At 55.1% G+C, this 115343-nt stretch carries 102 protein-coding genes, 14 pseudogenes and 2 riboswitches (1 of these 118 running past the window's edge); of the genes and pseudogenes, 79 read left to right on the top strand and 37 right to left on the bottom strand.

Annotated features, from left to right (window positions below; translation table 11 throughout):
- On the bottom strand, positions 1-698 hold the 5' portion of the coding sequence (locus QTO30_RS21955) for an IS1182 family transposase (protein WP_340426217.1). It extends 685 nt beyond the left edge of the window; only the first 698 of its 1383 coding nucleotides appear in the window; its start codon is at positions 696-698; its stop codon lies off the left edge, out of view.
- Between the two features lie 746 nt (positions 699-1444).
- Between QTO30_RS21955 and QTO30_RS21950 the strand changes: the two genes are divergently transcribed.
- The 6 genes from QTO30_RS21950 to QTO30_RS21925 all read left to right on the top strand — a co-directional run bounded on the left by QTO30_RS21950 (position 1445) and on the right by QTO30_RS21925 (position 6168).
- The gene (locus tag QTO30_RS21950) at positions 1445-2236 is read left to right on the top strand and encodes a GAF domain-containing protein (protein ID WP_340426319.1); all 792 of its coding nucleotides are present in this window, start codon (positions 1445-1447) and stop codon (positions 2234-2236) included.
- 43 nt (positions 2237-2279) lie between these two features.
- A complete protein-coding gene (locus QTO30_RS21945; protein ID WP_340426311.1) occupies positions 2280-2390 on the top strand; it encodes a helix-turn-helix domain-containing protein in 111 nt (36 codons plus the stop codon).
- A gap of 129 nt (positions 2391-2519) precedes the next feature.
- The gene (gene adh, locus QTO30_RS21940; protein ID WP_340426310.1) at positions 2520-4040 is read left to right on the top strand and encodes an aldehyde dehydrogenase; all 1521 of its coding nucleotides are present in this window, start codon (positions 2520-2522) and stop codon (positions 4038-4040) included.
- A gap of 64 nt (positions 4041-4104) precedes the next feature.
- On the top strand, positions 4105-4521 hold the full coding sequence (locus QTO30_RS21935; RefSeq protein ID WP_340426309.1) for a DUF779 domain-containing protein: 417 nt from the start codon (positions 4105-4107) through the stop codon (positions 4519-4521).
- A gap of 505 nt (positions 4522-5026) precedes the next feature.
- Positions 5027-5314: a transposase gene (locus tag QTO30_RS21930; protein WP_340426288.1), complete on the top strand. Its 288-nt coding sequence runs from the start codon at positions 5027-5029 to the stop codon at positions 5312-5314.
- Between the two features lie 23 nt (positions 5315-5337).
- On the top strand, positions 5338-6168 hold the full coding sequence (locus tag QTO30_RS21925; RefSeq protein ID WP_340426287.1) for an IS3 family transposase: 831 nt from the start codon (positions 5338-5340) through the stop codon (positions 6166-6168).
- Here the strand turns inward: QTO30_RS21925 and QTO30_RS21920 are convergent.
- From QTO30_RS21920 to QTO30_RS22215, 5 genes are read right to left on the bottom strand one after another with little or no spacing between them, the layout of a single operon-like run.
- Positions 6165-6596: a GNAT family N-acetyltransferase gene (locus QTO30_RS21920; protein WP_340426308.1), complete on the bottom strand. Its 432-nt coding sequence runs from the start codon at positions 6594-6596 to the stop codon at positions 6165-6167. The two genes, QTO30_RS21925 and QTO30_RS21920, sit on opposite strands and share 4 nt — an antisense overlap.
- A 20-nt stretch (positions 6597-6616) precedes the next feature.
- Positions 6617-7669, bottom strand: coding sequence for a FecCD family ABC transporter permease (locus QTO30_RS21915; RefSeq protein ID WP_340426307.1), 1053 nt, complete (start codon positions 7667-7669; stop codon positions 6617-6619).
- 3 nt (positions 7670-7672) lie between these two features.
- Positions 7673-8608, bottom strand: a complete 936-nt coding sequence (locus QTO30_RS21910; RefSeq protein ID WP_340426306.1) for an ABC transporter substrate-binding protein — start codon at positions 8606-8608, stop codon at positions 7673-7675.
- Between the two features lie 15 nt (positions 8609-8623).
- A complete protein-coding gene (locus tag QTO30_RS21905) occupies positions 8624-9436 on the bottom strand; it encodes an ABC transporter ATP-binding protein (RefSeq protein WP_445327209.1) in 813 nt (270 codons plus the stop codon).
- A 46-nt stretch (positions 9437-9482) separates the two neighbouring features.
- Positions 9483-9842, bottom strand: a complete 360-nt coding sequence (locus QTO30_RS22215) for a DUF1636 family protein (RefSeq protein ID WP_445327208.1) — start codon at positions 9840-9842, stop codon at positions 9483-9485.
- A 129-nt stretch (positions 9843-9971) separates the two neighbouring features.
- On the opposite strand from QTO30_RS22215, the gene QTO30_RS21900 reads away from it, so the two are divergent.
- From QTO30_RS21900 to QTO30_RS21875, 6 genes are read left to right on the top strand one after another with little or no spacing between them, the layout of a single operon-like run.
- Positions 9972-10373 (top strand): Fur family transcriptional regulator, encoded by a 402-nt coding sequence (locus QTO30_RS21900; RefSeq protein ID WP_340426304.1) that lies wholly within the window; start codon positions 9972-9974, stop codon positions 10371-10373.
- An 11-nt stretch (positions 10374-10384) separates the two neighbouring features.
- Positions 10385-10732: a CobW family GTP-binding protein gene (locus tag QTO30_RS21895; protein WP_340426303.1), complete on the top strand. Its 348-nt coding sequence runs from the start codon at positions 10385-10387 to the stop codon at positions 10730-10732.
- On the top strand, positions 10717-11352 hold the full coding sequence (locus QTO30_RS21890; protein ID WP_340426302.1) for a CobW family GTP-binding protein: 636 nt from the start codon (positions 10717-10719) through the stop codon (positions 11350-11352). Before QTO30_RS21895 ends, QTO30_RS21890 begins: the two co-directional genes overlap by 16 nt.
- Positions 11337-12404 carry a WD40 repeat domain-containing protein gene (locus QTO30_RS21885; RefSeq protein ID WP_340426301.1) on the top strand — a complete coding sequence of 356 codons (1068 nt, stop codon included), beginning with the start codon at positions 11337-11339 and terminating at the stop codon, positions 12402-12404. The genes QTO30_RS21890 and QTO30_RS21885 overlap by 16 nt, the downstream gene beginning before the upstream one ends.
- Positions 12401-12673: a hypothetical protein gene (locus QTO30_RS21880; RefSeq protein ID WP_340426300.1), complete on the top strand. Its 273-nt coding sequence runs from the start codon at positions 12401-12403 to the stop codon at positions 12671-12673. Before QTO30_RS21885 ends, QTO30_RS21880 begins: the two co-directional genes overlap by 4 nt.
- A 49-nt stretch (positions 12674-12722) precedes the next feature.
- Positions 12723-12914 carry a DUF1289 domain-containing protein gene (locus tag QTO30_RS21875; RefSeq protein ID WP_340426299.1) on the top strand — a complete coding sequence of 64 codons (192 nt, stop codon included), beginning with the start codon at positions 12723-12725 and terminating at the stop codon, positions 12912-12914.
- 595 nt (positions 12915-13509) lie between these two features.
- On the opposite strand, the pseudogene QTO30_RS21870 reads toward QTO30_RS21875, so the two are convergent.
- Positions 13510-14064 (bottom strand): annotated as a pseudogene (locus tag QTO30_RS21870) (nucleotidyl transferase AbiEii/AbiGii toxin family protein); the annotation flags it as partial.
- Positions 14065-14079: 15 nt separating this feature from the next.
- Positions 14080-14325, bottom strand: a complete 246-nt coding sequence (locus tag QTO30_RS21865) for a hypothetical protein (protein ID WP_340426298.1) — start codon at positions 14323-14325, stop codon at positions 14080-14082.
- Between the two features lie 576 nt (positions 14326-14901).
- On the opposite strand from QTO30_RS21865, the pseudogene QTO30_RS21860 reads away from it, so the two are divergent.
- Positions 14902-15873 (top strand): annotated as a pseudogene (locus tag QTO30_RS21860) (replication initiator protein A).
- Positions 15874-16129: 256 nt separating this feature from the next.
- On the opposite strand, the gene QTO30_RS21855 reads toward QTO30_RS21860, so the two are convergent.
- Both QTO30_RS21855 and QTO30_RS21850 read right to left on the bottom strand, forming a co-directional pair.
- Positions 16130-17164 (bottom strand): hypothetical protein, encoded by a 1035-nt coding sequence (locus QTO30_RS21855; RefSeq protein ID WP_340426297.1) that lies wholly within the window; start codon positions 17162-17164, stop codon positions 16130-16132.
- Between the two features lie 559 nt (positions 17165-17723).
- Positions 17724-18551: a hypothetical protein gene (locus QTO30_RS21850; RefSeq protein WP_340426296.1), complete on the bottom strand. Its 828-nt coding sequence runs from the start codon at positions 18549-18551 to the stop codon at positions 17724-17726.
- 180 nt (positions 18552-18731) lie between these two features.
- Positions 18732-18818, top strand: a riboswitch (glycine riboswitch).
- A 122-nt stretch (positions 18819-18940) separates the two neighbouring features.
- Between QTO30_RS21850 and QTO30_RS22210 the strand changes: the two genes are divergently transcribed.
- The 5 genes and pseudogenes from QTO30_RS22210 to bhcD all read left to right on the top strand — a co-directional run bounded on the left by QTO30_RS22210 (position 18941) and on the right by bhcD (position 23363).
- Complete coding sequence (locus QTO30_RS22210) at positions 18941-19507, top strand: FAD-dependent oxidoreductase (protein ID WP_445327206.1); 567 nt, start codon at positions 18941-18943, stop codon at positions 19505-19507.
- Positions 19432-20175: an FAD-dependent oxidoreductase gene (locus QTO30_RS22205; protein ID WP_445327207.1), complete on the top strand. Its 744-nt coding sequence runs from the start codon at positions 19432-19434 to the stop codon at positions 20173-20175. Before QTO30_RS22210 ends, QTO30_RS22205 begins: the two co-directional genes overlap by 76 nt.
- 10 nt (positions 20176-20185) lie before the next feature.
- Entirely contained in the window at positions 20186-21142 is a 957-nt protein-coding gene (bhcB, locus tag QTO30_RS21840; RefSeq protein ID WP_340426295.1) for a beta-hydroxyaspartate dehydratase BhcB, read from the top strand.
- A gap of 2 nt (positions 21143-21144) precedes the next feature.
- Positions 21145-22312 (top strand): annotated as a pseudogene (gene bhcC, locus QTO30_RS21835) (3-hydroxy-D-aspartate aldolase BhcC).
- Positions 22313-22394: 82 nt separating this feature from the next.
- Positions 22395-23363: pseudogene (bhcD, locus tag QTO30_RS21830) on the top strand (iminosuccinate reductase BhcD).
- Positions 23364-23383: 20 nt separating this feature from the next.
- Here bhcD and QTO30_RS21825 read toward each other — a convergent pair.
- Entirely contained in the window at positions 23384-24229 is an 846-nt protein-coding gene (locus QTO30_RS21825; protein ID WP_340426294.1) for a MurR/RpiR family transcriptional regulator, read from the bottom strand.
- Between the two features lie 127 nt (positions 24230-24356).
- Here QTO30_RS21825 and QTO30_RS21820 point away from each other — a divergent pair, with 127 nt between their 5' ends.
- From QTO30_RS21820 to QTO30_RS21780, 9 genes and pseudogenes are all read left to right on the top strand, one after another.
- Positions 24357-25124, top strand: coding sequence for an N-formylglutamate amidohydrolase (locus QTO30_RS21820; protein WP_340426293.1), 768 nt, complete (start codon positions 24357-24359; stop codon positions 25122-25124).
- Entirely contained in the window at positions 25121-25702 is a 582-nt protein-coding gene (locus tag QTO30_RS21815; RefSeq protein WP_340426292.1) for a TRAP transporter small permease subunit, read from the top strand. Before QTO30_RS21820 ends, QTO30_RS21815 begins: the two co-directional genes overlap by 4 nt.
- Complete coding sequence (locus tag QTO30_RS21810; protein ID WP_340426291.1) at positions 25699-27018, top strand: TRAP transporter large permease; 1320 nt, start codon at positions 25699-25701, stop codon at positions 27016-27018. The genes QTO30_RS21815 and QTO30_RS21810 overlap by 4 nt, the downstream gene beginning before the upstream one ends.
- Before the next feature lie 63 nt (positions 27019-27081).
- Entirely contained in the window at positions 27082-28116 is a 1035-nt protein-coding gene (locus tag QTO30_RS21805) for a TRAP transporter substrate-binding protein (RefSeq protein WP_340426290.1), read from the top strand.
- A 72-nt stretch (positions 28117-28188) separates the two neighbouring features.
- A complete protein-coding gene (locus QTO30_RS21800) occupies positions 28189-29538 on the top strand; it encodes a glutamine synthetase family protein (protein ID WP_340426289.1) in 1350 nt (449 codons plus the stop codon).
- Positions 29535-30915, top strand: a pseudogene (locus QTO30_RS21795) (aldehyde dehydrogenase family protein). The gene QTO30_RS21800 and the pseudogene QTO30_RS21795 overlap by 4 nt, the downstream one beginning before the upstream one ends.
- Positions 30912-32056, top strand: a pseudogene (locus tag QTO30_RS21790) (iron-containing alcohol dehydrogenase). The pseudogenes QTO30_RS21795 and QTO30_RS21790 overlap by 4 nt, the downstream one beginning before the upstream one ends.
- A 146-nt stretch (positions 32057-32202) precedes the next feature.
- A complete protein-coding gene (locus QTO30_RS21785) occupies positions 32203-32490 on the top strand; it encodes a transposase (RefSeq protein ID WP_340426288.1) in 288 nt (95 codons plus the stop codon).
- 23 nt (positions 32491-32513) lie between these two features.
- On the top strand, positions 32514-33344 hold the full coding sequence (locus QTO30_RS21780; protein ID WP_340426287.1) for an IS3 family transposase: 831 nt from the start codon (positions 32514-32516) through the stop codon (positions 33342-33344).
- Here the strand turns inward: QTO30_RS21780 and QTO30_RS21775 are convergent.
- Positions 33319-33915, bottom strand: coding sequence for a hypothetical protein (locus QTO30_RS21775; RefSeq protein ID WP_340426286.1), 597 nt, complete (start codon positions 33913-33915; stop codon positions 33319-33321). The genes QTO30_RS21780 and QTO30_RS21775 overlap by 26 nt on opposite strands.
- 250 nt (positions 33916-34165) lie before the next feature.
- Here QTO30_RS21775 and QTO30_RS21770 point away from each other — a divergent pair, with 250 nt between their 5' ends.
- The 3 genes from QTO30_RS21770 (at position 34166) to QTO30_RS21760 (ending at position 36321) form a co-directional block, all read left to right on the top strand.
- Entirely contained in the window at positions 34166-34324 is a 159-nt protein-coding gene (locus QTO30_RS21770) for a hypothetical protein (RefSeq protein WP_340426285.1), read from the top strand.
- A 148-nt stretch (positions 34325-34472) separates the two neighbouring features.
- Positions 34473-35501, top strand: coding sequence for an IS30 family transposase (locus QTO30_RS21765; protein WP_340426318.1), 1029 nt, complete (start codon positions 34473-34475; stop codon positions 35499-35501).
- A gap of 328 nt (positions 35502-35829) precedes the next feature.
- Positions 35830-36321 carry a hypothetical protein gene (locus QTO30_RS21760; protein WP_340426284.1) on the top strand — a complete coding sequence of 164 codons (492 nt, stop codon included), beginning with the start codon at positions 35830-35832 and terminating at the stop codon, positions 36319-36321.
- A 249-nt stretch (positions 36322-36570) separates the two neighbouring features.
- Here QTO30_RS21760 and QTO30_RS21755 read toward each other — a convergent pair whose 3' ends face one another.
- A complete protein-coding gene (locus QTO30_RS21755; protein WP_340426282.1) occupies positions 36571-37392 on the bottom strand; it encodes a hypothetical protein in 822 nt (273 codons plus the stop codon).
- Between the two features lie 219 nt (positions 37393-37611).
- Between QTO30_RS21755 and QTO30_RS21750 the strand changes: the two genes are divergently transcribed.
- Both QTO30_RS21750 and QTO30_RS21745 read left to right on the top strand, forming a co-directional pair.
- Complete coding sequence (locus QTO30_RS21750; protein ID WP_340426281.1) at positions 37612-38994, top strand: IS1182 family transposase; 1383 nt, start codon at positions 37612-37614, stop codon at positions 38992-38994.
- A gap of 160 nt (positions 38995-39154) precedes the next feature.
- A pseudogene (locus QTO30_RS21745) lies at positions 39155-40305 on the top strand (IS3 family transposase).
- 133 nt (positions 40306-40438) lie between these two features.
- Here the strand turns inward: QTO30_RS21745 and QTO30_RS21740 are convergent.
- Positions 40439-41365, bottom strand: a complete 927-nt coding sequence (locus QTO30_RS21740; protein WP_340426280.1) for a LysR family transcriptional regulator — start codon at positions 41363-41365, stop codon at positions 40439-40441.
- 353 nt (positions 41366-41718) lie between these two features.
- On the opposite strand from QTO30_RS21740, the gene QTO30_RS21735 reads away from it, so the two are divergent.
- The 4 genes from QTO30_RS21735 (at position 41719) to QTO30_RS21720 (ending at position 45147) form a co-directional block, all read left to right on the top strand.
- Positions 41719-42666: an alpha/beta fold hydrolase gene (locus QTO30_RS21735; protein WP_340426279.1), complete on the top strand. Its 948-nt coding sequence runs from the start codon at positions 41719-41721 to the stop codon at positions 42664-42666.
- An 11-nt stretch (positions 42667-42677) separates the two neighbouring features.
- Positions 42678-42959 carry a DoxX family protein gene (locus QTO30_RS21730; RefSeq protein ID WP_340426278.1) on the top strand — a complete coding sequence of 94 codons (282 nt, stop codon included), beginning with the start codon at positions 42678-42680 and terminating at the stop codon, positions 42957-42959.
- A 143-nt stretch (positions 42960-43102) separates the two neighbouring features.
- Positions 43103-44347 (top strand): hypothetical protein, encoded by a 1245-nt coding sequence (locus QTO30_RS21725; RefSeq protein WP_340426277.1) that lies wholly within the window; start codon positions 43103-43105, stop codon positions 44345-44347.
- 83 nt (positions 44348-44430) lie between these two features.
- A complete protein-coding gene (locus tag QTO30_RS21720) occupies positions 44431-45147 on the top strand; it encodes a hypothetical protein (RefSeq protein WP_340426276.1) in 717 nt (238 codons plus the stop codon).
- Here QTO30_RS21720 and QTO30_RS21715 read toward each other — a convergent pair.
- On the bottom strand, positions 45144-46010 hold the full coding sequence (locus QTO30_RS21715) for a LysR family transcriptional regulator (RefSeq protein WP_340426275.1): 867 nt from the start codon (positions 46008-46010) through the stop codon (positions 45144-45146). The genes QTO30_RS21720 and QTO30_RS21715 overlap by 4 nt on opposite strands.
- Positions 46011-46155: 145 nt before the next feature.
- On the opposite strand from QTO30_RS21715, the gene QTO30_RS21710 reads away from it, so the two are divergent.
- From QTO30_RS21710 to QTO30_RS21695, 4 genes are all read left to right on the top strand, one after another.
- A complete protein-coding gene (locus QTO30_RS21710; RefSeq protein ID WP_340426274.1) occupies positions 46156-46641 on the top strand; it encodes an NADPH-dependent FMN reductase in 486 nt (161 codons plus the stop codon).
- A gap of 79 nt (positions 46642-46720) precedes the next feature.
- Positions 46721-47575, top strand: a complete 855-nt coding sequence (locus QTO30_RS21705; RefSeq protein ID WP_340426273.1) for an SDR family NAD(P)-dependent oxidoreductase — start codon at positions 46721-46723, stop codon at positions 47573-47575.
- On the top strand, positions 47562-48047 hold the full coding sequence (locus tag QTO30_RS21700; protein WP_340426271.1) for a DUF6640 family protein: 486 nt from the start codon (positions 47562-47564) through the stop codon (positions 48045-48047). Before QTO30_RS21705 ends, QTO30_RS21700 begins: the two co-directional genes overlap by 14 nt.
- Entirely contained in the window at positions 48044-48796 is a 753-nt protein-coding gene (locus tag QTO30_RS21695; RefSeq protein WP_340426270.1) for an HXXEE domain-containing protein, read from the top strand. The genes QTO30_RS21700 and QTO30_RS21695 overlap by 4 nt, the downstream gene beginning before the upstream one ends.
- 370 nt (positions 48797-49166) lie before the next feature.
- Here the strand turns inward: QTO30_RS21695 and QTO30_RS21690 are convergent.
- Positions 49167-50172: pseudogene (locus QTO30_RS21690) on the bottom strand (IS110 family transposase).
- 1021 nt (positions 50173-51193) lie between these two features.
- Positions 51194-52156, bottom strand: a pseudogene (locus QTO30_RS21685) (helix-turn-helix domain-containing protein); the annotation flags it as partial.
- A 244-nt stretch (positions 52157-52400) separates the two neighbouring features.
- On the opposite strand from QTO30_RS21685, the gene QTO30_RS21680 reads away from it, so the two are divergent.
- The 5 genes and pseudogenes from QTO30_RS21680 (at position 52401) to QTO30_RS21660 (ending at position 56779) form a co-directional block, all read left to right on the top strand.
- Positions 52401-53207: a hypothetical protein gene (locus QTO30_RS21680; RefSeq protein ID WP_340426269.1), complete on the top strand. Its 807-nt coding sequence runs from the start codon at positions 52401-52403 to the stop codon at positions 53205-53207.
- Between the two features lie 340 nt (positions 53208-53547).
- Positions 53548-54000 (top strand): hypothetical protein, encoded by a 453-nt coding sequence (locus QTO30_RS21675; protein WP_340426268.1) that lies wholly within the window; start codon positions 53548-53550, stop codon positions 53998-54000.
- Between the two features lie 8 nt (positions 54001-54008).
- Positions 54009-54662, top strand: a complete 654-nt coding sequence (locus tag QTO30_RS21670) for an NAD-dependent epimerase/dehydratase family protein (protein WP_340426317.1) — start codon at positions 54009-54011, stop codon at positions 54660-54662.
- A gap of 260 nt (positions 54663-54922) precedes the next feature.
- A complete protein-coding gene (locus QTO30_RS21665) occupies positions 54923-55555 on the top strand; it encodes a Crp/Fnr family transcriptional regulator (protein WP_340426266.1) in 633 nt (210 codons plus the stop codon).
- Between the two features lie 226 nt (positions 55556-55781).
- Positions 55782-56779 (top strand): annotated as a pseudogene (locus QTO30_RS21660) (IS110 family transposase).
- A gap of 324 nt (positions 56780-57103) precedes the next feature.
- On the opposite strand, the gene QTO30_RS21655 reads toward QTO30_RS21660, so the two are convergent.
- On the bottom strand, positions 57104-57637 hold the full coding sequence (locus QTO30_RS21655) for a TetR/AcrR family transcriptional regulator (protein ID WP_340426265.1): 534 nt from the start codon (positions 57635-57637) through the stop codon (positions 57104-57106).
- Between the two features lie 161 nt (positions 57638-57798).
- Here QTO30_RS21655 and QTO30_RS21650 point away from each other — a divergent pair, with 161 nt between their 5' ends.
- Entirely contained in the window at positions 57799-58332 is a 534-nt protein-coding gene (locus tag QTO30_RS21650; protein WP_340426263.1) for a hypothetical protein, read from the top strand.
- Positions 58333-58605: 273 nt separating this feature from the next.
- Here QTO30_RS21650 and QTO30_RS21645 read toward each other — a convergent pair whose 3' ends face one another.
- On the bottom strand, positions 58606-59160 hold the full coding sequence (locus tag QTO30_RS21645) for an antibiotic biosynthesis monooxygenase (protein ID WP_340426262.1): 555 nt from the start codon (positions 59158-59160) through the stop codon (positions 58606-58608).
- A gap of 64 nt (positions 59161-59224) precedes the next feature.
- Positions 59225-60103, bottom strand: a complete 879-nt coding sequence (locus QTO30_RS21640; protein ID WP_340426261.1) for an MBL fold metallo-hydrolase — start codon at positions 60101-60103, stop codon at positions 59225-59227.
- A 114-nt stretch (positions 60104-60217) separates the two neighbouring features.
- Between QTO30_RS21640 and QTO30_RS21635 the strand changes: the two genes are divergently transcribed.
- From QTO30_RS21635 to QTO30_RS21595, 9 genes are all read left to right on the top strand, one after another.
- Positions 60218-61129, top strand: coding sequence for a LysR family transcriptional regulator (locus QTO30_RS21635; protein WP_340426260.1), 912 nt, complete (start codon positions 60218-60220; stop codon positions 61127-61129).
- 162 nt (positions 61130-61291) lie between these two features.
- A complete protein-coding gene (locus tag QTO30_RS21630; protein ID WP_340426259.1) occupies positions 61292-61888 on the top strand; it encodes a helix-turn-helix domain-containing protein in 597 nt (198 codons plus the stop codon).
- A complete protein-coding gene (locus tag QTO30_RS21625) occupies positions 61885-62418 on the top strand; it encodes a GNAT family N-acetyltransferase (protein WP_340426258.1) in 534 nt (177 codons plus the stop codon). Before QTO30_RS21630 ends, QTO30_RS21625 begins: the two co-directional genes overlap by 4 nt.
- A gap of 3 nt (positions 62419-62421) precedes the next feature.
- Positions 62422-62880, top strand: a complete 459-nt coding sequence (locus QTO30_RS21620) for a DMT family transporter (RefSeq protein WP_340426257.1) — start codon at positions 62422-62424, stop codon at positions 62878-62880.
- 154 nt (positions 62881-63034) lie between these two features.
- The gene (locus tag QTO30_RS21615) at positions 63035-64420 is read left to right on the top strand and encodes an IS1182 family transposase (RefSeq protein ID WP_340426255.1); all 1386 of its coding nucleotides are present in this window, start codon (positions 63035-63037) and stop codon (positions 64418-64420) included.
- 154 nt (positions 64421-64574) lie between these two features.
- The gene (locus tag QTO30_RS21610) at positions 64575-65225 is read left to right on the top strand and encodes a tyrosine-type recombinase/integrase (RefSeq protein ID WP_340426316.1); all 651 of its coding nucleotides are present in this window, start codon (positions 64575-64577) and stop codon (positions 65223-65225) included.
- Positions 65226-65377: 152 nt separating this feature from the next.
- A riboswitch (cobalamin riboswitch) is annotated at positions 65378-65592 on the top strand.
- Between the two features lie 265 nt (positions 65593-65857).
- The gene (locus QTO30_RS21605) at positions 65858-66610 is read left to right on the top strand and encodes a metal ABC transporter ATP-binding protein (protein WP_340426254.1); all 753 of its coding nucleotides are present in this window, start codon (positions 65858-65860) and stop codon (positions 66608-66610) included.
- The gene (locus QTO30_RS21600; RefSeq protein WP_340426253.1) at positions 66603-67517 is read left to right on the top strand and encodes a metal ABC transporter permease; all 915 of its coding nucleotides are present in this window, start codon (positions 66603-66605) and stop codon (positions 67515-67517) included. The genes QTO30_RS21605 and QTO30_RS21600 overlap by 8 nt, the downstream gene beginning before the upstream one ends.
- Positions 67514-68389 carry a metal ABC transporter solute-binding protein, Zn/Mn family gene (locus tag QTO30_RS21595; protein WP_340426251.1) on the top strand — a complete coding sequence of 292 codons (876 nt, stop codon included), beginning with the start codon at positions 67514-67516 and terminating at the stop codon, positions 68387-68389. The genes QTO30_RS21600 and QTO30_RS21595 overlap by 4 nt, the downstream gene beginning before the upstream one ends.
- Before the next feature lie 801 nt (positions 68390-69190).
- Here the strand turns inward: QTO30_RS21595 and QTO30_RS21590 are convergent.
- Positions 69191-69793, bottom strand: a complete 603-nt coding sequence (locus tag QTO30_RS21590) for a potassium channel family protein (RefSeq protein ID WP_340426250.1) — start codon at positions 69791-69793, stop codon at positions 69191-69193.
- Positions 69794-70023: 230 nt separating this feature from the next.
- Positions 70024-71022 (bottom strand): restriction endonuclease, encoded by a 999-nt coding sequence (locus QTO30_RS21585; protein WP_340426249.1) that lies wholly within the window; start codon positions 71020-71022, stop codon positions 70024-70026.
- Between the two features lie 603 nt (positions 71023-71625).
- On the opposite strand from QTO30_RS21585, the gene QTO30_RS21580 reads away from it, so the two are divergent.
- Both QTO30_RS21580 and QTO30_RS21575 read left to right on the top strand, forming a co-directional pair.
- Positions 71626-71994: a phosphoglycerate kinase gene (locus tag QTO30_RS21580; protein ID WP_340426248.1), complete on the top strand. Its 369-nt coding sequence runs from the start codon at positions 71626-71628 to the stop codon at positions 71992-71994.
- 127 nt (positions 71995-72121) lie between these two features.
- The gene (locus QTO30_RS21575) at positions 72122-73987 is read left to right on the top strand and encodes a ParB/RepB/Spo0J family partition protein (protein ID WP_340426246.1); all 1866 of its coding nucleotides are present in this window, start codon (positions 72122-72124) and stop codon (positions 73985-73987) included.
- Positions 73988-74166: 179 nt separating this feature from the next.
- On the opposite strand, the gene QTO30_RS21570 is transcribed toward QTO30_RS21575, so the two are convergent.
- On the bottom strand, positions 74167-74499 hold the full coding sequence (locus tag QTO30_RS21570; RefSeq protein WP_340426245.1) for a winged helix-turn-helix transcriptional regulator: 333 nt from the start codon (positions 74497-74499) through the stop codon (positions 74167-74169).
- 84 nt (positions 74500-74583) lie between these two features.
- On the opposite strand from QTO30_RS21570, the gene QTO30_RS21565 reads away from it, so the two are divergent.
- The 7 genes and pseudogenes from QTO30_RS21565 to QTO30_RS21535 all read left to right on the top strand — a co-directional run bounded on the left by QTO30_RS21565 (position 74584) and on the right by QTO30_RS21535 (position 82879).
- Entirely contained in the window at positions 74584-75243 is a 660-nt protein-coding gene (locus QTO30_RS21565; protein WP_340426244.1) for a hypothetical protein, read from the top strand.
- 565 nt (positions 75244-75808) lie between these two features.
- The gene (locus QTO30_RS21560; protein ID WP_340426243.1) at positions 75809-76147 is read left to right on the top strand and encodes a DUF736 domain-containing protein; all 339 of its coding nucleotides are present in this window, start codon (positions 75809-75811) and stop codon (positions 76145-76147) included.
- A 505-nt stretch (positions 76148-76652) separates the two neighbouring features.
- Entirely contained in the window at positions 76653-77870 is a 1218-nt protein-coding gene (gene repA, locus QTO30_RS21555) for a plasmid partitioning protein RepA (RefSeq protein WP_340426242.1), read from the top strand.
- A gap of 72 nt (positions 77871-77942) precedes the next feature.
- Positions 77943-78938 carry a plasmid partitioning protein RepB gene (gene repB, locus QTO30_RS21550; RefSeq protein WP_340426241.1) on the top strand — a complete coding sequence of 332 codons (996 nt, stop codon included), beginning with the start codon at positions 77943-77945 and terminating at the stop codon, positions 78936-78938.
- Positions 78939-79102: 164 nt separating this feature from the next.
- A complete protein-coding gene (repC, locus tag QTO30_RS21545; RefSeq protein WP_340426240.1) occupies positions 79103-80383 on the top strand; it encodes a plasmid replication protein RepC in 1281 nt (426 codons plus the stop codon).
- A gap of 52 nt (positions 80384-80435) precedes the next feature.
- Positions 80436-81659, top strand: coding sequence for an ATP-binding protein (locus QTO30_RS21540; protein ID WP_340426239.1), 1224 nt, complete (start codon positions 80436-80438; stop codon positions 81657-81659).
- Between the two features lie 98 nt (positions 81660-81757).
- A pseudogene (locus tag QTO30_RS21535) lies at positions 81758-82879 on the top strand (ArdC family protein).
- Between the two features lie 276 nt (positions 82880-83155).
- Here the strand turns inward: QTO30_RS21535 and QTO30_RS21530 are convergent.
- The 4 genes from QTO30_RS21530 to QTO30_RS21515 are packed head-to-tail and all read right to left on the bottom strand — an operon-like array spanning position 83156 to position 85812.
- Positions 83156-83557 (bottom strand): hypothetical protein, encoded by a 402-nt coding sequence (locus tag QTO30_RS21530; RefSeq protein WP_340426238.1) that lies wholly within the window; start codon positions 83555-83557, stop codon positions 83156-83158.
- A gap of 24 nt (positions 83558-83581) precedes the next feature.
- The gene (locus QTO30_RS21525; RefSeq protein WP_340426237.1) at positions 83582-84028 is read right to left on the bottom strand and encodes a DUF1772 domain-containing protein; all 447 of its coding nucleotides are present in this window, start codon (positions 84026-84028) and stop codon (positions 83582-83584) included.
- Between the two features lie 10 nt (positions 84029-84038).
- The gene (locus QTO30_RS21520) at positions 84039-85358 is read right to left on the bottom strand and encodes a ferredoxin reductase family protein (protein WP_340426236.1); all 1320 of its coding nucleotides are present in this window, start codon (positions 85356-85358) and stop codon (positions 84039-84041) included.
- Positions 85327-85812, bottom strand: coding sequence for a signal transduction protein (locus QTO30_RS21515; RefSeq protein ID WP_340426235.1), 486 nt, complete (start codon positions 85810-85812; stop codon positions 85327-85329). The genes QTO30_RS21520 and QTO30_RS21515 overlap by 32 nt, the downstream gene beginning before the upstream one ends.
- 81 nt (positions 85813-85893) lie before the next feature.
- On the opposite strand from QTO30_RS21515, the gene QTO30_RS21510 reads away from it, so the two are divergent.
- Both QTO30_RS21510 and QTO30_RS21505 read left to right on the top strand, forming a co-directional pair.
- Positions 85894-86331 carry a MarR family winged helix-turn-helix transcriptional regulator gene (locus tag QTO30_RS21510; RefSeq protein WP_340426234.1) on the top strand — a complete coding sequence of 146 codons (438 nt, stop codon included), beginning with the start codon at positions 85894-85896 and terminating at the stop codon, positions 86329-86331.
- Positions 86332-86824: 493 nt separating this feature from the next.
- Entirely contained in the window at positions 86825-88051 is a 1227-nt protein-coding gene (locus QTO30_RS21505) for a GTP-binding protein (RefSeq protein WP_340426233.1), read from the top strand.
- A gap of 3 nt (positions 88052-88054) precedes the next feature.
- Here the strand turns inward: QTO30_RS21505 and QTO30_RS21500 are convergent, their stop codons facing one another.
- The 3 genes from QTO30_RS21500 to QTO30_RS21490 are packed head-to-tail and all read right to left on the bottom strand — an operon-like array spanning position 88055 to position 90437.
- Positions 88055-88273: a hypothetical protein gene (locus tag QTO30_RS21500; protein WP_340426231.1), complete on the bottom strand. Its 219-nt coding sequence runs from the start codon at positions 88271-88273 to the stop codon at positions 88055-88057.
- Between the two features lie 6 nt (positions 88274-88279).
- Entirely contained in the window at positions 88280-89275 is a 996-nt protein-coding gene (locus tag QTO30_RS21495) for an arsenic resistance protein (RefSeq protein WP_340426230.1), read from the bottom strand.
- Positions 89276-89297: 22 nt separating this feature from the next.
- Positions 89298-90437, bottom strand: coding sequence for an NAD(P)/FAD-dependent oxidoreductase (locus QTO30_RS21490; protein WP_340426229.1), 1140 nt, complete (start codon positions 90435-90437; stop codon positions 89298-89300).
- 146 nt (positions 90438-90583) lie between these two features.
- Between QTO30_RS21490 and QTO30_RS21485 the strand changes: the two are divergent.
- The 3 genes and pseudogenes from QTO30_RS21485 (at position 90584) to QTO30_RS21475 (ending at position 93630) form a co-directional block, all read left to right on the top strand.
- A pseudogene (locus QTO30_RS21485) lies at positions 90584-91795 on the top strand (GTP-binding protein).
- Positions 91792-92445: a DUF1826 domain-containing protein gene (locus tag QTO30_RS21480; protein ID WP_340426228.1), complete on the top strand. Its 654-nt coding sequence runs from the start codon at positions 91792-91794 to the stop codon at positions 92443-92445. The pseudogene QTO30_RS21485 and the gene QTO30_RS21480 overlap by 4 nt, the downstream one beginning before the upstream one ends.
- A gap of 21 nt (positions 92446-92466) precedes the next feature.
- Positions 92467-93630, top strand: coding sequence for an S-(hydroxymethyl)glutathione dehydrogenase/class III alcohol dehydrogenase (locus QTO30_RS21475; RefSeq protein WP_340426227.1), 1164 nt, complete (start codon positions 92467-92469; stop codon positions 93628-93630).
- Between the two features lie 705 nt (positions 93631-94335).
- Here QTO30_RS21475 and QTO30_RS21470 read toward each other — a convergent pair.
- Positions 94336-94968: a tyrosine-type recombinase/integrase gene (locus QTO30_RS21470; protein WP_340426226.1), complete on the bottom strand. Its 633-nt coding sequence runs from the start codon at positions 94966-94968 to the stop codon at positions 94336-94338.
- Between the two features lie 413 nt (positions 94969-95381).
- Here QTO30_RS21470 and QTO30_RS21465 point away from each other — a divergent pair, with 413 nt between their 5' ends.
- Positions 95382-96155 carry an SDR family NAD(P)-dependent oxidoreductase gene (locus QTO30_RS21465; protein WP_340426225.1) on the top strand — a complete coding sequence of 258 codons (774 nt, stop codon included), beginning with the start codon at positions 95382-95384 and terminating at the stop codon, positions 96153-96155.
- Here QTO30_RS21465 and QTO30_RS21460 read toward each other — a convergent pair.
- Together QTO30_RS21460 and QTO30_RS21455 are read right to left on the bottom strand one after the other, a co-directional pair.
- Positions 96128-97405, bottom strand: a complete 1278-nt coding sequence (locus QTO30_RS21460; protein WP_340426224.1) for an SDR family oxidoreductase — start codon at positions 97403-97405, stop codon at positions 96128-96130. The genes QTO30_RS21465 and QTO30_RS21460 overlap by 28 nt on opposite strands.
- Positions 97342-98913, bottom strand: a complete 1572-nt coding sequence (locus tag QTO30_RS21455) for an AMP-binding protein (RefSeq protein ID WP_340426223.1) — start codon at positions 98911-98913, stop codon at positions 97342-97344. The genes QTO30_RS21460 and QTO30_RS21455 overlap by 64 nt, the downstream gene beginning before the upstream one ends.
- 552 nt (positions 98914-99465) lie before the next feature.
- Between QTO30_RS21455 and QTO30_RS21450 the strand changes: the two genes are divergently transcribed.
- The 6 genes and pseudogenes from QTO30_RS21450 to QTO30_RS21425 all read left to right on the top strand — a co-directional run bounded on the left by QTO30_RS21450 (position 99466) and on the right by QTO30_RS21425 (position 106820).
- Positions 99466-99666: a hypothetical protein gene (locus QTO30_RS21450; RefSeq protein ID WP_340426222.1), complete on the top strand. Its 201-nt coding sequence runs from the start codon at positions 99466-99468 to the stop codon at positions 99664-99666.
- 172 nt (positions 99667-99838) lie between these two features.
- Complete coding sequence (locus tag QTO30_RS21445; RefSeq protein ID WP_445327205.1) at positions 99839-100096, top strand: DUF2958 domain-containing protein; 258 nt, start codon at positions 99839-99841, stop codon at positions 100094-100096.
- A gap of 371 nt (positions 100097-100467) precedes the next feature.
- Positions 100468-101049, top strand: coding sequence for a helix-turn-helix domain-containing protein (locus tag QTO30_RS21440; RefSeq protein ID WP_340426220.1), 582 nt, complete (start codon positions 100468-100470; stop codon positions 101047-101049).
- Positions 101036-103267 (top strand): relaxase/mobilization nuclease domain-containing protein, encoded by a 2232-nt coding sequence (locus QTO30_RS21435; protein WP_340426219.1) that lies wholly within the window; start codon positions 101036-101038, stop codon positions 103265-103267. The genes QTO30_RS21440 and QTO30_RS21435 overlap by 14 nt, the downstream gene beginning before the upstream one ends.
- A 65-nt stretch (positions 103268-103332) precedes the next feature.
- A pseudogene (locus tag QTO30_RS21430) lies at positions 103333-105260 on the top strand (type IV secretory system conjugative DNA transfer family protein).
- Positions 105261-105438: 178 nt separating this feature from the next.
- Positions 105439-106820, top strand: a pseudogene (locus tag QTO30_RS21425) (transposase).
- A 227-nt stretch (positions 106821-107047) separates the two neighbouring features.
- Here the strand turns inward: QTO30_RS21425 and QTO30_RS21420 are convergent.
- Positions 107048-107731 (bottom strand): glutathione S-transferase family protein, encoded by a 684-nt coding sequence (locus QTO30_RS21420; protein ID WP_340426218.1) that lies wholly within the window; start codon positions 107729-107731, stop codon positions 107048-107050.
- A 385-nt stretch (positions 107732-108116) separates the two neighbouring features.
- On the opposite strand from QTO30_RS21420, the gene QTO30_RS21415 reads away from it, so the two are divergent.
- Entirely contained in the window at positions 108117-109499 is a 1383-nt protein-coding gene (locus tag QTO30_RS21415; protein WP_340426217.1) for an IS1182 family transposase, read from the top strand.
- Positions 109500-109683: 184 nt separating this feature from the next.
- On the opposite strand, the gene QTO30_RS21410 is transcribed toward QTO30_RS21415, so the two are convergent.
- Entirely contained in the window at positions 109684-110154 is a 471-nt protein-coding gene (locus QTO30_RS21410; protein WP_340426215.1) for an Lrp/AsnC family transcriptional regulator, read from the bottom strand.
- Between the two features lie 109 nt (positions 110155-110263).
- Here QTO30_RS21410 and QTO30_RS21405 point away from each other — a divergent pair, with 109 nt between their 5' ends.
- Positions 110264-111451 (top strand): diaminopropionate ammonia-lyase, encoded by a 1188-nt coding sequence (locus QTO30_RS21405; protein WP_340426214.1) that lies wholly within the window; start codon positions 110264-110266, stop codon positions 111449-111451.
- A gap of 250 nt (positions 111452-111701) precedes the next feature.
- Positions 111702-112334 (top strand): tyrosine-type recombinase/integrase, encoded by a 633-nt coding sequence (locus tag QTO30_RS21400; protein ID WP_340426213.1) that lies wholly within the window; start codon positions 111702-111704, stop codon positions 112332-112334.
- Between the two features lie 430 nt (positions 112335-112764).
- On the opposite strand, the gene QTO30_RS21395 is transcribed toward QTO30_RS21400, so the two are convergent.
- Together QTO30_RS21395 and QTO30_RS21390 are read right to left on the bottom strand one after the other, a co-directional pair.
- The gene (locus tag QTO30_RS21395) at positions 112765-113199 is read right to left on the bottom strand and encodes a universal stress protein (RefSeq protein WP_340426212.1); all 435 of its coding nucleotides are present in this window, start codon (positions 113197-113199) and stop codon (positions 112765-112767) included.
- Positions 113196-115343: TRAP transporter permease (locus QTO30_RS21390; RefSeq protein WP_340426211.1), on the bottom strand; the 2148-nt coding region annotated here is incomplete at its 5' end. The genes QTO30_RS21390 and QTO30_RS21395, both read right to left, overlap by 4 nt.

Below are 115343 nucleotides of genomic sequence, written 5' to 3'. Positions count from 1 at the left end.
TGATCTGTATCGATCAGATAATTGGTAGAAAAAGCAAAGAAAGCGGGGCCTTTGCGTGCGGCAGTCCATTGGCTGGCGGGATCGGCATGAGCCGTAAACTTGGGCTTGGTCGTAGTGGCTGCACCAAAGGCTTCGTCGTTCAGCGTGTCGAGGTATTCCCGCACTGCGCGCGGTGCATCTTTGGCGTCACCTATGCGGGCTGCCCAATCACCTGGGTTGCTGGAGTTTTGTTTTTGGACATCTGCACTGATCAAACTGGCATCGACGGCAAATCCTTGGCCACCTACCAACCCTTCTTCCATGCAGCGAGCGACAGTCATTTCAAATACGTGACGTAGAAGGTCACTCTCGCGAAAGCGTCCGTGGCGGTTCTTGGAAAAGGTCGAATGATCCGGGATGCGGTCACTCAGGTCGAGGCGGCAGAACCAGCGATAGGCAAGGTTCAGATGAACCTCTTCGCACAACTGGCGCTCAGAGCGGATGCCAGAGCAATAGCCCACTAGCAACATCCGGATCATCAATTCAGGATCAATGGATGGGCGCCCGGTGTGGCTGTAGAAATCTGAAAGGTGTGACCGGATGCTGCTCAAGTCAACGAAGCGACCAATCGACCGCAACAGGTGGTTTTGGGGAACGTGATCTTCCAGCGAAAACTCATAAAACAGTGCTGCCTGCGCCTCCTGCTTCGGTCCCATCATCGCCAGATCTCCCAATCAATAAAGGAATTGAATCAGCGATTACCCCTTCGATCAAGCAAGAGTTTTTCAACACAATCGGTTCCCATCAAAACGAGGCACTTGAATGACCGGTCTGACGACGTCGGCAGCAACGCAGCGACTAGCTCGCCGCACTTGCAAATTAATGCTGCGTCAACGAAGGGCCAAAATCAAAAGTCAGGTTTGTCCGCACCTTACCTGTTACGCTGCGATCTTGCGAACGGCCGTGATTGCCCTGTCCGGTCCTTCGACCGTGCCGCGGCGGATTCAACAAGAGAGCCCAAAGTCACCGATGTTGCGCCACGTTCAAACGGCCGCGAAAGGCAGAAAACCGACATTCCCCATTGATTGTCGGCAGGTCAAAAATGCACCTATTGGCACTCCCGGAAACCGCCAGCTTGACGCGAGGGATTGTCTGGGTGTGGAATGAAGAAAAATTCTATGGCCATATGCAGTGGGTCAGTACGACTGGGTAACCTGCCTTCTTTCCTCAATTGTTTGTCTACAGACCCCACTCGCGTGATCCGCAACGTGATCCTTATCTCTTTCTGCTGGGGAGAATGCGCAATTTCAACTAACCCCCTAACCAAAGTCGAGGCGTAACCATTACAGACAATTCACAACCCAACTGTCTCATTTCCGAGACATAACAGTTTTCCTGTTGGTAATCGCTGTTGAAATTGCGCCAATGAGCCGTCTCCTAAACCAGAGGAGAATCGGTGACGCGCATGAAACACTCGGAGAAAGTCATAGCATCTCTTGAGTCAAAACAGTCAGCTGCGCGCAGCCGGATCGCTGCGTCGTGGCGTCGGTCGTTTGAACATCATGGCCTCGACCCCAATACCAGACGAGAACAAAATGTTGCCACCGAACACGAGTTACTATTGCTGCGCGAAAAAGCCGACGATCTTCTTCACATTGCCGCCTGCCGCATAGACCAACTGTTTGGACTGGTCGGTTCATCGGGATGCACCGTGGTTTTGACCGATGCGGCAGGGTTCATTCTGGATCAACGCAGCAACGACGCGGATGCAGATGACTTCGTCAATTGGGGGCTGATGCAGGGCGCCAACTGGAGCGAGGGCAGCCAAGGCACCAACGGGATCGGAACCTGCATCGCCGAAGACCGCCAAGTGATCATCCACCGCGACCAGCATTTCTTTGCGAAAAACACTGCCATGAGCTGCATCGGATCGCCGATTTATGGCGCCCAAGGGGAATTGATCGGCGCGCTCGACATCTCTTCTGCGCGCATCGATCAGACCGAGAACCTGAACAAATTGATCGCCGCGAGCGTGGTGCAGACCGCGAAACAGATCGAAACTGAGACTTTCAGGGCTGCGTTTCCCAATGAGCGTGTGGTGATTGCCGCAGACACGACTGTAGATCAAAGCGCCTTGGTTGCGGTGGATTCCAACGATTGCATTGTCGGAGCAACTCGTGCTGCGCGAAAACTGTATGGCTGGGTAGAGCGATGGGGATATCAAGCCCGTCGCGGCAACGGACCTTTTTGTCGATAACGCGCAGCATCGTGGCTTTAGCCGGGCCGAGAAGGCCGCCGTGATGAAAGCGATCATCCGCGCCGACGGGAACATGTCCGTCGCCGCCAAAGCGTTGGGGGTCGGGCGAGCCACGCTTTATCGTCGGATGAACCGATTGGGCATCAAGCGCTAACACCATAGCTGACTTACCTTTGGACTGTCTCGCAGTTGAGACAATTGCCAAAGACATTGGACTGCCCCCACTGGAGCGGTTTTTGCACTTCGTAGAAGTTGCATGGCATCGTGAAAGAGGAGGATTACGATGAACGAGATGACACAAGCCCAAGCTGGGTTCACATCACCTTTCAAATCAAAATATGACAACTTTATTGGAGGAAAGTTTGTCGCGCCGCAAAGGGGAGTGTATTTTGACAACGTCACACCGATCACTGGTGCGGTTATCAACCAAATCGCGCGTTCGGATGCATCTGACGTCGAAGTGGCGCTTGATGCGGCACATGCTGCGAAAGACGGATGGGCGAAGACCTCTCCGACAGAGCGGTCAAACGCGCTTTTGAAGATTGCCGAAATCATGGAAGCCAACCTTGAATGGCTGGCAACCTGTGAAACATGGGACAACGGCAAGGCCATTCGCGAAACAATGGCAGCAGATTTGCCTTTGGCGATCGACCACTTCCGGTATTTCGCGGCCTGTATTCGTGGCCAGGAAGGCACTATGAGCGAGCTGGACGACGACACCGTCGCCTATCACTTCCATGAGCCTTTGGGCGTCGTCGGGCAGATCATCCCGTGGAACTTCCCACTTTTGATGGCAGCTTGGAAACTGGCCCCGGCTCTAGCGGCAGGCAATACGGTTGTCATCAAGCCCGCCGAACAGACACCGGCAACCATCATGGTTTGGGCAGAGCTGATTGCAGATATCCTGCCAGCCGGCGTTTTGAACATCGTCAACGGCTTTGGTCTTGAAGCGGGCAAGCCTTTGGCACAATCAAACCGGATCGCAAAGATCGCCTTTACGGGTGAGACAACGACCGGCCGTTTGATAATGCAATACGCGACCGAAAACCTAATCCCAAGCACGTTGGAGCTGGGTGGCAAATCGCCAAACGTGTTCCACAAAGACATCATGCGCGAAGACGATGCTTTCCTAGATAAAGCCATCGAAGGTTTCGTGATGTTTGCTTTGAACCAGGGCGAGGTTTGCACCTGCCCATCGCGTGCACTGATCCATGAAGACATCTATGACGCCTTCATCGAACGCTGCATCGCGCGGACCGAGGCTATCGTCACTGGCGATCCGCGGGCCCAAGGTGTGATGATGGGCGCGCAGGCCTCATCTGAGCAAAAAGAAAAGATCATGTCCTACTTCGACATCGGCCGCCAAGAAGGTGCCGAGGTCCTCATAGGAGGGACTGCGGCGGATTACGGCGGCGAATTGTCCGGTGGGTACTACATCAAGCCAACGATCCTGAAGGGCCACAACAAGATGCGTGTGTTCCAGGAAGAAATCTTTGGCCCGGTGGTGTCTGTGACAACATTCAAGGACGAAGACGAAGCGCTCAGCATCGCCAATGACACGCTTTACGGCCTTGGTGCCGGTGTCTGGAGCCGCGATGTCAACCGTTGCTACCGCTTCGGTCGAGGCATTCAGGCCGGTCGCGTTTGGACAAACTGCTACCACGCCTACCCTGCGCATGCGGCATTTGGTGGCTATAAGCAGTCCGGTATCGGTCGTGAGAACCACAAAATGATGCTGGACCATTATCAGCAAACCAAAAACATGCTGGTGAGCTATAGCCCGAACAGACTAGGCTTTTTCTAAGGCATCTATTTTGATCCCGGCAGTACCACGCTGCCGGGTTACACGTTGGGAGGAGACGGCCCGCATGGGTACGGAAACAAACACTATTCGCTGCGTCACAGATGATGCGTTGCCGAATGAATTGAACTTTGGTCAAAGGGTCACTGCAACAGACGCAGCTCGCGCATTTCTTGCCGAAATCAAGGCCGATCACGGAGAAGTACTTTTCCATCAATCGGGGGGATGTTGCGATGGGTCTTCGCCAATGTGCTACCCGAAAGGTGACTTTAGGATCGGCGCGAGTGACGTAAAGCTTGGAGAGATCAACGACACGCCCGTGTACATCTCAGGTCCGCAGTTTGAGGCTTGGAAGCATACGCAACTTATCCTCGACGTGGTGGAAGGTCGGGGCGGGATGTTTAGCCTGGACAACGGACGCGAACAAAGGTTTTTCATAAGGTCCAGAGTCTTTTCAGAAGAAGAAATTGCGGCTTTGACCTAAGCGATGCCGCGCCGGTATGAAAAGGTAAATTCTATTCTGCCGCTGCCGTCGTCTCTATCAAAAGATCATTGCATCGCTATAAGACGGCGTCGAGCAACGGGCGGAAAGCGCCAAGACCTGCCATTCGTAAAGAAATGACAAAAGGCGACTTTGTCTAAGGTTTGTGGCTGCTGTCGGCGTAAGCTGCAGCGGCGACAAATCTGACAAGGAGGAAAGCGCGGGAGGGTTTTGGTGCTATGGGGATAGTGGCTCGAAGCTTGGTCGGCCGATGGCCTGACACTGGCAGTTGACGCCTCCTAACAGTATCAATCGACTGAACAGTATCAATCGACTGATCAGTCTGTGCCGATAGCGTGGGTCGGTAATTTTTCTGTCGCCATTGGCCTTCTGTAGCGCGTGTTTCGAAGTATTGACCACAACGATTGGACCGGTGCCTGCGGATGGTGGAACTGTCTTGGCCCCCTAAGACTGTGCCACTATTTGTAGACCAAGGGAGTTACGAAGAATGGCACGGAAACGGTATTCGGATGAGGATGCGCTGAAAATACTGCGCGAGATCGATGTTCATTTGCACGATGGTCTGGATGTTGTGAGCGCGTGTCGCAAAGCAGGTATCTCGGACAAAACCTATTACTATTGGCGCAAGAAGTTTGGTGGTCTTGGTCGCCCGCAGCTGTCTGAGATGAAGGCACTGAAGAAAGAAAATGAGCGACTGAAGAAGATTGTCGCGGATCTTCAATTGGACAAATTGATCCTGAAGGAGAGCCTCGATTATTTAAAGCCGAAGGTCTGACGATTGATGGGTTGCGTCAGGCCGTGATCCACACCCGTCAAAAGCTGAATACATCGGAGCGCCGAACCTGTTCAGTTTTAAATGTGTCGCGTTCCAGCTTGCATTACAAAGCCAAGGCCCAAGATGATAACGCGTTGCGCTTGGCGGTGGTCCGTTTAGCCAAACAATATGGGCGATACGGGTATCGTAAAATCACCGAGCTGCTGCGGATCGAAGGCTGGCATGTTAATCACAAGAAAATCGAACGTTTATGGCGCGAAGAAGGGCTCAAGCTGCCAGAGCGGCACAAAAAGCGGCGGCGCCTTTACCACAAAGACACCTCAGTCATTCGCCTTCGCCCGACGCATGCCAACCACGTTTGGGCGATAGACTTCGTTCACGACAAGCTGAGTAACGGGCGTGGCTACAAGATGCTGACTGTCTTAGATGAGTTTACCCGCCAAGCACTGTGCGTTGAAGTCCAGGAAAAGATGAATTCTGATGATGTTTTGGCGGTCATGCATCGCTTGGTAATGAAGCATGGGAAACCTGAATTTATTCGTTCCGACAATGGCGGCGAGTTCGTAGCCGAACATCTTCAGGCGTGGCTTAGAAAGGTTGGCATCAAACCGATCCAAATCTATCCAGGCAGCCCTTGGGAAAACGGGTACAACGAGCGCTTCAACGGCATCCTTCGCCATGAAGTCCTAAACTCAGAATGGTTCCACAGTGTCAAACAAGCACAAGTCGCGATCAATACTTGGCTCAAAGAATACAATCACATCAGACCCCATCACGCGCTCGGAATGCGACCTCCAGTACCAGAAACCTTATTAGAGAAATCCCAAATTAGTGGCTCTGAAATTGGGGGCTAGACAGTTGCCGGATCGACAATGCCAACGATACGCTCAAAGCTACCGCTCAGTTGTGTTGCGCAAATCAATCGATGTGCGGCTTCAGTTGCATATCCTCGACCCCAAACACTCTTTAACAATCGAAAACCGATTTCGGCGTCGCCCGTTTGAACTCTCGCAAGATCCTGGGTTAAGCTGACGTAGCCGATCACTTGGTTGTCATTCCTTTGTTCAATTGCAAGACAGCCGGGCAAAGCACTTTTGGGCTGTCGCGTTGTGGCACGTTGCAACCACGTCATCTGATCGTGCTCGTTCAGCGCGCCGTTTTCACTGAACTGCATGACGTCTGGGTCAGCCAGCAACAGGTGAATTTGACTAATATCACTGATGTCCCAATGTCGAAGGCGCAGACGTTCAGTCTCAAGTGATTGCGTGTTTGGTGTCTGCATCAGCCTAATTTTGCAACACGCTACGCCTGACGTCGGCTTAGAAGCCAAACAAAGAAGATTCCACCGACGAGGCCGGTAACGATGCCGATTGGCATGTCTTCCGGGGCCATAATGGTACGGGCTGTGATATCCGCCCAGAGGAGGAAGATCGCACCGAGAAATGCTGAAGCGGGGAGTACCCGTCGGTAATCACCGCCGACCAACATTCGGGCCACATGGGGGACCATCAAGCCGACAAATCCGATAATGCCCGAGAAGGCGACCATGACGCCGGTGATCAGAGCGCCCGCAATGAAGACGGATAGCCGGAAGCGGGCGACGGGGATGCCGAGGGTTGAGGCGGTCTCATCCCCGACGGTCATGGCGTTAAGTTCGGTGGAGCGTGACAACAGCCAGGCGCCGCTGGCGACAAGGACGACTAGTGGATAAATCAGCTGGCTCCACTGTGCCAGGCCCAGCCCGCCCAGCATCCAGAAGACAACCACATGGGTCGCTTTGGGGTCGCCGAGGAAGATCAGAACGTTGGCGCAGGCCATGATGATGAAGGATACCGCGACACCGGCCAGCACAAGGCGATCCGCGCTCATTGCGTCGGCAAAACGTGAGACGCCCAGAACGATGGCTGTTGCTCCCAGCGCCCCGACGAAGGCCAGGAGCGGAACGGTGAGGAGGCCAATGAACAGACCGGTGTGCAGGAGTGCCAGGATGGACCCGAAAGCCCCACCCGAGGAAATACCCAACAGATGCGGATCTGCGAGCGGGTTGCGCGTGACGGCCTGCAGGCTTGCGCCCACCATTGCCAGACCCGCCCCGACCATCATCGCAAGGATCGCCCGTGGAAAGCGGATCTCCCAGACGATGGCCTCGTGCCCCTGGCTCCAGGTTTGCTCGATCAGTCCCGGGCTGATCTTTTTCAGAAGGATGCCCCAGACCGTTCCGAGTGGGACAGGGACCGCCCCGACCGATACGGCAAAGGACAGCGAGACCAACAGTAGGGCAACCGCACCCAACAGAACCGATGACACACCGACGCGAGGGCGAACCTGAGGGTGAGCGCTGGTGGCCTCGCTCATGGGTTATTCAGCCCAGAAGGCTTCGGCGAGCGTCTTGATCGCCTGAATGTTGCGCGGGCCCGGTGTGGCCTCGACATATTCCAGCGTCACGAAACGGTCGTTCTTGACGGCGTCGAGCTTGGCGAAAGCTGGGTTTGACATCATGAAGTCGCGCTTCTGTTCGGCGGTGACTTCGCCGTAGTTGACGATCATGATCACCTCTGGGTTCCGCTCGACAACTTCTTCCCAGGTTACCGTCGCCCAGCTCTTTTCGAAGTCGTCCATGATATTTACGCCGCCCGCAGCTTCAATCAGCGCGGTTGGCATGGCGTAACGCCCCGCGGTAAAGGGTGTATCCTCGCCGCTGTCGTAGACAAAGACGCGCAGGGGGTCGCCGGTTTCCAGTTCACTGGTAAAGGCTGCTAGCTCTGCTCGGTAGCCGTCGACCAGTTCTGCAGCCTTCTCTTCGACCCCAAAAATGGCACCAAGGTTGGTAAGGTCAATGTACATGTCATCAATGCTGGCCTTTTCCTTATCCATGATGTGGGTGCAGGACTCGGTCAGTTCGTAGACCTGCACGCCGAAGGGTTCGAGCGTTTCAGGCGTAACCTCGCCGCCGACCTTCATGCCGTAGTTCCAGCCTGCGAAGAAGAAGTCGGCGTCAGAGCCGATTATCACTTCCTTCGATGGATATTTCGCAGAGAGTTCAGGCAGCTCTTCTACACCCGCCCGCATCTCTTCATCCAGCGTCTTCCAGCCGGAAATGCCCGTGTAGCCCACCATACGGTCGGCTAGCCCAAGCACGAGCATCATTTCCGTCAGGTTCACATCGTTGGAGACTGCACGTTCTGGCGGCGCGTCGAAGGTCACGGTGCGGTTACAGCTTTGAACGGTCGTGTCTGCGACGGCCATACTCACGCTGAGGTTAAGCGCTACTGCGCCAAATGCGAAATATTTCATCTGGTTGGTCCTGTTTTAAAGATGGAATGTCATGTGTTTCGTATTGCTCGGCGCGAGGTGTTCGCGCCGAGCTGTCACGTGAAAGGCCTTCGAAATCGCGATCTCGGAGAACACGTCTTGTGGTGCGCCAAAACCGACGGCTTTTCCGTCATCCAGCAGCAGTACCTGATCGCAAACATCTGCGGCCATGTTCAGATCGTGCAGCGAGGTGACAATTGTCACGGGAAGGTCTCGGATCAGTTTCAGAACCTCAAGTTGGTGCCGAATGTCGAGGTGGTTGGTGGGTTCATCCAGGATTAAAAGCTGCGGTTCTTGCGCAAGCGCGCGGGCTACCATCACACGCTGACGCTCTCCACCGGACAGCGTACCAAGATGTCGTTCCGCGAAACCACCAAGGTCCAGCCTTTCGAACGCGCCGGCGATAATGCCAGCATCCCTTTGACCTGATGCACCCCCAAACCCAGTCCGGTGGGGCGTGCGCCCGAGGGCAACGATCTCACGAACAGTCAGCGCAAAATCTGTGGGCTGCTCTTGCAGAACTGCTGCGACCTTGCGCGCTGCGTCTCGCGCGGAAACCTTCCAGATATCGTTGTCATCAATTTTTAGCGACCCGCTTGTGGGGCGATGATACCGGTAGAGCAGTCGAAGTAGCGTGGACTTCCCTGCGCCGTTGGGACCAACGATACCGAGGACCTGACCGGGCGAGAGATCAAAACTGATTGGATGCAGGACCGGTTTGCGGCTTCTAGGCGCACACCAACTCGCGCCTTTGACGGAAAGACACGCGCCACAAGTGAGTTCCGCGTCGGAACTGCCGGAAACAGACATATCTTCAGCGATATCTTTCACGTCTCAGCCAGCATTAGGTCTGAAACTAGTGGGGATTGGCTATTTGGCGGCGGCAGTCGACCCAGTATGCTCGCTTGCAGTGGTGCTTAAGCCTATCCTTTCGCTCAAGAAAGCCCTCGGGCGCTTTCGAATACCGAGATGCCAGTTCGAAAAGTGCGTCGACATGGGTGTCATCGTCAGGGTCAAGCTCCCCGAACACATAGGTAAAACGCCCCTCAGCGGCCAATGATACGATGCAGGATCGCTTGCATTGGCTCATGCATTGCACGCCGCGTAACCGCATCTGTGGATCGTTTTCTCGCGCTAGCTTTTCGGCGACGCGACGGGCCAAACTAGATCCACCACGTGAGTCGCAGGCACCTTCGCGACCGTCGCGGCATGTCATGCAAATCGATAGGATCGGTTTGTCCGCATTCATAGCCAGAACGCCCCCACAATGTAACGTTGTAACATTGCGTTTAGTAACCGCGCTTGTTACGTATCGTCAAGAGCCGTAGTTTCAGGAGGCTATGCTGTGAAGAAACGCTCAAAGCGCGTCACCCATGCCGACCGGGTGCTCAATTACCTGCAGGCACAGAATCGTCCGGTATCAGCCTACGACATTTTGGAAGGGCTGCGAGATGACGGCGTGACAGCGTCGACAACAATTTATCGTGCGCTGGAAAAGCTTCTGGATGCAGGGAAAGTCCATAGAATCGAGTCGCTCAATGCCTGGACTGTTTGCTGCGGCGGGCATGACGGGAAGACGCCGGTTTTTGCCATATGCGACGACTGCGGAACTGTGACCGAGCATGTCGATGACGAATTTGCAGACAGTATAGCAGGCTTGTCCAAGCGAACAGGCTTCGCCGCCATTCATTCAGTTCTCGAACTTCACGGTCGCTGCAGTGACTGCAGCACATCGCCCTCTCATTGAAAGGATACCCAATGGAACAAACTGCTCAGGTTCCCGTCACCGTCCTCACTGGCTTTCTTGGGGCCGGGAAAACCACGCTTCTGAACCGCATTCTGACCGAGCGTCACGGCAAGAAATACGCTGTCATTGTGAATGAGTTCGGCGAAGAGGGCATCGATAATGATCTCGTCGTGGATGCCGACGAAGAAGTATTTGAGATGAACAATGGGTGCATCTGCTGCACCGTGCGTGGCGATCTCATCCGTATTCTGGGCGGGCTGATGAAACGCGCTGACAAACTCGATGCGATCATCGTGGAGACGACTGGACTGGCTGATCCTGCGCCCGTTGCGCAAACCTTTTTGTGGATCAGGACGTAGCGGACCGGACAAAGCTCGATGCTATCGTCACCGTTGCAGACGCCGTCCACCTCAACGATCAGTTGGGGGAGCACCACGAAGCTGAGGAACAGATCGCCTTTGCGGATATCGTGCTTTTGAACAAAACCGATCTTGTTGAAGCAGATGGTCTGGGCCGCGTTGAAGACCGCATCCGCAAAATCAACCCATACGCCAAGATTATCCGCACCGAACATTGCGGCGCGGATCTAGAAGAGGTGATTGGACTGAACGCCTTCAGCCTTGATCGCGTATTGGAGGTCGAGCCTGACTTCCTTACATCGGACCATGACCATGAGCACGATGATGACGTGAAAAGCGTATCACTGACATCCGATGTTCCCCTCGATCTCGAAAAGTTCCAGACGTGGTTCGGGCAACTCTTGCAGACCCGCGGGCAAGACATTCTGCGGTCGAAGGGTATCCTCGACTTCAAGGGCGAGGATGATCGTTTCGTCTTCCAAGGCGTCCATATGCTGATGGATGGCTCACCCATGGGGTCCTGGCCTGCAGGGGCGCGCCAATCGCGTATCGTCTTTATCGGTCGTGACCTCGACACCATGGGTCTTGAGGACGGCTTCAACGCATGTCGAGCGGCATGACAGCCGAAGCCGTTCGAACCAACCCTCGGCGGGCTTGCTTCGCTTCCACGCAATTGGAGCGAGAAGGCCTGAGCCTGGACACTGGCGCGCCTGTAACAAGCTCGGTTGTCGTGGGCTCGTCCATCGCGGCTGGACTGGGTGACGGCACAATCCTCATCTTCGAACCAGACAGCCCGCCCAAGATGCTTGAAGCCCATCACGGTGCAGTTCTTTGCATCACGGCCGATCCAGAAACGAACTCCATCTATACTGGCGGCGACGATGGACGATTTCTAAGAACCTCTTTGGACGGCACAGTCGAAGAGATCGCGAGTTTTGGGAGCCGCTGGGTAGACTGCGTGGCGGCAGGACCAAAACTGTTCGCCTGCTCTTCCGGAAAGACCGCTACGGTGTGGAGCGAAGGCGAGACGCAACCGCTTAAATTCGAACATCCAAGTACCGTCGGGGGACTGGCCTTCGACGCAAATGGGCGTCGCTTGGCCGTTGGTCACTACGGCGGTGCTACGATTTGGGAACGCGGCAGTCGTCGCTGGGAATCGACCAATCTCAAATGGAAGGGATCCCATGGGGCGGTAACTTTTAGTCCCGATGGAAAATGCGTCGTGACGTCAATGAACGAAAACGCACTGCACGGTTGGCGTTTGCGCGATAAGGCAGACATGCGAATGTCTGGTTATCCAGCAAAGGTGAAAAACTTCATATGGATGGGCAGCGCACCTTTTCTGGCGACGTCTGGGGCCGACGAAGCCATCTGTTGGCCGTTTGATGGCAAGGATGGTCCGATGGGCCGCTCGCCCGCAACCTGTTGTTATGGTGGAAAGCAAGTCTGCACTGCTGTGACAGGTATGCTTGGCCATGATGCGCTCCTCGCAGGCTTTGCCGACGGGGCAGTTTTGGCCGGTCGGGCATCTGAAGACGCAGAGGACTTTGTGGTGAAGGGATCCAGCGGCTCTCCTATAGCGGCGCTTGCCATTACGTCGGACGCGTGGCTGTTCATCGGCGAGGAGTCTGGCCGCATTCTTTGGGTACGATTGGGCGGGAGCGAAAAATGAAGAACATGTTTGCACCGCGCGAACGGTCGTCAGGGCGTGCTGCCGAAATCAAAGCCTGGGTAAGTAAGCAACTAGGCCTGGGCGAAAACGATCTGGTGTCTGTAGCGGAACTCACGTGTCACGAGCCGGATTGCCCACCGGTTGAAACCGTTGTGACAGTGCATCGGAATGACGGCGAGCGAGAGACCTGGAAGATCCACAAGCCCATGTCGGAAGTCAGCCAGTCGGACGTAAGCGCTTCGCTACCCAACGCAAAAGCCCAGTTTTGATACTGAGATGACAATCAGTGCGTCTGGAAATACTCGATAGTAGCCATTCATGAAAAAGCGTAAGAGCCCCTGCATCGATGTTTGTGAATTTACTGGCCCTAGTGGCTGGTGCCTTGGCTGCGGCCGCACGCGGGACGAATGTGCCCGGTGGAAAAAAATGAAACCCTATGAAGCGAACATCATTGAGAAGGAACTCGTCCTTCGCCTGTCAAAAATGACCCAACTGCCTGAGGAGCAGTAAGGCTAGTGGGTTGGGTGTGAAAAGCGCCCTGAGAAGCTGAAATTAACCCTTCCGCAGTCAGAATGCGACGGTCGCATTTTCCGCGTATCGATGGTTGTTCAGCTTGACAACCAAAGAGCATTTCGTAGTTGGCTGTTTAGGCAGGATTTCAATGTCCGCTCTGAGGAGACGCACTGCATCGCTGCGATGCCCGTGCTGCGAGAGCAAATGAATGCTGCGATAGCAATAGCCGCATCTGCACAAGTCCGCTTTGTCCGCAAATCGCCCGCTCACCTGAGCCGGGACGAATGGCAGGTGTACGGAAAATGGCACCTGCACTGAGAAAGCTGACGTATCAGTCAAATGACATGCGTTTGGGAGCGAAAACGTTTCTTCGTTGCATCAGCGAGAGATCGCATTGCGGGTGGGCCGTGCGAGTCTATACAGACTATTTCATCCCCAGCCATAAGCGGCTCCGTCGTGGCCGCTCGGGCGAGGATCGTCCCCCGAATGGGCGGAGACCTTGTGGCTCCGGTCGGCCCACCGACGAGAGCTGTCCGTCGCAGACGGCGCCCCAAACACCTCTTTGATTTACGTGGCGGCTTGAATTCAGCCTTCAAACCTGGCGCAAAAGACCCAAGGCATCGTCGTATGCGCTATCGACCAAGTGCTGGTTTTGCTCTCGTAAGGCCAGCTGAGCGATGCTCGACGACACATAATCTCGCGACAGAACGTCGATCCTGCTGATGGTCTCACGCACATAGTCAGGGATGAGGGCCAGCGCCGCGATCACATCTGTGGTGTCATTGGTGGCCGCAGCTGCGGCAATATCAAAGATGTCGCGAGGCTGGATCCGAGACCCTCGATAACGGACCTTTTTGGCAATGATCTCAGGCACGGTTTCAAGGGCGACTGTGCGCCCTTCGATGGTCCGGATCGATGTTGGCGCCTCAGTCACGTGTCCCGTCACGATGAAGTCGATCTCACCGATCCCTTCAAAGGCGATTTTCAAATGGCCAGTGCCGTCACCATTGTAAGTTGCCTCACCAAGCATGAACTGCCGCTCTGAAACGGTGGCCTCAACATACGGAAGGAGTTGGCGATCATCCAGGAACAGGTCGATGTCATGGCTCTCGCGGTGATCGATCTGGATCATCATCGCTGTGCCACCACCAAAGGACCACCTTTAGGGGGCCAGGGCCACGGATTGGCCCGACCAGTTCGCAAATGCGGTGGCCGTGTTGTGGAGCTGTTCTTCGGAAATCCCGAAGGCACCAGCGAACGCTTTTTGATCCGCGGCAGGGGTTTCTGTCAGAAAAGACCCAACATGAGCGAGCTTGATGTCAGCCGTCGCGATGGCCATAGCCAACTGATCCGCATCCAGCATTGTCTGGTACGGAGCGTTCACTGTGGTCAGTATCGCTGTGTGCATCGCTTTGGTCATAACCGGGTAAATATACGAAACAGGGGGTTAATTTCAAGTTGGCCGACCGACTCGGCCAATGGCAGGGCGCTGCGCTGATCTAAGTGCACCAATCTTTCTAAGCAAATTCAGAGCGCAAACACACGCGCCAACGGCTCATCTGGGGCGCCGCCATCGAACCTCGGGTGTTAAATCTGTGTTATTATAAAGGGTTACGGATTGAAAAGTATCGATTCAACCCATGATATCAATAACTTACGACGGGCGAGGTGGGCGATAAGCCACCAAAGGGTGTGTGATCGGCCACTGATTGGTGTGTCGCAAGCCAATGCGCTGATTTCATTGAGAAAACCGAATCAGAGTGATCATGGGTGGGCGATAAGCCAACAATTTGACACGGTGGGTAATAAGCCACTAGTGTGTGATAAGCTAGTGCGGCAGAGAATCGGTGGGTGATAGGCCATTATGGTGACAGAGGTGGGTGATAAGCCAGTGAAGCGGCTGGCCAATCCGTTGCTGCCGGATCGGTTTCAGCAACCGCATCTCTTCATTTGAGACATCTTCGATGCCGCGCCCAAGAGCGATATGGCCGGTATGAAGCATCCGGTCTTCTCGATCTCAAAGAAGCCGGATCATCAGACGCGCCGCTATGATAATGGCGAGAACTACATCGAGATTTCGCCCTCTGCGAAGGGAATGGCGACGGTCTTTGATCCTGGCATCCTGATCTTCTGCATCTCGCAACTGATCGCTGCCCTGAATGAGGGGCGGGACGTGTCCAAGACGGTGAGCTTCAAAGTGAGTGACTACATTGTCGCGACGGGGAAGTAAGCCGGGGGCAGCGCCTATAACCGCGCTGAAGAAGCTCTTGAGCGTTTGCGCGGGACCACGATCAAAACCAACATCCATACGGGTGCCGAGCGTCAATGGAATGTCTTTGGCTTGGTTGAAAGCGCGAAAAAGGTGCGCAGAGATGTCGACGGGGTGCTGCAGGAGGTGCAGGTCACGCTGTCGGATTGGGTCTTCAATGCGATTCAGGCGAAAGAGGTTCTGACGATCAGCCGGGACTATTTCCGACTGAAAAAGCCGCTTGAACGTCGGATGTATGAGATTGCGCGCAAGCATTGCGGGAAGTCGGCCGAATGGCGCATTGGCTTGGAGAAGCTGCGCCTGAAATGCGGATCTCAATCGTCGCCAAAAGAGTTCAAGCGTTTAGTCAGCAACATTATCGCAGATGCCGAACAGCATGACTATTTCCCAGACTATGACCCGTCATTGGACGGCAACATCGTGGTGTTTCGCAGCAAAGGCACAGTGCCGGTTCCGGTGATTGAGGTTTATGAGGGCAAACTTGACCCAGAAGCCTATCATGACGCGCGGACGGCAGCGCCGGGCTGGGATGTGCGCATGATTGAGCAGGAATGGCGAGCGTGGTGCGGCAAGGAAGAGATTGAGCCCAAGCACCCGAGCCGCATTTCATCAAGTTCTGCCAAAGCTGGTTTGAAAAGCGCGGTAAACCTTAAGCCTCCCGTGAGACTGGCCCACGCAGGCCCATAGAACCTATCCAACAGGCGCGTCCAAACGCCAATGGAACCGCTACGCGTAACGAGTTGGAAACGCCACGGCGTATTCGACATGGCTCGACACCGAAGTAGAAGATCTGGCAAGTCCGTGCTAGGTTTTCTCCCAAAAACCGCCAAATAAGGAGGCTCTGTGGTCGATCTCGCGGACGTTGACGCGCATGGATGGTCACGAGCGCCCCGAAAGAGACCCAAGAACCGCAGAAAATCACCGGCAATCAGAGAACTTTGCCTCACAGTCCGCGTCTCCGGTGCAGGCCGATCAGGCTGCCGATCAGATTAAGTTTGCCGCGATTATGCGCCTTGATCATCCCGCGCAAGGCCCCGCCGGGGTTCATGACGGGAGCTGTCGGGTGATCCCGGTTCGCATCAAGAAGCATGACACAAAGAGCGGCCGGGACGCGCCCCATACGGTCGCAAGCAGCGGCCCAGGCTGTAATATTAATCCCGAGTGGCGCGACCCTAGCATTCGCCGCTTCGACAAAGGCGTATTCCGGTCGGTCGCCACTTCGGACCTGCATCTCGAATTTGAAGTCCTCGCTCGCTAAGGTGACCGCATGATCCAGTCCGTATTGTCCTGAGAAAAGCTCTTGAAGCGCCAAGGTTTCCGTCTCAAGCTCTTTTTCTTTGCAATCGACGGGTCCGGTAGGACCCGGAGCAGAATAATTTGAGTGCGCGGGCTTGCCCGCGCTCCGTTTATCGACATTGGCGTTACATTTTTCAGAGATATTCATCTGAATGTCCTCTTGTATAAAGGACCGGAAGGTATCTTCCGGTTCACAAGAAGAATCAGCATGGTTTTCGATCCAAACTGTCAGCCTTGTGCACAGGTCTGTTGCCGCGTCGACATGCTGAGAAAGCCGGGCTTCGCTCATACTCAGAAGCGTATCGGTACGGGGCCATGTTTCACGCTCGGCGATCATCTCCTGAACGTCGTCGGACAGAAGATCGTCGGGTGACAGACGCGCCAGTTCATCGCGGAAGGTGGCCCACTGGACACTGCGTGTCGCTCTGAGGGTCTTCTCAAGTGTGCGGAGATGGCGGGTCGAGATCCCGAGCTTCTGGGCAAAGCTCTCCTGGCGCCCGTAGAAAATCGGCTCCTTGCCAGGGTCGATCCAGGCGTCAGCCTCGGTGCATCCGATCAATCGTGTGAGAATGTCGGTGAGCCGCGGGCCAAGCCCGATGTCGCGGCCAATATCTGCCATCAGCGCGATCACATCGCGTCTGGAAAATCCCGGTGGAAGGGACGGAAAGGGGTCTGTCCTCATATTCTTGTCCTCTCATCTGCTCGTTGGACAAGACGGCGACAGGCAAATCCTCATTGTTCGCACAAATGCGTTTTTGCTTGCCTGTATGATTCTGGGGGTGTTATGTTCATCTCGATTTAACACGATGCAGAGTTGGCGCTCTGTGATCATAGCGCCTCCGGAAGGTTCACCGCCTTGCGGGGTTTTGCTTTTCTAGGGCTCTGGTTCTCCTTTCATCTTTGGGCAGACAGTCGCTGCCGGTTTGGTTGGGTATGGACCCAGGTCTGGCCTAATGGGGTTTTGATGAGCCAGACCAAGACGAACTTCACCTGTTCGCACGGATGCGTTTTTTCTTGATCGAAGGGGCAGGGGGTGGTAAAACCAGATCAACAGCACCGCTGATCGAGAAGTTGGCGCTTCTTGGTTTTTGAGCCCCTCGTTAAGGCCGCCGCCTTGCGGGGGTTTGCGTTTTTGGCTGCTCGCCTTCTGCCCCCTTTCGGTTCTTGTTTTGTACAACAGGCATACTATCTCTAGCTGCCTGTCGTAAATACGGTTTTGTCTTGGATCAGCGCCACCATATTTAGTAGTTAACCTGCTCGAAGCCGTAATTTCCTTCATAATCACGCCATTCCACGAAAACAGAGCGATGGAAGATGCCGGGGCAGTTCGAGCCAAAACCTGCCGTTCCAACATGCGCCTCTGGCAGAGCGGCGACAGAGCTTCGTGTCCAACGGAAATCGCCTTGTGTACCATAGGTGCCCATGCGGACGTTATCTGACCGATTGCAATCACCGTCGCTACCAGACTCCCACTGGCGCACATAGCGCGCATCGAAAACGCGAATGGAGCGAACGAAATTGAACTCTGCTCCGCTGATGTCGATGTCCGCTCGATCTTGGACAAGCTGAAGTGCGAACCCCTCCGGCAATGGAGCCGCGTTACCACCGGTCAAGCGAACAACGGCGGGTTGCGGCTCCATGCCGTCCGTGAGTGGGGGCGCTTGAAATGTCGGGGCAGGTGCCCCGGCCATTCGGCCATCAATGCCTGTGACTGGGGTGCCTGCCTCATCCACGGGGAAGGATTGCAGCGGCGCGGTTTGCTCCAGCTCGAAGAAGATTTCGTAAATCCGTTCGCTGGTCAAAGTGTCGGGATCGACGGTGTAGGCCGCGCCCGTAGGGCAGCGCCATATCTGCAAGGGTGGTTCGACAGGCCATGGTGTGATGCGGCGAATGAATTCGACGCGGGCTCTTGCGCAGGGAACGGATGCGGGCCATCCACCGGATAGGCACAAGAGAATGGCGCAGTCGATTTGATAGGTCTGGGCCTCGGCACGTTGCGGTGCAGCGGTGATGCTGGCTGCTGCGAGCGCTGCAACGGCCAAGGCTGAGGATTTGAGCATATTCAGCATGGGGCCTCCTTGATGCGCGCGTGAGAGACTTCTTTCAATAATACGGTTTTCGCAAAATAATACGGTTTTGATAAGTCTCGTTAAACAGCGCCTAGGTTTGTAGGTCGCACTGGGCAGCGCTTGAAAATATCAATCTTCTACGGAAAGGAGTGCATTGTAAATTTTCCTACACAGCGGTATAAAGGGCTTGCGGGAGAGACGATTTGATTCGTCGCCGAAGGAGCAACCGCCCCGGAAACTCTCAGGCAAACGGACCGCGCAAAGTACAATTCTCTGAAAAAGAGGGCTCTGCCTTCTGCCGATGGTGTAAACGGGCAAGCTCGTGAATCTCTCAGGCCAATGACAGAGGGGGCAACTTAACTGCCGCATTCAGCGGTTTAGGAGTTGCCATGATTGCAAGACCAGGAACTGTCGCTGTGATTGGGGCCGGAGTGACCGGCGTTACCACGGCCTATCAGTTACTTAAACGTGGGTTTGATGTGACCCTGTTCGAGCGTAACAGGCATGCCGCGATGGAAACCAGTCTAGGCAATGGCGGCCAGATTTCGGCGTCCAATGCGGAGGTGTGGAATTCTTGGGCCAATGTAAGCAAGGGCATCCGGTGGATGTTGACCAAAGACGCGCCATTGCTGGTTGGCCCGTACCCCAGCTTTCACAAGATCAGTTGGATGACGTCTTTCCTGCGGGCCATCCCGAGCTACGAGAAGAACACTATTCGCACCGTCGAACTTGCCTTGGCCGCACGCGACGCGTTGCTCGGCATGGCGGCGGATGAAGGCATAGACTTTAATCTTGAAAAGCGCGGAATTCTGCATTTCTACGAAACAAAGGCAGAATTTGAGGCAGCGGCGCGGGTCTCGGAACTGCTGGCCAAGGGTGGATTGACGCGCCTTCCGGTGACGACGGAAGAGATCTCCGCAATCGAACCGACACTGAAAGGTGTGGGCTATGCTTAAGCTTCTATACTGAGTCCGATTTCACGGGTGACATTCACAAGTTCACCACTGGGTTGGCGGACGCTGCAGAAGCACAAGGCGCGACGCTGCAGTTCGAAACGGATATTCTTGATGTTGCATCGACTGATGCAGGTATGCGGGTGGATTTTGGGGTCGAGGGCGCGAAAGATAGCGCGATCTTTGACCGGGTCGTGATCTGCGCAGGCGTGATGTCTAAAAAGCTGGCTCGTCGTTTAGGCGAAAACGTGAACATCTATCCGGTTAAGGGCTACTCGATCACGGTCAACCTGAACGATGAAAAGGCCCAGAACGCCGCGCCTTGGGTCAGCCTACTGGACGACAAGGCAAAAATCGTGACGAGCCGCTTGGGTAAAGACCGTTTCCGGGTGGCAGGCACCGCTGAATTGTCTGGTTACAACCGCGACATTCGACAAGCGCGGATTGAACCCCTGGTTAAGTGGTGCAACCGCCACTTCCCCGAGATGAGCACGCGCAGCGTTGTGCCATGGTCAGGTCTGCGTCCAATGATGCCGAATATGCTGCCGCGCGTTGGTCCAGGCAAAGACCCGCGCGTTCTTTTCAACACGGGACACGGCCATCTGGGTTGGACGCTGTCGGCGGCTACGGCCTGCATGGTCGCCGACATGGCCCAAAAGCAAGCTGCATAAGGAATTGCCAATGAATATCCCAACCTATGAAGATATGCTTGCCGCGCATGAACGGATCAAACCGATTATTCGTCGCACGCCTGTGCGCACATCGGATTATCTGAACGATTTGACCGGTTGCAACCTGCTATTCAAATGCGAAAACATGCAGGAGCCCGGCGCGTTCAAGGTTCGCGGTGCCTGCAATGCGGTCTTTGGCCTGGATGAAGCACAAGCGGTCAAAGGTGTCGCGACCCATTCATCCGGAAACCACGCGTCGTGCCTGTCATATGCAGCGATGAAGCGAGGCATTCCCTGCAATGTGGTTATGCCAAAGACGGCGCCACAGGCGAAAAAGGATACTGTCCGGCGTTATGGCGGGGTGATCACGGAATGTGAGCCATCGACAACGTCTCGCGAGGCAACGTTCGCAGAGATCCAAGCCGCGACAGGCGGTGATTTCGTGCATCCTTACAACGATCCGCGCGTGATTGCTGGTCAGGGCACCTGTTCCAAGGAGTTCATGGAGCAGACGGACGGTCTGGATGTCGTGATGGCACCGATTGGCGGCGGCGGGATGGTCTCTGGTACCTGCCTGACGCTCTCGACGCTTGCGCCGGAAACGCAGATCATCGCAGCAGAGCCTGAACAAGCTGATGACGCGTATCGCAGTTTCAAAGAGGGGCACATCATTGCTGACGATGCTCCAAAGACCATCGCCGACGGACTGCTGGTGCCTTTGAAGGAACGCACTTGGCATTTCGTTTCCAAATATGTGAGCGACATTCTGACCGCCTCGGAAGAGGAAATCATCGAAGCTATGAAGCTGACATGGAAGCATTTGCGCGTGGTGATGGAGCCGTCTAGTGCCGTGCCTTTGGCAACACTTCTGAAAAACAAGGAACGGTTCGCGGGCAAGCGCGTCGGGATAATCATAACTGGTGGCAATGTCGATCTAGACAAGCTGCCTTGGACCAAAGGAGTTTAATGATGCTTGATCACTCACACCTCGAAGGCCTCGAAGTCGGCTATGATGTGCCTAAGCCCTACCCGGAATGGACGAGGCAGATATTCAGACGCCAGCCCTTGTGCTGGATTTGGACGCGCTGGAAGCAAATGTCAAGAAGATGGGCGACTATGCCAAGGCCCATGGCATGCGCCACCGCGCACACGGCAAGATGCACAAATCGGTGGATGTGCTTAAGCTGCAGCAAGAACTTGGCGGTGCGATTGGTGTGTGCTGCCAGAAAGTCTCTGAGGCAGAGGTTTTCGCCCGCGCGGGGATCAAAGACGTTCTGGTTTCCAACCAGGTACGCGACCCTGGAAAGCTAAACCGCTTGGCGCAACTGCCCAAGTTCGGTGCGCGCACGATCGTCTGCGTGGACGACCTTGAAAACGTGGCAGATCTATCGGCCGCGGCGCAAAAGCATGGTACCGCTTTAGAGTGTTTTGTCGAGATCGACTGTGGGGCAGGCCGCTGCGGCGTGACGACCACCCAGGATGTTGTCGCCATTGCACGTGCCATTGACGCGGCGGACGGCCTAAAGTTTGCTGGCATCCAAGCCTATCAGGGCGCAATGCAACACATGGACAGCTTTGAGGACCGCAAGGCCAAATTGGATATCGCTATTGGCATGGTCGAAGATGCAGTTGCTTAGGCCTGAAATCCGTTGGCCTCGACCCTGAATTGGTTTCCGGTGGCGGCACCGGCTCTTACTATTTCGAGAGTAACTCGGGTGTCTACAATGAACTGCAATGCGGGTCATATGCGTTCATGGACGCTGACTATGGTCGTATCCAAGACAAAGACGGCAAACGGATCGACCAGGGCGAATGGCAGAACGCCTTCTTCTTGCTGACTACGGTGATGAGCCACGCCAAAGCCGACAAGGCGATCTGTGACGCGGGTCTGAAAGTGCAATCCGTCGATAGCGGTCTGCCGTTCATATATGGCCGGAAGGATGTCGAATACATCAAATGCTCCGACGAGCATGGGGTGATCGCTGATCCAGATGGTGTTCTGAAAGTCAACGAAAGGCTTAAGCTGGTGCCGGGACACTGCGACCCGACCGCCAACGTACATGACTGGTATGTCGGCGTGCGCGGCGGCAAGGTCGAATGCGTTTGGCCGGTCTCCGCGCGCGGCAAAGCGTACTAAGTCCGGATCCTCCTCCCAGATCGTAACCGGACTAACTTGCGGGGTGGCAGTGCCGCCCCGCTTTATTACAAGGATCTGCTAAATGTTCATCGTTCCCGAAAATCTGATTGCTTAGCCTCATGACCAGAGCTTTAGCCTTTGACGCGGTGGAAGCTGTGTTTGCCAGCATGTCTATGCGGGTCGCCTATAACTTTCCGGTCATCCGCGAAGCCATCGGGCATGAAGATGCTCTTTATGGTTTTAAGGGAGGATTTGATCGTGCCTAAGCAATGTTCTAGGGGTTAAGGCAGGAGGATACTGGCCGCACAACATGGAACGGCGGCAGGAAATCAACCACCAATCCTCCATTTGCCTTTTTGATCCAAACACTGGGAAACTCCATGGCATTGTGGGCGGCAATCTGCTGACCGCGCTGCGAACAGCCGCGGCATCTGCTGTTTCGATCAAGTATCTCGCGCGTCAGGACGCCAAAATTCTAGGCATGGTAGGCGCGGGGCATCAATCGGTGTTTCAGCTTCGGGCGGCCTTAGAGCAGCGCGACTTCGAGAAAGTGATCGGTTGGAACCGCAGCCCTGAAAAGCTGGAACGCTTGTCCAAGGTCGCGAGCGACGCGGGGCTCGAGTTTGAAGCGGTTGCAATTGAAGACATGCAAAAGGCAGATGCGATTATCACCATCACATCCTCCTTCGCACCATCACTCATGGCAAATCATGTCTCAGCCGGAACGCATATCGCGTGTATGGGCACCGATACCAAGGGAAAGCAAGAAGTTGCTGCGGCAGTGTTCGGAAATTCTAGTGTATTTGCCGATGAAATCACGCAGTCCGTGACAATTGGCGAAGCGCAGCATGCCATCACGCAAGGCATAGTTGAAGCCACGGACATCACCGAGATAGGGCAGGTCATAAACGGTAAACACCCAGGTCGCAGGTCGGATAGTGAGATTACCCTCTTTGACGGCACCGGCGTTGGGTTGCAGGATTTGGCCGTAGCTTCGCGTGTCGTCGAGCTGGCCGTTGCGCAGGGCTTAGCAACCGAGGTAGCGTTTTGAACCAGAGCAATCTTGGCGATTCAAAAAATCCCTGAGTCGCCAATCAAGCTCTCCATCTCAGCGATGCGCTTTCCGGTTTGATCCGGAGCGGATCTCTGTATTTGGGCGACCATAGATTCAACCAAAAAATTCAGCGCTACCATGGAGTCCCAGCTTGAAGGCGCTTGGACGGGCGCGCGGAAACAGATGTCTGCGTCATTCTCGATGGGTGATCCCCACTGATCGGTAAACAACATGATCTTGGCTTTCCGTTTCTGGGCCAGTCGGGTCAATCGTGCGATCTTTTTCTCATATCTGCGGATATCGAAAATGATGAGCACCGAACTTTCATCCATATCCAGAACGGATTGCGGCCAAGCATTCTGTGACGGATTCAGAAGAGTAACGTTTGGCCGGATAATATGCAGGTGATTAGCGAAGTAATGCGCTATAGGCCAAGTGATCCGTCCACCGATCAGTTGAACGCGTCGAGACGGTTCCGCCAGCAGTTCAGCCGCCTGATCGAACAATGGGAAATCAATCTGATTGATTGTGTTATTAACATTTTCGACGACAACATGCGCGAATTGGTTCACAATATGATCGTCCTTCGGGTGCTCAGGCTGCGCCTTGAGCTTTGCAAGCGGCTGCTTAATGCGTTCAGCTAGTTCGAGCCGCACAGCTCCGTGCAGGTCTGGGTACCCATCATATCCAAGCTTGCGCGCTAGGCGGATGATTGTTGGGGTAGAGACTTCCGCCGCGTTTGCCAACTTCGTAATTGATTGAAGTTCAATCAATAGAGCTGGGTCGCGCAAAAATGGAATGACCCGGCGCTCGGCGGCTGTGAAGTCGCCTTTATGTTGTTCGAGAAGGTCTCTTACCAGCATATCCTGCCCACTTTGTAATCATCGCTACGAGACTATCACATATTGTAGCCAGTAGTACAGAATGCGGTTGACCGAATTTTGCCTTCATGTAAATTGTTCTACAACATGAATCACTCTGAAGGCAAACATGTCACGGCCTTGGACACCCATCCAGCTTCAACGTACGAACGGGCAAGCCCCGATCGTTCTGATTTGTGAGCATGCTTCACCTTACATCCCGGATGATTTCGACTTTCCAGGCATTGGAAAGATTGATCCATCATCCCACGCTGTCTGGGATATTGGTGCACTTAGAATGGCTCAGAGTCTGTCAACAGAATTGGACGCGCCACTTGTTTCCTGCGGCACGTCGCGTTCTCTCTATGACTGCAATCGCCCCTTTTCGGCAAAAGACTGTATTCCCGCAAAGAGCGAAGAAATTGCTTTTCCGGGCAATGAGCAACTGACGGAACATGAGCGTAAAACCCGTCGCCGCCTCATTCATGATTTGTTTCATTCGGCAGTTGAAGGGCTCATCGAAAATCAGGTTGAGCGTGTCGACAGCCCTGTTGCTGTAATAACGCTGCATTCTTTTACACCTGTCTACTACGGCCGCCCCCGGGAGGTTGAGATCGGATTTTTGTATCACGGAAATCCTACTTTGAGCGAAGCGGCATGTCGCGTTGAGCGGATCAATGACCGTTACAACGTCGCCTTGAATGCGCCTTACGGCAAGGAAGATGGCGTTACCTACAGCATATGTCGACATGCCGATTCCAACCGTCTTCATTCGACCATGATCGAGGTGCGCAACGACCTGATCAGAACTGATGATCAGGCGGCGAATATGGGGTGCCATTTAGCGTCGACGCTGCGTGAAGCTATTGCGCATTTGGATAAGACGAGGGCAGCATGAGATTTTTGCTCGGTTATTCGCGCGCAGTGGATCGCATGAATCACGCCATTGGTTTGGTGGTGATGTACGGGGTCTTTGTGCTCATGGCGATTTTGCTTTGGTCTTCAATCTCCAAGACCTTTTTTGTTCCCTCGCTCTGGACGCTGGAGATGGCGCAATTTGCTATGGTTGCCTACTATATGTTGGGCGGTCCCTATTCGATCCTAGTAGGGTCCAATGTGCGAATGGACCTTTTCTATGGCGCTTGGTCGCTGCGCCGCAAGTCAGCCATCGACGTGATCACGGTACTCTTTCTGATCTTCTACATAGGTGTGCTGCTCTACGGCGCATTGGGGTCGACCGCATATTCACTCGGCTATTGGGGCACCGCGCCGGTCGAATATTTCCTTGGCCTGATGACAGGCACGGAAGACATTGGTCGCATGGAGCGCTCCTCAACCGCCTGGCGCCCATATATTTGGCCAATCAAGGCGATCATGATCGCTGGCCTCTTCCTGATGCTACTTCAGGCTGTATCTGAACTTATCAAAGACCTGGCGCGCGCTTTGGGTCACGACCTCCCGGAGCCAAAAATATGAGCCAGGAATACATCGCTCTTTTTATGTTTGCGTCCATGATGCTCATGCTGTTCACCGGACAGCGGGTCTTTGGAGCTATTGGTGCGATAGCCGCAATTGCAGCGCTGGCGCTGTGGGGGACCGGCGGTCAGGATATCCCGTTTTCCGCGGCAATGAAGCTGATGAAGTGGTACCCGCTTCTGACCCTGCCCATGTTCATCTTCATGGGCTACGTATTGTCCGAGAGCCGCCTGGCCGACGACCTCTACCGAATGTTTCATGTGTGGTTCGGCAACGTCTCGGGTGGGCTGGCAATGGGAACCATCGGTCTCATGGTACTGGTTTCCGCTATGAATGGGCTAAGCGTAGCGGGCATGGCCATCGGTGCGACGATTGCGCTTCCCGAGCTATTACGGCGTGGCTATGACAAGCTGATGGTCACAGGTGTGATCCAGGCGGGGTCGAGCCTTGGTATTCTTGTGCCACCATCGGTGGTGCTGGTGCTTTATGCGATGATCGCACGCCAACCGGTGGGGCAGCTTTGGCTCGCCGGGATCGTCCCGGGTCTGATGATGGCAGCGATGTTCATTGCATACATTTGGATCCGGTGCCGACTGAACCCGGCACTAGGGCCTGTCGCAACCGATCTTGAGGAGGTAACGCCGCAGGAGAAGCGCCGCTTGCTCTGGTCGGGCGTGTTGCCGCTGGCGATTTTTGCCGCGATGATGGTACCCTTTGTCAACGGTTGGACCTCGCTTGTCGAAAGCTCGGCCATCGGCGCTCTGACCGCGCTGGCAGCGTCCATCCTCAAGCGGCGCATGACCTGGGCGGTGTTTCACACCTGCACCAAGCAAACACTGGGTATCTCTTGCATGTTCATGTGGATCATTCTGGCCGCTTTGGGCTTCGGGGCTGTGTTTGACGGCCTGGGTGCTGTGTCGGCAATCGACAATCTCTTCACCGATCAGCTTGGGCTTTCTCCCTGGATGATCCTCATCTTGATGCAGCTCAGCTTCATCTTGATGGGGACATTCTTGGATGACACGGCGATGCTTGTCATTGTAGCGCCGCTTTATGTGCCACTGGTCGGAGCACTTGGGTTCGATCTCATCTGGTACGGGGTGCTATATACGATCACTACCCAGATCGCATATATGACGCCGCCCTTCGGTTATAACCTCTTCCTGATGCGCGCTATGGCCCCGCCTGAGGTCACGCTGCGCGATATCTACCGCTCAATCATACCTTTCGTCGGCGTAATGGTCTTGGCGCTTACGATAATCATGGTCTTCCCAGAACTAGCGCTGTGGCTGCCCAACTATGTCTACGGAAAATAACGAGAATACCAAAACGGTACCAAATCACCCGCCCCAAAGGGCACACAACAATTGGAGGTCAATATGACATCAAGACGTAAGTTTCTAACCACCGCCGCGATGGGTGCGGCGGCTGCGCCGCTGGCAACACCAGCCATCGCACAAAGCACTATCCAATGGCGGATGCAAACCTATGCGGGCCCGGCACTCGCCGCCCATGTGATCGACCCTGCTATCGAGATGTTCAACAAGATTGCAGGTGACCGCATGCAGATCGAGCTGTTTTACGCCGATCAGCTAGTTCCCACAGGGGAACTGTTCCGAGCTATGCAGCGTGGCACCATTGACGCGGTGCAATCGGACGATGACTCGATGGCATCGCCTACAGATGTGACCGTGTTCGGTGGCTATTTCCCCTTCGCCTCGCGCTATTCGCTCGACGTACCCGTGCTCTTCAACCAATATGGTTTGAATGAAATCTGGGACGAACAGTATAGCGCTGTTGGTGTCAAGCACATCTCTGCGGGTTCCTGGGACCCCTGCCACTTCGCGACAAAGGACCCGATCCGCTCCTTGGCGGACCTGAATGGCAAGCGTGTCTTTACCTTCCCAACCGCTGGTCGTTTTCTGAGCCAGTTTGGCGTGGTTCCTGTATCCCTGCCTTGGGAAGATATCGAAGTTGCTATGCAAACTGGCGAGCTGGACGGCATCGCATGGTCCGGTATCACTGAAGATTACACAGTTGGCTGGGCAGACGTTACAAACTACTTCCTAACCAACAATATCTCCGGTGCATGGGCTGGCTCCTTCTTCGCCAATATGGATCGCTGGAACGAGCTGCCGGAAGATCTGCAAACTCTGTTCCGCGTGTGTTGCGACCAGTCGCACTACTACCGTCAGTGGTGGTACTGGGGCGGCGAAGCCAACCTTCGTGTCAACGGCACCAAGATGGAACTGACCTCGATCCCGGATGAGGAATGGGCGCAGGTCGAGAATGCAGCAGTGGCCTTCTGGGACGAAATCGCAGCCGAGGGCCCAACACAGGCCAAGGTCGTAGATATCTTCCGCAAATACAACGCCGACATGGCAAAGGCCGGACGGCCTTACCGCTACGGCTAAAGCTAAATACTTGGCGCGCGCTCCGATCATCATCGGAGCGCGCGTCTTTTGAAAAATTGGGGGGTAAGCCTAGTGGAATTCGAAGACCTAAAAACCAAGATCGGCTCTGGTGAAATTGATACGGTGCTTACTTGCATCGTGGATATGCAGGGCCGCCTGATGGGCAAGCGCTTCCATGCAGAGGCTTTTCTAGAAATTGCAGATGGCGAGACCCATTGCTGCAACTACTTGCTCGCAACCGATCTCGAAATGGCGACTCCCAATGGCTATGCGTCGACCTCTTGGCAGGGCGGCTATGGTGACTATGTGATGCAGCCCGACTTGTCGACCCTTCGACCCGTACCGTGGTTGGAAGGCACCGCGATGTGCCTATGTGACGTAATGGACCACCACACGCACGAACCTGTACCGCACTCCCCGCGCGAGATGCTGAAAAAGCAGATCGCCCGCGCCGAGGCCCTAGGACTGACGCCGGTTATGGCCACCGAACTGGAGTTCTTTCTGTTCCAAGGCACCCACGACGAGATCGCTCAGAATGGCTATTCTCTCAAACCGATCTCGAATTACAACGAGGATTATCACATCTTCCAGACCACCAAGGAAGAGTATGTGATGCGCCCGATCCGCAACCATCTGCGCAAGATGGGCTTGCCGGTCGAAGGCTCCAAGGGCGAGGCAGAGGCGGGCCAGGAAGAATTGAACCTCAAGTATGCGGAGGCCCTAGCCTGTGCGGACAACCACACACTGGCTAAGCATGGCGTCAAGGAAATCGCCCATCAACACGGTGTCGCGGCGAGCTTCTTGCCCAAATGGCACAAGGACCGGGTCGGCAGCGCCAGCCACGTGCATCAATCGCTTTGGTCGGGCGGCGCGAACGCCTTTTTTGACCCAGACCGGCCTCATGGCAAGTCCGAGCTAATGGACCACTACGTGGCTGGCCTGATGACTTATGCGGCCGATTACACTAGTTTCATGGCACCCTATGTGAACAGCTACAAACGCTTTGCCAAGGGGACCTTCGCACCGACTCAAGTGGTCTGGTCAATCGACAACCGCACAGCCGCCTTCCGCCTATGTGGCGAAGGCAGCAAAGCCGTGCGCATCGAGTGCAGAGTTCCGGGCGCGGATATGAACCCCTACTTGGCCCAGGCTGCGATGCTGGCAGCCGGACTGAAAGGCATCGAAGAGAAGCTGCGGCTGCCCGAGGTTTTTGCTGGCGACGCCTATGCGGACGACGACAAAAAGCACATTCCACACACGTTGCGCGACGCACGAGAGGCGCTCTTGGCTTCTGAGATGCTGCGCGAGGCGTTCGGGGACGAAGTCGTGATGCATTACGCCCGCGCCGCCGAATGGGAAATCGAAGAGTTCAATCGCGTGGTCACCGACTACGAAATCTCAAGAGGTCTAGAAAAAGCATGACAATGTTAGAATGTGTCTCGCCTATTGACGGGTCAGTTTTCGCCCGCCGCCCAATCCTCGGCAAAGAGGAAGCTGAAAGTGCAGTATCCAAAGCCCGCAAGGCGCAGTTATCTTGGGCATCGCGCTCATTGAAAGAACGCGTTGATCTGGTCATGGCAGGCGTCGCAGCTGTTGGCGCATCAAACGACGAAATCGTGCGCGAGTTGGCCCATATGATGGGTCGCCCGGTGCGCTATGGTGGCGAATTTGGCGGATTTAGCGAGCGCGCCAGTCACATGGCGGACATTGCGGCGACAAGCCTCGCGGATATCCAGGTAGGCGAGGACGCCACGTTTAAACGCTTGATCAAACGCGTGCCCCACGGGGTCGTTCTGGTGGTCGCACCTTGGAACTATCCTTACATGACGGCGATCAACACGGTTGCACCGGCACTAATCGCTTAACAACTCCGTCGTGTTGAAACACGCCTCACAAACTCTCCTTGTCGGAGAGCGAATGGCGCAGGCCTTCCACTCTGCGGGAGTGCCTGAAGATGTGTTCCAAAACCTCTTCCTGGATCACGCTACCACCTCCGATTTGATCTCGGAGAAAGCTTTTGACTTTGTCAATTTCACCGGATCGGTCGGCGGTGGCGTCGCTATGGAAAAGGCTGCTGCCGCGACTTTTACCGGCGTGGGCACAGAGTTAGGCGGCAAGGACCCGGGTTATGTCATGGAAGACGCCGACCTTGACGCTGCCGTCGATACACTGATCGACGGCGCGATGTTCAACGCGGGCCAGTGCTGCTGTGGAATCGAGCGGATCTACGTGCATGAAAGCCTGTTTGATGCGTTCCTGGAAAAGGCCATAGCCATCGTCAAAGGTTACAAGCTCGGCAATCCGCTGGACCAAGACACGACAATGGGACCTATGGCGCATAAGCGCTTTGCCGAAGAGGTCCGCGCCCAGATCGCCGAGGCCGTGGCCGATGGTGCAACCGCACATATCGAGACCTTCGCCGAGGATGACGGCGGTGCCTATCTGACGCCGCAGATCCTTACTGATGTGACCCACGAGATGCGCGTGATGCGAGACGAGAGCTTTGGGCCTGTAGTGGGGATTATGAAAGTCTCATCCGACGAAGAAGCCATCGCACTAATGAATGACAGCGAGTTTGGCCTGACCGCCAGCCTCTGGACTAAAGATCTTGATCGCGCGATGCGCATTGGCGACCAAATCGAGACCGGCACGGTATTTATGAATCGCGCCGACTACCTTGACCCGGGCCTGTGTTGGACTGGCTGCAAAAACACCGGGCGCGGCGGCGGATTGTCGGCCATTGGCTATCACAACCTAACCCGCCCCAAATCCTACCATATGAAAAAGGTGACTTCATGAACCTTGAGGCAAACTTTTCTTACCCTACCTCGATCCGCTTCGGAGCGGGCCGCATTTCTGAAATCGCTGACGCCTGTGCGGCAGCGGGTGTCTCCAAGCCGCTGTTGGTCACCGACCGGGGCTTGGCCGAAATGGAGATTACGACCAAGACACTTGACCTGCTGGAAGCCGCGGGCCTGGGACGCGGGCTTTTTGCTGAAGTGGACCCAAACCCGAATGAGAAGAACCTCACTAGTGGCGTCAAAGCGTTCAACGAGGGTGGTCATGATGGGGTGATCGCGTTTGGTGGCGGTTCAGGTCTCGACCTCGGCAAGATGGTCGCCTTTATGGCTGGCCAGACGCGATCGATCTGGGATTTCGAAGACATTGGCGATTGGTGGACCCGCGCCAATGCAGATGCAATCGTGCCCAATATCGCCGTGCCCACCACCGCTGGCACCGGGTCCGAAGTGGGCCGCGCCAGCGTCATCACCAACTCGGAGACGGAAGAGAAGAAAATCATCTTCCACCCTAAGGTGCTGCCCTCGGTCGTGATCTGCGACCCGGAACTAACCGTTGGTATGCCCAGCTTCATAACTGCAGGCACCGGACTGGACGCCTTTGCCCATTGCGTCGAGGCCTTCTCCAGCCCGCATTACCATCCGATGTCCCAGGGCATCGCGCTGGAAGGCATGCGTCTGGTAATCGAGAACTTGCCCATCGCGTTCAAAGCGCCATCCAACATCGAAGCCCGTTCGCACATGATGAGCGCGGCCATGATGGGTGCCACGGCATTCCAAAAGGCCTCGGCGCTATTCACGCATTGAGCCATCCAATTGGCGCTATGCACCACACACATCACGGGACTACCAACGCGGTCTGTATGCCTGCGGTTCTGAAACTGAACGAGCCCGTGATCCGCGAGCGCTTTGATCTCGCTGCTGGCTATCTTGGCATCGAAGGCGGTTTCGACGGCTTCTGCAACTTTGTCGACCAGTTCAACGACTCACTAGGTGTGCCAAAACGCCTATCTGGTTTGGGGGTTGAAAACGCCGATATCGCCAGAATTATTGAAGGTGCTTTAAAAGATCCGAGTTGTGGTGGCAATCCTGTTGAGTTGACCAGCGACAATGTGAATAAGTTGCTTGCTGAGATTCTATAGAACTGCAGAGCTATAGCGTTCCAAGTTTTTGTAGGCCGCGCCTCGCTTTTGTTCTGAGAACTCCAAAGGCGAGGCAGAAAATGCTGGCTCGTGTCTTGGCCCCCTAAGACTGTGCCACTATTTGTAGACCAAGGGAGTTACGAAGAATGGCACGGAAACGGTATTCGGATGAGGATGCGCTGAAAATACTGCGCGAGATCGATGTTCATTTGCACGATGGTCTGGATGTTGTGAGCGCGTGTCGCAAAGCAGGTATCTCGGACAAAACCTATTACTATTGGCGCAAGAAGTTTGGTGGTCTTGGTCGCCCGCAGCTGTCTGAGATGAAGGCACTGAAGAAAGAAAATGAGCGACTGAAGAAGATTGTCGCGGATCTTCAATTGGACAAATTGATCCTGAAGGAGAGCCTCGATTATTTAAAGCCGAAGGTCTGACGATTGATGGGTTGCGTCAGGCCGTGATCCACACCCGTCAAAAGCTGAATACATCGGAGCGCCGAACCTGTTCAGTTTTAAATGTGTCGCGTTCCAGCTTGCATTACAAAGCCAAGGCCCAAGATGATAACGCGTTGCGCTTGGCGGTGGTCCGTTTAGCCAAACAATATGGGCGATACGGGTATCGTAAAATCACCGAGCTGCTGCGGATCGAAGGCTGGCATGTTAATCACAAGAAAATCGAACGTTTATGGCGCGAAGAAGGGCTCAAGCTGCCAGAGCGGCACAAAAAGCGGCGGCGCCTTTACCACAAAGACACCTCAGTCATTCGCCTTCGCCCGACGCATGCCAACCACGTTTGGGCGATAGACTTCGTTCACGACAAGCTGAGTAACGGGCGTGGCTACAAGATGCTGACTGTCTTAGATGAGTTTACCCGCCAAGCACTGTGCGTTGAAGTCCAGGAAAAGATGAATTCTGATGATGTTTTGGCGGTCATGCATCGCTTGGTAATGAAGCATGGGAAACCTGAATTTATTCGTTCCGACAATGGCGGCGAGTTCGTAGCCGAACATCTTCAGGCGTGGCTTAGAAAGGTTGGCATCAAACCGATCCAAATCTATCCAGGCAGCCCTTGGGAAAACGGGTACAACGAGCGCTTCAACGGCATCCTTCGCCATGAAGTCCTAAACTCAGAATGGTTCCACAGTGTCAAACAAGCACAAGTCGCGATCAATACTTGGCTCAAAGAATACAATCACATCAGACCCCATCACGCGCTCGGAATGCGACCTCCAGTACCAGAAACCTTATTAGAGAAATCCCAAATTAGTGGCTCTGAAATTGGGGGCTAGACACCAGCAGATATCCGAATTGCAATTTGAGAGATGTCGCGCCGCTCAACATTCGTTCGCATTTTTCTGCGAGCGTTTTGGCTGGCTGCTTCGTCAGCTCATCGAAACCGCCGATGTCATCGGGGGTGGTCGGTTCGACCGGCGGAAATACCGGTTCTAAACTAACTTTCACGCCATTGGTGTTACTCGGCTGCGCTTCTTTCGTGCGCTTCTTCTCGCGCCTTTCTTTCGCTAGTCTCTCTTTCGCAGCTTTAAGCTCAGCCTGCCATGCGCTCGCAGCTTCAGGATCACCGCAACCAAATACCCGAGCAAGCCAGCGGATATTTGCATCACTTATTCCATTGTCGTTGTCCTGAAACCAAACCTGGACAGAGCGCAATTCGACGCCTTCGCGATTGCCTTCAATAGCGGAAATCGCTTCAGCCAAAGTCTCAGGCGTCCACGGCCCATCAGCGTAACCCTCGCTGTCCACTGGGCGACCAACGCCTGCTGCCGCTAAACGAGCAAAAAGTTGCTTAAAGTTCTCGTCCGCCTTCTGCGGCGCAGAAAAAAATCTACCGTTTCTAATCAATCACTTGCGCGCCTTTTTCGCGTTCTTTTGCGCCCCTTCGCGTACTTTATCGTGCATTGCAACGCTTTGTAAGCACAACTGAGGCGCGAAGCGGTTCACTGCCGATACGCGCTTATTTACTACGGGCGATGTTGTTGGCGAGGCCTACAATTTGGGGGCTAAATTTATGGCTAAGGACTTTCAGGGAATCACAAGATACGTCGGATCGACCGTTGTTCTCAGTGTTCCTAGCCGCGTTCGGAAATCGCGGTTGACGGGCAAACAACAAAAGAGACTTCATGCTTGTGCCGTAAAGCGCATTCTCGATCGCCAGACGGGCGAACTGGTTGGATGGCTGTATGAATGGAACACCGGCGAGCTGGTGCCGCGTTGGAAAGCCAAGGCGCAGACGGATATCGTCTACGATTGACTTTCTGTGAAATTCAGCCGATTTTTAAGTTTACTGACTTATTTAACATAATAAACCTTACGCGACGAAGATCAATCTTATGGAGCGCGCTACCCTGAAGTGCGACTCCTATTAGAAAACAATGAGTTATCTAATGGGAGATCATGGCATGGGAGCCGTTTATTCGCAACTATCGCTACAAGAACGCCGTAAGATTGAGAGCTGGTGGCATGCAAAGGTGCCTGTCAGAGAGATGGCCCGCGTTCTCAAACGCCACAAATCGACGATCTTTCGCGAGATCAAACGCAATTTCTGGGCCGATGATGCGTTCCCAAAGAAGTACGCAGGTTATTTCGGTCACGCGGCTCAATTGCGGACGGACAAACGCCGATCTGTGCAGCGCAAGCTGATCCGGCATCCAGAGCTGTGCAAGACCGTGATCGCGCGGATCAAGCAAGGTTGGACTCCCGAACAGATCGGCAACCGGATGATCTATGAAGGTGCAAAGCTGCGGGTCTGCCAAGAGACGATCTACCGCTACATCTACTCCAAGGAAGGCATGGCGCAGGAGCTCTGGTGGTACCTGCCCGAGCATCGCAAAGCCCGCAGGCCGCGTCGTGCCAGAAAGCGCCTGCCGCCGAAGTTTGACCGCGATGTCAGTATCCTGTTCCGTCCGGACGATGTGGCCCACCGACGCCAGTTCGGCCACTGGGAAGCTGATCTTGTCTTGTTCAAACAACGCTTTGGGCAGTCGAACGTCACATCACTGGTCGAACGTGTCAGCCGGTTCACCGTGCTTCTAAAGAACCCGAACAAGCGTACCAAGCCGGTGATGGGCAAGATCATGAAGGCAGTGCGCGACCTACCCCACATCGCGCGTCGTTCAATCACCTTTGACCGCGGCACTGAGTTCGTTAGCTGGCCGCACCTGCAGGCTGAGATCGGAACGCAAACCTGGTTCTGCGATCCGTCTTCACCCTGGCAGAAAGGCACCGTGGAAAACACCAACCGACGTGCGCGAAGATGGCTGCCGAGAAAGCGCGACATCACGGCGGTCTCAGATCATGAATTGAAAACGATCTGTGACCGCCTCAACGCGACACCCCGAAAATGCCTCGGATGGAAGACGCTTACCGAGGTCTTCCGCGAAAAGATGATGGAAGAGATGGGTCAACGCCCCTACCCTCAAAGGCAATAGGAGTCGCAGTTCAAGTATCGCTCACAATATCAAGTGTTGCAATAGTATATTAACGGAGTCATGCTGCATGCACCCTGCTGTTAGGATGCTCCGCTTGCTTCATTCGATACGAACGTACACTTTTTTGGTTACGCTTACACTGGTTACCTCGTTCGTTGGCACTGCCAATCGTGCGCATGCTCAAACCTACCAGATCGACTGCGCAATACTGCTGTGCCTGTCTGGAGGCTGGCCAGCATCAGTTCCGTGCGTCCGCGCTCGTGCAGAGTTCGTCCGCAGGATCACTCCGTGGCCAATTGAACCTCCAATTCAGATTTGGCGCTGCCCAATGGGCGCATCCTACCATCCTGTTACCCCCTTGGATAATCGAGGCCGTCTCTACGACGTCCTGTTCACCGACCGAGACCGTCTGAGGCTACAGTTGTCGCTTGCCACAAGACCCCTGCTCTCGGAAAATGCAGTTTTGAATCTTGGAGCACCAAAGCCCAACCGACTTCCGGAAGGATTTGCGCACCAGTTGATCCAAGATCGCGCCGACATCGACATCAGCGGCCCCGAATTTAACATCGTTCGCTCCATCCGCGTTTTCGATGTCTTGATTAATGACGATCGAGACGACGGAGATTGTGATCGGTACGCCCGCGTTCGCCTTGGAAGCTATGGTACACAGGGAGATTTTAGCTGGCAGCGGTCCAACCGAAGCGCCATTCCCACCGCTTTCGGCCCCACTCGCAGCGGTTGCTCCCTTTTTGCAAGAGCAGTGTTCGTTGAATGGCGAGACTATTCGGGAAACTACGGATACGAGCGTATCAATTACTGACGTTTCGTATGCGCGCTTATGCGGATTAGAACACTCATATTTCATTCGATCCGGCCCCTGCCCTGCAGCTTTCGGCCCAAAGCCGACCTTAAACCTACCTTCAAGATGCTGCAGTCGCAGCCCGGTTATCGGACATTCGCTGCACGCGCATAACTCAAAGATGGTCGAACTAACGGATCGCGGACAAAGCAGTCACTTGAAGTTGACTTTCGAACGTCCACTTCTCATTTGCTCCAGCCGAGAATAGATCTACTGCGCAGCCTCTTGAGGGGCGAAGACGATGTTGGATTGGTGCCGGTATTGACCGGTTGGCCAGTGGTCTGTTGCAAAGCGGTAGTCAGTGGACTCAAAAACTGCGACCGTTCCAGGGACGCCTTCTCGCAATGCGTCGCGTGTGTGCAGGCGGATTTCGTTTGATTCCAAATCCTTCGTAGAGCCCAAGTAGGACGCCGCCGCTACATAGGTGTATTCGGTAACTTTGCATGCCGCGTTGCAGGTTGGGTCATCATAAGCATAGTGGCCCGCTGCTTCAGCAGCTTGCCACTCCTGATACAACGTCGCGCCTGGTTGATCTCCCCAGACATCTGGGAAAGCGATGGCCCAACCGCCGTTTTGGATGGCATGCAGAACTTCCTCCTGACTGGCGTCCCGTTGCCCGTTGCCAGGATTTGTTTCGCTGGCGTGTAGGTCCTGACCTACGCGGGAAGCGAACGTTGGACTAAGTGCTGCCATAACGGCGGCGGAGGGGCCGCTGGGTGTCATGATGACAAAAGGTCGAGAAGTCTGCATTGCTGTGACGATACGCGGCTCATCGACCTCACCATCACCATCGTTGTCTAGCCATTCAGCCGCAACATTGGCCGCATGTGCCAGTTTCTCTTGGCTGACATCGCTAGTTGCGCAAATTGCAATCGCGTCAAAAACCATAGCTTCGTTCGCAAACACACCACCCGGGCAGTTTGGCAAATCACGGCCAGCCTGTTTGGCCCCCATAACTCCAAGGCCCAAGGCCACACAAGCCGCCAGCACAGTAACGCTTATTGCTACAGTCACAATTTTCTTCATGTTCATCTTCTTGATCGTTTCTTGTGAAATTCTCACGCCAGATCGTCAGTTAAGGTGTTGAAAATCTGCACACCCTCGATCCTATTCTAGAACTATTTGAATTTACAGCCGCCATTTGTGCGAGGTGCAGCATTCGACACTTTGGGCTGATTCCGTTGAAAAACTCTTCCTTGATCGCGCCGTATGTCACTGATTCAATTGTCCCGGCGAGCGGGAGGATTGGCGATGATGGGACCGAGGCAAGAGGCGCAAGCGGCCTTGTTCTACGAGTTCTCGCTTGAAGATCACGTTCCCCATGATCACTTGGTTCGATCGATTGATCGGTTTGTTGACCTGACCAGCGTCCACACTCACCTAGCGGATTTCTACAGCCACACTGGTCGCCCGTCGATTGATCCTGAATTGCTGATCCGCATGCTGATGGTCGGCTATTGCTTCGGCATCCGATCCGAGCGTCGGCTTTGCGAAGAAGTGCATCTGAACCTCGCTTATCGCTGGTTTTGCCGCCTCGATTTGACGGATCGTATCCCGGATCACTCGACCTTTTCCAAGAACCGTCATGGCCGGTTCCGCGAAAGCGATCTGCTGCGCCTTGTCTTCGAGACAACCGTGGCACGTTGCATGGAAGAAGGTCTGGTTGGTGGCCAGGGGTTCGCGGTCGACGCCAGCTTGATCAGCGCCGATGTTCAGAAACAGAACTCCAGTAACCCGGAAGACTGGGCAGCCCGCGAGATTGATCCCGCAGATGCGCCCCGTGCCGTGCGCGAGTATCTCGATACGCTGGACGATGAAGCCTTCGGTGCGGCGACCACAGCAAAGCCCAAGTTCACCGCCCATGCCGACCCCGCCAGCCAATGGACAACTGCGCGCAAAGGGCCAGCATTCTTTGCCTATTCCGACAACTACCTGATCGATACGGACCACGGGATCATCGTCGATGTCGATGCCAGCCGATCAAACAAAACCGCCGAAGTGGGCGCCATGCGCAAGATGCTCGATCGCACCGAAGACCGGTTTGGCGTGAAGCCGGATTGGATCGCTGCTGACACTGCCTACGGGTCGTCCGACAACCTGGTCTGGCTGGCACTCAAGCGCCAGATCCTCCCCTTCATCCCTGTCTTTGACAAGGGTGAACTGACCGACGGAACCTTCTCACGATCCGACTTCACATGGGATGATGAGAACGACCGATACATCTGCCCTGGCGGCAAAGAGATGCGGCACACCTGGCGAACCTATTCCGATCCAAAACGGAATGCGCCAGTTTGGAAATCCAGAAACTATCGAGCATTGAAATCAGACTGCACAGGATGCGAGCTGAAGGCAAAGTGCTGCCCCAACGCTGACACGCGTTCGGTCCATCGCGATAAATATGAGATCGTCAGAGACTTTGCACGCCAATGCACCACCTCCGACTTCAATCCCAAGGCTCAGGCGCGACGAAAAAAGGTCGAGATGCTTTTTGCCCACCTCAAACGTATCCTCGGCTTGGGACGGCTCCGATTACGGGGCCCATGCGGCGTTCAAGACGAATTTACCCTCGCAGCCACCGCTCAAAACCTCCGTAAACTCGCAAAGCTCAAACCGATGGTGCCAGCCGCAGGTTGAAGCGGCGGTTACGCCTTAGACAATTGAACGAAATCAAATCGATGCCTCAAACAAGCCTGCCGAAAACAGCGGCTTTTTCAACAAAATCAGCCCTAAGTGCAAAATGAGGTGCCTCTAGATTTGTAGACGCTTTGCTTGGTAATTTTGGAAGCAAAGGACGATGCAAGTGTCAGGGCAAATTCGCTATTCAAATGCGTTCAAGATCGACGCGGTGGCGCAGGTCACGCAGCGCGGCTATTCGGTCAAAGACATGGCTGAACGGCTCGGAATCAGCACCAAGTCTTTGTACACTTGGATGGCGCAGTTTTCGAAGCCACAGCGCGTGACTGATCAGGCAGAAGAGGTCAGGCGGCTCAAGAAAGAACTGGCGCGCGTGACCGAGGAGCGCGACATCTTAAAAAAGGCCACCGCGTACTTCGCCAGGGATGCAAAGTGAGGTACGCGTTCATCGACGCGCATCGCGAGTTGCATCCTTTCCGTGTTCTCTGCAGAGTGCTGAGGGTTCATCCCAGTGGTTTCTATGCATGGGTTAAAGAACCGTTAAGCCTGCGTGCACAGGAAGATCGGCGTTAGATCAAGCTGGTGAAGAAGGCCTGGAAAGACAGCGGCAAGGTCTATGGCTATCGCAAAATCTATGACGACCTAATCGATATGGGCGAGGCCGTCTCAGAGAACCGTGTCGCACGTCTGGCTCGGATTGCAGGCATTCAAACGCAGATCGGATACAAGAAAAAGCCTGGCGTCTATGGCGGCAAGCCCTCGGTCGTTGTGGACAATTCGCTGGATCGACAATTTGGTGTCGATGCACCGGATCGCGTTTGGGTGACGGACATTACGTATTTGCGAACACACGAAGGGTTCGCGTATCTCTGCGCGGTCATCGACCTGTTCTCAAGGCGTGTTGTCGGTTGGGCTGTCCAATCTCGCCAGACATCAGAACTCGCCGTGCAGGCGTTGTTGATGGCAATCTGGCGAAGAAAGCCCGGGCCTGGCCTACTGATCCATTCTGATCAAGGAGCCCAGTTCGCCAGCCGTGAATGGGCCGCATTCCTGCGCGAGCACAATCTCGAACATTCGATGAGCCGTCGAGCCAACTGCCACGACAACGCTCTCGCTGAGAGCTTCTTTCAACTTCTGAAGCGGGAAAAGGTCAGGCGCCGGAAAAACCGGACACGTGAGGACGCGCTGCAAAACGTCTTTGAGTACATCGAGCTGTTCTACAACCCGAAGCGCAAGCACACGAACAACGGCATGCTGTCGCCCGATGACTATGAGAACAGACAGCGCAAACTGAAGAAGGCAGATGTCTAGGAAACTAGGGGCACCTCAAAATGCTGCGCCGTGTTCAAAAGGCAGTGAAACGCGTAAAGCCGCCATTGGCCTTTGCACGAGCGGCCCTGACCGGACGTTCGCCCGTCTCTCTCAATGCTGCGGCGCAGCCCCGCTAGAGCCGCCGTTCGCTGCCATCGCCGACAACAATATCGGCGACAAGTCTTCTGAACCAAGTCTGAATAGCCGATCGGTCTGCAGAGCGCCCCCAAATCAGCTTCGACTGGACTGTTGGCACCTCAAACGGCAGTTCGAGCATTGTGACCGGAAGCTCCTTGTCCGCCTTCGCTGCTAAACGCCGCGGCAAGACCGCAATTACATTTGTCTCCACAACAAGTGGTGGGAGCGTCGCAAAGTTGGACACGCTTACCGCCACATCGCGGGTCAGGCCCTTGGACGCCAACACCTCATCAATAATGCCTTTTCCATCTGATCGGTGGGAAAGAAGAGCGTGTTTATGCGCTAAGAAGCTGTCGAGTGTGACAGGTCCATCCAAGATGGGATGATCGAACCTTGCGATGCCTGCAAAGGGCTCCTCACACAGGACCTGATGATGAAACCGCGTCGGAGTGTTGGAAATCGGGGAAAGCGCCACGTCTGCGTGCCCAGCATCCAACTCGTCGGCAATCTGACCTCGGACCAGTCCAAGTGTTTTAAGACGGATGCCTGCCGCCAGATTGCGTAGCGCGCGGACAATATCCGGCACCACCGTTAACTCCATCAAATCGCTCGTGAGAAGCGTAATCTTGCCTTCGTGTGTCCGAGGATCGAAAGCCGTCGCAACGCTGATCGCATCTTCCGCTGCGATGATTGCGGCCCGCACGTGATCTGCGGCATCTAGCGCGACCTGTGTCGGCATCATACCTCTGGGTGTTCGCACAAAGAGATCATCGTCAAAGAGGGCGCGGAGCCGAGAAAGTGCATTGCTCATCGAGGGTTGCGCAAGGCCAATCCGTTCTCCGGCTTTGGTCACGCTGCGCTCAGCCATGACGGCGTCAAACACCACAAGCAGGTTTAAATCGGTATTCCGAACATTCCTCATAGCAATGGGGTCTATAGGAAATATCAATTGGATCAATTATTGAAGTTGTCGCTAACTTGATTGTGTCCACCCAAAAGCAAGGAGATGATCGATGTCCGCGAACCGCCGATTTTTCAGACAAACGTTCACTGGAACTGCAGTTGCCCTGCTCATGAGTCTCTCTGTGGCTTAGCTCAGCCATCGCCGAGGGGGACGAGCTAACCTGGGAGGAGTTCTCGTACAAACCTTATCCCCTGGCGCGGATTGCCGATGAGAACAGCCGCTATCCTGAAGCCACTCCGCAAACTCTGAAGGTAAGCCAACATGGCGAAATCGAGTACCTCGGGTTTGGCACGTTTGGTACGCATTGGTTTGTGGAAGCGGATGGGCCGGTCTGGCACTTCGTGACTGCGGGTGACCCGGCGGATGAGGTCGTGCTGATGGTCCATGGCTACCCCGACACATGGTGGGCCAACGCCGAGGTCATGGCTCTCCTATCAGATGAGTACTACGTGATTGCGGTTGATGTGCTGGGCTATGGTCAGTCCGACAAAGGCCCTGAGATCGACGTGAGTTATGCAGGCGCAGCAGGGAGTCTGGTGGCTTTGCTCGACAAAATTGGGGTCAAGGCATTCAATTTAATCAGCCACGATCGAGGCACGATTGTCAGCGAAAACCTCCTCGCGATAGACGACATGAGCAACCGTGTTTCGGCCTATGTCCGCATGCAGCAGTCTTTCGACAAGCCGCACGGTTTGCCGCGCCCCCCTCACGCCGCGATGGCTTCGGTTGAGTTTCAAAGCCAAGAAAACCTCGCTGGCACAGCCTATTCGAGCAATTATGGTTCCGTTCACTTTCCAGAGCGGTTTCTTCAGCGCCTGAATTGGGAGTTCGGCTTTCCTGGTACCCCAGAGGCGGCCGCGCGGACCTTTCAGGGCACCAGCTTTGACATCGAGCTCGCGTTCAGGATGGAAAACGTCATTCCAAAGATGACGATGCCGGTCCTTTTGGTCCAGGGCACAGACGACCCCGGACAAAAGGCGGAAGAGTACATGACATCGGCAGAATCTGCTGCCAGATGCCCGTGTTGCCTTGGTCGCGGCGAACCACTTCCTGCACGCAGAAGATCCCCACATGGTGGCGGACCTTGCCCGAGAGCTTTTCACCAGCGGCAATGCCAACCGACCAGACATGGTCTTCTCGCACCCGGTGAACTTCCAGTTTCCCGCGAAGAATTGAGGTCGCCGATGCCCTACGTTTTCATGGCACTTCGGGTGCTTGTCACCGTGATTTTTGTAGCCCATGCGGCGGCGCGAAATTGATCGGCTTCGGCATGATGGTCGAGACCTTCGACGCGATTGGCTGGGGACAATGGTTCCGCTACCTCACGGCATTTGTGGAACTGGGGGCCGCAACAATGCTCTGGGTCCCTGCTCTAAGTGTTCTGGGGAGTAGCATGCTCTTTGCAACGATGGTCTGCGGGGCGCTTTTCCACGTCTTTGTTATCGGCCCATCTGCGGTTCCGGCACTCGTCCTGGCTGTCCTTTGCGGCGTTATGTTTTGGATCGACCGCGCGAGGCTCGCTCTCTTTATGGCCCGGCTGGGCTTTGTCTGATGCATCGAGCCTGAAGGCTTACGTCTCCAAACGCGCATCCGCTGCGCGTTTGGGCCTGTTGTCTCGCACACGCGCAGCGTTTCTCATCTCTGCACCGCGATCCGCAATCTGCGATCTCCACCCCATCACACGAGGAGCCCAATATGTACTTACGTAAATCCCTTTTAGCCGTTGCTGCCTTGGCGTTGACCGCAGGTGCCGCGGTAGCTGACATGCCTCAATCCTTCGGCATTCTTGAATTCGGACCTGACAATACTCTTTTTGTTGCAGATTCCGCCAGTGGCGCAATCCACGCCTATACCCTGCCGTCTCGTGGGGAGGCCCCTGAACAAGATACTGCATTCAACCTTCTCGACGTCGATAAACTGGTGGCCGATGCGATGGGTGCCATCGGTCGCGTTATTTACAGCGATTTGGCCGTACACCCAGCAACGCGAGAGGCGTTCGTATCTGCGACTACCACCGTCAATGGCGTCGAAACGGGTGCAATTTTTGCCATTACTCGCGATGGCAGCGTGCGCGTGCTGGACCTAGACGCATACCCGTCTTCCAAGTTCACACTTCAGAACACCGCGGATGCGGGTGTTACCTTCTGGCGCGATATTCCCGCGCCGTCTTTGACGTTCACAGACCTGGACTACGCCAACGGCGAGCTTTTCGTGTCGGGTGTTTCAACGGGGGAGTTTGCATCGACCCTGCGCCGGGTGCCGTTTCCCTTTGACGGCAGCGCCACGTCCACCAGCATCGAAATCTATCATGCCGCACATAACCAAAACGAAACGCGAGCCCCAATCCGGGCTATGGCCGTTGTGGACATTGACGGCACATCAACCGCCGTTGCAGCCTATACCTGTACGCCGCTGGTAACGATCCCAGTAGGTGATTTGGCCGATGGCGCCCATGTAACCGGCAAAACGATCGCGGAACTTGGCTACGGCAACACGCCTCTTGATGTGATTTCGTTCTCGGCCGCCAACTTTCAGGGCGAGGTTTCTAACTATGTGTTGGTGGTGAACCGCGAAATGGACGCGGATCTGATCACATTAGAAAACCTGACGGGTGCAGCGTCGGGTCCCGGCATTGCGGAACCAGTCCCTTATCTGGGGGCTACATCGGGTGTGCAAACCGTGCCACTGCCGCTGTCAGGTGTCGTGCATATGGCGGACCAAGATGGTCAATTTCTGCTCGCATTGCGCCGCGATCTGGACACTGGCGCCATGGAGCTTGTGTCGTTCCGCAAGGGGTCGTTCTTCCGTCTGAGCGACTTTATCAGCGAGTATAACTTCCCGGACTACGCCTATGCCGACGATGAAATGTCGTCCGGCGTCCGCATGTTCCAGAACATGCTGAAAGTGGACGAAGGCTTTCCAGGGCAAGTTCGCCAGTGACGTTTCGATTTGGCCTCGTCGTCGCCCTGTTTGGCGGGGCGACGACTGCAGTTGCGTCATGCCCCGCGCCGGAGGCTGGACGCGTGGACATCTACCCCACGGCACAGGTTTTGCCAGAAAACTTGTTGCGCGTGTACGTCTACTATCCCCGCACCATGGCGGCGTCCGCTGGGTTATCAGACATTCGTTTGTTCGACGCCGATGGCACGCCAATGGATGGGGTGTTCCTTCCCACGAGAGAAGACCTTTGGTCCCAAGACCGCCGCCGCCTGACGGTGTTGATGGACCCAGGCCGTGTGAAAACAGGATTGGAAGCGAACGAGGCCATGGGTCGTGCTCTTAGGTCTGGTCACTCTTACACGCTTGAAGTTTCAGGTGGGTCGATGGACGTCGAGGGCTGTGTGTTGGGCCAAAACACGACCGTTGCGTTTCAGGTGGGACCGCCAGACTTGGATCCACCAGATCCCGGCGAGTGGGTGCTGAATACACCAACGCTTGGGTCGCGCGACACTTTAAGGGTCAATCTTGGCAGTCCACACGACCACCTGTCTCTCGCGTTTCGGCTACGCGTACTTGATGCCGCAGGATCGATTGTCCCTGGGCAAATCGGATTGAGTCCCAACGAAGCAGGCTGGGAATTCATACCGCGCGCGGCTTGGAAGGCGGAAACGTACAGCCTGACAATCGAAGACAGCTTGGAAGACTTGGCCGGTAACCGACCTGGTGTTCTCTTCGACCGTCCTTCTGGTCAGGCACCAGAACCTTGGCTGGCTCGCCTGCCGTTCCGGCCGGGGGCTTAAGTGAGGATCGACTTCAGATGGGTGAGCATCGCTTGGACTTTGTCCGAGCGGTGCACATCAACATGGGTCACCAGCCAGCTCTTGACCGTCCATTCAGGAAGCGCGGGTGAAACTTGCTCCAATCCACCCGCACGTTCAGCAACCGATACTGGAATAAAGCCAATTCCGGCCCCATCGCGCACAGCGGTTTCGAGGACCTTTGCGTTGCTTGATTTCAGGACGATTTGTTCGGGGTTTATGTTCTTAGCCAGCCACGCCTCAAAAGGGGCGGCACTGTCTTGCACCGGATTGCCAACGAACCAATGACCCGAAAGATCCAGCAAATCCGGCCTCCCATACTGCTCGATGTAATCGGGATTCGCGAAGAGCGCGAAATCCAGCGTGCAAAAGGGTTGAACCACATAATCGTCATGCGTCGGCTTGGCGCCCACCCGCAACGCCACATGCGCCTCGGCGCGCTCCAAACTCAGAAGTTTGTTTCCGGTCGTGACCGTGACCCGGGTCCTTGGGTGACGACGCCGAAAGTCCAAAATGGCTGGCAGGATAAAATCTGTGAGCGGAAAGAGCGTGGTGACAATGACCTCTCCGGCCACATCGGCCTTTTGGACGTGCATACGTGCAAAAAAGTCCTCGAGCATTTCGTGGGAACGCTCCGCCACGGCCAGAAACTCTTGTCCCGCATCGGTCAACTCGTACCCCCGGCGATGACGCAAAAACAGACGCGTCCCAAGTGCGGCTTCAAGCGCGTCGATGTGGCGATTGACCGTGGCGCGGTGCACACCCAGCTCCAACGCAGCCTTGCTGACTGTACCCGCCGTCGCCAAGCGATAGGCTGTATATATTTCGGTCCAAAGATCCATCATGCGCCTCTCAGGGTCGCATTTATGCATCCAACTCTGCAAGTTAAGTCTCTCAATTTCGCAAAAATGCGCAGCCAATGCGCTTATTAGGACATTGAGGCGACGCAGCTGAAAGATAAGCTGCGCGCCATTAGGTAAAGGATCCACAATGAAAGTTCTCGCGTTCGCTGCATCAAACAGCACCACATCCATAAACCGAGCATTGGTCGGCTATGCAGCACAGCGGCTCCAAGCACTGCATCCGCCCGCGGAAGTGACGTTCGTCGATATCAACGACTATGAAATGCCAATTTATTCCCCGGAACGGCAAAACGCCGATGGGATACATCCGCTGGCGCAAAGGCTCTTTAATGAGATTGGAACTGCCGACGCGCTTATCGTTTCATTCGCCGAATACAACGGCTTTGTCACTGCGGCCTGGAAGAACATCTACGACTGGATGAGCCGGATCGACCAGAAGGTCTGGCAGGACAAGCCGTTCGTTCTTTTGGCAGCAAGCCCCGGACGCCGGGCTTGGCGCAAATGTCCTGCAGACGCAAGAGTATACCGCGCCGTTCTTTGGCATGGATATCAAAGGCAAATACGGGGTTGGAAACTGGGCCGATGCTTGGGACGGCAGCACGCTCATCCGTGACGAAGACCGCGACGGCATCGAACAAGCTGTCGCTGGCCTGCTGGCTTGATCTTCGACGCTAATAAAAAGGAAAAACGCCATGGATGAGAAATGGATTGCAGTCATCACAGGATCAACGGGCGGCATTGGTGGGGCAATCGCTGACCAGCTCGCTGCATCCGGTTGGCACCTTGTTCTAGTCAACCGGAATGACACCAAAGCGCAGGCGCAAAAGGCGGACCTACAAGCGGACCATCCGAGTATCGAAGTGGATACCGTTACCGCAGATTTGATGGATGTCGAGCAGATCAAAGCTGCGGCCCAGACCATTGTTAGCATGCATCCCAAGCTCGACCTGCTCTTCAACAACTCAGGCGTTCTGACCTCGGAGCGGGTGATGAGCGTGCAAGGTCATGAGTCCAACTATGCCGTCAACACCTTGGCCCCGTACGTCATTACACAAGGGTTGCGCCCGGCCCTGCGGAACCAAGACGCTGGTGCGAAATCCATGATAGTTAACACAACCTCTTCAGCCCACAACGCGGCGAAGTCTCTCGACACCGCCACCCTGTCGGATCCCATGGACATCGGCGGTCTTACGGGAGCCTATGCGACAACTAAATTGGCGCTGACGACCATGGGAACCGCGATGGCATCCGAATTGGAGGTCGAGGGGATCATGATCAGATCTGTTTGCCCAGGTCCGGTCGTGACCCCGATGACTAAAACCAGCGATGCGATGCCAGGCATTTTGAAATTGCTTGTGCCGCTGCTCTTCAAGTCTCCGGATAAACAAGCGGCGAAAATGATCTATGCGGCTCAAACGGACAGCTATCGCAGCCAAACCGGCATCTACATCACTAATGGCAAGGTGAAGCCTCTCCCAAGCCTCGCTCAGGACGTCAGTGTTCAAGCCAAGCTGATAGCGAAGCTGACAGAAGATGCGGGTTTTTGACGTCAGCAGGCTTAGGAACCCGAAGGCAGTTTCAACAGAACAAAAGAGCCAACCCGTTTTGAAAATCTTCCTAAAGATAGCCGTCACCGTCATCACCGTCTTCTATGGGTTAGTTCCTGCGATCGCCGACCTGAACGAGACCCACCTGTTCAACCCATTGTGGAGCGAACACGCCCGTTTTCACGGCGCTTGGTTCCTCGCTTTCGCCGCAGGCATCGCTTTGATTGCACTGTTTCTGATTTGGGTGCGCGACGACGTGTTTCTACCCATCGCCTTTGGCCTGATCTTTTTGGCGGGCTTCTGGGTCGCGATGGTTTTCGGTCCGACATACGGCGGGGCGTTGGTCGATGAAAATGGCTATGCGCAAACTGTGCTCGGCTTGGATTCTAACATGTTCTTGTTTTCGCTCGTTGGGGTATTTCTGCTGATCCTCCTTGCCCTGGCCAGGCGTATTTCCCGGACAGGTAAATGAACGACAGTAGATCACTTATGGCGCTGGTCCTGGCGTTCGCCTTGCTGTGGATCCCACTGGGACAGCACGACTTTCTCACACAAAACTGGATGAAAGTCGGAACGTTCATGGCCCCGTTCCTGGTCTTGGTAGCCGCCAGCTTTTCAGACAGATCAAGACGATTGGACGCCCGGGGCGTCTCGCTCGCCTTGCTGGTGGCCTACATCATCCATCAATTCGAAGAGCATTGGGTCGACATCTACGGGCGGACCTATGCCTTCAAACCGAACCTCAACGAATTCCTGTCGGGTCTTTTGGGACATTCAGATGTGCAAGAATTCATGTCCGATACATCGGTCTTTGTGATCAACACATCCTTGGTATGGCTTGTGGGCGCCCTGGCGATCTGGCGCGGCTCGCAGCACGTGTTTGCCGCGCTCTGCATGGCCTCAATCGTGGTCTTGAACGCGATAAGCCACATCGGAGCAGCCCTTATCGCGGGAAGTTACAATCCAGGCTTGCTGACCGGCGTAGTGCTATTTCTTCCAGTGGGCATTGGGGCTTACGTTTGGCTAGGGCGTATCTCAAAGCCGCCCCTCATGATCATTGCGGCAAGTTTCGCCTGGGGACTAATCGCTCATGTGCTGATGATCAGCGGTGTCCTTGCTCTGAATCGCTTCGACCAATTGCCGGAGAGCGCGTACTTTGCAGTGCTGATTGCGTGGTCTTTGGTGCCAGCTTTTGCACCCTGGCGCAGACGGAGTGATTAACCGCTCATAGCAGCTTTGGTTGCCCTTCTCGTGCTAGTTTCTGTCTAAGACGAACAGGACATTGGCACGAGTGGTACACGCGATTTCTCCGGTTCGGCTCCATCGAAATGTCTTGTGTGGATGGCGCCCGCATAGCAAGGGTTAAATGAGACTGTGTGCACCAATTCAGAAGCGGTCTTGTGTCCGGCCTATTTGCGCGGTGATTACCGCTGGCCCTGATGGGATCCGCAGATCAGGTTCCTAACTGCTTTGCGGGCAGCATCGCCCGGGACATTCGGCGGAGTGTCCTGATCGTTGCGGTTGAAGGGTACACCATCACATCGTTGGTCTTGCTATCTCGTTGTTCCGTTCCGGTTCATGCGGCATGCGGTCAGTAGGGTTCGTTTTTGGTTAGCACGGCCCACATGATCCGAGCCGTTTTGTTCGCCATGGCCACAGTCGCAAGGCGGGCGGGTTTTCGTTGCAACAAGTCCGCAAGCCATGAATCGGCGCGCTCTGGATGATTTGCAACCTGCCGGACGCGTGGCGTCATGCCGACCACAATCAGTTGACGCAGGTATCTGTCGCCCATCTTCGTGATCTTGCCCAATCGTTCCTTGCCGCCGCTAGAATGGTTTCGTGGCGTAAGCCCTAACCAGGCAACAAACTCACGGCCACTCCGGAACTGGTGGCCTGATCCAATCGTTGCTGCAACAGCAGATGCTGTGACCGGTCCATCGCCTGGAATGGTCTGCAAGGAGCTGCGCCTGCCTGCTGAGTCGTGCCTGAATGCGCATCGTGATCTCATACCAGCCGAGCCGGTTGTGTAGGTCGACAAGTTGTCGGCTGAGAACTCGAAGGACGTCTTTGGCAAGCTCGGGGAGCTCTGGGTGACCGCCCTCAATGATCCCTTTCGCAAAATCTATGACCCTGGCGACGCCGCGTGCAATGGTGACACCGAACTCCGCCGCTAGGCTGCGCAGCATGTTGATCAGCTGGGTGCGCTGGCGGACCACGAAGTCTCTTGCCCGGTGCAGCGACAAGAGCGCCTGCTGGTCTTCAGACTTTATCTCGACGAATCGCATCGTTGGCCGCGTCACCGCCTCGCAGATGGCTTCTGCGTCAATCGCATCAGACTTGCCACGCTTCACGTAAGGTTTGACATACATCGGCGGCATCAACCGGACGGTATGACCCGGCTTCAAGAGTTCGCGTGCCCAGTGGTGGCTCGACGCGCAGGCCTCAACGCCAACCAGACATGGGTTCAGCCGCTCAAAGAACGCCAACACCTGAGCACGACATAAAGGTCTATTGAACGCGATTTCGCCGTCCTCGGTAACGCCGTCAACATGGAAGACATTCTTGGCCAAATCCAGGCCGACAGTGGTAACTTGCATGGGGTGGCTCCTCTAATCGCAGATATGACACCTGCACTATGGCGCATTGCGACGCCGGGAGCGGGAGCTATCCACCCCATCTGCTTTGGAAAAGTACTGTTTAATTAAAAGCGAGTGCAGCGAGCTTCCACTTTTCGTCGTTGCTGTTTTTCGCTGATGTCGCAAAGCGTGCAAAGCAGCCTTTCGTTTTGAAAAGGCCAAAGTCCGGTTTGTCCGCAATGCGGTCCCACATGCGCGAGACCTAAACGACGGCTTCAGTGATAATGCGTCCCATTATCGTTACCGCGTAGCCGGGCGATTTAGGAGCGCTGACCCGTCCGTGTTGAACTGGCTGAACTTAAGCAAAGGAGTTCAGCATATCCCGTTTCGATCATACCGCCGTTGGCAATTCGCGCCGCGACGAGCGCAGCCTCGGGCACCACACGGTCCGGGCCTACCCGAACCCGGCGCGGCGTTTGATCGTGTCCAACACGGTCCTGTCAGCGGATCATGAATGGGTCGGGATCACCAAGGTCTGGGCCTCGCCCGTACCGGGTCCGCTTTTCATGGCGGCGCCCATCGGTCCGGCGTTCCGCTTCGCATTTGGCAAAGACTTCCCCAGCGTGCGCGATGATCAAATCAGGTCGATGTACGCAGGCCTGACCGGTAGCGCCCGCCGCTCCTTGTTGGCGTTTAATCGCAGACTCACCAAGCCGAAGTTCTTTGAGGGCGTCAGCGATGATCTCGCGCGGTTGGCCGGACGCCGTGAGCTGACGACGGTGTGGGGGCAGAATGATATCCTCATTGACCCTACCGAGGCGGACCAGATCGGCGGGCGTGTGATCAGGCTGGACGGATGCGGGCACTGGGTGCTGCTTGAACGGCCTGACGTTTTGGCCGATCTGGAGCGACAGGATCCGGCGCGACTGGTGGCCGAGTGGGCCGCGTTTATGTCTCGATCACCGGGTTGGTGCTGTACTCCGCGCTGCACTAGCCCCGTTTCGCGCTCCATGCAGGCGCGTCCATGGCGCAGGCACGGTCGGTCCAACGTGTCCGTCACGTCTTCAGCCCGCATGATCGTGCAGAGCTTCCAAGAGATGATGTAGCGGCTGTAATCGTCGAGAACCGTGCTGCGATAGAACCAACCCCAGCCAATGACCTTGATATAGGTGAATTCTTTCTGCCACAGCTGGTTGATGGCCGTCGTCTTATGTTGGAACTCATCGACCGCTTTCAGGACGATGAACGCCGGACTGGTGATCAGATCATGGGCTTTGGGCGTGCGATAGACTGTGGATTCCGAGACAAAATAGCGCTCCCGGTCCGTAAATGTGACAGCCAACTCATGTGGTGACAGTTCCGTCTCATGCAACGCCAGCTTGACGACCTTGCGCTTCACATCTTCTGGAACACAGTTCCAGACGTACTTTGGCTTGGGAGATTGATCCTGCAACCCAGCTTCACCGGGCCGCAAATATCGATCATACCAGCGGTAGAATGTGGCGCGGGGAATGCCCAGCTTGGCCAATGTCCGACGCGCGGACAGATGACTGTCTTCGACCAACCGGATGATCTCCAGCTTCTCCGATGCAGGATACCTCATGCGCGGTCGTCCCCATTCCCGAGCATGCTTTTTTTGAGAAGCCGCAGTTCAAGCGTCTGTTCCGCGACAACTTCCTTGAGGTCCTTTGCCTCACGGCGCAGCTCTCTGACCTCATCACTGTTCGCAGCCCGCACTGTGTCCCCGGCCAGACGCTTCTTTCCCGCCTCCATGAAGTCCTTGGACCATTTGTAATATAGGCTCTGGGATATGCCTTCGCCCCTCTTATCGAAACTCCGTTTCGACTGCCGGGCAGTGGGAACGGCACAGTTCCGCAATACTGTCCTCGCCGCGCAGCCCATCCAGCACGATCCGGATTTTCTCTTCGCTGGAATATTGCTTGCGTGTTTCGCGCTTGATGTCTTTGACAGTCTTCTCGCCAGGGCTCTTCGTTGTCTTTCTCATCGTCCAATCCTCGGTGGCTACGATGAGCAACAAACACTCTCTTAGCAAATGACCCTATTTGGACCCATAAGCGCTGACGTCAGACAGCCGACTGAGATCAAATGATCACTCTCAGCAACAGCGAACTTGTTAGCTCACGTCTTTGAAGTTCTTACCCCAAGTCAATGAGCAGTGTCCTTCAGGGCGATAGCTCTGGTGCATCACATCCGGCCCTTTCGTCGGTTTGCTGCACCGGAGACACCTTATGCTGACACTGACTTATCCGTCCGACCCGCCTTTGTTGCGAAGCGCAATCCTACTCTGCCTCATTGCCATACCAATAACCTTGCTCCTTCTTGGCTTTGACCGTCGTGTGCTGGACGAGGAAACACTTTGGCTGAAGCCGCTCAAGTTTCACCTCTCGCTGGCGGTTCACGGGATCACCGTTTTGATCGCCGCGCGGTTTCTTCCCGAGGCCTGGCAAACGCACATCGTCACCAAAATCGGCCTAGTCACCTTTGGAGCCGTGATCATCTACGAAGCGCTGTTTCTCTCGCTGCAGGCCGGACGCGGCGTTCGCTCGCATTTCAACGATGCCACGGCCTTTGACGCCATTGGCGGCACGATTATGGCCGCGGGCGCAGGGGTCCTGGTCGCGGTTCCGCTGCTCTTGGGCGTTGCGCTCGCCGTTGCCGCGCTGCGCGCCGGGCTCTCGGGCATTGCGGAAAACCCGCTGCCGTTTGCGCTTGCGCTCGGCTTCATTCTCGCGGGCTGGCTTGGCGGGCAAACCGGGGGAGCCATTGGGGCCAACGGTGGGCCATTCGTGGGCGTCGATCCGGCCTCTGGTCCCTTTATGCCTCTGACCGGATGGTCCCTAAGCGGGGGCGACTATCGCATCTCTCACTTTTTAGGCGTGCACGCGATGCAGGCCCTACCCATTGCGGCGCTGATCCTGCTCGCCATTTTGCCATCGTCGCTTGTCGCACTGCTCACGCTCCCGCTCGCGGGCGGCTGGGCAGGGCTCACGCTCTTCACGCTGGCGCGCGCGTCCGAGGGTCTGCCGCCCTTCTGATCTTACCCCAGATCAATAACCCGCCATCTGGCGGGTCCTATCCAACACCCATGACACCAAATCAAACCTCTCAAAGGACACTTGTTATGTCGGATGTAATGACTTCCAAAACGCGGATGCCGCACTCGGGTGCTTCTGGCCCTGCAGGACTTTTGCTGCTGCAGTTTGCAACGATGTGGGCAGCTTTCTTCATCCTCGCCCCTTCCATCAACTGGCTTAAGCGTCGCTGGATGAGCCTCCGGCGGTCATCCTGCCTCTCATCCTCGACCAATCCGTCGCTGTCTTTGCGGGCTATCTCAGCTACCTGATCCACGCTTTAGCCCTGATCCCGCTGGCAATCTTGCTTCGCGACGCGCTCGGCCTTTACGGCGCTATGGGGCGCATGGTCGTCGCACTCGGCGTTCTGGCGGGTTTTGCAAAGGCCTTCGGAATTGTGCGCTGGTTGTTCCTGATGCCCGGTCTAGCCGCGGCCTACACGGACCCATCTGCCACGCCGGAAACACAAGCTGCCATCGAAGTCGTCTATGGCGCGTTCAACGCCTACGCGGGTGGTGTTGGCGAATTGTTGGGCGTCGGCTTCTTTGCAGGCGTTTGGACGATTGTGATCTCGGTCGCCGCGCTTCGCAGGGGCTGGACATGGATCGGTTACGCCGGGTTTGGTGCCGCTGCTCTGTTGCTGTCGACGCTCCTGTCGGTCGTCGGAATTGAGTCGCCTCTCATGCTGACCCTCTCGGGCATCCTCTGGCAGTTTTGGACCTTGGCGCTCGCCATCACGATCTGGCGCAAGGCGTGAAGGTGGCGATGATGACCAAGCGGACATACTCTGTCATTCTCGGTGCAGGCCCGATGGGCCGCGCCATCGCCGACCAGCTGGTTTCAAAAGAAGGAACCGTCACGATGGTCACCCGTGATGGCCGCAGCGTCGGCCCTGCGGTCGCTTCTCGACGGGCAGACCTGTCCCAAAAGGAAGAGACCATTGCCGCCTGCGCCGATGCCGATGTTATCTATCATTGCGCTGCGCCTCCTTATCATCAATGGGACACGGAGTTTCCCGCGCTTCAAGATGCGGCAATCGCTGCGGCGGAGGCCACGGGGGCGCTGCTCGTCGTCGTGGAAAACCTTTATGGCTACGGCTGCGCTGGCATTTTGAGTGAGGACATGCCGCTTGCTGCGACGACCCGCAAAGGGTCGGTCAGGGCGCGACTTTCCGAGGAGATCTTGGCGGCACATACCGCAGGTCGGGTGAGATGCGTGCTCGGACGGGCAGCGGATTTCTTCAGCCCTGACGTGCGCATGTCGGCGTTGGGCGACCGCTTCTGGCCCGCTGTCTTGTCCGGCAAAACTGTGGACTGGGTCGGCGACCCGGACGCACCACACAGCTTTGCCTACCTCCCCGATTTGGCTGCGGCTTACGTCGCGCTCGCTGAAACGTCTGCGACATGGGGAGAGGCCTAGCACCTCCCTGCTCTACCACCGGTGAGCGCTCGCGAGATCTGTGAGATAGCGCAGGCGCCAGACGCGGTACCGGTCAAGCTTCGGCAAACACCGTCATGGCTGTTGCGACTTGTTGGGCTGTACCAGCTGGCTGCTGGCGAACTGGTCGAAATGCGATACATGTTTGACGAGACGTTCGTCACCGACCACACGAAGTTTGACCAAGCGGTTGGCATACAGGTGAGCGGCTGGGACAAGGCAGTGGCGGAGACGGTGAACTGGTGGCAAAAGCAGACAATGACGTGATGACACGAGAGGCCGCACTTGCGGCCTTCTCACATCGCCTGAAAACCGCTGTCCACCCCTTGGTCCCGGGTGAGGCCGCCTTGAACCGGCTTCATCAAGGCGCACGCCACCGGGTGCTTTCAAAAGGCGATCACATTCTGCGAGCAGGCACAATCGCGGATGAGGTGTTCTTCGTCCACACAGGTCTGTTGCGCTACTACTTCAACGACCCAAACGACGAGGGTCAGGAGCGGACGGGGCAGTTCTTCGACGATGGCATCGTCGTAACCGACGCCGAGAGTTTTCTTGCGCAGGTCCCCGCTACGCAGAACTTTGAAGCACTTGAGGCAAGTTCAATCGTTGTTCTCCCGCGCACTGTGCTTGAAACTGGATATGAGGAAGACCACGCGATTGAGCGGTTTGGGCGCCTAATGCTGCAAGAAGCGCTGATCGGCTCGCAGCGCCGTGCCAGCCGCTTGCTCACGCTCCAACCGGAAGATAGATATCGCCGCTTCATCGAAACGCGACCGGAAATCGCGCGGCGCGTGCCACAGTACCTCGTCGCCAGCTACCTAGGCCTAACACCAGAAAGCCTTTCTCGGATCAGAAGGCGCATTGCTCGAACGTGACGGCAGTCGTTTTGGCGGGATACAAATCCAAGCACCAACTTCGCATCTCTGAAAGTAACGGACGGCCCACTGCCGCCGTTCGCCAAGATATGTCATCGCTGCATTGCAGCCCGTCAATCCCGATGGGGTGGATAGCTCCTGCTCCCCTCGTAACGCAATGCGCCATAATGCAGTTGTCTGTCACTGCTAGGAAAGGAGCTACCCATTACAGGTTACAACAGGTGGCATCGATTTGGCTAAGAACGTGTTTCAGGTTCATGGGATCGCAGAGAGCGGAGCGGTCGTTTTCAATCATACGATCCGGCGCGCGCAACTCTTGGCTTTCTTCGAGGGTCTTCCACCATGCCTCGTTTGCATGGAGGCGTGCGGCTCCAGACATCATTGGTCAGGCTGAATATTTGCCCTGGGCCACGATGTTCAATTGATACCCGCCAACTATGTGAAGCCATACGTAAAGCGCGGCAAATCCGATGCTGCCGATGCCGAGGCAACCTGCGAGGCAGTGACCCGCCCCACGAGGCGTTTCGTTGCGATCAAATCGGAACAGCAGCAGGCAGTCCTCTTCTTACACCATGCGCATGATCTGATTGATCGCCAGCGCACTCAACTTGGCAACATGTTGCGCGGTCTGTTGGCCGAGTTTGGCATCGTGATTTCTCAAGGTATTGGAAGCGCAGTGAGGTTTGCTAAGGGCGTGTTGGACGGCGAATGCCCTGCAATTCCCGAGACTGCGGCCGACGTATTGGCCAACCTCAGTAGTCAGCTCGTTTCACTCCGTCTGCACGTCCGCTGGTACGGGACGCGCATGTGACTTCAGGCAAAGCAGGATCTCGCGCGTGACACTACTTCGAACAATACCGGGTGTCGGCGCAGTCACAGCGTCAGCGATCGCAGCGACTATTGGAGATGCACGGCAAATCAGAAATGGTCGCGAACTGGTGGCGTAGCTCGGGGCGACGCCACTCAATCAATCTGGCGGTGGCAAGGCGCGCTGGACTGTATCCAAAAATGGGCGATCGCAACCTAAGGCGCCTACTCGTCACAGGCATGACCGCTCGATTGAGGCAGATGAAGGTCAATCCAGACCGGTTCGATCCGTGGGTAATTGGATTGCTCGAGCGCAAACCAACCCGGTTGGCCACTATCGCAATGGCCAATAAGACGACAAAGATCATTTGGGCTGTGTTGACCAGGAATGAACCCTACCGCCCGCACTACGCTTGAACAAAAAGGAGTAGACCTACAGAGAAAGTAAGACCCGCGAGATGATGGAGCACAGTGAGCCCGCCGCCAAGACACCCCGTCGAATGTCAGGGACACCAGGTTGTCCGAAAAACCCTTGTGGGACTTAGCTTGCGGAAACCATCAGGGCCAGCGGCCGCGTGCGCCGCGCAAACAGGCTGGACACAAGTCTGCTTCTGTCAAGTGCCAATCAGCGACAAAAAACGTCTTGCTATGCAGGAGCTTTCCACACAGGACTTTCTTTGCAGGCGCATATACTCAGGACGCACGGACTGACCTCGGCGATTGTTTTGAGAAAGGCCGTTTCTAGTCGAGTACCGAAAGGGCAAGTCGAAACACCGCACTTACGTCATCCGCCGTTGCACCCTGCCTTTGCAGGTTCATCGCGCTTGCGATCTGGGCATCGATATAGGTTGCTGCTGTGCGTGACGCGATCTCAGTTGTGAACTGCCCTTTGGCTCTCGCTTCGTCGATCCATGCCTCATAGGTGCTTAAGGAAAGCTCCTTGAACGCATCGACCTGCCCACCTGCCAGTTCCCCAAGCTGGTCGCGGCATTGGCACATATCCACGAAAAGGCAGCCATTTGGCATCCCATGCTCTTGGTGGTCACGGAGAATGTAGTCAGTCAAAGCATCCAGAGCTTGATCAAAGGGCTGATCTTGCTGAAGCATCTCGTACAGCGGGTCCAGCGTCATCTTGTGGTATTCGGAAAGTACAGCTTGTTTCAGCCCGTCCTCGCTGCCAAACTCTTTGTAAAGTGTTGGCTTGGACACATTGGCACGACGGCACACCTCGTTCAGCGACACCTCTGACTGCCCTTCTTCCCAGTAGGCTTGCATTGCTATCGCTATAACGGCGTCACGATCAAAGGTCTTCGGACGTCCTCTTGGTGCTTTCCGATCCGTTTCGTTCATTTAATTACCGACCGGTATTTAATTGTTGACTCGACCTCAACATAAATTTAATACCACCCGGTAATTAAAATCAAGCGAGAACCAAAATGCCCGAACTGACGATCTCTAGCCTTGGCCTCATCCTGTTGATTGTACCGGTTCTCGTACATGGTATCGAGTTGCTCTACCCAACCCAGGCGCGCTGGGTTGTCAATTGGGTCTTGCCCTTCTTTGCGCCGATGCTGCCCAACCGATCATCATCGCTGCAACTTGACGAACAAATGATGATGATGGATGCGGCGATCGAGGCTGCACCGGCGGACAAGAAGCGCGCCGGTCAGGATTATGTCTTTCTGCTGATGTTTGAACAACGTCAGGGGGCAATCTGTTTTGCCGCTGCCGCCCTAGGGGCCCTCTACGGCCTGACCTCAGGCATTGCAGATCGCGATGTTCTGCACCTTGTCTTTGGTGTGATTGCGGCCCTCATGATGCTGGTGAATGCTAATCAGGCAGGGCTTCCGATATTCGGTCACAATCCCAAGATCTCAACCAACGGAAAGCATGTTGGCTTTGTGTTTGCGCCTTTCTGGGCCACTGCAGCCACACTGAATGGATTGGGGTTCAGCTATGCCGTCTCCTAAGCACTTGATAGAATGCAACACAAAAAGGCGTCAAAGCTGACGTTGGATGTGTTTGCAGCATTCGGTGGGTTTGGGCTCGTGCGTGACCTTGTCCGGAGCACAGGATGCGCCAAACTAAGCCTTTTTGTCACCGGCGATAACGACCGTTTGCGCACAGGCTCGCATGACCGGAACGCGGACGGAGCCGTCAGTCTTTCCTTCAAGGCGAAAGACCTCTTTAAGTACTTGGGGCGTCTGCCGAACGAAATGCGACTGACCCGCCTTCGGGTATCCCTACACTGTGCGCGATCGGGGATAGACAAAGCCTGCGATCAACGGTGTCAGTTTCGGCATAACCAAGTAGGTCATTAGGCAAACCTGAGTGGTGACGGTTAGCAACAACCGAACGGGCTGCGGCCAGTTTGGGGTGAGCGCCGAGACGATGGTGCTGAGGATAAGGATCATTGTAAAGACGACGGCTATCATGACCACCGCCATACGGTGAGGGCTCGGCTGCGGCACCTTCGTTCCCTTCGGCGGGTCAAACCAAAACTCAAGGCCGGTCATGCGTTCGAAGGTTGGGTCGGCCTCAAAAAGTCTTGCCCCTTCGGCCAGCATCTCTGCGCGATAGTCAGAGCGTTCAAACTCCTCCAACTGTTCGACGCTGTCGAAGCGGAACATCTGGCGATAGGTGTCTCCAGGTTGGGCGGGCCGATGAAAACCAACGCCGATATAGCCAGGGAACTTCGCGGATGCACCTTCCGTCATCCGCTTGAGCCAAGCTTCATACTCCGCTTCGCGACCCGGCTTGACCCTTTGCCGCACAACAATTGTGACCGTGTCGCTCATATCGTCTTGTCCTAGCCGATTTTTGTCAGAGCGTCCTCTTGCGCCCTGACATGTTGTTGATTTCCTAGCTTGGGTAAACAGCCGCGACAGAGCTGTCGAGCACCCATTCCAAAGCCTTGTCCTCATTGCCCACCATCATCGCGGCCTTCAGATCCTCGGCGCTAGATGTCTCGGTGAGAGCGGTCTCCCACTGGTCGATATAGGCGCGCGTGGTGCCAAAGATCGATGGATCGCGCACAGCACCTGGCCCTTCATGCCCCGGCACAACCGTTCCAGCGCCGATCGCTTCAAGCTGATTAAGGCTTGCGCGCCACCGGGCAATCCGCTCCGGCGTGGTGTTCTCCGCCATCCATTGATGGGTGCCAGAGTACAGGAAGTCAGACGCAATCACCGTGTCGAGCGAAGGAATATGAACCGCCGACAACAAATCTGTGTCGCCGTGCAGCGGGTCGAGCACTTCGATCCGTTCGCCTTCGAGCATGATCGTGTTGCCAGTCATAGGCTCGGGGATGACAACGCGATCCGCAAAGGTGCCAGGTTCTGCGCCCTGACTCATTGTGCTGAGCATCCAGCGCGCCGCCGCTGACAGTTGAGATTGTACCAGCGGGTGCGCCACGGGTTTGGCATCCGGGAAACGGTCCATAATCGCGGCGAGACCCAGATGATGGTCCGGGTGGACATGGGTGATGCAGATCGTCTCAAGCGTTTTGCCAGTAGCTGCGATTACTTCTGCCAGCCGCGTAGCATTTGGCACGGTCAGCTGAGCATCAATCAAGACGGCGCTTTCTTCGCCCACGATGATCGCACTGTCCACGGCTGCACCCCAAAGATCGGCGGTAAAGATATCCGCTCCGCCGATTGCTGCGCGCGCGGGTTGAGCAATAGTGGTTGCAGCGGTGGCCGCCGAAAGCGCCATAAATGTTCGTCTGTCCAGTAATTGCATGCGTTTCTCCTAGGAATTGAAAATTGGTGCAGGTCAGATTGGGACTTTGCTGCGTTGCAGAACGGTCGCTTTTTGCTACCTTCAAATCGAATGAAGTGATAACGAATATGAATAATGTCTGACTTAAGTGATTCAGAACTCAGGCGTCTGGACCTTACCTTGCTGTTGGTGTTTCTAGGCCTCATTCGTTACCGCAAGGCGGCCACAGTCGCGCTAGAGCTAGGGCTGACTCAATCCGCCATTAGCCAAGCCCTTCGCCGTCTTCGGGATGTGTTTGGTGATGAGCTATTCCTGCGTCGCCCGCATGGCATGGAGCCCACGGCAACGGCACTTGCCCTTGAAGCGCCTGTCGCGGATGCCGTCAACGCATTGCGCGGCGCGCTTGGGGCTACTCGGTCATTCGATCCGGCAACTGCGACGGGGGTTGTCCGCGTGGCAGCACTTCACGCTGAACAAGCCGTCTTGATCCCCTTTTTCTTTGCAAGGCTTCGCCTTTTGGCGCCAGGGTTGACCCTGTCCATACTTCCAACCGGGCGACAGGACGCTGTTCAGGCACTCAAAGACGACCGCGCGGATTTGGCTCTTGGCTTCTTCCGGGACATTCCCGAAATCTGTTCAGGCCAAGTGCTCTTCACCGAGAGTTACTTGGTCGCGGGGCGACCGGATATTTTGACCAAGGCACCAAACATCGGCCTCGATGCCTATTGCGCTGCCGATCATCTGCTAACCGCACCAGGGGGCGGCAACAAAGGCGTCGTCGATAACCATCTTACCAAAATCGGCCGTGAAAGACGGGTGCTCCTTAGCTTACCAGCTTTTCTGCCAGCGCTTGCGGCAACGGCGGAGTCAGGCGCACTGTTGACTTTGCCGTCGCGGGTTGCACATCAGTTTGCGGCGCAATTTGGTCTCGTCACAGCGTGGCCGCCGTTGGAGTTGCCCAGCTTCCCGGTGTCTGTCCTGTGGCATCGACGAAACGAGACCGATCCAATGACCCGGTGGCTCAGGACCCAGTTGGCACCTTCTTGAGAGCCATTCGAAAGGACCGTCGTAAAGTCGCAAGCCCGTTTTTTTGCAGGCATCTTTCTGCTGGCAACCAAAACCACACGTTTGCTGCGGTTGGGCGCATCAAACGATACGCGGGACTTTGCAGGCCTTCGCTCCGGCTGCGCCAATGGCTGCTAACACAGATTGACACTAATCTTATTTTCGAGAATAATCCCAAATACAGGAATTATAACCCTTTTCGACGCTTCGAAACTAGCACAGCACCTGCGGATTCTCCGTGAGCGCCACGGCTTGACGCTCGCCGTTCTCGCGGATTGCAGTGGAACCAGCCGCGCAACGCTGTCGCGTATCGAAAACGCGGACGTCAGTCCGACCGCCGAAACACTCGGGCGGCTGGCAACTGTTTACGCGCTGCCCATCTCGCAATTGTTGGCACCTCTGGATGACGTGTTTCAGCCGGTCGTTTTGCGCAAAGATCAAGCGGTTTGGAATGACCCGGAGCACGACTTTTGCAGAAGAAGCGTCTCACCTTCGAACGGCCAACTGACAATTGAGCTAATCGAAGGCCAGCTCGGCAAGGACCAATTGATCACTTACGCTGCGCCCGCGATCCCAGGTCAGGAACATCATGTCTATGTTTTGTCGGGCAGGATGGAAATCACCGTCGAAGGCATGGCCGACGAACTGAAGGCGGGGGACTGCCTTCGCTACATCCTTTTTGGAGAGACCGTTTTCAGAACAATCTCCAGCCCTTGCCAGTATGTGATTGCTCTCTCATGACCAATCCAACTATTTCAATCGTCGTACTTTCACCGTCCGATATCGAAACGCATCTCGCTGATCTGACCAGGGTGATTAGGGACAGTGTGCTTGATGGTGCCGCTATCAGCTTCATGGCGACTTTGACGGACGCAGAAGCGCAACGTTTTTGGAATGACGATGTCCGTTCCGGCTTAGAGTTTGGAAGTCGTCTTCTATTCGGGGCTTTGGTTGATGGCCGACTTGTTGGCACCGTCCAGCTGGTTGTGGGTATGCCACCCAACCAGCCTCATCGTGCAGAAACCTCGAAAATGGTTGTCCATCCTGAGAGCCGCCGCCTTGGCCTGGGCAAGGCGTTGATGACGGCAGCGCTTGAGGCGGCCGAGCGGTCGAACAAGACACTCGTGACACTCGACACGCGCACAGGAGACGTTGCCGGAGCTCTCTATCGCAGCGTGGGCTTCGAGAAGGCAGGCGTGATCCCCGATTTTGCCTACGACCCTGATGGGCAAGCGCGACACGCGACTACCTATATGTATCGGTATCTTTGACCAATGACCCCCACTAACCTCATTTTTGCCGTTATGGCCTTCTTGGGGGGCATGCTGGTGGCTGCGCAGGGACCGATCTATGCACGTCTCTCGGCGGGCCTAAATCGAGACTTTCTGCTTGCCGTTTTTCTGGCTTTTTCAACGGCAGCGGCGCTAACCGGCGCGCTCGCTTTTCTGTCCGGAAGTTTTCGAAACCTCACTGTGACAACACTCACTCATTTGCCAATCTGGGTCTGGCTCGGAGGGGTGTTCGGCGCGATCCACGTGGTCATTTCCATGCAGAGCATTCCTGCGCTCGGGATCACGCTCTTTCTCGTGATCGTCGTCACCGGTAATCTGGTGGGCGCAGCTATCTATGATCACTTTGGAGCAATGGGCCTTGAGGTCCGTTTGTTCTCCCTGATGAAAGCGGTTGGATTGCTCTTGGTAGTTGCGGGGGTTGGGATCGTCGTTCGAGCCTGATCATTGCGCCCAGGACTTTAAGCTCGCTCCGGGAAAGCTGACTTTCGCCACGGCGCAGAAAACCGGAACGCTGGGCTTATTCCGTTGAAAAACTCTTTGTTGATCGACGCCTGAGCTACTGATTCAATTCTCTCAACGAGCGGGAGGATCAGCAATGATGGGAGCTAGGCAGGAGGCACAGGCGGCACTGTTTTACGACTTCTCGCTCGAGGATCATGTCCCGCAGGATCACCTACTTCGATCAATTGATCGGTTTGTTAATCTGGACAGCATTCGCGCGCATCTGTCGGATTTCTACAGCCACACGGGCCGTCCTTCGGTCGATCCTGAACTGCTGATCCGGATGCTGCTGGTGGGATATTGCTTTGGCATCCGTTCCGAGCGGCGTCTCTGTGAGGAAGTGCATCTGAACCTCGCCTATCGCTGGTTCTGCCGCCTCGATCTGAACGACCGTGTTCCCAACCATTCGACTTTTTCCAAGAACCGTCATGGCAGGTTCCGCGAGAGTGAACTGCTGCGCCACTTGTTTGAGACGACCGTCGGTCGCTGTATTGAAGAGGGCTTGGTCAGCGGCCAGCGCATGGCCATTGATGCCAGCCTGATCGAAGCTGATGCGAACAAGCAGTACTCAGCACCAAAAGACGAATGGGACGCCGCGCGGGTCGACAGAGGTGCGGCACCGCGCGCCGTGAAGGAGTATCTCGACACACTTGATGAGGCCGCCTTCGGTGCTGCAACACCTGTGCAGCCAAAGTTCACGTCCTTCTCTGACCCGGCCAGCCAGTGGACGGCAGCGCGTAAGGGTCCTGCATTCTTTAGCTATTCTGACAACTATCTGATCGACACCGATCATGGTGTGATCGTCGATGTTGAGGCGACGCGGTCGATCCGGCAGGCTGAGGTCGGATCGACCAAAACCATGCTGGATCGGGTGAAGGCCAAGTTCGACTTGCGTCCCGAACGCCTGATCGCCGATACGGCTTATGGTTCAGGGCCCATGCTCGGTTGGCTGGTGGATCGTAAGATCGCGCCGCATATCCCGGTGATCGACAAAGCTGGTCGCAGTGATGGGACCTGGTCGCGGGCAGACTTCGAATGGGACGCCAAGAACAACCAGTACATCTGCCCCGAAGGCGAGGCGCTGAAGCAGTTCCGACGGAATTACTCTGATCCTAATCGCGGACCGACAGGTAAAGGAGTCGCCAAGTACCAGGCTCTCAAACACACCTGCCAGGCGTGCCCGTCAAAACCCAAATGCTGCCCCAAAGCAGACTGCCGCAAGATCACCCGTGAGGAACATGAAGACGCCCGTGAGGTGGCTCGCGCCATCCGCAAGACAGATCAATACAAAGTCTCGGCCAAGCTCCGAAAAAAGGTCGAGATGCTCTTTGCCCACCTCAAACGCATTCTTGGCTTGGGAAGGCTGCGACTACGCGGCCCATGCGGCGCAAACGACGAATTCCTCCTCGCAGCCACCGCCCAGAACCTCCGCAAACTGGCGAAGATCTTTCCTGCACCGCAGCAAATGCGAAAAGCCTAATAGAAAAGGCGCTAACGCATCGTCCTTACCACCACTTTCTGCGTCAGCAAGACGTTGTTTTTCCACAGAATCGGCTCCAAGCTGACTTCAGATGCGGCGCAGCATCCTGTGGTATGCTGGCAAGGTCAACGTCGGGTTGTCGCTTTGGGAGGGCATGGTGGATCGGAGGATCAGCCATGCGAACGCCAAACTTACCTGCCATCCGTGCACTAGACCCTCCTGGAACAAAGGCCGGATTGTCGGTCAGAAACGACCACTCAAGGCCAAACACGTGTGGGCGATAAGGGTTCGGCTTGAACTTGCGGAGAACCATCGCGACCTCGCTCTGTTCAATATGGCGATAGACAGCAAGCTTCGCGGCTGTGGCTTGGTGAAGATGAAAGACGTCGACGTCATGGCCTCTGGCCAGTTCAAGGAAAGAGGCTCCGTTTTGCAAAGCAAAACTCAGAAACCAATAAGCTTTGAAGTTTCGGAGGCCCCCTCTTCAGTCGCAACATGGATGGAGGACGAACTAATGGTGGGATCTAAGTATTTTTGGCACGGTCGGTTCCACGAACGTCTCCACATCTCGACACGCCGGTATGCAAGGATTGTCCGGGATTGGGTCACGTCGATTTGCCTTGAGGCAAGCGCATACGGGACACACTGGATGCGACGAACTAAGGTGACCCAAATCTACAAGAAGACCGGCAACTTACGCGCGGTCCAGCTTTTGCTTGGGCACACCAAGATTGACAGCACCGTCCGATACCTTGGCGTCGAACTTGAGGACGCTCTGGCAATCACCGAGGCCATTGAAATCTAGCGAATTTGGGCCGCTTTCACTGGCGGCCCATTACGGTCATTCACCCCTGTGGACCGCTGCTGCGGTGCGGCCCGTCAGACTGGACCTTCGCTGCGAGTGCAACACTTGCAACCTTTCGCCTAACGCAGATCATTGACCATTTCACTCGGAAAGCGTTAGCTGCACTAGATGGTTCTCAATGACCTTTGAGTCGGCGAGATGAAATGGGAACACGGTGAGGTGTAGCCAAAAGGCGCCAAATCCGTGACTGCCCCCGCAACTGTAAGCGGTGAGCGACCCCGACAAAAACCACTGGGCACGCGCCTGGGAAGGTTCGGGAGAGCATAGATCCGCAAGTCAGGAGACCTGCCATCACGCGGCATCGCAAGATGTCCGCATAGTGTAACTGACCCAGGCGGGGTGTCCTGGAGAGAGGCAAACATGTTCGACGCGACTGCGTACCTACATCGACGTATCTCATTGCCCCCGCTGCAGCGGAGGCCGCGATGCGTGAGGCAAACGAACCAGAACAGCGTGGGTTAACGGCCTACCGGCAAGGCTTCTGCCTTACCAATTTGAGCACTGCGTCATTGGTCGGCTGTGCTCTGGCAGTGTCCGCATTGCTTTGGTTGTGCATCTGGGCGGTGGTGTAGATGTCAGCAGTCCTGCAAATTCGTAGCCTGGCACTTGGATATCCTGAGCTGACCCTGTTTCGGGGTTTGTCACTGGATGTGGAGCGAGGATCAACGCTCGCCATTTTGGGTGCAAACGGCTCTGGGAAAAGCACTTTCGTAAAGATGCTTCTTGGGCTGATAGCCCCGCTGTCCGGCAAACTCACTTGGCCTGATGGAGCGCCCAAAGAGATCGGATATCTCGCCCAGATGACGGAGTTTGATCGGCGCTTTCCATTGCGTGTGCGCGATCTGGTGGCAATGGGGGCCTGGAAAGGCTTTGGCCTTGGCGGTCGTATGGATCGCGAGACGAGTGCCAAAGTTGCATCAGCCATGGACGCAGCAGACGTGCTTGATATCGCGGATCGGTCTTTGCACACGTTGTCCGGAGGGCAATTGCAGCGTGCATTATTCGCGCGCGTGATCATGCAGGATGCTCCTCTCATCCTGCTCGATGAACCATTTGCCGCCGTGGACCAGACCACTGAAGCGCATCTGTTGTCGCTCATAGACCGTTGGCGGGATGAGGGCCGCGCTGTTGTGTTGGTCGTCCATGATCTTTCATCGGTCCTAGATCGTTGCGACAACGCATTGCTTCTTGGCAATGGAGAAGCCTGCCATGGCTCAGTCGATGCGATCCTGACGCCAGAGCGTCTTGTTGCGCAGAACTACCTCTCCAAAAGCCAAGCATCTTGGATGTTCCGCGCCTCTCAAGAGGAGGCAGTGCATGTTTGAGCTTTTCTCTGAGATGTGGGGCTTCGTCTTCATGCAACGCGCGTTTGTTGCAACGACCGTGCTGTCGGCCTCTGTAGCGCCCATTGGCACGTTTCTGGTTTTGCGTAGGCTTTCACTGGCTGGAGAAGCCATGGCACATGCGATCACACCGGGTGTTGTGATCGGGTTTGTGGTTGCGGGACTGTCCGTTACGTCGCTCCTTGTCGGTGGCCTTGTGGCCGGGGTGGTAGCTGCTGCTCTGACGGCGCTGCTCGCCCGAAAGACAATCCTCAGAAGTGATGCGAGCCTGGCGTCCATCTACCTGATCGCCCTGGCCGCAGGTATCTTCATCTTGTCCGCCGCGGGATCAGCCGTTCCGCTGAAGAGTTTTCTATTTGGATCCATCCTCGGCATTGATGACGCATCCATGATACTGGTCGGGGGTGTGGCAACGGTCACACTCGTGTCTTTTGCCGTTCTCCTACGCCCCCTGATCGTCAGCACCTGTGACCCGACCTTTTTTGAGGCCCAGACCAAACGGCCCTGGCTGATCGAGCAGGCATTCATGCTGCTGCTCGTATTGAACTTGCTTGCCGCATTCAAAACACTCGGCACACTGATGGCGGTTGGCCTAATGATCCTACCTGCAACGTCGGCACGGTATTGGTCGAGCACGATCACGGGTCAGCTCGGCCTGACGTTCTTCTTCGCGCTAGCGAGCTGCTGGGTAGGACTGACCCTTTCGTATCTCTTTCCGGAAACGCCCTCTGGCCCCGCAATCGTGCTTACAGCCGGTGGGTTTTTTTTGATTTCGGTCCTTTTGGGACCTCTTGGTTTTGGGGGGCGGTGGCGCAAACCGTCCCAACAGTCTTCTGGCCAAACATCAACAACCCTTGCGCAGACATCAAACAAAGAGAGACCTCAATGAAACTCAAAACCACTTTAGTCACCGGGCTTTTTGCCGCTTTTGCGGCTTTCCCAGCATTTGCCGACGACATGAAAGTTGTCGCCAGCTTCTCGATCCTTGGCGACATGGTTGAACATGTGGTGGGCGACCACGCCGAAGTCACAACCATCGTTGGACCCGATGCGGACGCACATGTTTACCAGCCGTCCGTTGCGGATGCGCGCGCGGTGGCGGAAGCCGATGTCATCTTCGTCAATGGCATGGGTTTCGAGACTTGGTCGGACACTTTGATCGCCGAGTCTGGCACTGACGGAACCGTCTATGTCGCAACTGAAGGTGTCACACCCGTGCTCGTTGACGGCGAGATCGACCCGCACGCATGGAACGCTCTGACCAATGGCGTCGTCTACGTCCAGAACATTGCTGACGCCATGTCAGAAGCGATGCCGGGTCACGCGACAGAATTTCAGGCGAATGCGGCTTCCTACATTTCAACACTCTACGCGCTGCATGCTGACACACTGCAACGCTTGGCCGCTCTCCCAGAGGATCGCCGGACAGTTGTCACAGCTCATGATGCGTTCGGGTACTTGGCGGACGCTTATGGAATGAACTTCGTGGCACCCATCGGGATCGACACAGAAGCCGAGCCGTCTGCGCAAGAGTTGGCCTCTTTGATCACCCAAATCCGGGAAGATGGTGTTGCAGCACTCTTCGTGGAAAACATCACCAGCCCGGCGCTTGTCCAGCAAATCGCGGATGAAACAGGCTTGGAAATCGGCGGCCAGCTGTTCTCCGATGCGCTGTCCGAGCGCGGCGGCCCCGCCACCAGCTACCTCGCCATGTTCGAACACAATCTGGGCCAGCTGCTGGCCGCGTTGGAAAGCAGCTAACGCAAATACAGCCGGGGCATACCCAATAGGATGCCCCGGCTAAATCTCGCAAAGGACGATGCCGCCTAATGTGGGAATGGACGCGTTCATAGCTGGGTATCGGATATGTTCCTGATCGCATAGCCCAATAGGTGAAGCACCATGACCACGCCATGGGTTCGGTACTTTGAACGGTGAAACTCGTTTTCTTGATGCACCAATTCGACCGACTGCGTGGTCACTGAAATCAGTTGAATTGAAATCACATGCACCTGCGAGGTGCGGCATGGGTAAAGGACGCGGGCAACAATCAACTACTTGCAAATGAACCTTCTCAGTATCTCAAAGAACTGTTCAGGTTGATCAGCCGGTATCGCGTGTGCGCAGAGCGCTTGCATCGTGTTAAACAGAGGAAACTGATAGTCGTCAGGAAGTCTCTTGAGGTACTTTTCTTGGCGTTTGATCTCGGAATTCTTGTGTGTCGTCATGTTCGTATCTCCTTGTCATGGCCGTCCATCACGGCTGGCGAACATCAATAGTATCGGCAACATTCCCGTACTTTGTGCATGTTTTCTTGGCAAAGTTTTTGTAGGGTTGGTAGGCATCTAGATCGAGAGTCGGCTTTTATAAAATACTAACAAAGACTTAGTAATGCGTGCGTCGAGTGTCTTGTAGTTGAAAACAGCTTTCGAACATGCTATATGATGTTCAGGAGAGCAAAAATGAGCAATCAAAGATACAAGCAGTTCCAATCCATCACTCTGCCACTCGCAGGGTTTTTGATGTTTGTGGGTACTGTTGCGCTCGTCGTCGGTTGACCATCTAGCGGCGTATGGCCGCAAACGTTGCCCCTACTATCATTCCAAGATGTAAGTTGCCAAGCAGTGCTTGTGCTGCAGCTATAATGCGAATGGACGGTTGAGGTGCAAAATCGCCATATCCCAAAGTCGAGAACGTCACAGATGAAAAGTAGATCGCATCCAATGCGCTCGGCTTGATATTGGCACTGTCGTGCACTAAGCCAATGTTTCGGTACAGAACGGAAAAGGCGACAATCATGAACAACGACGAAATCATCGTGTCCAAAAGCAACCGCCAGACGTCCAACTTAAACTCACTGCCGTCGTCTCTGAATGGCATCAGAAGGACAGTTTGAAAAAACACAAGCAAGCTGGCTGTGATCAAAGTAACAGCTGCTATCGAAAAGCCGATAGAATAGTCAGTCGATGCGTTACGGCCGAAAAAGACTGCCCAAAGGACGTAGCCAACCCCCAAGTACATCGATAAGCGCATATACATACGTCTTTGATCGCTTCCAGGTGTCGAACTACCGTGCAAACCCAACACGGTCATACGCAGAAAACCTAAAGTTGTGTGCCAAGCGGCTTGGATTTTCGCTTTGATAGGTTTCGTCCATTCCCACATAGTCTGCGCCTCTGATTTGGCCGCTGGGAAAGACTCGTCAATCCGCGTACACCTTAAAGGACGCAGTATCTCAAGGTTTTAGGGAGTTCTCAAACTAACTTTTGGAAAACGCTGCGATTATTTACGCTAGGTGGCCGAAACTACGAATGAGAGCGCTGCATGTGAGAATTGTTCAGAATGGAAAAGGCCCTCTGTGAAGCCATCCTCCCAACTCATACGTGCAACCTGCTCTAGAATGTTCCATCAAACAAAAAAGCCTTGAGACTGTTATGGCGTTCCCAGAGGCCGCTGGTGTTCTCGACATAGTGTTCGCAAATGCGGGTCAGGCGATCTCCATCGGCAAACCTCAGTGTCTCTTCATTGATCTCGGTCCGTAATGTGACGGCGGATTTCGCTACACCGCTTGTTGATAGGAATAAGCCCCCTGCCCGGCCTTCCCGAAGGGTCGTGTCAAAGAACGCCCCAACTTCACGTTTCCCAGGTTTTTGACCTGACCAGTGCTTAATCTCTACGGCATACCAGTGCACATCATCCACTTGGATATCGCAGCACAACACGTCCCTGCCGCCATCTTTAGTGGATGGCGTCAAATGCGCGTGAAAGCCCTGCCCTACAAGGACGCGATGAAAAAGCCGCTCGAGGTCGAACCAGGGGATTTCAGTCAAAGAGATGTTCGCTGCGGCCACCTCTCGTATCAAATGTTCGACCATCTCAACAACAATGGCGACCGCGCGAGAACGTTCACGCGCTTCGCTTTCTTGAAAGACCGTTGAAGCGTGCGCCTTTAGCCCGTCAAAGTCTAAGAAACGAACATTTCCTTCGATACGCGGTAAAAGCTTTTTACCCGACTCTGACATCGGGCGATTGCGCAGGACGAGGAGATGTGTGGCTCTGTCGGGGCCTTCATGCCAGCGCGCCGCGAAGCCTGGAAGGACGGACGTTTTACTTTCACGCGTGAAGGAAAAGTCGACTGCAACTTCTGGTCGTTTTAGGTCGAGATCCTTGAGCAAGAATGCAACATTCCGGCCGTTTACCCTGCGATCAGGTGAAACCTCAAAGCCTTCTCGGAAGAATATCCTTTGTAGAACAGGAAAGAAGTGACTCTCCACGGTCTCTGATAGCTGTTTAGGATCACCGGCGAGATGGTCAATATATCGGTGAATTTGGTCGAGTTCATAGACTGGGTTCATCTCATGAAAGATAAGCATGATGTTCGAAATGAAAACCATGCTGTGCTGAGTGAATTCACACAAAGATTACTGCGGGGAACTGGTTCTCGAAACAGACTGTAAAAATTTAGGCATGGCACGCCAACGCTGTCGCGCTGACCAGGCTCTTTGCTGCGCCCGAAGCCGCTTAAGCCGCGTCTTCGCCCATGCGGGATACGATCCTTCATGCAAAGAATGGATGAGACCGCGGCTGAGGCCGCGCTCACTGGGCTCGATTGTCAGCCGGGTCTCCGCTCCGCTCTAACCCATCTGGCAGTTTTCCATTTCCAAATATCCGCCTGCCATCCGACCGGCGCCCTGAACAGGGGCTCTGGTGCCGCTTGCGCGTCAGCCTTCACGCAGAATTTCGGTTCCTCCCGCGCACAGCGCGGGTCCCTCCCAATTTCAGCGCTCCGGCCCCCAGTGTCAGGTCACCGTCCGGCCGCAGGTCGGGCTTTGCCCTCTCCTGCTCTGCCCTTCGGAAGACGCGGGGGTCTTCCAAACGTCAGAGACAGGGAGGCCTTCGCCCAATGGCGGAAAGCAAGGCCAAGCCGCTGACCACACCAAGAGGTCGGCAAAACGAGCCAAGCACCGCTCCAACCACGAAGGAAAGGAGCCTCAGATATGGGTCTCGACCAATACGCATACATCAAAACCGCCGAAAGCGGCGAAGAAGGCGAAAGCGCCAAGTTTACATGGCGCAAGCACTCACAACTGCAGACATTCATGGAAGCCCTCTACACCGAACGCACGGGGTTGGATGCCACCGACCTCAATTGTGGAGAACTGGTGCTGCAAGCGCCCGACATCGACAGCTTAGAACAGGCCGTCAAAGACAGCGCCCTGCCCCATTGCGACGGCGGGTTTTTCTACGGCCATCAGTTCCAAGACGAACAGACCACCGAGTACCGCGACTACGATCTCGAATTCTGTGCATGGGCGCGGGCCGAGATGCAGGCCGGATCGACCGTGATCTATTCCTGTTGGTGGTAAGCCCGCGCCGCAAAGGCGCGTCAGCGCGCCTTTGCGCCCTTATCACACGTCCCAACCCACAAATAGCCGCTCTTCGCCCTCTCAGGCGCTCTGAGCAGCCCTGACAACACATCAAAGGACCGATCTCATGACCAAACAACAGACCATCACCCAAGACGCCGCCAGCGCCGTGATCCTGCAAATCCCGCTGGAAGCCCTGTCCATCTCCGATCTGAACCCGCGCAAGTGGGTGTCAGAGGCGCATATCGAAAGCCTTGCTGACAGCATCGAGCGCTTTGGCCTCATTCATAACCTCGCTGGTCTCATGGACGCAGACGGTAATGTTGGGATCGTCGCGGGCGGGTGCCGCCTACGAGCCATTCAACGGATCGCAGAGCGCTCCGAAAACCATCCCTTCTTAACCGTCCCTGTAAAACTGGCCTCAAACGCAGCCGAGGCCGAAGACTGGGCCAGTGCTGAAAACGCGGCCCGCGAAGACATGACCCCAGCCGACGAAATCCGCGCCTTTGGACGGATGAAAGCCCGCAATGCCACTGTGCCAGAAATTGCACTCGCCTTTGCCGTGACGGAGGCCCGCGTTTATCAACGGCTGGCGCTGGCTGGACTGCCAGACCCTGTGATGAACGCGCTTGCGGCTGGCGAGATCAGTCTTGGCACCGCCAAGGCATTCACGCTGTCCGATGACGAGGCAATGACTCTGAACCTCTTGGACCAAGTCAAAGGGCAAGCTGTGTCAGAAGCGGCGATCAAGAACGCGCTTCATCCCGATGCGATCAAAGCCAGCGACCGCCGCGCAAAATTTGTTGGCGTTGAGGCATATGAGGCCGAAGGCGGCACAGTCACACGCGATCTCTTCTCAGACGATGTCTTCCTTGCCTCCCCTGCCCTTCTGGATCGTCTCTTTGCGGATGCGCTGGAATCGGCCCGCATCGATCTGGTTGAGACGCAAGGCTGGGCATGGGCCGAGGCCCGCACCGAGGCTTGGCTTAACTACTACGATCTAGACCAGATGAAACTGGAACGGGTTTACCCCATCGAAGGTGAACTGACCGAAGCAGAGGCCGAGGAATACGACGAACTGGCAGATCTCGCCAACGGCGGCGTCTTGGATGAAGAAGGCCAGGCCCGCCTTGCCGACCTCCAAGCCATTCTGGACGGTGAGTATTCCGAGGACCAAAAGGCCCATGCGGGGTGCATCCTCCTTGTGAACGCATCCGGCAAAGTCGAAGTGACGGCAGGACTGGTGCGCCCTGAGGACAAGAAAGCCGCCATCGAAGCGGGCGTCCTCAAAGCCCCGACCTCCACCAAGTCAGACACGCCAAAATCGCTCTACTCGCAGAAGCTGACGGCGGACATGCAGGCGATCCGTCTGGCTGCGATTCAAGCTGCCATTCTGGCAAAGCCCGAACTTGTTCTCGATCTTTTGGGATTTGGTTTGTCCGAGGCGTCTGGCAGTTTCGAGAGCATCTTTGGCATCCGTATGGATCGTCCTAACAATGTCCCAAGCGTTGAAGACGGTTTTGAGGCGGAACCGCGTTTGGAGCATGGGGTCGATGCCAGCCAATACTGGCAGCAAGGCACCCGTGTTGAAAACCTCTGCGACGCCTTTGCAACCTACCGCGATGGCACCAAGAAATCCCGCAATGCCACGATCACTGAAACCATCGCCCGCACCCTGCCCTATCAGGCAGGTGGTCCAGACTTTTTTGCATTGATCGAGACAGAGGCAGGAGCCGACATTCGCAAGCAATGGACCCCCACGGCAGAGAACTTCTTTTCGCGCGTGTCAGCGCCCTATCTTATTGAATTGATGTGTGAATTCCTGGAGTGCGAAGCGCAAGATGAACGCGTGACGGGTTTTGCCAAACTCAAGAAGAGCGAAAAGGCAGAGAAAATGGAGAAACTCGTTAGCGATGCAACCACGCAAAAGCTGATGGGGCTGTCTCCAGACCAAAAGGCCAAGATCGACAAATGGGTGCCCGACTGCACCTAACGGCTCCTTCGTGGGAAGGACCAACTGGTCCCGCTCCGGCGGGGCCTTTTTTGTGGCTGGATTTACTGATCGGCAAAACTCAAGATGTCCGGTGGTGAGACAAGAGGACAAGCCCCCTGCCCCACCACCGGACCGGCGCTGTCCGCGCGGGAGCATCGCATTGGCGATGCAAACAGCGTCTATGCCATGTGCTCTTGGCCCCAGGCTTCCATGTGCTCAATGATTGGCAAGACGGAGCGTCCTTTCTGGGTCAGTGCATAATCGACTCGTGGCGGCACCTCAGCGAAGACTTTGCGTGAGATAATGCCATCTGCCTCCAACTCGCGAAGCTGCTTGGTCAGCATTTGCTTTGTGATGCCGAGAATAGCCCGTTGCATAACACCGAAACGATCAACACCATTGGCGATGCAGAAGATGATTACTGGTTTCCATTTGCCGCCTATGACGGACAAACAGTTCGTGACAGGGCAGATCTGAGCATCGGGATCAGGAGCCAATAGTTCCTTTTTCATGACTACCTCATTTTATTTTGACTAGTTGTCATATGAGTTAATATGCGCAGTTTGTCTTTCCATCGTCAACAGATGGAGAGATACATGAAAAACCTAATCACACCACTCGCAACCTTCGCCGTTCTGGCGAGCAGTGCCGCGGCACAAGATACCTCGCTTGAGGGCCTGCAGAGCCGGATTGTCGGCACCTGGACGTCGATCAGCTGCGAAATGCGACCCCAGCAGAATGCCGAGAACCCGGAAATGGCCCCTACCCCGTCCTATCTTACCCGCGATTTTATCTTTGATGACGCTGGTGGGTTTGAGGCCAACATTACCGTCTATGCAGATAACGGCTGTGCGATCCCAGCTGTGTCCTACGATTTTGCGGGCGACGTCGTTTGGCATGATGCCAACCCTGCGGTCGAAGGCGCATGGTCACAGGACTATCTGCTGAACAAGCAACTTGAGCTGACGGTGCTGGCTTCGCCAATTGCAGACCAACTGAACCAGCTCCCTGACGGTGCATGTGGTCAAGGCGCGTTTGTTGTCGGTGAACCCCGAGATATCTTAGGTCAACCTTGCGCCCTATTGCGATTTGTCGAGGGCAGCGCATTTGTTGCGGATCATGACTTCCTCTACGTCCGAGAGGACACCCCAAACATGCTCTTCATGGGAGGCAAGCATGTCGATGGCACAGGGTTCTACTATCCTGAAAACCGACCGACCGTTGGTCTTCAACAACCTATGATCCGGGTCAACTAATACGCTGAAAGCGATCAGGCTGGCCTCTGTGTTTGGTCAGCTTGATTGCTCTCTCTGCCTTTTCAGGCACCTATGGGTCTTTTGTATCCCGTATACTAGCCCTGGACGGATACATTGCTAGGCACTCATCAGGTCTTCTAAAAGGTTTGCCACTGTAGATCGCGGCATTCTGCAGGACCCCTTTTGCATTCACGACGTTGCCGATGGGGAGCAGATTGCCAAGAACGTTGCCCGTGTTGGGGTGGATGTCTGTGTGGGTCTCATATGCGGATGAGCGGCGCGGCGAGGAGATTTTGAGGGCTTTCTTGTGTCCTTGTCTTGGACTTTCGAGTTTACAGGGTGGTGTGATGTGCGCTTTCGTTGGTGTTGCAAGACATGCTGGTCGCAGAGGCCGACCCAAACACAAAGGGCGGTTGCCAGAATTGTCCCCTGCCCCATGGGCATTCCTCGCGGTGCAAAATTCTGCCCCCCTGCCCTTCTCCGCTCCGCTGCGCCTCCGGTGTGTTTCGGTCTTACGCCTCTGCAATAAGACCATCATTGCAACACCAACCAAAGGAGCAAAGCAATGACCACCAACTGCATCAAATTCGAAAGCGCCGACATCGAGACCGCGAAAGGCACAGGTTCAATCTCAACCCTGACCTTTGATCTCGACATCACCGTTGAGCCCATTGTTAGCGACAACCCGATGGCACCGACGCATCGCGTCCTTGGCCGCTCTCCGCGTGGCCGTCTCGTCGAGTGTGGCGGCATCTGGAAGAAGCAAAACCGCGAGACCGGTGCTGACTACTTTTCGATGACGGTCCGTGACTATGCGTTCAATGCCAATCTCGGCAAAGCTGCCAGCCAAGACGATGATGCGCTGCAAGCGATCATTCCCTGGGGCCCGAAAGAGGCTGCGTAAGTCTCGTTGCTGGCCGGGAAACCGGCCAGCGCAACTCTGATTACCTAGAATCAGGCACCGTGATTCTAGGTGATTAGATGCTCTAGAAGCTAATTTGGGAAAAAGAACCTCCTGTCGCCGATACCTACGTGGCAGATAGGCATCCTACGATCTGCTTATGGTCATCGATTGGGCCAATCCATCTAACACCTTCTTCGTTCCCAGTAAGTGAATAGATCATTTTGACAGCCGTGCAATTCCTATAAGTTGTTTAATAACAATTGGATAAGGTGATTTGCATGGCTGGGCATTGCAATTTTCTAGTCGAGAAAGCGAGCGGACAACGCTATATATTGTGGTTGATCTTGTGACTTCGGCGCTTTGTAGTGACAAGAACAAGACAGCCAAAGCCACGAGCGTGCATTGCGCCTAATTGAAAAAATCGTTGTGGATAAGCGATTTCCGCGTTAAGTCACAGTTTAACGAGATAAATCGCGCAAAAAGCGATATTAGGCGAGGCGGCAGCATGGGATCAGGACCATTCCACGGCGACACAGGGGGCATTCCCTTTGATGAGATTATCCTCCAGCAGGGGGAACTGATCTCTGACAGACTCAATATATTGCGTCAGGAGCAGTATCCACCGAATGCTCAAAAGGGTTTGCGCCAGTTTTCTTTGGCAGAGGTCGCTTATTTCCTCGGTGTTACGCAATCGACCATCAAGAAACTGCATCTTGAAGGTAAAGGCCCTGAACCAGAGACCTCATCCTCGGGCCGTCGGTCTTATTCCGCGGAGCAAATGCTGGAACTTCGCGCTTATCTTGATGCCAATGGGCGTCCTGGCAAGCGTCGCTACCTGCCCGGTCGAACGGAAGGCGATGAGCTTCATGTAATTTCCGTAGTCAATTTCAAAGGTGGCTCAGGTAAGACAACGACTGCATCGCACCTCGCCCAGCATCTCGCCCTCAAAGGTCACCGTGTGTTGGCGATCGATCTTGATCCGCAGGCATCGCTTACCGCTCTTCATGGCATTCAGCCCGAATTAGACTCTGTTCCGTCGCTTTATGAGACACTGCGATACGATGATGAACGCCGTCCTATCAGTACAGTTATTCAGCCTACCAACTTCCCGAACCTCGATATCGTACCAGCGAGTCTCGATCTTCAAGAGTACGAGTATGACACACCTGTTGCTCTTACGAGTCGCGACCCTTCTGAGGGCCGCGCTTTCTTCACGCGTATTTCCAAAGCACTCGAAGAAGTAGATGATCGCTATGATGTTGTTGTCATCGACTGCCCTCCTCAGCTTGGATATTTGACTCTAACAGCGCTTACAGCGTCTACTTCTGTGCTAGTGACCGTGCATCCCCAAATGCTGGATGTCATGTCTATGAGTCAGTTTCTCCTTATGCTTGGCGGCATCCTTCAGACGATCCGCGAGGCAGGTGCTGAGATGAAGCTGAAATGGTTCCGCTATCTCGTCACGCGGTTTGAGCCAACCGACGGTCCTCAAAAGCAGATGGTTGGTTTTCTGCAGGCAATGTTCCCTGACCAGATGCTTGGGGCACAGATGGTGAAGTCTACAGCAATCTCTGATGCGGGGATCACCAAGCAGACGCTCTACGAAGTTGAACGCGCGCAGTTTGTGCGCTCGACCTATGATCGTGCGATCACTTCTCTAAACGCCGTGAACGACGAAATCGTGGATCTCGTACATCAAGCGTGGGGGCGCGATCTGACATGATTTTGACAGCCGTGCAGATAGGTTTTGACAGCCGTGCATGCGGCTTACTTTGCGAGCAATTGGGAGAGCAACATGGCTAGAAAAGATCTGTTGAAATCCGTGATGGTTGACACCACTCACAGTACGTCTGGATCTGAACGCTCCAGCTACGCAATGCGCGGCGCATCAAAATCAATGAAGGTCTCTATCGACAGTCTTGCCGAAAACTCGAAGCGCTTGCTTGAAGGCGAGACTATCGTCGAGATTGATACCGATCTCATCGATGCATCGTTCGTCAATGATCGTCTGAGCGGCGATGACGACGCCTTTGATGATCTGAAAAGTTCGATCGCAGCCACCGGTCAAGACACGCCGGTTCTCTTGCGTCATCATCCAGAAGCCTCCGGCAGGTACATGATTGTCTTCGGGCATCGTCGCGTTCGTGTTGCGCGCGCGCTGAGCCGTCCAGTTCGAGCCGTTGTCAAAGACATGGACGATGTCGCGCATATTCTCGCACAGGGCCAAGAGAATACAGCCCGCGCAGACTTGTCCTTCATTGAAAAAGCTCTGTTCGCGAAGAACCTTCGCGACCTTGATCAGGAAAAAGATATTATTCAACAAGCCCTGACAGTCGATGGAACGCTATTGTCGCGCATGCTCTCAGTCGCAAGCATCGTTCCCGAGCACCTGATCGAAGCGATTGGGCCAGCCAAACAGATCGGTCGTGATCGCTGGGAAGACTTCAAGAAGCTGATGGCCGAAAAAGCCAATCTCAAGGTGGCGGACCGCATCTTGGCGACGGATGGCTTTGATCAACTTGATAGCGACACGAAGTTTGAGATTTTGCACAGCAAGGTGGCCGAGGCGGGCAGGGTGCCCAAACGGCGGAGCGCCAAAGCAGCGCCAGCAAAACGCACCTGGACGGCTGGAGAAGGCCGTATCAAGGGCGTCGTTGGTCGCACAGGTCGCGCCTACAACATCTCGCTGACATCTAAGGATTCCGCTGGGTTTGGGGAGTTTCTCTCTGAGAACCTCGATCAGCTTTATGCGGATTATCTCGCTCAATCTGAGGAGACATCGACACCATGACCTGAGGCAAAAGAAAAGCCCCCAAGCCAAAGCGGCCCGAGAGCTTATCCGATTGATTAGACACCTACTGGATACCGCTCCCGCGAATCACTGTCAACGAAAGAACGTCGATTAGGCGAACGGGATCCTTTTGCCTCCATAAACCACGGAGGTGAAATACAGGCATGAAAAATACAGGTTGGCGCAAGCCGACACCGGGTCTTGGGGTTGCAGAGCAACTTGCTCAAGCCGGTGAACGGGTAGCTGTACCCAAAACAAGGGCATTTGTGGCCGTTAAGCGCGTTGGTGCGCATATCGGTCTTAAGGCAGGCGATATGATGCTCCTGGACACGCTGGGGGCCTTCACACAGGCCCAGGACTGGGAAGAGGGCAGGCGACCCATCGTTTGGGCGTCTAACGCCTATCTCATGGAACAGACCGGATTCTCACTCTCTGCTCTTAAACGCCATGCGCGACGCTTAGCTGAGGCAGGAGCCATTGCCTTCAAGGACAGCCCCAACGGCAAGCGGTGGGGCAAGAGAGACGCTGAGGGCATCATTGTCGAGGCCTATGGCTTTGATCTGTCCCCATTGTCGGCGCGTGTGGACGAGTTTGAGCAGCTACACGGCCATCTACAAGCCGAGCGAGAGTTGTGCCAGCGTCTGAAGCGCCAGATCACAGTCGCTCGGCGCATGATCCGCGCACGGATCGAAGCGGCCGTTAGTGGCGCACTCAGAGGCCCGTGGGCGCAGTTCACAGGTCTGCTCGAGGATCTTCTGGGCCGTTTGCAACGTCGAAACGAAGGCTCTGAGCGTCTTATAGGCCTGCTGACATGGTTCAAAGAGCTTCAGGAGCGTGTGGAAACAGCCTACCTCAAAGCAGCTCAGCCAGTTGAAGTTGTGGAAAACACCTCTGAAACGATCGAACAAGTGTCTCATAAGACTCAACAAATGAACCCCAGGGAGGTCATTTCTGAACCTCATATACTAATTACAAAACAACTCGATCCTGTAATTAGTAATTCCTCAGAAAAAAAGGAAGCGGCGGGCGTTATCCCCAATGCGCAACCGGAAGAGCGTGTTGATAGCGCGTTGGAAAATTGGGTTGTTGAGGTACGCAAAAAGCGAACTGCTGTCGATCTGCCAACAATCATGCAGGCTTGTCCTGAATTTGCCTCCTGGGCTCGCAGTATGGGCGGATTCATGAAGGATTGGGGCGATCTGCATCGGGTTGCAGGACAACTCAGGCCTATGATTGGTATTTCAGAGCATGCATGGAATACCGCGCAGGAAATGTTGGGCAAACAGGTGGCAACGGCAGCTTTGGTGCTGGTCTTTGAGAAACACAGCACGGGTGAAGTTGCTTCACCAGGTGGATATCTGCGTGGTATGGTTGAAAAGGCCGGGGCAGGGGAGTTGCATCTCGAGCGGAGCTTCTTTGGCCGGTTGAGCGCGGTGGCGGCGTGAAACGCAGTCAAAAATCCCCTAAGCCTTGCAATTCTTCCATACGATGGCATAAATGCAAGGTATGATTGTTCGAAACCATCTCAGCCGCATTGAGCAGGCGTTGGAAACCCAAGCGGGTGTCGTCCTGCTCGGCCCACGTCAGGTCGGCAAGACAACCTTGGCGCAGGATATGTCCGATGCCCGTGATGCGGTCTATCTCGATATGGAACGACTTGCCGATCGGCAAATCCTTGAGGAGCCAGATCTCTATCTGGATGAACAAGCAGGCAAGCTCGTTGTGATCGACGAGGTGCAGCTCATGCCGGGGCTATTTGGCACGTTACGTGGTCAAATTGATCGAAGGCGGCGGGCGGGGCATCGCACGGGGCAGTTTCTGCTGCTGGGATCAGCGTCTAACACGCTTTTGCAGCAAAGCGCTGAATCTCTGGCTGGTCGGGTGAGTTATCACGAACTGACGCCAATTACCCTTGATGAGGTAGGGCAGGGGGCTTTGGCGCAGCTTTGGCTAAGGGGCGGATTTCCGGACAGTTTTCTGGCGGGTTCGGATCGCGAAAGCCTGACATGGCGAGAGGATTTCATCCGCACGTATCTTGAGCGGGACATCCCATCGTTTGGTCTGCGCATCCCGGCTGAAACCCTGCGCCGGTTTTGGACCATGTTAGCGCATGAGCAGGGTGGATTGCTGAATGCTGCCAAGATCGCAGCGGGCCTCGGTGTCTCTGGGCAAAGTGTAGCCCGGTATCTCGATCTCCTCGTGGATCTGATGCTCGTTCGGCGTCTGCCGCCCTGGCATGCAAATGCAGGCAAGCGGCTGGTGAAATCTCCCAAGGTCTATATTCGTGATGCGGGTCTCACCCATGCATTGCTTGGGTTGGCAACTACGGAGGCTCTATTGGGTCATCCCGTTGTCGGCGGATCATGGGAAGGCTTCTGCATTGAAAACCTGATCGCTGCCGCCCCAAGGGGCACGGAGGCCAGTTTCTACCGATCATCTGCGGGGGCTGAAATCGATCTGATCCTCAAACTGCCCGATCAGAGCCTTTGGGCCATTGAGGTCAAACGCACGACCAGCCCGAAGGTGACACGCGGGTTCCACATCGCCTCGGATGAACTTGATGTCACCGAGCTGCTCTTGGTCTATGCAGGCGATCGCGAAGTGCCGGGGCAGGGGGCCTGCGCGCCATGCCCTTGGCAATGGCCATCGAGAAGTTGCGCGCGCTTTAGATCCATGCCGCGGTTTCAATCGACAAGGATCGTAGCCATTCGGCTGTCTTGAGCGGTTCGCCGTCCTCCACGTTGAGGAAAGCCGGTGTGCGCTGGTATTTGGCGATGACCTAATCAGGCTTGTCCAGTTCGAGCGTCCTAACCTCTGACATGATCCATTTGTGGAAGTGGTTTGCCGTCTGGTCGATGCCAAATCTCCTCCGTTTCATCCCCGTGCGAGCTAGGGATCGCGGGTTTGACGGACGCCGCCAATCGCGCAATGGCCTGCCCGCTCCATTCGCTACCGCTCCCGTGTTGGCCATGCGCGGGAGGCTATTGGCCTCCGTCATTTCCTTCCGCGTCCCGCACGGGGACGAGAAACAGGAGGACATCATGGCAAACCGACCCGACATCTACACCCGCGTTACCGCAAAGATCATCGCCGACCTCGAGGCAGGCACGCCGACATGGCAAAAGCCCTGGAGCATCGACAACCTTGCTGGCCGTATCACCCGGCCCCTTCGCCACAATGGTATCGCTTACCGTGGTCTCAACATCATCCTACTCTGGGCTGCATCCGTTGCCAGTGGTCACACCAATGCGACCTGGATGACCTATCGCCAAGCGCTTGAACTCGGTGGCCAGGTCCGCAAAGGCGCAAAGGGTGAGCTAGTCGTTTATGCCGACACTTTCCGCAAAACCGAGACCGATGATACCGGCCAAGACCGCGACATCAAAATCCCCTTTATGAAAGGCTACACGGTGTTCAACGTCTCGCAGATCGAGGATTTGCCAGAGTCATATTACGCCGCACCAGAACCGGTTCTTGATGCACCGGAGCGCGATGAGCAGGCAGAGGTATTTTTTGCAGCAACGGACGCCGATATCCGTCATGGGGGCAATCGGGCTTACTATGCTGTGGAGCCGGATTACGTGCAGATGCCGCCATTTGAGTGCTTCGAGACGCAAGAGGCGTACTTCTCAACACTTGGACACGAAATGACCCACTGGACGCGCCACGCAACCCGGTTGAACCGTAGTTTTGGCCGCAAACGTTGGGGCGACGAAGGCTACGCGCAGGAAGAGCTTGTGGCCGAATTGGGTGCAGCGTTTCTAGCCGCTGATCTTGGGCTGTCGCTAGAACCGCGATAAGAGCATGCGGCCTATATCGACAACTGGCTCCGTGGTCTCAAGAACGACAAGCGGTTCATCTTTCAAGCAGCAGCGCATGCGCAGCGCGCGGTGGACTATTTGCATAGTTTTCAGGCGAAACCTGATGGGGTCGCTGCGTAGGTGGCTTTATCCGACTGATCGGTTTCCGGACGTTTGGGTCGAGTAGACTAAGGTCGGCGCTCGGGACAAACCGGACTCGTTCAGTCGCGGCTATTGCTAACGCAGCATTTGCTCGAATTAACGGCTCTTTGTCTTTTCAAATTAAGTCGATATCGCAATAGTGGTCATTCGTGTCCGATACACCAGCTCCATCCTATTCCCTGCTTTGCGGATTCACAAATGACCGCTTCACGATCAAATAAGGGTTCTTGGTTGCTCCGGAGCAGTTGTATGGCCTCACTTTCGCATACTGACGTTCAAAAAGAAAATCAGGGAAATAATTAAGCCGGTCAAGAGAGCCGCTACCCCACCCACCAATGCGCCAAACGAATAGAAATCACTCATGCTAAACAACCATGCGATCAGTGCGGCGACGACGGCCCCAATTCCAAGACGAATTGGCAGGTTGAACGCAAATGGTTGCGCTCCTTTGTGGCCGGACTCATCAGCAAAAAATCTCCCAACAGTGCTGCGGATCGTACCGCCAAGAGGAACGGTCAGGAACGCCGCCAAGAAAATCCCCCAGAAACCGCTAAGTCCGAGCGACTTTAGGATCACCGCTATGATGGCCCCCGCGATCGCCACACCGAGATAGATGGCGAAGAACATCATTGATACGTTAAAAGGTGCGTCTTTCATGTCGTTTCTTTCTTTGCGGTGTTGTCATGTTCGGATTGCCATACATCCAATTGCTGCCGCGATAAAGGCGAATACAATACGGAGATAGTGCAGGTTGATCCACTGGTTGAGCTTTTCTGCAACAGCCTCTACAGGCACTTGCCCACTAGCAAAAGCTGAATTTGACGGCACGAAGTAGGCAAAAGTGAGGGCCATGACGATGATTATGCAGCCTAGGCTAAGACCCCACAACAACCTGTCAGGTAATTGCCAACCAATCACAAGCGATCCAATCAACCCGATCAAGGTAGGCGCAACAATCAGCGGAATCGTATTGGAATTAAACTTACCGTTTGCCGCAAACCACTCTAGAAACTCTGCCGGTGGCAGGCTTCGCCAGTAGGTTCCGAGTGTCACCCCGATGCATAACATAACGCCAGCAAATCCAGCCGATCCGCAAATCGCAAGAATGTTAAAAGTTGACCCCCACATCGGTAATCTCCTATCTAAATTCAAAGGCTTCGGTGTGAATGCGATTTCTCGACACACCTGCCTTTTTGAGATCGTTGGATATTCCGTCGATCATAGGTTTTGGACCACACAAGAAGAACTCATATTGCGCGAAGTCATCAGGCAGGTTTTCCTTCATCTTATCGACACGCGCAAACTCCCCACGTTCAGAAAAGAGCGGTATCACTTTGACATTGCCCAACTCTTTGGCGCGGTCTTTCAGCTCATCAAGAAACAATGCGTCTGGTTCTTCACGGGCGGCATAGATCAAGTGAATGTCACGAGAGTCGTCTTTGGGCATCGCACGCATCTTCGACAAAAACGGGGTCAGACCAATACCTCCAGCTACCCACACCTGTTTTGGTCCCGCAATCGTCGCATCGAAACGACCATATGGTCCACGCACAAGTACGTCTCCGCCAGGCCTTAAGTCTTCTCGAACTTTTCGGGTCCAGTCACCTAGAACCTTCATCGTGAACCGTAATTGATTTTCGTCGGGCGAACTTGAGATCGTGAACGGATGTGGTTCGTTCCAATTCGAGCCTTGCACTTCCACGAAGGCAAACTGTCCCGGTTTGAAATCGAGCATTTTTCCTACGGGTTCCATCACCACTTCGGTCGCTCTTTCCAGTGCATTTACCGCTGTAATCTTAAAGGGAAGTGCGGTGCGCCGGTTCATTCCAAAAATCGAATAAATCAAGGAAATTACGCCGATGACCGCGGCCACGATCAGCAGGAAGCCAGACGGGCTAACTTGCTGAAAGAAGATGCCCGGTGCCGACATGAAGTGACCTATGACAAGGACGTAAACCAATGCCATAGACTTGTGGGTCGGTCGCCAGCGTGAATACCGGATTTTTCGGTTGAGCGCGACAAACAAACCAATCACCAGCACGATCAAAGCTAGCATCCCGAGGTTTGCCGAAGGGAAGGTCAGGTTCGCCACAATGTCGGCACCTTCCGGCAGGTCCTTCGGCACCCCAAAGAAATGTACGAGGGCAAACAGTGCAGCAAAGACACCTGCGACACGGTGCACCTGATACATGCGATCCAAACCGCCGAACAAATCCTCGAAGACCTCAAGCCTGGTAGATAGCACCACCGAAGACGTCATCAAGAGAAACGCAATCCCGCCCAACAACGTGGTTCCCGTTGTGCGTAGCCCATGACCATCTGGCGCAAAGCCAAGATGAAGAAGGACGAAGAGGGCTATCAGCCCCGATATCAAATACACGCCTTGTTGTTTCAACACTCCCAATACCCCCTTTTGGTCCTTTGTCTTATTGACCGGTGATCGCGGCGCGGTATGCAATGTTCACGACATAGCCGGAGAGAAACTCGTCTCGGGTCAGTAATGCGTCACCATCAAGGTCGGCGCGGCGAAAATCAGCGATCATTGACTGGTGGTATTCCCTGCGACCGATCGTGCCATCGCCGTCTCGATCCCAAAACGCAAAATGTATTCTTTGGGCGGTCTCATAGGCGCGCTTCTGATTCGCTTCGTCTGCGAACTGGATGAAACCAAAATCAAAAACAGTAAATTCTTCAAAGTCAAGCGACAGATTTTCATCGCTGTCCATTGATACAAAAATCGTGTCTTCGAAGTTCACAAACTCTCCCGAGTCTATGATGCCGTTAGGGTGTTCCTCGATGGACCCAAAGACTGTTTCCGCAAGGTCACGACCAGGCGTGGTTTCTGTTTCTTGACTGACCGCTATTGTGGCCATCACAGAGAGCATTGTCGTGATGAGAAAGATTTTTTTCATGGTGTCTGCCTCCTAGAACTAAATTGCATAGCTAGCTATGTAAATCTATACCAATCGAGTGTCAACTGTTAGGCGCAGAGTATGTCGTTTCGAAGAATGCAATCCCTAGGGTATCTCACAAATCATCTTGCGCGCTTGTTCGCTCAAGAACTCGCGCTACAGATAAAGCCTCTCGGGATTGTACCTGGTCAATTTCCAGCATTGTTGGAACTTTATGAACAGGATGGGCAGACGCAAAAAGCGTTGGTTGAGAAGCTCGATGTGGAGCAAGCGACAATGGCCAATACGCTCAACCGTATGGAACGTGATGGGCTTGTCGAGCGTCGGGATCACGCGGCTGATGGCAGAGCAAAGACAATACACCTCACAGCAAAATCGCAGGCAATTCAGAGTGAGGCTTTCGCAGCGGCTCGGGCCGCAAACATGAAGGCCATGTCGGGATTATCCCCAGACGAACAGCGACAAATGATAGGCATTATGCAGCGAATGATTGCGTCTCTAAAGAACGCTAATTCTTGAACCATTAACCTGTTTTCAACTTAAGCCCGCTGCTCAGTGAACAATGACCGCTTCTTGCTTCTCGATAGGGCATCAAGATCAGTGCAACTGCAGCATTTTCCGTGATGTGAGCGCGTGTAGCGTATAAATTAAACTTGCAGTTCGGGCTCAGAGCGGACTTGCGGCGTTGCGGCAAGCTAGTTCTAGACCTAGATGACTGCAACGCGGACAGACCCAACCTTGGGTTTTTGAGCATTGCTGACGCAGCATCCTTTTGCGCCTGCAGCGTATGTTCTGTTGCAGCGCGGAACATGTCATCATTGCGGCCGTTCGCGAGGCTCGATTTTGGCCGCATCGACAGCGCAATGACTGCAATTGGATCGGAGCGGTTTCAAACTTCTCCATTCAATAGAGGATTGGTTGGTCGTCAGAGCCTCCAGACAATTATCCCAGTCCATTGTGTTTTCCGATTTCGGCCTCCTCAGAATGTTACTATGTAACACTAGACAGCTATTTGCAGGAAAAACGGATGCCCATAGACACCACGATTCTAAACGGCTTTCTTGGCGCGGGCAAAACGACATTGATGCAGAGCCTTCTGGTTCAAGCGCGAGACCTGAACAACGTTACTCTCGGTGTCATCGTCAATGAGATGAGCACGTTGGATGTGGACGGTTCTGTGCTCGACACCAGTGAAGTTATCTCGCGCAGAAGTCCGCATTTCGCTTCGATTCCGGGAAAAGTATCAGCAGTGAAGAGGGGCTCCGCCAGTTTCGCGAGGCGGTCGAAAAAGTTCTCGCGGATGGAAAGGTCACGCACCTTATCATTGAAACCTCTGGCAGTACCCACCCTTGGCCGCTGTTGGAAGCCATCCGCGCACTGCCTCAGCTGCGCTTGCACGGATTTTTGTCTGTCGTGGACACCGTGGTTTTACGACAGGACCATGATTTCGGGCGGGCGATCCACCCGGTGGCCAGCCAAAACCTGGCGGCTGGCTAAGCGCGGTGTCGCGAACCTGCTCGCCGAACAGGTCATGTTTGCCAATCGCCTGCTGCTGAGCAAAGCCGACAAGGTATCGCGTGACGTGCTGCAACAGGTGGCTGAAGCTGTGCATCCGCTCAATCCCCGCGCCGATGTACTGGCTATGCAATGGGGCAACGTGAGCCTGGAAAAGGTTCTGGCGATGCCGCTCTACGATTTTGAAAGAGTAAAAGCGTTTGGGAAGGAGCTGACCGAATGGGAGGCCGAACACAGTGCCGCGCCCATCGCTCAGCCAGAAACCTATAAGATCGGTAACCGGGTTCTGCGCGACCCGCGACCCTTTCATCCGCAGCGGCTCTACAACGTGTATACGCAAGCTCTTGGGATCGGCATCTACCGCAGCAAAGGCTTCTTTTGGCTGCCAACGCGCGACAACCTGATGCTACTATGGAACCAGACCGGTGGTAGCGTCGGGCTGGAGATCGTGAATTACTGGCGGATCAGCGCACTCGAAGACGGCAGCTTGAACTTGTCGGACTGGGAGAGAGACGCAATGCGCGCCAAGCTCACCGAGGCGCATCCCGATTTTGGCGACCGACGATGCCAATTGACAGTGATCGGGGACGAATTGGAGCTTGATAAGTTTGTCGAGGCTTTGCAGACGTGCTTTTGTACTGATGATGAGATCGCGGCCTGGCAGGCGGGCGAAGACTTCGCAGATCCTTGGCCCAAATCTGTCGCGACATTGCGTGCGAAGTAGATCCTAATCCTGAGACAGCTCTTTTGCAGCCTGCTCAAACCACGCCAAGGTGCGCGCGTGATGCGCTGCGCCCCAACGATTGATAAACTTTTCGGTTTGATAATCGGTGTGATCATGCAGGGCGGTGAGGCGTTCGGCGACATAGTCTGATGTGAGTGGAATTCCGCACTTTATAGTGATGCAGTGTTTCCAGTCTTCGTATGAGGTTGGTACGAGGGACATGTTGTTTCACCTTTCAGGTCTGATCTTTAGCAGTAACTGGTAGAGCGCGGTCAGCAGCGGTATCTCGACCAGCATGGCTGCAACAATGACGGCCAATATCAACGGCTGATCCGGGACTGCGATGGCGGTCAGGGCGAGCATTAAAGGCCCGTTTCGGGCGGCCATGGTCATAGAAAGCAAAGCGCGTTGCGGGTACTTCAATTCGCCCAGGCGCGATAAAACCTCGCCGACGGCAAATGTTGCAATGAAAAAGAAGAGCACCGCCGCAGCGACCATCGCCGCCACATCCAATTGCCCCGCGATGTCACCGATATGCATTGCAAAGATCTGAAATATCAGGGCTGCTAGCACGAAGTTCAGGCCCCGGCTTACCCAAGACATAACGGCCACACGCTGCTGCATTGGCAGAAGACGCTCTGCGGCGCATCGCGCCCCTTGGGCTGCAATCATTGGCACCAAAAACCATTGCAGCAGACTTGTCGACATCGGGGAAAGATCAGCCAGCCCGGCTCCGTTCGCAAACAGCCACAGCCAAAACGGGAACAGCAGAAGCTGGGTGATGATGTTGACGGGAATGAGCGTCGCGCCCAGTTCGGTGTCGCCTTTGGCCAAGCGTGCAAACCCAAGAAACCAGTCCGTACACGGCGCGAGGAAGTAAATCATCAGCCCGGCAAAGAGCACGGGGTGGTCTGAGAAGAAGAGGCTCGCGATGCACAATCCGACGATTGGAATGATCAGGAAATTCGCGCTCCATGCCATTGCCAGGAACCGTATGTTCGTAACGGCACTGAACAGTGAGCTGAGACGCAGCTCGAAGAACAGCAAAAAGATCATCAAGAGGAGCGTAATGTCGATGCCCCGCGAAAGTGTCGCGCTGGAGGCCGGTGACATCACGCCAACAAACCCGCCAAGCGAGATCGCACCAAGCAAAAACACGGACGTGCTGAACGACGCAGGCGTGTCGTCATTCCTGTTTGAAATGGCTGGGTCTTGTAGGGTCATCGCGCCAACGCTCCGTTCCGCCTTAGCACAGGCATTTGTCGTCATCGCAGCAGGTTAAATCGTCGAGGAACATGTTGTTTTCGTAATACATCTCCAAGACGGATGTATCCGCGCCCATCCGCGCGGCGATGGCGCGCGCAACCACTGCAAAGCGCTGGCGAAACTTGTAGATGAAGCAAAACAGATGTCCCTGATGCGAGACTTCGGGCCCGACAAGAAACAAGCCCGGCATTGCGGTTGATTCATCCTGCGCGGTGAGAAGGGGCACCCCATCTTCCCCGTATTCAAACCATTGGGACACCCGCTGTGTCCCGCCAACAAACCCTGTAGCCAACACCGGCGGCCCATCAGAAAGCCAAGACCGGCCATCCGCCGCCAGAATATGCGCCCCGCTGCCTTCCTGTTCTAAGGCGATGACTTCAACATCCGGCAGAAGTGTTATGGAAAGGCACCTGCGGAAGGTGTCGAGGCGCTGCTGCGTGTAGGGTGAGAGGCTTCGACTTGGATCTTTGTCCCCGTCCAACCAGGGGGCGCCGCGGTCCAGGACAATGACATTCTTGCCCTTTTGGGCAAGTCCAATGGCTGCGTCGATGCCGCTTTCGTAGCCCCCTATAACAAAGACTTCGTCTTCTTCGATATCGTCCCAGCTCTCGACCGTGCCGTAGTGCCGTCCAAGCTCGGACCCCAGCAAACCTGCATCGGTTGGCGCGCCAAAATGCCCGCAGGCCCAGATGACATAATCCGCTGTCACCGGGCCCCTGCTGGTTTCTAGTTTGAAGGCATTGTCGACGGGTTCAACTGCGCGCACATCGATGCCGCATTGGACATTTACGCCAAACATGTCAGCCGCTTGGTCAAGGTATTGCGCATATGCCGCACCGCTTGGATGCTCGCTGCGCAACGACCAGCCCGGAGAGCTGTCAAAGCTGATTGCGTTCAGGTCTGTGACGCCGAAGACGTTGCCTGGAAATGACGGGGTGAGCAGCCGTGTTTCTTTGGGCCAGTCGCGAAAACTCTGCCCGATTTGTCCGCGTTCGAACACCCATACATCTGGAATGGCCAAATCGCGCAAAACACGCGCAACCCCGATACCCGCAGGTCCGGCGCCCACAATTGCGACCGAGAGGTGATCAGGAAAGCCTGTTTCTGCATCGCAGATCATCGGTTGGATCGTCCTGTTTTTGGGTTCGGCTGGGACCACAAATCCGGGCTATATGGTTTGAGACAAACTTATGTAACTCTGACAGTTGCATATCTCGCCCAACTCGTATGTTATATTATAACATCAGATACAAGCCGGAGTTTTCCATGCTAGACCAACGCCTCCCCGTCACAGTGCTTTCCGGATTTCTCGGAGCCGGAAAAACCACCCTTCTCAACCGTGTGCTCAACAACCGCGAAGGGCGCCGCGTCGCGGTGATCGTAAACGATATGTCCTAAGTGAACATTGACGCAGACCTTGTGCGCGCGGACAACGAGCTCAGCCGGACCGACGAAACGCTGGTGGAGATGTCCAATGGCTGCATCTGCTGCACGTTGCGTGATGATCTGCTGGACGAGGTGCGACGCCTCGCCGGAGAGGGCCGCTTTGACTATCTGCTGATTGAATCCACCGGCATTTCCGAACCCCTCCCCGTGGCCGCGACTTTCGATTTCCGCGACGAAAATGGCGACAGCCTGTCTGACGTGTCGCGCCTCGACACGATGGTAACGGTGGTCGATGCCGTGAACCTGACAGCGGACTATTCCAGCCAGGATTTCCTAAGTGATCGCGATGAAACGCTGGGCGAAGAGGACGAGCGCACCTTAGTCAACCTGCTGGTTGAGCAGATTGAATTTGCGGATGTGGTGATCCTGAACAAGGTGACGGATGCTGGCCGCGAAAAGGTCAATGCAGCCCGCCAGATCATCCGGTCCCTCAATGCAGACGCCAAGATCATTGAGACGGACCATTCGAATGTTGCCAGCGATGCGATCCTCGATACGGGGATGTTCGACTTTGAAAAGGCGCATGAGCATCCGATGTGGGCCAAAGAACTCTACGGCTTTGCGGACCACGTGCCAGAGACCGAAGAGTATGGCGTTGCCAGCTTTGTCTATCGTGCCCGCCAACCCTTTGAGCCAGAAAAAATCCTGAATGTTCTCAAAAGCGATTTGCCGGGTGTGATCCGTGCCAAGGGGCATTTCTGGATTGCGACCCGCCCTGGTTGGGTGGCCGAGTTTTCCCTGGCCGGTGCACTGTCGTCGATCCAACCGCTGGGCACCTGGTGGGCGTCGGTGCCCCAAGACCGCTGGCCGACCCATGAAAGCGCGCGCTCCTATATGGCGGAGCATTGGCAAGAACCCTGGGGCGACCGGCGTCAGGAATTGGTCTTTATCGGTGCAGGGATTGACTGGTCTGCATTGAAGGCGTCCCTGGATTCTTGCCTGGTGCCCGAGCATCTGGCCCCGGGTCCCGACGCGCTGCCCGACTTGCCCGACCCATTCCCCGCTTGGAGACGTGCGCAGGAGGCCGCATGACACTTCACCAAAACCTGGTTGCTGCGCAAAGCGTTGGTGTCGCTCTGTCGACGACGCCCAAGGGTCTCACCTCTATCAAGGACCCTGCCTGCTCTGCGGCAATTTGGAAACGGGAACCTTTGAGACGTTTTCAAACATGGATTGACAGCCTTAATCCCAAGGATTTGCCCCGCGCGCGGATCATGTTGCGTGCAGAAATGGTGCGCGACGCCATGACCGACCTCACTGAGGCGTTTGGGTTGGCGGATTGCGCAGAACGCACAATGTTGATCGATGACATTGCCGCGCTTGCGGCCATGTTTTCCAGTATCATGGACAGCCGTTACCTTCGGCTTCGGCTCGATGTGGTGACGACCAATGCCTGCCGCAAATTCCATATCGACGCCGTGACGGCGCGTTTGCTCTGCACCTACCGCGGAAAAGCGACGCAATACGGAAACGGCACCAAGGGCGAGAACCCTCAGCAAATCCATGACCTGCCGACGGGCAGCCCCATGATTTTGCGTGGGACGGACTGGCCAAGTGCCGCAACGCCCGGCCTTTTGCATAGATCGCCACCGATTGAAGGGACTGGCGAGACGCGTCTCGTCCTCGTCCTCGATCCGATCACAGATATTGAGTCCGATGAAACTTACGGACACGTTCACTGAGCCTTTGAGGGAGGACACCACATGAAAACGCGTGCAGCCATCGCATGGGAACCAAACCGACCATTGGAAATCGAAGAGATTGATCTGGAAGGCCCCAAAGAAGGCGAAGTCTTGGTGCGGATCGTCACCACGAGCCTGTGTCATACAGATGTGTTTACATTGTCAGGCGAGGACCCAGAGGGTCTTTTCCCTTGTGTTCTGGGCCACGAAGGCTGCGGGATTGTGGAAGACATCGGCAAAGGCGTCACATCCGTCAAACCCGGTGACCATGTGATCCCCCTCTATGTGCCCGAGGATCCCAACTGCCCTTATATCCAATCGGGAAAGACCAACCTTTGCCAGACCATCCGCGCAACGCAGGGTGCCGGTGTGATGCCGGATGGAACATCGCGCTTTTCCTACAAGGGCAAGGAGATCAAACACTATATGGGGACAAGCACCTTTAGCGAATACACGGTGCTTCCCGAAATCTCGGTTGCCAAGATTTCGAAGGACGCGCCGCTGTCCAAGGCGTCTGTCATGGGGTGTGCCGTTCCGACAGGCATTGGGGCGGTCCGGAATACAGCCAAGGTCGAGCCGGGTTCAACGGTCGCTGTTTTCGGTCTCGGCGCTGTTGGGATGGCCGTCATCCAAGGGGCTGTTTTGAAAGGCGCGTCTCGGATTATCGGCGTTGACGTAAATCCGAATAAATTTCCGCTGGCCAAGTCGCTTGGCGCGACCGAATGCGTGAACCCCAAAGATTACGCGGCTCCGATCCACGAAGTCCTGATCGATATGACCAACGGTGGTTTGGACTATACGTTCGAAGCGGTTGGCAATGTTGACTTGATGCGTTCTGCTTTGGAAGCCTGCCACAAAGGGTGGGGCGAATGCACTGTCATCGGTGTTGCGGGTGCGGGTCAGGAAATCTCCACCCGTCCTTTCCAATTGGTGACTGGTCGCGTCTGGCGCGGTACGGCGTTCGGTGGCGTTCTGGGCCGCAGTCAACTGCCTGGAATGGTCGACGAATGGCTGCGCGGTGATTTCAGAGTCGATCCCTACATCACGCATCACATGAACCACAATCAGATCAACACGGCGTTTGACTTACTAAAGGCGGGGCAGTCAATCCGATCTGTTATTCATTTCCAACCGAATGAGACGATGACCGTGAACTCCCTACCGGGGCAGATTGTTCCCGAGTAAGCTGTTAAGATGGATCGGCAAACGGGGTGTTGCGACTACCCGCAACACCCTTTGGTGCACTTCTGGTTAGAAACCAGTAACAGATCGTTTTCGGCAATCTCGAATTCCCCGGTGAGCGTCCGGATCGGCACTCCAAGGACCTCCGAAATCCGCTCAACCATGTCTGGATCAAGCATCATTGCGGAAGAGATCTCGATCTTTGCGAGCTTCCTCTCCGTCAGGCCAGAGAGCTTGGCCAGCTTTGGACGCCCAATCTTGCGGGCCTTTCGAATTGTTTTGCTCCGACCGGGCTATATCGCGATGGATTGCATCAGCTTAAGTCTCTGCGCACCCGCAGCTTGGCCCGCAGTCGCAGTCCGAACAGGTGCACTTGTCGCCACAACAGCAAGTGCCATCGGTTGGCCTGTTCTGGGAGCACCCACACTTTGATGAACATTGGTCGCAGGCGCATCTGTCAGCATCGTTCATAATGAGTTCCTTCCATTGAGGTATCCAAGGCAGCCAAGATGCCGTCCATTTACGATAAACCTTAACACTGAGCGCGCCCAGTGAAAGCGTGTTGATCCACTGACGCAACTGGAAGTACCACGGCCGATCACAGTCTTTGCAGCATTTTGCACCCTGGGCTCAGCACCAACCAACCCCGAATAAGAGGTGGATATTCGCTTTGAAATGGCGAACGGCAAAACCGCTCGCCAAGGTAGTTCAGATATCGATACGCTCCGAGATACCCAGGGCGTCTTCAAGTTCAACGCCAAGGTATCGCACTGTACTATCGACCTTCGTGTGACCAAGCAGCAGTTGGACCGCGCGGAGGTTGCCAGTTTTTCGATAGATCTCCGCTGCCTTTGTCCGGCGAAGCGAATGAGTGCCATATCCACTTGGCTCCAGCCCAATCGCCGTCACCCAATCGCGTACAAGCCGTCCATACTGCCGGGTTGAGATGTGCGAGCGGTCATGGAACCGGCTTGGGAACATGAATGAGCATGCAAACATCTCAGCAGATTTGACCCAGGCACTTACAGTTTCACGCGTGTTCTCCGTCAATTCAAATTGAACTGGTCGCTTTGTCTTGCTCTGGATAACGGATACGCGTTCCCGAACGCGGTCATGCTTTACCAAGTCAGACACAGACAATTTGACAAGATCACAGCCGCGAAGTTTGCTGTCGATGGCGACGTTGAACAAAGTGAGGTCACGCAGATAGCCCGCCAGTTCAAGCCGTGTCCGGATCGCCCAGACCTGTTTCGGCAGCAAAGGTCGCTTCTGACCAATGATCCGTCCCTTGTTCCAGGCTCTACGTTTCTGTGTGACCGCAGGAAGTTGAACTCTTGGCATAGTTTGCTCTCCGATCCGCCCTCCATGCCCAAACATCAGCACCGCGCTGACAGTGGGAACCATAGCATCTGTTTGTATGGCTGCTTTCGGTACTGCGTCGCGGCGGATGGACTTTCGCTCATGCCGAATGTTCCGCGCTGCGTGCGCGCGCAGCATGTTTTGAAGACTTCTGCTATGGGCTCATTTTCCCATTTCGCCGCGAGAACCACGAGTGGCCGGTTCAGGAAACAGCGCCGTTCGTCCTGCCGCCCATGAACGGGTAAGATGCGGACAAAACCGACCTTTGACCCGTTAAATCGAATGGCTCCTTTCAGTTCTTTGTTCTGAAACGGCCCAAGTTGGATTTTCGATGCAGACCGCCTGCGTTTCGCTTAGGTGGGTTCCATAGACAACTTGAAAAAAGGTAGCCCAGCATGACAAACGGCAACAAGACGGCAATCGTTACTGGCGGACTTTCGGGCATGGGGCTGGCGATTGCACGTCGACTGGCGCAAGACGCGACGACTGTTGTTGTAGGTGCGCGTAGTGCTGCGGATACTGCGCATGTACGCGACATCCTTGGAATTGATCACACCAACATTCACGCGGCCGCTTTGGATGTGCGATCAACCGAAAGCGTTGACGCGTTTGTGTCCGAGGTTACGGCGACCCACGGTGGCGTTGATATTTTAATCAATGCGGCAGGTGTTTACGAAGAGGCGGCGGTCATCGAACATCCAGACAGTGTCTGGGACGATCATATCGATACCAATCTTAGCGGATCGTTTCGCACCATCCGCGCGGTGATGCCCCACATGAAACGCGCAGGTTGGGGCCGGATCGTCAACATTGCGTCTGTCGCAGCACACAACGGAATGGCGAATAACGCGGCATATTGCACATCTAAGGCTGGGCTTTTGGGGCTGGGCCGGTGTGTCAGCCTTGAGGGTGCCGCACACGGGATTACCTGCGTCTCAATCAGCCCGACATGGGTAGAAACCGAAATGCTGCGACGGTTCATTGATGCGGATATGGCATCGACGGGGCAAAGCCTTGACGCGGTGCGCGCCGAGTATGCCAAATCAAATCCGCAAAACCAGCTTGTTCAACCAACCGAGGTTGCAGAACTGGCTGCGTTCCTGGTCAGTGATGCGGCCCGCGCTTTAACGATGGAGGACTATCAGGTCAACGCAGGCGCGCTTTGGTAGGCCGATTGCCGCCGCGACAGTAGCGCGTCACTATCACTGATGGCGCAGTACGGACGGTTCGATATGCGCGTCCAAGCCGTGCGTGCGGCCGTGTTGATAAATGATGCATCGGCCTGCAAGGTTTCGGGGAAATTCTCGATAACGTTTGCGATGCCGGGTTCAAGATCGACTTTGGCGAGCCAATCGTTCACCGGCAACGAATTAGGATCATTGGAAGTGATGGGCGTATCAGCCATCAGGTTATAAATCGGGCCATCTGTTGCTGTTATCGGGCCAAGCAGAAACGCAGCGGCAGCGGTGACGTCGGTCATCGGAAACGTCAACGATTGCGGCATCTGACCGGCCTTCAAAGAGGCCTCCAGGATTATTTCATAAATGTCGCGCGGGTTTGGGGCGTTCAGATCATAAAGTGATGGCAGCCGCACAATCGCGGCGGGAGTATCTGAGGCACGGATCGCTGTTTCTGCCGCGATTTTCGCAGCGCCGTAGCCTGTGATGTCGTCCCATAGCTTCGCGGGTGTCTCAGGCCACGGGCCTCCGCGATCCGGGAAAACCGAACTGGACGAGGTGAACCGCAGGTCCGCATTCGCATCGCGACAAAATTGCAGAACCGTGTTCATGCCACGCGCCGACCAGTCCAGCATTTCCTTGCGCCCAATGGCGAGGTTTACCATCGCTGCGCAATGAATGACCTGTCTGACAGAGGCTGCCAATGCCTTGACCGGGGACGCATCAAGGCCGAAGTCAGGCGCATCCAAGGTGCCGGGCACCATCACGTAACGCTTCTGGGCGATTCCATGCGTCGCTGCGACATCGTCCAGCCGATCACGCGCGCCACGATTTTTATCGCGAACAAGACAGTAGATCACCTCACCCTCGGGCAGATCACGGGCCGCTTGGGCCAAAACATGACCACCCAGAAACCCTGTCGCGCCAGTCAACAAAATGCCGGGGCGGTTAAAGGTATCGGTCGGCGCAGGAGCGTCGGCCTCTTGGGTCATTAACTGGTCAAGGCGGTGCAATGGCACGTTCATTGCCAGTTCAAAGTCGATGGGGCGTTTGTAAACCTTTTCCAACTCAAGCATCAGGGTGACGCAAATCAAACTATCGCCGCCTTGATCATGAAAGCTGAGCGCAGGATCAATCTGTGACGGTGCACACCCCATCGCGGCGGCGGCGGCGGCAATCACGGCATCTTCGGCAGCACTTTCAACGTCGGTGTCATCCGTGACAACAGGCAGGGCGCGCATGTTTGCCTTGCCGGAAACAGGATGCAAGGGCAGTGCATCCATTTGCACCAAAAACGACGGCACACAATAGGTTTAAGCAACACGTCGCGCATTTGCGCGGCGAAGTCGGGCGGCATACGGTTTGTGCCCGCTGTCAGCCCCCATTTATCCGCATTCGCCTGTGCCTGACTGGCATCGGCGGCGTAGTAAAAGATCAGGCTTTGGCCACGAGCCCCGACATCCGCCACCCAAGGTGCAGCACTGGAGAAGGCCAGTTTGTCGCGCAACGTTTCGGTCAGTTCGCGCGTTTGGATCGAAAACCCACGGAGTTTGAGCATATGGGCAATGCGCCCTTCGATGTGCAGCGCACCTGTATCATCGACCCAAGCCTGATCACCGGTATCATAAAGCCGTGTTTCTCGCCCTTCGATGGTCAGTTCCCGAAACCGCAGGCGGGTTTCTTCGGGGCGGTTGATGTAGCCGCGCCCCAACATACGCGGCCCTTCAAAATGCAATTGGCCTGACGTGCCAACGGGGCAAGGTGTATCCGTTTCGTCTAGAATAATCGCCCGCAAATGCTCCATCGGGACACCAACGGACACAGGCGCGTCACCCGCAAGTTCGGTCAAATGCGACATACAGACATCGTGCGTTTCGCAGATGCTATAGAGGTTCCACAAATCCGTGTTCGGCAATTTTTCAAGCGACGTAGTGATCAGATCGTCGCCCACGACTTCTCCGTTCAAAATAACGCGGCTCAAAGGCAAGCGGGCGGCCTTCGCCTCGTCAAGCACTGTGAGGAACGTGTTGTAGAAGGACGGTGTGAAAAGCATCTCATCGACATTGTGTTCGATCAGAAAGTCCGCCAGTTCGCTAGGGCTGAACAAGGTGCTTGCATCGGGGAACCACAATTCGGCCCCTTTGCGCAGCGGGCGAAACATTTCCCAGATGGCAAAAACATAGATGCCCACGCGCATGCCATGGTGGTAGGACGTAAATTCATCGCGCCATTCGTAGGACAGAAAAGCCGCGTCTTGGGCCACAGGAATGCATTTGGGCCGCCCCGTCGTGCCAGAGGTCGCCACCAAATAGATCGGGTCATCAGGGGATACAGCGGCCGCGAGAAGCGGTTCGGTCAATGTCACATCTCCTTGCAAAAGGCCCCTCGCATCGACAGTTTTGCAATCGCGCGGCAAGTGGCCAGCGGCGACGTCCTGGCAAGCAACCACCAGACTGACCTGCAATTCGGAAATGATATTGTGCAGAACCATTTGCGGCATAGCAGGGTCCAGATGCACAAAAGGCCGCCCCGCAATCACACAAGCCACGGCACTTGCGGCCATTGCCACACCGGGCGATCCGAAAATGCCCACGATTTGGGGTGTCTTTAAATGCCGTCCAATATCTTCGACAAACGCTCCGAGCCTGCAGTAGGTTATGGTACGGCTTTGATCCGACAGCGCAGGCGCATCACTAAATTCGTCAATAGCACGAACAAGTTTATCGGCGACGGTTTGAAGTGGGATCATGGCATCTGTCCTTTTTTAAAGACCTAACAAGGTTGATCCAAATTGACACCGTATTGTTATCAGTTCGCTGGAAAAGATATATGAATGTGCCACGCGTCGACGCGTGGCGCGATCGTTTTAACAAAGCGGCCATCGACACAAACCGCAGCATCGGTGGCTCTGGGCTCAGACCTGACCTAAGCTGCGCCCTGCACTAAGGGCTGCTTGCAGCCTTTGTACTCAAAGAGAACCAATTCGGTTTTCGAAGTCTCACTGGGTGCGATGTCAGATTTGCGGTTGTGAGTGAGTCATACACGCGACTTTGGAAAGCGTCTTTCCGTCGTTGATCGCTGACGGCATCTGATCCTCTAAATTGGCCACGTCGGATCCCATTCGTTTTCTTCCTGATGCAATCTCCGTGACCTGCCCCGTCTGACGGTCGCAAGCTCCCTTCAAGCAGAACTTTCCGCTGAGCGGCTCACGCGCCCATTCCGCGCGGAGCAAAGTTCCGCATGACATCCGGTCCGACCGGTCCCGGTTTCCCGTTTGCATCGAAAACGAAAGGAAACCGACATGACCAAATATTACACAGTCACCACCCCAGACACCGGCAAAGACGGCAAGACGCGCTTTCACAAAGTTGGCGTTGCCTTCCCTCAAAACGAGGGTGCCAAATCCTTCATGACGATCCAGCTCTTCGCCAATCCGATCAACGGTGAATTGGTTCTCTTCGAGCCTAAGGCCGACACCGACGACGCGCCAGTCGTCGAGTGACGCCCAACTTCTGAGGAGGGCGATCAGCCCTCCCGCATCTTCCCAACCAATTAACGAAGGACAATCCAATGGACCTCTTGCCCAAAGACATCCTCGACCAACTTGCCGCCAATGGCCAAATCAATCAGTCCCGTATCGAAGCCTAGGCGAAGACACGATCGACCACCCTCCGGTGGTCAAGCTCTTCACACCTGACGGAGGCGCAACCTGGCTGCTATCCGAGATCGAACCAGATGATCCAGACATCGCCTTTGGGCTCTGTGATCTTGGCCTCGGATTTCCCGAGCTTGGTTCTGTTCGGATCAGTGTTCTACTCGCCCATCGTGGTCGCCTTGGACTGCCGATCGAACGCGACCTGGACTTCAGAGCCGATGCTTCAATCAGCACCTATGCGGACCGTGCCCAAGTTGCCGGTGGGATCATCGCCTGAAGGTAAATGATCGCCTTCAAAACATCAGCGCCTCCAAGGCGCTGATATCGGTTTGTGGTGCGGCCATACAGATTTCACTTTAAGAGATAGCCACTTTCGGTGCTATGGACGCTGAAAAGTTGGCATGACTAAAGAGCGCGCCAACACAGGCGAGTTCTGGTCGGTGCAAACACCTCAACATCTGAGTGATGGCAAAGTTCTTTTTGCGCCCCCTTAGGGCGCGGCCTCGCACCAGCGGTGCTCGGCGTGAAACGGAATACAAGGCCACATTCACCAAATCACCATAAGTATATTATTGACAGATATGTATATTATCGTATGGTGAGGTTGGCCTTGTATGAAGGCGGCAGGAAATAGGGGTCTTTCTTCGCATGTCTCGCTCGAAACGTCTCACCGATGCGCAACGCATGGAGATTGTGCGTGAAGCTGCGAACGGCATGTCCACGTCGGTGCTTGCGGCGCGGTTCGGTGTGACGCCGCGCGCGGTGCAATACACGGTGAAGAGTGACGCAGAGCGCCAGCGCGATACGGCGGTGCCGGTGTTAGCCGTAAGTGTGAAAGTGACGCCTGAAGAGATGGCGGAGTTTGACGCGGTGCTGGCATCAGCAGGGATCGAGACGCGCTCAGAAGGGCTTCGCCGATTGATGCAAGCGGCGGGTGGGACCTTTGTGGCGGACGCCCAACTGGCGGCAGAGATGACCCGCTACAGGGCCTCCCTGAATGAAGTCGGAAACGGTGTTGCGCAAATTGCCAAACAGATGCGACGCGCCAATCAGGCGGGGCAGGGATCTGGTCCCGAGTTCTCAGAATTGCGCCTCGCACAGATACGCGGGTTGGCGCGGTTCATCCTCGACAGTGCAGACGAGATTGACTTGCTGGTGCGTCGCCGCAGGGAGGCTATGCAGTTGACCGCGACCACCGCCCTGAGGGAGTTTGCCCATGCGGCTGAATGATGCGGTAGATGCGGTCACGGGAGAGGTGTTTCGCGATGGGTGGAGCCGGATCCGTGGCTCGATGCAGGGCCTGCATGTCTCCAAGCAAAAACAGATGGTGCGCGCTGCTGCGGGGCATCGGGCTGCTGTGTTCAAGGCGATCCGGGGCGGTGGGACAAACAACAAATCCGAGCTTGCGAACCAGCTCGGATATCTCACCACCAAGTCGACGCATATCGTCGACAGTAGTGGGTTCCTGGATGGCAAATCCAAGCTTGATCACGGTGAGATCAAAGACCTCACTGAGCGCTTTGCGAAGCGGTGGAGCGCGGGGTTCAAACCTAAGCTTGGGCAAACCACACATTTGCTGATGTCCTTCCCGATCGGCACGCGGGGGGAGGATGTGCGCGACATTGCGACCGATGTGGCGGAGCGGTTCTTCCAGAATGATAAGGGGCATTTCGACTACATCATCGCGGTGCATGAAGACCGGGATCACCCGCATGCGCATCTTGTGTTGAACCGGCGCTCGCAAGAGGGCGAGTTCTTCTATTTGGCGCGGAGCCACCGGTTCAACTATGACGACTTCCGCCTGGCCATGGTCGAAGAGGCGGAGACCTATGGCGTGCGTCTGGAAGCCACGAGACGGATAGATCGCGGCGAGGTGCATTACCCGCCCAAAACCCGTGAGGTCTATGCGGCCAAGGAAGAGGGCAGGGTGCCCCAGGAGCGGGAACGTGTTGGCAAAGATCTGACCCGCACGCTGGCGGAGATCGCCAATACCAAAATCGTGTTCCACTCACTGGCAGCCGAGGCGTCCTCCGAGAACCGTGAAGACATTGCCGAGGTGCTATTCCGTGCGGGCGAGGTTCTCGCGCAGGGCAGACAGGTCGAAACATTAGGAGGTGTTTACATGGCCGAGGATGAGTCATTCGAGGATCTGCGCAGCAGGTATGCGGAAAAGGTCGCAAACATCACAGACCTGATCGCGGCAAAGCCGGATGCGGAGCGGCCCGCATTGGAGAAGACCCTCAACACAATACAGGCACGCGTGCAGCATATGCAGCCTCTGGGGCTGCGCTCGAATTCCCTCTCGGAGGTTCCTTCAGAAGGTGGGGTTTATTCCGAAGCCAATATTCAGGAAAGCCAGTTGGAACGTCTTTCCGAGCCACGGGTGCGCGCCCGCGTTGATGCGGCGCTGCGCGGCACGGGGATCAACACGTCCGAAGTTGTGGCGCGGATGGAGACGGGTGCGCAGAACGCGGCGCTGGAGTATCAATGGATTGCGGATGATCTATCCAAGGTGGCCGAGGCCAAAGACCTCAATCTTGAGCGGCGTGTAGATTTGGAGCAGGCGCGGGACATTCTCAACAATGTGCATGTGCAACTGGGGACCATGCTGGAGCGCGAAGGTATTCTGCGTCGCGACGGGGTTATTGAAGAAGCCCGCGAGGTGCAGGCGGATGTCACAGACAGTCTGATCGAGGTCGCTGCAAATGACGTTCGCGTCGAAACGCGAATTGAAGACCGAGACGAAGCCGTAATCGAAACCCGCGCTGTCGAGCGTTTGGAAAACGAACAGCGAAACTACCTGCGCGACCACCCAGAGCTAATCGCCCGCCCGACAGATGTCATCCGCATGGATCAAGAGGGCAGGGCCGTGATCGTTGATCGGGCCGCAGCAGACCGGATCATCACCGAGGTTGAAGCGGCTAAGCTGGGTGCGCACAGCAGAACACCGATATCAACTGCTGTCACGCGCGATCTACAGATGCGATATCCTGACATGCCCGAGCAGCTGGCGGAAGGTCTCGGCGACACCTACGAACGGGTCTATGAGGCGCGCGGCGTAGAACGTGAGATCCTTCTTACAGAGCGCGAGGCGGTTCAGAATGAGACGCCTGAACTCTCTCGTGTTCTGGTCCATGAACGGGCAGGGGAGTTGTCGTCGCCCTTTGAGACTGAAATCGACCGTGAAGCATTCCGCATGGAGGTGGCGCGGGTTTTGGACGCGGCGCAGCTGGATCGCCTGAAGGACGGCGACAGCGACGCCTTGGAAAGCGTCATCGAAGACCGTCTCGACCGCCTCTATGCAGCAAAAGTCTATCTGCAATCGGATGCGGCGACGGCAAACTCGGACGCCTTGCGCCAGGTTGTCGACGAGTTGGCAGACGTTGAAGTCGAGAGACACCGCGCGGCGGACGTGGACGGCGAGACTGAACGAGGCCAGATCCATTGAGTGTGTCCACGGGCAAGGCATGGATTGCCATCGGGGTAGTTCTGGTCACTTTGGTGGCAGGCGCCATGGGCTACACCATCGCCTCGGCAGTCCTCACATTCAAAGCGCTCGGGTTCAGCGCGGATATTGATTTTGGCTATATTGCGCAGAACTACCTCTGGATAAGAGATAGACGGCCTGATGATTTCCAGCTGATCAACTTGATCATTGGAGGCTGTGCAGTTGCAGGGCTGATGATGAGTCTGGCTATGTCCGGCTCTGCTCTCACGCGCTTTGGTCAGACCCATTGGCAAAAGCGCGGCGAGATGAAAGCCAACGGCTTCTTTGGCAAGCCTGGCACCGGGTTTATTCTGGGCAAACTGGGCGGCCCGAAATCCCGCGCGCGTTACATCACCTCGAAGGTGTTTCCCCACGCATTGATCGTGGCCCCAACGGGGCGGGGAAAACCACCGGTTTTGTGATCCCGAACCTGCTTACATGGCAAGGGTCTGCCGTCACGCTGGATGTCAAAGGCGAGTGTTTTGAAGCTACGGCGCGTCATCGCGCCGCCCAGGGCGATAAAGTCTACCGCTTTGGGCCCACGGACTGGGAAGGCAAGCGGACCCATCGGTATAATCCGCTCTTGCGTATCTATGAGCTGGAGGATCCTGCGCGCCAGCAGATGGAATTGCAGTTGCTCGCAACCTTGTTTTTGCAAAGCGACAATGATCGCGTTCAGGGTCTCCTGAAGGGCGGTATTGATCTCTTCGTTGCCGCAGGTTTGCTGGCCTTCCAGCGCAAGAAACCGAGCTTGGGCGAAATCTACCGGATCGCGGCTTCGGGTGGCAACAAGCAGAAAGAATATGCTGCACGCAGTCATGAGATCGACAACAAGGCCGCAAAGCTGATCTTTACGCGGCTGGCGTCCACCAACAATGACACGCTGACGTCCTATGTATCGCTATTGATGACGTCTGGTTTGGATCAATGGCAGAACCCCGCGATTGAGGAAGCGACGCAGGTCTCGGATTTTGATTTCCGCACGATCCGCAAAAAGCCGTTCACGGTCTATCTCGTTGTCCAGCCTCTGATGGTAAAGCCTTTGGCACCGCTAATAAGATTATTTTTCTCCGACCTGCTTTCGGCTATGCAAGAGAAGGAACCCGGCAAAGATGAACCTTGGCCGGTGATGATCATGCTTGATGAGTTCAACCGCCTTGGCAAAATGCCCATTGTGGCCGAGAGCATTAAAACCCTGCGCACCTATCGCGGTCACCTCGCTGTCGTCACGCAAACCATTCCCGCCCTTGATGAAATCTACGGGGAAAATACCCGTCGTGCGTTGCAAGGCAACGCGGGCGTAAAACTCTACCTCACCCCCTCGGACGAAAAGACCATTGAGGAGTTGAGCAAGGCCGTGGGCAAAACAACAAAGACTGTTATTACGCGGTCGCGGTCGATTGGGAAAAATCCGTTTGAGGGGCGCAGTCAGTCCACGCGGACAGAAGAGACGTCGTTGTTGCCTGAAGACGAGGCGCGCCGCTTGCCGCTTGATGAAGTCATTATGGTCGTTGATGCGCAGATGCCGGTGCGGGCCAAGCGGATCCAGTATTTTGATGATCGGTTGTTTGCGGCGATACATAGCGCGCAAAAAGGGGAGTTGCCATTTCTAGTGGTTGGTGGCGGCGGGGAAGGGGGCTCAAGTTCTGGTGATAGCGCCTCGAAAGGAGACAAGTCTCGACCTAGAACAGGAGCCGCTAACGCGCCGCGTGACAAAGCGATAACTGAAAAAGAGGAGCGTGTGGCAACCTTGCGCCCGAAACCTTCGGCGAAGGCTGCACCTGTTGTCCAAGCGGTGGTTGCAGAAGAACGAAGGCAGATGGAGATGGACCTTGAGGTGCAATCAGCGATGCTCGTTAAAGAACCGAATGATGTTGAAACGGAACAGTATGCTGGCGCTGTTGACGAGCTCGGCGATTTTGAAACCAGTCTTGAAAGAGGGCAGAGACACTAGGTTGTGAGAATGTAGGGCAGGGTCGCAGAAAGAGGGGCGAAATCTGGATGGTCGTTGAAGCGGTCGTTCATTTTGACTGCGGCGAAGGTGTCGGGAGAGCCCATTCTGTTGAAAAACTCATGCTTGATTGAGGGAGGAACTGCTGATTCAATTCCTGTATTGGTCAGGAGAATTGGCGATGATGGGACCGAAGCAGGAAGCGCAGGCGGCGCTGTTTTATGAGTTCTCGCTAGAAGATCATGTCCCCAAAGATCATCTGCTACGGTCGATTGATCGATTTGTTGATCTGAGCACCATCCGGGCACGCCTGGCCGATTTCTATAGCCATACTGGTCGCCCATCGATTGACCCAGAGCTGCTGATCCGGATGCTTTTGGTGGGGTATTGCCTCGGCATTCGGTCCGAGCGGCGGCTCTGCGAAGAAGTCCATCTGAACCTAGCATATAGATGGTTTTGCCGCCTCGATCTGAATGATCGTGTTCCAGATCATTCTACGTTTTCCAAGAATAGGCACGGCCGGTTCCGCGAGGTGATCTTTTGCGCCAGGTGTTCGAGATGACCGTTGCGCGCTGCATGGAAGAGGGGCTGGTCGGCGGTCAGGGTTTTGCAGTGGATGCCAGCTTGATCAGCGCTGATGTTCAAAAGCAAAATTCCAGCAACCCCGATGACTGGGCAGCGCGTGATACTGATGCCAAAGACGCGCCACGCGCGGTGCGTGAGTATCTTAACGTTCTGGATGATTAGGCTTTTGGCGCAGCCAGTGAGGTCACACCCAAGTTTACCGCCCAGGCAGACCCGGCCAGCCAGTGGACTGCAGCACGCAAAGGTCCAGCATTCTTTGCCTATTCTGATAATTATCTCATCGACACGGACCACGCGATCATCACGGATGTGGATGCTTCAAGGTCGATCCGGCAGGCAGAGGTGGGTGCCATGCGCAAGATGATTGATCGCACAGAAGAGCGCTTTGGCATCAAACCCGATTGGGTGGCGGCAGACACAGCATATGGGTCAGCTGAAAATCTTGTGTGGCTGACACTGGAGCGGCAGATCCTCCCCTTCATCCCTGTCTTTGACAACTCAAAACGCAAGGATGGGACATGGTCTCGGGCTGACTTTACATGGGACGAAGACAACGACCGATATATCTGCCCAGAAGGCAAAGAACTCCGTCATACCCGGCGCAATTATTCTGATCCCGCCCGGAATACGCAGGGCATGAAAGCCCGAAACTACGGCGCGCTCAAATCAGATTGTCAGGTCTGTCCGTCAAAGGGCAAATGTTGCCCCAACACCGACACCCGCCGCATCCGTCGCGAGAAATACGAAGTCGTCCGAGACTTCGCCCGCGAATGTACAGCATCAGAGTTCAATCCGAAGGCTCAGGCGCGACGCAAGAAGGTTGAGATGCTATTCGCCCATCTCAAACGTATCCTTGGATTAGGCAGGCTCCGACTACGAAGACCATGCGGTGTTCAAGACGAATTTACCCTCGCTGCCACCGCCCAAAACCTCCGCAAACTGGCAAAACTCAAGCCAAGGGTCCCCGCCACTGACTAAAAACAGGACCAGGCACAGGTCGTTCAATAAAATCAGCGCAGTAGCTCAACGCGCAACGCCAAAACAACGACTTTTTCAACGAAATCAGCCCAAATCAACCGATGCTGCATTATGTATGGATGGCCGCTATGGTGAACGCGAGCCGACCTCCGAACGGCTACGTAGAGCAGTCCCTTCGCGGCCATGTTCGACATGCCGCGACTTGCATTTTTATCTACCTGTCGCTTCTAGTACTCTGGGTTCTTTGTCCATGGTCGATAGACCTGCTGTATGCTTGGCCTTTGCAATACGTTATCGGCGATGCGTTTGGCATTCGGAAATTCGATCATTGTGGGATGCCCCTTTGCAGTACGCAGCCAGGTAGTCAGCATGAATAGGTAGATATCGGCTGCACTGAACCGATCTCCAAGAATCCATTCCTTGTCGCCAATTTGTGTGTCGATGACCGCCCAAGTCTCCCTCAGCCTCCGGTTGCCGCGCTGCTGCGCACTTGGCTCATCCTCGGGTGCATCAACAAATCGGTCCGGGTAATAGGTAAGCTGAAAGGCGTTTTGCACCGAGTTGGAAAAGTAGATCAACGTTTGCAGAAATACCGCGCGCGATGGATCGTCTATGGCGGGTGCCAACTGTGCCTCGGGATGACGATCACCCAGAAATACCGTTATGGCTGCGGCTTCGTACATCGCACCATTTTCCCAAAGCAGAACTGGAACCCAGCCATTGGGATTAACTGCAAGCTGCTCCGTTGGTCGCGGCGTATCCTTGTCCACTGAAGTTTGAATAAGCTCGTAGGGCGCACCAATTTCTTCCAACAAAACTCGGATGCCCATTGAGGCGCTTTTCAAAGAGTAGAATAGTTTATACATGCCAAAAGTTCCTGAAACATCTAGCCTTAGTGTTTGGTCTTTCACACTGAAACCGCAAGGAAAACCGACTTCGTCAACAATTTGACTAGGACGGGTAAAGATTCAACGCTGGCCCTCGAAATCTGTTTAACTGGGTGCCAGTTCCTTGCAAAGAATCTGTATTCGAGACAAATAGCTCTGTGCAAGCTGTTCAAGATAAGACTTACAACCGCAATACTTAGAAGCTGCCGTAGGCCGGAGTAGGTGAATGACAGAAAAGTCCGCGTTCTGCCCGTTGGAACGAGGCACAGCGAAGGGCGGTGTTTCCTGCACCTGCCGTTCGCGGATCGCGCGGCGAAAGCTACAGCAGAGCCGATTGTGTTGAAAAACTCTTGCTTGATCGAAGGGGTAATCGCTGATTCAATTCCTTTATTGATTGGGAGATCTGGCGATGATGGGACCGAAGCAGGAGGCGCAGGCAGCACTGTTTTATGAGTTTTCGCTGGAAGATCACGTTCCCCAAAACCACCTGTTGCGGTCGATTGGTCGCTTCGTTGACTTGAGCAGCATCCGGTCACACCTTTCAGATTTCTACAGCCACACCGGGCGCCCATCCATTGATCCTGAATTGATGATCCGGATGTTGCTAGTGGGCTATTGCTCTGGCATCCGCTCTGAGCGCCAGTTGTGCGAAGAGGTTCATCTGAACCTTGCCTATCGCTGGTTCTGCCGCCTCGACCTGAGTGACCGCATCCCGGATCATTCGACCTTTTCCAAGAACCGCCACGGACGCTTTCGCGAGAGTGACCTTCTACGTCACGTATTTGAAATGACTGTCGCTCGCTGCATGGAAGAAGGGTTGGTAGGTGGCCAAGGATTTGCCGTCGATGCCAGTTTGATCAGTGCAGATGTCCAAAAACAAAACTCCAGCAACCCAGGTGATTGGGCAGCCCGCATAGGTGACGCCAAAGATGCACCGCGCGCAGTGCGGGAATACCTCGACACGCTGAACGACGAAGCCTTTGGTGCAGCCACTACGACCAAGCCCAAGTTTACGGCTCATGCCGATCCCGCCAGCCAATGGACTGCCGCACGCAAAGGCCCCGCTTTCTTTGCTTTTTCTACCAATTATCTGATCGATACAGATCACAGTATCATCGTTGATGTGGATGCCAGCCGCTCGAACAGAACCGCCGAGGTAGGCGCAATGCGCAAGATGCTCGACCGCACCGAAGAGCGCTTTGGCATAAAGCCTGACTGGATTGCAGCTGATACCGCGTATGGTGCCGCCGACAATCTGGTTTGGTTGACACTGAAGCGGCAAATCCTGCCGTTCATCCCAGTCTTTGACAAAGGTGAACGCAAGGACGGCACCTTCTCGCGGTCCGACTTCACTTGGGATGATGAGAACGACCGATACATCTGCCCTGGCGGCAAAGAGATGCGGCACACCTGGCGAACCTATTCCGATCCAAAACGGAATGCGCCAGTTTGGAAATCCAGAAACTATCGAGCATTGAAATCAGACTGCACAGGATGCGAGCTGAAGGCAAAGTGCTGCCCTAACGCTGAAAGGCGTTCGGTTCATCGAGAGAAATATGAAGTTGTCAGAGACTTTGCCCGAGTTTGCACAGCCTCGGAGTTCAATCCGAAGGCTCAGGCCCGACGCAAGAAGGTCGAAATGCTCTTCGCACATCTCAAACGTATCCTTGGATTGGGCAGGCTCCGATTACGTGGCCCATGTGGCGTCCAGGACGAATTTACCCTCGCCGCCACCGCCCAAAACCTCCGGAAATTGGCCAAACTTAAGCCAATGGTGACCGCAACCGGATAAAAGGTGGTCGACCTAGGGACGTTCAAAATAAATCAACGCGATAGCCGACTTCGACAGGCTGAAACCAAAGAGTTTTTCAACGGAATCGGCTCACAACAGACCTTAGCTGCACGGCAAATGGACGGAAACAAGGCGGACAAAGTCGCCGTTCGTTCAAACCAACTCAATGTCCGCTTTATTCTGATCAGATGTCGATTTCTAAGCTCACTTTGGTGCGGTCCATTGTGACAAAGGTTTTGAACTTCTTGATCGTCTCGTTTGAAAAGAAAAGTCGCTGCGTCAGGGCCTCATATTCAGACATATCTTGCACCAGAATGATCAACACAAAATCGGCTTCACCAGTGACGTAATAGCATTGCTGTACTTCAGGGGCATCGACGAAGCTTTGCTTGACCTGTTCGATTGCCCCTCCCGTCTCCACGTTCAGCTCGACTTGAACAACTACGGTTAAGGCGGGTCCAAAACGTGCGGGATCTACAGTGGCCGTTTGGGCGGCGATGACACCAGACGCCTCGAGCCGCTTGATCCTGCGTTGCACAGATGGCGCTGACAGATTGACCCGCTCCCCGATCACCCGTTGTGGCACGGTGTTGTCTTTTTGTAGAATGCGGAGGATCTCCAAATCGAACGGATCAAGAGATTCTGAACGTTTCAATTGAAATTCCTGCCTATCTTGCAAAAATGTTGCATTTTTTCCTGCATATTAGAGCACACAACCACTAGTTAGTGAACTAAAATTTCATCAGCTGATAGAAAGAGATCCAATGTTCACACCATTCAAAACCGCTATCCTAGATCACCACGCAAGCACGCCATTATTCGATGGCCCCGTGACACAAACCCTAAACCGCGCAGGTTTCGATAACGCGGAAAAGGAGATTTCGAACTGGGACGGTTATGCCGAGACGCCCTTGATTGATCTTCCTGGGCTAGCCGGAAGGCTCGGCATCGGTGATCTTCGCTACAAACACGAAGGTCCAAGGTTCGGACTTGGCAGCTTCAAGGCACTCGGTGGGGCTTACGCGGTTTTGCGAACGGTTCAGCGTGAGCTGTCCAAATCCATTGGCAAGCTGGCGGATCCGTTCGATGTACGCCGCGGTCTTTATGCCCAGCAGACGAAGGCGATAACCGTGATTTCCGCCACTGATGGTAACCATGGCCGCTCAGTTGCTTGGGGTGCCGCGCAATTTCACACAAACTGTCGGATCTACATTCATGCAGAAGTCAGTAAGCACCGCGCCGATGTCATGCGGAACCTAGGTGCCGAAGTGGTCCGAGTTGATGGCGATTATGACGCGACGGTTGCCCAAACACGTGCCGATGCGGAAAAGCACGGATGGTTGATTGTCTCGGACACGTCTTGGCCCGGCTATACGCAGCCCCCGTTGGACGTGATGGCGGGCTATGGAGTTATGGCGCGTGAGATTGTTCAAAGCTACGTCACACCTCCGACCCACGTTTTTCTGCAGGGCGGCGTTGGTGGGTTGGCGGCTGCAGTTTCGGCTGTCTTCCATCAAGAATGGGGGTTCGATGCGCCCCGTGTCGTGATTGTCGAGCCCGAACTCGCACCCTGTTTGTTCGCAAGCGCTAGGGCGAATGAAGCGACAAGCGTGGAGATTTCAAAGGAAACCATCATGGCGGGCCTGTCGTGTGGTGAACCATCAGAATTGGCTTGGTCAGTCCTTGCGGATGCTGCCCACGACTTTATCACTATCCCCGAAAATATTGTCGGTCCGATGGTTCGGATATTGGCTAATGGTGCCTGTGGTGACGAACCCTTTGAAGCCGGTGAAAGCGGTGTCGCTGGGCTTTGTGCTGTCGTTGCAGCAGCCAAACAACCTGCTCTACAGCGGAATTTATGCCTAGACGCCAATTCACGCATCATCGTCATTGGATCCGAAGGAATCACTGATCCGAATGTCTACGCCCAGATCATAGCCGGAGAAATCTGACGCCACTGAAACAGAAATTCATCACTCTAGCGACATCAGAAGGGCTGGATCGCGCTTTTGAGTATTTTCCGAATGCCGACATTCGCGCAAAATGCAGCATCGGTCAAAGTGGGCTCAAAGCAGTCGATTGCCCTTGCAGCACAGGCCCTGTCCGTTAGCTTCTGAAAACTGCCGTTAGCAAGGATGCTAAAAACACACCGCTAGCGCGGTGCTAGCGAATGGGCTTGGAGGGAGGAACGGAGGGCAGATTATGCCAAGAGTCCAACTTCCCGCAACAACCTCGAAACACAGAGCTTGGAACAAGGGGCGGATCATCGGTCAAAAACGACCTTTGCTGCCCAAACAGGTCTGGGCGATCTGGGCGCGGCTCGAACCGGCGGGTTACCTGCGCGATCTTGCTTTGTTCAACGTCGCAATAGATAGCAAGTTGCGCGGCTGTGATCTCGTCAAGTTGACCGTGTCTGACCTAGTGAAAGATGATCGCGTGCGAGAACGCGTTTCGGTGATCCAGAGCAAGACCAAGCGGCCTGTGCAGTTCGAATTGACGGAAAACAAACGCGAAACTGTCTTGGCTTGGGTCAAATCACCTGAGATGTTCGCGTGTCAGTTCATGTTCCCAAGCCGGTTCCATGACCGCCCCCATATCTCCACCCGTCAGTATGGTCGGCTTGTCCGCGATTGGGTGACTGCAATCGGCCTTGAACCAAGTGGTTATGGCACGCATTCACTTCGCCGTACAAAGGCCGCAGAGATTTACCGCAAGACAGGAAACCTCCGCGCGGTACAACTGCTGCTTGGTCACACGAAGGTCGACAGTACAGTGCGTTATCTTGGCGTCGAACTCGAAGATGCCTTGAGCATCGCTGAACGCATCGACATGTGAGCCATTTTGGCGAGCGGTGCTGCCGCTCGCCATTTCAAAGCGGGCGTCTGTCCCTCATGCCGCGTTGGTCGGTGCTGAGCCCAAACTGTGAGTCCGAATGTCACGCTGCGCGTGCTCGCAGCGTGAAAGTTGCTGCGTGAGCGCAATATCCAATCACTTCGCGCGGCGGCAAGACCGGCCAATAATACATACCGCAGCAAGGATCAGTCGTCGAATTCACAGCGTACTGCACAAATGGCAGCGAAAGAGAGGGCAACTATATTGACCTGGGCCGTGATCGGCCGCGCGTTTGCCACTGATTTTGAGGCCGCATTGGTTTTGCTGCGTGGCTGCCATGACCGGCGTTTAGCGGCGCGAGGCGCAGGCGCTTGGAGACAACGATCCGCACTCGCCGTTCTTCTCAATGTGGCTTCGTTTACCAACGGTCCCGTCAGTCTCGGACGACATAGACCGAACAATGTGAGTGCCGCACAATTCGGGCCGCGTTTGGACCCAGAAGGTAGTCACTGAGCTCGGGGCGGTGTGCTCCGATGACGATCAACGCGCATTTGGTTGTCTTCGCTAACTGCAAAACCTGTTCATATACCGATCCAGTTGCGACGACTGCACGGGTTTCGGGGTTTTGCTTGTTTTCAGTATGGCGAGCAACGACCTCACTCAGTAAGTCTTTTGCGTTTTCTTCCACTTTTGCGTGCTGGTTTTTGTCAAAGTAAGACCCCACCAAACTTAACCCGTAGTCCGGTAGCACCGTCATGACGTCAAGATGTGTTCCGCGAAGCGACGCCTGTTGAATGGCTACTTTCAGAACATGCGCATCCTGATCGTCGCTACTTATATCGATCGCACATAAGACACCGTTGCTCATGCCAGTTTCTCCTCTTTGGTGTTTTTGCTCCGCCGGAATTGCAAGAACATTAGGAATGCCAGTGCCAGGAATGCGGGAAAAAATACGATTTCCTTGGGCAGTTGATCGGAAGGCGTTTTGATTTCGGCGACAACAACCGATTCATCGCCATAGAAATCAAATCCCGACATCTGGTCAAAGAAAGGCGTGCCTGGGAAAGGCTCTTCCAACAGCACCTTGCCGTCTTCGTCCAGCGTCGCGAGACCAAAGCTTGACAGGCGTTCTTCGCCTGATCCCTCATTTGCGATGTCAAGCAACAGCGTGAGTTGTTTGATCTGTCCGTTGTCAAAATCAGGCCCCGAAACAACAACCCGCAACTCGTCACCCACGTTTGCCGTTCCGACAGATTGAGCCAGTTCGGTTCCTGAAAAGCTCTGATAGGGAGGTTGCACCCGATTGATCACAAAGTCGGGTCGGAACAACACGAAGGCAATTAACACTAATGCTACACTTTCATAGACTTTATTGCGCGTAATGAACCAGCCCATCGTGCCTGCTGTGAACACCAGAATGGCGATGGAGGCGACAATGAAGACGAATATGCCTTTCACGAGTCCAACATCAATCAGCAACAGATCCGTGTTGAAGATAAACACAAACGGAAGCGCCACTGTGCGCAAGCTATAGAAAAACGCGGTGAAGCCGGTTTTGATTGCATCTCCGCCTGAAACGGCCGCTGCGGCAAAACTTGCGAGACCGACCGGTGGCGTTACATCGGCCATAATGCCGAAGTAGAATACAAAGAGATGTACTGCGATTAGCGGCACAATCAGGTCAGCCTGCGCGCCCAGTTCCACTACGACAGCGGCCAAAAGTGAGGAGACCACGATGTAGTTCGCAGTCGTTGGCAGACCCATTCCCAAAAACAAAGAGAGAAAGCCGACTAGGATCAACATCAGGATAAGGTTTCCGCCTGACAGGAACTCGACCAGATCGGCCATAACTTGACCAACACCTGTCAGCGTTACAGTGCCGACAATCACGCCAGCCGTTGCTGTTGCGAGGCCAATGCCAATCATGTTGCGTGCACCGGCAACTAGGCCATCCCGCAGGTCAACAACACCTGACATAAACTGTTCGCTGAAGTTGGTTTCACCGCGGAAGAATGCTTTCAGTGGGCGCTGTGTTACAAGGGTCAGGAACAGCAACATCGTTGCCCAGAATGCAGACAATGCCGGGGACTTTTGCTCGATCATCAGGAAGTAGACCAGAACAATGATCGGCAGGAGATAGTAAAGGCCGGTCTTGTAAATCTCGCTGACAACCGGAAGCGTTACGTCTTTCGCGTTTGGATCGTCCAGCTCTAAGTCTGGAGATTTCGATGCGAACCAGACCAGCAGGAGGTATACGACCCCAACCATAGCGGCCAAGATCCAGCCCGCACCCTCTGGTACGAGCGAAGTAACAAGCGCGACCGGAAATTGCGTCGCATAACACAGCAATGCAAAGCCTGCGAAGAACGCAAACATACCGCCGATGGTCTTGCCCATTGAAACAACACGGTCACCGATTGTCGGCATGTTCCGTTTTACGGCCTCCAAATGCACGATGTAGATCAGTGCAACATAGGAAATGGCCGCTGGCAGGAAGGCGTGCGTAATCACCTGGACGTAAGGAATGCCAACATATTCCACCATCAGGAATGCGGCCGCGCCCATCACAGGCGGCATGATCTGACCATTGACTGACGAGGCCACCTCGACTGCGCCAGCTTGTTCATTCGTAAACCCCACGCGCCGCATTAGAGGGATCGTAAAGGTCCCCGTGGTTACAACATTCGCAATGGAAGACCCTGAGATCAGCCCCGTTGCAGCAGAACCAACAACAGCCGCCTTGGCAGGCCCCCCGCGCAGGTGGCCGAGAGCACCAAAGGCGAGTTTGATGAAATAATTCCCGGCCCCTGCTTTGTCCAATAGCGCTCCGAACAGGACAAAAAGGAATACGAATTTCGTCGACACACCTAGCGCGAGACCGAATACACCCTCAGATGTCGTCCACATGTGACTCATGGCTTTGGATAGGGACGCGCCTTTCCAGCGGATCACATCTGGCACCCAGTTGCCGTCTCCGAAGAAGACGTAACACAGGAAAATACTGGCAATGAT

Origin of the sequence: Yoonia sp. GPGPB17, from assembly GCF_037892195.1 — a bacterium.
GTDB lineage: Bacteria > Pseudomonadota > Alphaproteobacteria > Rhodobacterales > Rhodobacteraceae > Yoonia.
The sequence above is the reverse complement of the archived record's forward strand: the minus strand, read 5'-3'. Positions and strand labels throughout refer to the sequence as shown.

What these genes read in the sequence shown, in the direction of transcription:
- QTO30_RS21950 (WP_340426319.1), top strand. Translation starts at nt 1,445, where the DNA reads ATGAAACACTCGGAGAAAGTCATAGCATCTCTTGAGTCAAAACAGTCA.
- QTO30_RS21945 (WP_340426311.1), top strand. Translation starts at nt 2,280, where the DNA reads ATGAAAGCGATCATCCGCGCCGACGGGAACATGTCCGTCGCCGCCAAA.
- adh (WP_340426310.1), top strand. Translation starts at nt 2,520, where the DNA reads ATGAACGAGATGACACAAGCCCAAGCTGGGTTCACATCACCTTTCAAA.
- QTO30_RS21935 (WP_340426309.1), top strand. Translation starts at nt 4,105, where the DNA reads ATGGGTACGGAAACAAACACTATTCGCTGCGTCACAGATGATGCGTTG.
- QTO30_RS21930 (WP_340426288.1), top strand. Translation starts at nt 5,027, where the DNA reads ATGGCACGGAAACGGTATTCGGATGAGGATGCGCTGAAAATACTGCGC.
- QTO30_RS21920 (WP_340426308.1), bottom strand. Translation starts at nt 6,596, where the DNA reads ATGCAGACACCAAACACGCAATCACTTGAGACTGAACGTCTGCGCCTT.
- QTO30_RS21915 (WP_340426307.1), bottom strand. Translation starts at nt 7,669, where the DNA reads ATGAGCGAGGCCACCAGCGCTCACCCTCAGGTTCGCCCTCGCGTCGGT.
- QTO30_RS21910 (WP_340426306.1), bottom strand. Translation starts at nt 8,608, where the DNA reads ATGAAATATTTCGCATTTGGCGCAGTAGCGCTTAACCTCAGCGTGAGT.
- QTO30_RS21905 (WP_445327209.1), bottom strand. Translation starts at nt 9,436, where the DNA reads ATGTCTGTTTCCGGCAGTTCCGACGCGGAACTCACTTGTGGCGCGTGT.
- QTO30_RS22215 (WP_445327208.1), bottom strand. Translation starts at nt 9,842, where the DNA reads ATGACATGCCGCGACGGTCGCGAAGGTGCCTGCGACTCACGTGGTGGA.
- QTO30_RS21895 (WP_340426303.1), top strand. Translation starts at nt 10,385, where the DNA reads ATGGAACAAACTGCTCAGGTTCCCGTCACCGTCCTCACTGGCTTTCTT.
- QTO30_RS21885 (WP_340426301.1), top strand. Translation starts at nt 11,337, where the DNA reads ATGTCGAGCGGCATGACAGCCGAAGCCGTTCGAACCAACCCTCGGCGG.
- QTO30_RS21880 (WP_340426300.1), top strand. Translation starts at nt 12,401, where the DNA reads ATGAAGAACATGTTTGCACCGCGCGAACGGTCGTCAGGGCGTGCTGCC.
- QTO30_RS21875 (WP_340426299.1), top strand. Translation starts at nt 12,723, where the DNA reads ATGAAAAAGCGTAAGAGCCCCTGCATCGATGTTTGTGAATTTACTGGC.
- QTO30_RS21865 (WP_340426298.1), bottom strand. Translation starts at nt 14,325, where the DNA reads ATGCACACAGCGATACTGACCACAGTGAACGCTCCGTACCAGACAATG.
- QTO30_RS21855 (WP_340426297.1), bottom strand. Translation starts at nt 17,164, where the DNA reads ATGAGGACAGACCCCTTTCCGTCCCTTCCACCGGGATTTTCCAGACGC.
- QTO30_RS21850 (WP_340426296.1), bottom strand. Translation starts at nt 18,551, where the DNA reads ATGCTGAATATGCTCAAATCCTCAGCCTTGGCCGTTGCAGCGCTCGCA.
- QTO30_RS22210 (WP_445327206.1), top strand. Translation starts at nt 18,941, where the DNA reads ATGATTGCAAGACCAGGAACTGTCGCTGTGATTGGGGCCGGAGTGACC.
- bhcB (WP_340426295.1), top strand. Translation starts at nt 20,186, where the DNA reads ATGAATATCCCAACCTATGAAGATATGCTTGCCGCGCATGAACGGATC.
- QTO30_RS21825 (WP_340426294.1), bottom strand. Translation starts at nt 24,229, where the DNA reads ATGCTGGTAAGAGACCTTCTCGAACAACATAAAGGCGACTTCACAGCC.
- QTO30_RS21820 (WP_340426293.1), top strand. Translation starts at nt 24,357, where the DNA reads ATGTCACGGCCTTGGACACCCATCCAGCTTCAACGTACGAACGGGCAA.
- QTO30_RS21815 (WP_340426292.1), top strand. Translation starts at nt 25,121, where the DNA reads ATGAGATTTTTGCTCGGTTATTCGCGCGCAGTGGATCGCATGAATCAC.
- QTO30_RS21810 (WP_340426291.1), top strand. Translation starts at nt 25,699, where the DNA reads ATGAGCCAGGAATACATCGCTCTTTTTATGTTTGCGTCCATGATGCTC.
- QTO30_RS21805 (WP_340426290.1), top strand. Translation starts at nt 27,082, where the DNA reads ATGACATCAAGACGTAAGTTTCTAACCACCGCCGCGATGGGTGCGGCG.
- QTO30_RS21785 (WP_340426288.1), top strand. Translation starts at nt 32,203, where the DNA reads ATGGCACGGAAACGGTATTCGGATGAGGATGCGCTGAAAATACTGCGC.
- QTO30_RS21765 (WP_340426318.1), top strand. Translation starts at nt 34,473, where the DNA reads ATGGGAGCCGTTTATTCGCAACTATCGCTACAAGAACGCCGTAAGATT.
- QTO30_RS21760 (WP_340426284.1), top strand. Translation starts at nt 35,830, where the DNA reads ATGGGCGCATCCTACCATCCTGTTACCCCCTTGGATAATCGAGGCCGT.
- QTO30_RS21755 (WP_340426282.1), bottom strand. Translation starts at nt 37,392, where the DNA reads ATGAACATGAAGAAAATTGTGACTGTAGCAATAAGCGTTACTGTGCTG.
- QTO30_RS21750 (WP_340426281.1), top strand. Translation starts at nt 37,612, where the DNA reads ATGATGGGACCGAGGCAAGAGGCGCAAGCGGCCTTGTTCTACGAGTTC.
- QTO30_RS21740 (WP_340426280.1), bottom strand. Translation starts at nt 41,365, where the DNA reads ATGAGGAATGTTCGGAATACCGATTTAAACCTGCTTGTGGTGTTTGAC.
- QTO30_RS21730 (WP_340426278.1), top strand. Translation starts at nt 42,678, where the DNA reads ATGATGGTCGAGACCTTCGACGCGATTGGCTGGGGACAATGGTTCCGC.
- QTO30_RS21725 (WP_340426277.1), top strand. Translation starts at nt 43,103, where the DNA reads ATGTACTTACGTAAATCCCTTTTAGCCGTTGCTGCCTTGGCGTTGACC.
- QTO30_RS21715 (WP_340426275.1), bottom strand. Translation starts at nt 46,010, where the DNA reads ATGATGGATCTTTGGACCGAAATATATACAGCCTATCGCTTGGCGACG.
- QTO30_RS21710 (WP_340426274.1), top strand. Translation starts at nt 46,156, where the DNA reads ATGAAAGTTCTCGCGTTCGCTGCATCAAACAGCACCACATCCATAAAC.
- QTO30_RS21705 (WP_340426273.1), top strand. Translation starts at nt 46,721, where the DNA reads ATGGATGAGAAATGGATTGCAGTCATCACAGGATCAACGGGCGGCATT.
- QTO30_RS21700 (WP_340426271.1), top strand. Translation starts at nt 47,562, where the DNA reads ATGCGGGTTTTTGACGTCAGCAGGCTTAGGAACCCGAAGGCAGTTTCA.
- QTO30_RS21695 (WP_340426270.1), top strand. Translation starts at nt 48,044, where the DNA reads ATGAACGACAGTAGATCACTTATGGCGCTGGTCCTGGCGTTCGCCTTG.
- QTO30_RS21680 (WP_340426269.1), top strand. Translation starts at nt 52,401, where the DNA reads ATGCTGACACTGACTTATCCGTCCGACCCGCCTTTGTTGCGAAGCGCA.
- QTO30_RS21670 (WP_340426317.1), top strand. Translation starts at nt 54,009, where the DNA reads ATGATGACCAAGCGGACATACTCTGTCATTCTCGGTGCAGGCCCGATG.
- QTO30_RS21655 (WP_340426265.1), bottom strand. Translation starts at nt 57,637, where the DNA reads ATGCAAGCCTACTGGGAAGAAGGGCAGTCAGAGGTGTCGCTGAACGAG.
- QTO30_RS21650 (WP_340426263.1), top strand. Translation starts at nt 57,799, where the DNA reads ATGCCCGAACTGACGATCTCTAGCCTTGGCCTCATCCTGTTGATTGTA.
- QTO30_RS21645 (WP_340426262.1), bottom strand. Translation starts at nt 59,160, where the DNA reads ATGAGCGACACGGTCACAATTGTTGTGCGGCAAAGGGTCAAGCCGGGT.
- QTO30_RS21640 (WP_340426261.1), bottom strand. Translation starts at nt 60,103, where the DNA reads ATGCAATTACTGGACAGACGAACATTTATGGCGCTTTCGGCGGCCACC.
- QTO30_RS21635 (WP_340426260.1), top strand. Translation starts at nt 60,218, where the DNA reads ATGTCTGACTTAAGTGATTCAGAACTCAGGCGTCTGGACCTTACCTTG.
- QTO30_RS21625 (WP_340426258.1), top strand. Translation starts at nt 61,885, where the DNA reads ATGACCAATCCAACTATTTCAATCGTCGTACTTTCACCGTCCGATATC.
- QTO30_RS21620 (WP_340426257.1), top strand. Translation starts at nt 62,422, where the DNA reads ATGACCCCCACTAACCTCATTTTTGCCGTTATGGCCTTCTTGGGGGGC.
- QTO30_RS21615 (WP_340426255.1), top strand. Translation starts at nt 63,035, where the DNA reads ATGATGGGAGCTAGGCAGGAGGCACAGGCGGCACTGTTTTACGACTTC.
- QTO30_RS21610 (WP_340426316.1), top strand. Translation starts at nt 64,575, where the DNA reads ATGGTGGATCGGAGGATCAGCCATGCGAACGCCAAACTTACCTGCCAT.
- QTO30_RS21605 (WP_340426254.1), top strand. Translation starts at nt 65,858, where the DNA reads ATGTCAGCAGTCCTGCAAATTCGTAGCCTGGCACTTGGATATCCTGAG.
- QTO30_RS21600 (WP_340426253.1), top strand. Translation starts at nt 66,603, where the DNA reads ATGTTTGAGCTTTTCTCTGAGATGTGGGGCTTCGTCTTCATGCAACGC.
- QTO30_RS21595 (WP_340426251.1), top strand. Translation starts at nt 67,514, where the DNA reads ATGAAACTCAAAACCACTTTAGTCACCGGGCTTTTTGCCGCTTTTGCG.
- QTO30_RS21590 (WP_340426250.1), bottom strand. Translation starts at nt 69,793, where the DNA reads ATGTGGGAATGGACGAAACCTATCAAAGCGAAAATCCAAGCCGCTTGG.
- QTO30_RS21585 (WP_340426249.1), bottom strand. Translation starts at nt 71,022, where the DNA reads ATGGTTTTCATTTCGAACATCATGCTTATCTTTCATGAGATGAACCCA.
- QTO30_RS21580 (WP_340426248.1), top strand. Translation starts at nt 71,626, where the DNA reads ATGGGTCTCGACCAATACGCATACATCAAAACCGCCGAAAGCGGCGAA.
- QTO30_RS21575 (WP_340426246.1), top strand. Translation starts at nt 72,122, where the DNA reads ATGACCAAACAACAGACCATCACCCAAGACGCCGCCAGCGCCGTGATC.
- QTO30_RS21570 (WP_340426245.1), bottom strand. Translation starts at nt 74,499, where the DNA reads ATGAAAAAGGAACTATTGGCTCCTGATCCCGATGCTCAGATCTGCCCT.
- QTO30_RS21565 (WP_340426244.1), top strand. Translation starts at nt 74,584, where the DNA reads ATGAAAAACCTAATCACACCACTCGCAACCTTCGCCGTTCTGGCGAGC.
- QTO30_RS21560 (WP_340426243.1), top strand. Translation starts at nt 75,809, where the DNA reads ATGACCACCAACTGCATCAAATTCGAAAGCGCCGACATCGAGACCGCG.
- repA (WP_340426242.1), top strand. Translation starts at nt 76,653, where the DNA reads ATGGGATCAGGACCATTCCACGGCGACACAGGGGGCATTCCCTTTGAT.
- repB (WP_340426241.1), top strand. Translation starts at nt 77,943, where the DNA reads ATGGCTAGAAAAGATCTGTTGAAATCCGTGATGGTTGACACCACTCAC.
- repC (WP_340426240.1), top strand. Translation starts at nt 79,103, where the DNA reads ATGAAAAATACAGGTTGGCGCAAGCCGACACCGGGTCTTGGGGTTGCA.
- QTO30_RS21540 (WP_340426239.1), top strand. Translation starts at nt 80,436, where the DNA reads ATGCAAGGTATGATTGTTCGAAACCATCTCAGCCGCATTGAGCAGGCG.
- QTO30_RS21530 (WP_340426238.1), bottom strand. Translation starts at nt 83,557, where the DNA reads ATGAAAGACGCACCTTTTAACGTATCAATGATGTTCTTCGCCATCTAT.
- QTO30_RS21525 (WP_340426237.1), bottom strand. Translation starts at nt 84,028, where the DNA reads ATGTGGGGGTCAACTTTTAACATTCTTGCGATTTGCGGATCGGCTGGA.
- QTO30_RS21515 (WP_340426235.1), bottom strand. Translation starts at nt 85,812, where the DNA reads ATGAAAAAAATCTTTCTCATCACGACAATGCTCTCTGTGATGGCCACA.
- QTO30_RS21510 (WP_340426234.1), top strand. Translation starts at nt 85,894, where the DNA reads ATGTCGTTTCGAAGAATGCAATCCCTAGGGTATCTCACAAATCATCTT.
- QTO30_RS21500 (WP_340426231.1), bottom strand. Translation starts at nt 88,273, where the DNA reads ATGTCCCTCGTACCAACCTCATACGAAGACTGGAAACACTGCATCACT.
- QTO30_RS21495 (WP_340426230.1), bottom strand. Translation starts at nt 89,275, where the DNA reads ATGACCCTACAAGACCCAGCCATTTCAAACAGGAATGACGACACGCCT.
- QTO30_RS21490 (WP_340426229.1), bottom strand. Translation starts at nt 90,437, where the DNA reads ATGATCTGCGATGCAGAAACAGGCTTTCCTGATCACCTCTCGGTCGCA.
- QTO30_RS21480 (WP_340426228.1), top strand. Translation starts at nt 91,792, where the DNA reads ATGACACTTCACCAAAACCTGGTTGCTGCGCAAAGCGTTGGTGTCGCT.
- QTO30_RS21475 (WP_340426227.1), top strand. Translation starts at nt 92,467, where the DNA reads ATGAAAACGCGTGCAGCCATCGCATGGGAACCAAACCGACCATTGGAA.
- QTO30_RS21470 (WP_340426226.1), bottom strand. Translation starts at nt 94,968, where the DNA reads ATGCCAAGAGTTCAACTTCCTGCGGTCACACAGAAACGTAGAGCCTGG.
- QTO30_RS21465 (WP_340426225.1), top strand. Translation starts at nt 95,382, where the DNA reads ATGACAAACGGCAACAAGACGGCAATCGTTACTGGCGGACTTTCGGGC.
- QTO30_RS21460 (WP_340426224.1), bottom strand. Translation starts at nt 97,405, where the DNA reads ATGCGCGCCCTGCCTGTTGTCACGGATGACACCGACGTTGAAAGTGCT.
- QTO30_RS21455 (WP_340426223.1), bottom strand. Translation starts at nt 98,913, where the DNA reads ATGATCCCACTTCAAACCGTCGCCGATAAACTTGTTCGTGCTATTGAC.
- QTO30_RS21450 (WP_340426222.1), top strand. Translation starts at nt 99,466, where the DNA reads ATGACCAAATATTACACAGTCACCACCCCAGACACCGGCAAAGACGGC.
- QTO30_RS21440 (WP_340426220.1), top strand. Translation starts at nt 100,468, where the DNA reads ATGTCTCGCTCGAAACGTCTCACCGATGCGCAACGCATGGAGATTGTG.
- QTO30_RS21435 (WP_340426219.1), top strand. Translation starts at nt 101,036, where the DNA reads ATGCGGCTGAATGATGCGGTAGATGCGGTCACGGGAGAGGTGTTTCGC.
- QTO30_RS21415 (WP_340426217.1), top strand. Translation starts at nt 108,117, where the DNA reads ATGATGGGACCGAAGCAGGAGGCGCAGGCAGCACTGTTTTATGAGTTT.
- QTO30_RS21405 (WP_340426214.1), top strand. Translation starts at nt 110,264, where the DNA reads ATGTTCACACCATTCAAAACCGCTATCCTAGATCACCACGCAAGCACG.
- QTO30_RS21400 (WP_340426213.1), top strand. Translation starts at nt 111,702, where the DNA reads ATGCCAAGAGTCCAACTTCCCGCAACAACCTCGAAACACAGAGCTTGG.
- QTO30_RS21395 (WP_340426212.1), bottom strand. Translation starts at nt 113,199, where the DNA reads ATGAGCAACGGTGTCTTATGTGCGATCGATATAAGTAGCGACGATCAG.